At 70.0% G+C, this 112,635-nt stretch carries 100 protein-coding genes and 8 pseudogenes (1 of these 108 running past the window's edge); 53 read left to right on the top strand and 55 right to left on the bottom strand.

What is annotated here, in order from left to right:
• From ACFV2X_RS02095 to ACFV2X_RS02065, 7 genes are all read left to right on the top strand, one after another.
• Positions 1 to 259: the 3' portion of a DUF6479 family protein gene (locus tag ACFV2X_RS02095; protein WP_385610122.1), read on the top strand. The gene continues 137 nt to the left of window position 1, outside the view; 259 of the gene's 396 nt are visible here — the last part of the coding sequence; the start codon falls outside the window, past its left edge; it ends in the stop codon at positions 257 to 259.
• Positions 260 to 342: 83 nt separating this feature from the next.
• Positions 343 to 519 carry a hypothetical protein gene (locus ACFV2X_RS02090; RefSeq protein WP_385610119.1) on the top strand — a complete coding sequence of 59 codons (177 nt, stop codon included), beginning with the start codon at positions 343 to 345 and terminating at the stop codon, positions 517 to 519.
• Positions 516 to 1,007: an MrpF/PhaF family protein gene (locus ACFV2X_RS02085; RefSeq protein ID WP_385610116.1), complete on the top strand. Its 492-nt coding sequence runs from the start codon at positions 516 to 518 to the stop codon at positions 1,005 to 1,007. Before ACFV2X_RS02090 ends, ACFV2X_RS02085 begins: the two co-directional genes overlap by 4 nt.
• Positions 1,000 to 1,269, top strand: a complete 270-nt coding sequence (locus ACFV2X_RS02080; protein ID WP_385610407.1) for a hydrogenase subunit MbhD domain-containing protein — start codon at positions 1,000 to 1,002, stop codon at positions 1,267 to 1,269. Before ACFV2X_RS02085 ends, ACFV2X_RS02080 begins: the two co-directional genes overlap by 8 nt.
• On the top strand, positions 1,266 to 2,024 hold the full coding sequence (locus ACFV2X_RS02075; protein WP_385610113.1) for an MnhB domain-containing protein: 759 nt from the start codon (positions 1,266 to 1,268) through the stop codon (positions 2,022 to 2,024). Before ACFV2X_RS02080 ends, ACFV2X_RS02075 begins: the two co-directional genes overlap by 4 nt.
• Positions 2,021 to 2,368 carry a sodium:proton antiporter gene (locus ACFV2X_RS02070; protein ID WP_385610110.1) on the top strand — a complete coding sequence of 116 codons (348 nt, stop codon included), beginning with the start codon at positions 2,021 to 2,023 and terminating at the stop codon, positions 2,366 to 2,368. The genes ACFV2X_RS02075 and ACFV2X_RS02070 overlap by 4 nt, the downstream gene beginning before the upstream one ends.
• Complete coding sequence (locus tag ACFV2X_RS02065; RefSeq protein WP_385610107.1) at positions 2,365 to 4,170, top strand: complex I subunit 5 family protein; 1,806 nt, start codon at positions 2,365 to 2,367, stop codon at positions 4,168 to 4,170. The genes ACFV2X_RS02070 and ACFV2X_RS02065 overlap by 4 nt, the downstream gene beginning before the upstream one ends.
• A 33-nt stretch (positions 4,171 to 4,203) precedes the next feature.
• On the opposite strand, the gene ACFV2X_RS02060 is transcribed toward ACFV2X_RS02065, so the two are convergent.
• The 6 genes from ACFV2X_RS02060 to ACFV2X_RS02035 form a co-directional block, all read right to left on the bottom strand.
• Entirely contained in the window at positions 4,204 to 4,692 is a 489-nt protein-coding gene (locus ACFV2X_RS02060) for a hypothetical protein (RefSeq protein ID WP_385610104.1), read from the bottom strand.
• Positions 4,693 to 4,819: 127 nt separating this feature from the next.
• Positions 4,820 to 5,227, bottom strand: coding sequence for a hypothetical protein (locus ACFV2X_RS02055; RefSeq protein ID WP_385610102.1), 408 nt, complete (start codon positions 5,225 to 5,227; stop codon positions 4,820 to 4,822).
• 112 nt (positions 5,228 to 5,339) lie between these two features.
• On the bottom strand, positions 5,340 to 6,767 hold the full coding sequence (locus ACFV2X_RS02050) for an Nramp family divalent metal transporter (RefSeq protein WP_385610098.1): 1,428 nt from the start codon (positions 6,765 to 6,767) through the stop codon (positions 5,340 to 5,342).
• A gap of 153 nt (positions 6,768 to 6,920) precedes the next feature.
• Entirely contained in the window at positions 6,921 to 7,874 is a 954-nt protein-coding gene (locus tag ACFV2X_RS02045) for a phosphoglycerate dehydrogenase (RefSeq protein ID WP_385610095.1), read from the bottom strand.
• A complete protein-coding gene (locus tag ACFV2X_RS02040) occupies positions 7,874 to 8,659 on the bottom strand; it encodes an HpcH/HpaI aldolase/citrate lyase family protein (RefSeq protein WP_385610092.1) in 786 nt (261 codons plus the stop codon). Before ACFV2X_RS02040 ends, ACFV2X_RS02045 begins: the two co-directional genes overlap by 1 nt.
• Positions 8,660 to 8,750: 91 nt before the next feature.
• Entirely contained in the window at positions 8,751 to 9,731 is a 981-nt protein-coding gene (locus ACFV2X_RS02035) for an aldo/keto reductase (protein ID WP_385610089.1), read from the bottom strand.
• A gap of 470 nt (positions 9,732 to 10,201) precedes the next feature.
• Here ACFV2X_RS02035 and pdxA point away from each other — a divergent pair, with 470 nt between their 5' ends.
• Positions 10,202 to 11,215: a 4-hydroxythreonine-4-phosphate dehydrogenase PdxA gene (pdxA, locus tag ACFV2X_RS02030; RefSeq protein WP_385610087.1), complete on the top strand. Its 1,014-nt coding sequence runs from the start codon at positions 10,202 to 10,204 to the stop codon at positions 11,213 to 11,215.
• Between the two features lie 96 nt (positions 11,216 to 11,311).
• Here pdxA and ACFV2X_RS02025 read toward each other — a convergent pair whose 3' ends face one another.
• Together ACFV2X_RS02025 and ACFV2X_RS02020 are read right to left on the bottom strand one after the other, a co-directional pair.
• A complete protein-coding gene (locus ACFV2X_RS02025; protein ID WP_385610403.1) occupies positions 11,312 to 11,509 on the bottom strand; it encodes a ferredoxin in 198 nt (65 codons plus the stop codon).
• Positions 11,510 to 11,601: 92 nt separating this feature from the next.
• Entirely contained in the window at positions 11,602 to 12,843 is a 1,242-nt protein-coding gene (locus tag ACFV2X_RS02020) for a cytochrome P450 (RefSeq protein ID WP_385610085.1), read from the bottom strand.
• A gap of 263 nt (positions 12,844 to 13,106) precedes the next feature.
• Here ACFV2X_RS02020 and ACFV2X_RS02015 point away from each other — a divergent pair, with 263 nt between their 5' ends.
• The 4 genes from ACFV2X_RS02015 (at position 13,107) to ACFV2X_RS02000 (ending at position 17,676) form a co-directional block, all read left to right on the top strand.
• Positions 13,107 to 13,760 (top strand): TetR/AcrR family transcriptional regulator, encoded by a 654-nt coding sequence (locus ACFV2X_RS02015; RefSeq protein ID WP_385610082.1) that lies wholly within the window; start codon positions 13,107 to 13,109, stop codon positions 13,758 to 13,760.
• Between the two features lie 188 nt (positions 13,761 to 13,948).
• On the top strand, positions 13,949 to 15,214 hold the full coding sequence (locus ACFV2X_RS02010) for a cytochrome P450 (protein ID WP_385610078.1): 1,266 nt from the start codon (positions 13,949 to 13,951) through the stop codon (positions 15,212 to 15,214).
• A gap of 35 nt (positions 15,215 to 15,249) precedes the next feature.
• Positions 15,250 to 16,443, top strand: a complete 1,194-nt coding sequence (locus ACFV2X_RS02005; RefSeq protein WP_385610401.1) for an NAD(P)/FAD-dependent oxidoreductase — start codon at positions 15,250 to 15,252, stop codon at positions 16,441 to 16,443.
• Between the two features lie 42 nt (positions 16,444 to 16,485).
• Complete coding sequence (locus ACFV2X_RS02000) at positions 16,486 to 17,676, top strand: MFS transporter (protein ID WP_385610075.1); 1,191 nt, start codon at positions 16,486 to 16,488, stop codon at positions 17,674 to 17,676.
• 49 nt (positions 17,677 to 17,725) lie between these two features.
• Here the strand turns inward: ACFV2X_RS02000 and ACFV2X_RS01995 are convergent, their stop codons facing one another.
• The gene (locus ACFV2X_RS01995) at positions 17,726 to 18,328 is read right to left on the bottom strand and encodes a TetR/AcrR family transcriptional regulator (protein ID WP_385610072.1); all 603 of its coding nucleotides are present in this window, start codon (positions 18,326 to 18,328) and stop codon (positions 17,726 to 17,728) included.
• Between the two features lie 131 nt (positions 18,329 to 18,459).
• Here ACFV2X_RS01995 and ACFV2X_RS01990 point away from each other — a divergent pair, with 131 nt between their 5' ends.
• The 5 genes from ACFV2X_RS01990 (at position 18,460) to ACFV2X_RS01970 (ending at position 23,304) form a co-directional block, all read left to right on the top strand.
• Entirely contained in the window at positions 18,460 to 19,452 is a 993-nt protein-coding gene (locus ACFV2X_RS01990) for an aldo/keto reductase (protein WP_385610069.1), read from the top strand.
• Between the two features lie 176 nt (positions 19,453 to 19,628).
• Positions 19,629 to 20,465 carry a type II CAAX prenyl endopeptidase Rce1 family protein gene (locus ACFV2X_RS01985; RefSeq protein ID WP_385610066.1) on the top strand — a complete coding sequence of 279 codons (837 nt, stop codon included), beginning with the start codon at positions 19,629 to 19,631 and terminating at the stop codon, positions 20,463 to 20,465.
• Positions 20,462 to 21,643, top strand: a complete 1,182-nt coding sequence (locus tag ACFV2X_RS01980; protein WP_385610064.1) for a sensor histidine kinase — start codon at positions 20,462 to 20,464, stop codon at positions 21,641 to 21,643. The genes ACFV2X_RS01985 and ACFV2X_RS01980 overlap by 4 nt, the downstream gene beginning before the upstream one ends.
• Entirely contained in the window at positions 21,640 to 22,299 is a 660-nt protein-coding gene (locus ACFV2X_RS01975) for a response regulator transcription factor (protein WP_358635148.1), read from the top strand. Before ACFV2X_RS01980 ends, ACFV2X_RS01975 begins: the two co-directional genes overlap by 4 nt.
• Before the next feature lie 66 nt (positions 22,300 to 22,365).
• Complete coding sequence (locus tag ACFV2X_RS01970; RefSeq protein WP_385610060.1) at positions 22,366 to 23,304, top strand: phosphotransferase; 939 nt, start codon at positions 22,366 to 22,368, stop codon at positions 23,302 to 23,304.
• 108 nt (positions 23,305 to 23,412) lie between these two features.
• Here ACFV2X_RS01970 and ACFV2X_RS01965 read toward each other — a convergent pair whose 3' ends face one another.
• Positions 23,413 to 25,719: a FlgD immunoglobulin-like domain containing protein gene (locus ACFV2X_RS01965; protein ID WP_385610057.1), complete on the bottom strand. Its 2,307-nt coding sequence runs from the start codon at positions 25,717 to 25,719 to the stop codon at positions 23,413 to 23,415.
• A gap of 411 nt (positions 25,720 to 26,130) precedes the next feature.
• Here ACFV2X_RS01965 and abc-f point away from each other — a divergent pair, with 411 nt between their 5' ends.
• A complete protein-coding gene (gene abc-f / locus ACFV2X_RS01960; RefSeq protein ID WP_385610055.1) occupies positions 26,131 to 27,765 on the top strand; it encodes a ribosomal protection-like ABC-F family protein in 1,635 nt (544 codons plus the stop codon).
• A gap of 81 nt (positions 27,766 to 27,846) precedes the next feature.
• Entirely contained in the window at positions 27,847 to 29,541 is a 1,695-nt protein-coding gene (locus tag ACFV2X_RS01955) for an ABC-F family ATP-binding cassette domain-containing protein (RefSeq protein WP_385610052.1), read from the top strand.
• 29 nt (positions 29,542 to 29,570) lie between these two features.
• On the opposite strand, the gene ACFV2X_RS01950 is transcribed toward ACFV2X_RS01955, so the two are convergent.
• The 5 genes from ACFV2X_RS01950 to ACFV2X_RS01930 all read right to left on the bottom strand — a co-directional run bounded on the left by ACFV2X_RS01950 (position 29,571) and on the right by ACFV2X_RS01930 (position 34,643).
• Positions 29,571 to 31,112, bottom strand: coding sequence for an ATP-binding protein (locus ACFV2X_RS01950; RefSeq protein WP_385610049.1), 1,542 nt, complete (start codon positions 31,110 to 31,112; stop codon positions 29,571 to 29,573).
• On the bottom strand, positions 31,109 to 31,813 hold the full coding sequence (locus tag ACFV2X_RS01945; protein WP_385610046.1) for a response regulator transcription factor: 705 nt from the start codon (positions 31,811 to 31,813) through the stop codon (positions 31,109 to 31,111). Before ACFV2X_RS01945 ends, ACFV2X_RS01950 begins: the two co-directional genes overlap by 4 nt.
• A gap of 48 nt (positions 31,814 to 31,861) precedes the next feature.
• Entirely contained in the window at positions 31,862 to 32,737 is an 876-nt protein-coding gene (locus tag ACFV2X_RS01940) for an ABC transporter permease (RefSeq protein WP_385610043.1), read from the bottom strand.
• Positions 32,734 to 33,675 carry an ABC transporter ATP-binding protein gene (locus ACFV2X_RS01935; RefSeq protein WP_385610397.1) on the bottom strand — a complete coding sequence of 314 codons (942 nt, stop codon included), beginning with the start codon at positions 33,673 to 33,675 and terminating at the stop codon, positions 32,734 to 32,736. Before ACFV2X_RS01935 ends, ACFV2X_RS01940 begins: the two co-directional genes overlap by 4 nt.
• 197 nt (positions 33,676 to 33,872) lie before the next feature.
• Positions 33,873 to 34,643: a TetR/AcrR family transcriptional regulator gene (locus ACFV2X_RS01930; protein WP_385610041.1), complete on the bottom strand. Its 771-nt coding sequence runs from the start codon at positions 34,641 to 34,643 to the stop codon at positions 33,873 to 33,875.
• Between the two features lie 87 nt (positions 34,644 to 34,730).
• Here ACFV2X_RS01930 and ACFV2X_RS01925 point away from each other — a divergent pair, with 87 nt between their 5' ends.
• The 6 genes from ACFV2X_RS01925 to ACFV2X_RS01900 all read left to right on the top strand — a co-directional run bounded on the left by ACFV2X_RS01925 (position 34,731) and on the right by ACFV2X_RS01900 (position 42,500).
• Positions 34,731 to 35,645 (top strand): NmrA family NAD(P)-binding protein, encoded by a 915-nt coding sequence (locus ACFV2X_RS01925; RefSeq protein WP_385610039.1) that lies wholly within the window; start codon positions 34,731 to 34,733, stop codon positions 35,643 to 35,645.
• 96 nt (positions 35,646 to 35,741) lie between these two features.
• Positions 35,742 to 37,145 (top strand): alpha-amylase family glycosyl hydrolase, encoded by a 1,404-nt coding sequence (locus ACFV2X_RS01920; protein WP_385610036.1) that lies wholly within the window; start codon positions 35,742 to 35,744, stop codon positions 37,143 to 37,145.
• On the top strand, positions 37,138 to 38,550 hold the full coding sequence (locus ACFV2X_RS01915; protein WP_385610033.1) for a glycosyltransferase: 1,413 nt from the start codon (positions 37,138 to 37,140) through the stop codon (positions 38,548 to 38,550). Before ACFV2X_RS01920 ends, ACFV2X_RS01915 begins: the two co-directional genes overlap by 8 nt.
• Complete coding sequence (locus ACFV2X_RS01910; RefSeq protein WP_385610031.1) at positions 38,547 to 40,295, top strand: GMC oxidoreductase; 1,749 nt, start codon at positions 38,547 to 38,549, stop codon at positions 40,293 to 40,295. The genes ACFV2X_RS01915 and ACFV2X_RS01910 overlap by 4 nt, the downstream gene beginning before the upstream one ends.
• Positions 40,296 to 40,308: 13 nt before the next feature.
• Positions 40,309 to 41,517, top strand: coding sequence for an MFS transporter (locus ACFV2X_RS01905; RefSeq protein ID WP_385610028.1), 1,209 nt, complete (start codon positions 40,309 to 40,311; stop codon positions 41,515 to 41,517).
• The gene (locus ACFV2X_RS01900) at positions 41,514 to 42,500 is read left to right on the top strand and encodes a zinc-binding dehydrogenase (protein ID WP_385610025.1); all 987 of its coding nucleotides are present in this window, start codon (positions 41,514 to 41,516) and stop codon (positions 42,498 to 42,500) included. Before ACFV2X_RS01905 ends, ACFV2X_RS01900 begins: the two co-directional genes overlap by 4 nt.
• Before the next feature lie 35 nt (positions 42,501 to 42,535).
• Here ACFV2X_RS01900 and ACFV2X_RS01895 read toward each other — a convergent pair whose 3' ends face one another.
• The 6 genes from ACFV2X_RS01895 to ACFV2X_RS01870 form a co-directional block, all read right to left on the bottom strand.
• Positions 42,536 to 44,206 (bottom strand): SpoIIE family protein phosphatase, encoded by a 1,671-nt coding sequence (locus tag ACFV2X_RS01895; RefSeq protein ID WP_385610022.1) that lies wholly within the window; start codon positions 44,204 to 44,206, stop codon positions 42,536 to 42,538.
• A 302-nt stretch (positions 44,207 to 44,508) separates the two neighbouring features.
• Positions 44,509 to 46,398, bottom strand: coding sequence for an ATP-binding cassette domain-containing protein (locus ACFV2X_RS01890; RefSeq protein ID WP_385610019.1), 1,890 nt, complete (start codon positions 46,396 to 46,398; stop codon positions 44,509 to 44,511).
• A 266-nt stretch (positions 46,399 to 46,664) separates the two neighbouring features.
• On the bottom strand, positions 46,665 to 48,311 hold the full coding sequence (locus ACFV2X_RS01885; protein WP_385610395.1) for a flavin monoamine oxidase family protein: 1,647 nt from the start codon (positions 48,309 to 48,311) through the stop codon (positions 46,665 to 46,667).
• 150 nt (positions 48,312 to 48,461) lie between these two features.
• Positions 48,462 to 49,253, bottom strand: a complete 792-nt coding sequence (locus tag ACFV2X_RS01880) for a nitrilase-related carbon-nitrogen hydrolase (protein ID WP_385610017.1) — start codon at positions 49,251 to 49,253, stop codon at positions 48,462 to 48,464.
• Complete coding sequence (locus tag ACFV2X_RS01875) at positions 49,246 to 50,505, bottom strand: M20 family metallo-hydrolase (protein ID WP_385610014.1); 1,260 nt, start codon at positions 50,503 to 50,505, stop codon at positions 49,246 to 49,248. The genes ACFV2X_RS01880 and ACFV2X_RS01875 overlap by 8 nt, the downstream gene beginning before the upstream one ends.
• Positions 50,506 to 50,531: 26 nt before the next feature.
• Positions 50,532 to 52,004, bottom strand: a complete 1,473-nt coding sequence (locus ACFV2X_RS01870) for an amino acid permease (protein ID WP_385610011.1) — start codon at positions 52,002 to 52,004, stop codon at positions 50,532 to 50,534.
• Positions 52,005 to 52,206: 202 nt separating this feature from the next.
• Here ACFV2X_RS01870 and ACFV2X_RS01865 point away from each other — a divergent pair, with 202 nt between their 5' ends.
• A complete protein-coding gene (locus ACFV2X_RS01865) occupies positions 52,207 to 53,388 on the top strand; it encodes a helix-turn-helix domain-containing protein (RefSeq protein ID WP_385610008.1) in 1,182 nt (393 codons plus the stop codon).
• 52 nt (positions 53,389 to 53,440) lie between these two features.
• On the opposite strand, the gene ACFV2X_RS01860 is transcribed toward ACFV2X_RS01865, so the two are convergent.
• Positions 53,441 to 54,352: an LLM class flavin-dependent oxidoreductase gene (locus ACFV2X_RS01860; protein WP_385610005.1), complete on the bottom strand. Its 912-nt coding sequence runs from the start codon at positions 54,350 to 54,352 to the stop codon at positions 53,441 to 53,443.
• A 61-nt stretch (positions 54,353 to 54,413) separates the two neighbouring features.
• On the opposite strand from ACFV2X_RS01860, the gene ACFV2X_RS01855 reads away from it, so the two are divergent.
• Complete coding sequence (locus ACFV2X_RS01855) at positions 54,414 to 54,872, top strand: MarR family winged helix-turn-helix transcriptional regulator (protein ID WP_385610003.1); 459 nt, start codon at positions 54,414 to 54,416, stop codon at positions 54,870 to 54,872.
• 18 nt (positions 54,873 to 54,890) lie between these two features.
• Here ACFV2X_RS01855 and ACFV2X_RS01850 read toward each other — a convergent pair.
• Positions 54,891 to 55,169 (bottom strand): annotated as a pseudogene (locus tag ACFV2X_RS01850) (GTP cyclohydrolase); the annotation flags it as partial.
• Positions 55,170 to 55,193: 24 nt separating this feature from the next.
• On the opposite strand from ACFV2X_RS01850, the gene ACFV2X_RS01845 reads away from it, so the two are divergent.
• The gene (locus ACFV2X_RS01845) at positions 55,194 to 55,340 is read left to right on the top strand and encodes a hypothetical protein (protein WP_385610001.1); all 147 of its coding nucleotides are present in this window, start codon (positions 55,194 to 55,196) and stop codon (positions 55,338 to 55,340) included.
• Between the two features lie 61 nt (positions 55,341 to 55,401).
• Here the strand turns inward: ACFV2X_RS01845 and ACFV2X_RS01840 are convergent, their stop codons facing one another.
• The 6 genes from ACFV2X_RS01840 to ACFV2X_RS01815 form a co-directional block, all read right to left on the bottom strand.
• Positions 55,402 to 56,739 carry a WD40 repeat domain-containing protein gene (locus tag ACFV2X_RS01840; RefSeq protein WP_385609999.1) on the bottom strand — a complete coding sequence of 446 codons (1,338 nt, stop codon included), beginning with the start codon at positions 56,737 to 56,739 and terminating at the stop codon, positions 55,402 to 55,404.
• Complete coding sequence (locus ACFV2X_RS01835) at positions 56,736 to 57,296, bottom strand: RNA polymerase sigma factor (RefSeq protein WP_089508067.1); 561 nt, start codon at positions 57,294 to 57,296, stop codon at positions 56,736 to 56,738. The genes ACFV2X_RS01840 and ACFV2X_RS01835 overlap by 4 nt, the downstream gene beginning before the upstream one ends.
• Before the next feature lie 175 nt (positions 57,297 to 57,471).
• The gene (locus tag ACFV2X_RS01830) at positions 57,472 to 59,397 is read right to left on the bottom strand and encodes a bifunctional serine/threonine-protein kinase/glutamate ABC transporter substrate-binding protein (RefSeq protein WP_385610392.1); all 1,926 of its coding nucleotides are present in this window, start codon (positions 59,395 to 59,397) and stop codon (positions 57,472 to 57,474) included.
• Between the two features lie 186 nt (positions 59,398 to 59,583).
• The gene (locus tag ACFV2X_RS01825) at positions 59,584 to 60,828 is read right to left on the bottom strand and encodes a cytochrome P450 (protein ID WP_385609995.1); all 1,245 of its coding nucleotides are present in this window, start codon (positions 60,826 to 60,828) and stop codon (positions 59,584 to 59,586) included.
• 97 nt (positions 60,829 to 60,925) lie between these two features.
• Positions 60,926 to 62,320 (bottom strand): NAD(P)/FAD-dependent oxidoreductase, encoded by a 1,395-nt coding sequence (locus ACFV2X_RS01820; protein WP_385609992.1) that lies wholly within the window; start codon positions 62,318 to 62,320, stop codon positions 60,926 to 60,928.
• Positions 62,310 to 62,537, bottom strand: coding sequence for a ferredoxin (locus ACFV2X_RS01815; protein WP_014172977.1), 228 nt, complete (start codon positions 62,535 to 62,537; stop codon positions 62,310 to 62,312). Before ACFV2X_RS01815 ends, ACFV2X_RS01820 begins: the two co-directional genes overlap by 11 nt.
• Before the next feature lie 248 nt (positions 62,538 to 62,785).
• Between ACFV2X_RS01815 and ACFV2X_RS01810 the strand changes: the two genes are divergently transcribed.
• Together ACFV2X_RS01810 and ACFV2X_RS01805 are read left to right on the top strand one after the other, a co-directional pair.
• Positions 62,786 to 63,214: a flavin reductase family protein gene (locus ACFV2X_RS01810; RefSeq protein WP_385609989.1), complete on the top strand. Its 429-nt coding sequence runs from the start codon at positions 62,786 to 62,788 to the stop codon at positions 63,212 to 63,214.
• Between the two features lie 275 nt (positions 63,215 to 63,489).
• Complete coding sequence (locus tag ACFV2X_RS01805; protein ID WP_385609986.1) at positions 63,490 to 63,735, top strand: hypothetical protein; 246 nt, start codon at positions 63,490 to 63,492, stop codon at positions 63,733 to 63,735.
• 46 nt (positions 63,736 to 63,781) lie between these two features.
• On the opposite strand, the gene ACFV2X_RS01800 is transcribed toward ACFV2X_RS01805, so the two are convergent.
• From ACFV2X_RS01800 to ACFV2X_RS01790, 3 genes are all read right to left on the bottom strand, one after another.
• The gene (locus ACFV2X_RS01800) at positions 63,782 to 64,678 is read right to left on the bottom strand and encodes a dioxygenase (RefSeq protein WP_385609984.1); all 897 of its coding nucleotides are present in this window, start codon (positions 64,676 to 64,678) and stop codon (positions 63,782 to 63,784) included.
• 142 nt (positions 64,679 to 64,820) lie between these two features.
• Positions 64,821 to 67,376: a PA14 domain-containing protein gene (locus tag ACFV2X_RS01795; protein ID WP_385609982.1), complete on the bottom strand. Its 2,556-nt coding sequence runs from the start codon at positions 67,374 to 67,376 to the stop codon at positions 64,821 to 64,823.
• Positions 67,377 to 67,618: 242 nt separating this feature from the next.
• Positions 67,619 to 68,653 (bottom strand): helix-turn-helix domain-containing protein, encoded by a 1,035-nt coding sequence (locus ACFV2X_RS01790; RefSeq protein WP_385609979.1) that lies wholly within the window; start codon positions 68,651 to 68,653, stop codon positions 67,619 to 67,621.
• Positions 68,654 to 68,770: 117 nt separating this feature from the next.
• Between ACFV2X_RS01790 and ACFV2X_RS01785 the strand changes: the two genes are divergently transcribed.
• Together ACFV2X_RS01785 and ACFV2X_RS01780 are read left to right on the top strand one after the other, a co-directional pair.
• Positions 68,771 to 69,742, top strand: coding sequence for an alpha/beta hydrolase (locus tag ACFV2X_RS01785; RefSeq protein ID WP_385609976.1), 972 nt, complete (start codon positions 68,771 to 68,773; stop codon positions 69,740 to 69,742).
• 16 nt (positions 69,743 to 69,758) lie between these two features.
• Positions 69,759 to 70,958 (top strand): serine hydrolase domain-containing protein, encoded by a 1,200-nt coding sequence (locus ACFV2X_RS01780; RefSeq protein ID WP_385610389.1) that lies wholly within the window; start codon positions 69,759 to 69,761, stop codon positions 70,956 to 70,958.
• Positions 70,959 to 70,987: 29 nt separating this feature from the next.
• Here the strand turns inward: ACFV2X_RS01780 and ACFV2X_RS01775 are convergent, their stop codons facing one another.
• A complete protein-coding gene (locus ACFV2X_RS01775) occupies positions 70,988 to 71,941 on the bottom strand; it encodes a DUF5996 family protein (protein ID WP_385609973.1) in 954 nt (317 codons plus the stop codon).
• A 21-nt stretch (positions 71,942 to 71,962) separates the two neighbouring features.
• Here ACFV2X_RS01775 and ACFV2X_RS01770 point away from each other — a divergent pair, with 21 nt between their 5' ends.
• Positions 71,963 to 72,106, top strand: coding sequence for a hypothetical protein (locus tag ACFV2X_RS01770; RefSeq protein ID WP_385609970.1), 144 nt, complete (start codon positions 71,963 to 71,965; stop codon positions 72,104 to 72,106).
• Between the two features lie 135 nt (positions 72,107 to 72,241).
• Here the strand turns inward: ACFV2X_RS01770 and ACFV2X_RS01765 are convergent, their stop codons facing one another.
• Positions 72,242 to 73,258, bottom strand: coding sequence for an alpha/beta fold hydrolase (locus ACFV2X_RS01765; RefSeq protein WP_385609967.1), 1,017 nt, complete (start codon positions 73,256 to 73,258; stop codon positions 72,242 to 72,244).
• 274 nt (positions 73,259 to 73,532) lie between these two features.
• On the opposite strand from ACFV2X_RS01765, the gene ACFV2X_RS01760 reads away from it, so the two are divergent.
• Positions 73,533 to 73,826 carry an IclR family transcriptional regulator C-terminal domain-containing protein gene (locus tag ACFV2X_RS01760; RefSeq protein WP_385609965.1) on the top strand — a complete coding sequence of 98 codons (294 nt, stop codon included), beginning with the start codon at positions 73,533 to 73,535 and terminating at the stop codon, positions 73,824 to 73,826.
• Positions 73,827 to 73,910: 84 nt separating this feature from the next.
• Here the strand turns inward: ACFV2X_RS01760 and ACFV2X_RS01755 are convergent.
• The 4 genes and pseudogenes from ACFV2X_RS01755 to ACFV2X_RS01740 form a co-directional block, all read right to left on the bottom strand.
• Positions 73,911 to 74,012, bottom strand: a pseudogene (locus ACFV2X_RS01755) (bifunctional methylenetetrahydrofolate dehydrogenase/methenyltetrahydrofolate cyclohydrolase); the annotation flags it as partial.
• Positions 74,013 to 74,048: 36 nt separating this feature from the next.
• A pseudogene (locus ACFV2X_RS01750) lies at positions 74,049 to 74,408 on the bottom strand (glycine cleavage T C-terminal barrel domain-containing protein); the annotation flags it as partial.
• A pseudogene (locus ACFV2X_RS01745) lies at positions 74,401 to 75,413 on the bottom strand (NAD(P)/FAD-dependent oxidoreductase); the annotation flags it as partial. The pseudogenes ACFV2X_RS01745 and ACFV2X_RS01750, both read right to left, overlap by 8 nt.
• Entirely contained in the window at positions 75,410 to 75,772 is a 363-nt protein-coding gene (locus ACFV2X_RS01740) for a bifunctional 3-phenylpropionate/cinnamic acid dioxygenase ferredoxin subunit (RefSeq protein ID WP_385610386.1), read from the bottom strand. The pseudogene ACFV2X_RS01745 and the gene ACFV2X_RS01740, both read right to left, overlap by 4 nt.
• 276 nt (positions 75,773 to 76,048) lie before the next feature.
• On the opposite strand from ACFV2X_RS01740, the gene ACFV2X_RS01735 reads away from it, so the two are divergent.
• The 7 genes and pseudogenes from ACFV2X_RS01735 to ACFV2X_RS01705 all read left to right on the top strand — a co-directional run bounded on the left by ACFV2X_RS01735 (position 76,049) and on the right by ACFV2X_RS01705 (position 83,333).
• The gene (locus ACFV2X_RS01735; RefSeq protein ID WP_385609962.1) at positions 76,049 to 76,504 is read left to right on the top strand and encodes a MarR family winged helix-turn-helix transcriptional regulator; all 456 of its coding nucleotides are present in this window, start codon (positions 76,049 to 76,051) and stop codon (positions 76,502 to 76,504) included.
• Positions 76,501 to 77,370 carry an ABC transporter ATP-binding protein gene (locus ACFV2X_RS01730; RefSeq protein WP_385609959.1) on the top strand — a complete coding sequence of 290 codons (870 nt, stop codon included), beginning with the start codon at positions 76,501 to 76,503 and terminating at the stop codon, positions 77,368 to 77,370. The genes ACFV2X_RS01735 and ACFV2X_RS01730 overlap by 4 nt, the downstream gene beginning before the upstream one ends.
• Entirely contained in the window at positions 77,330 to 78,199 is an 870-nt protein-coding gene (locus tag ACFV2X_RS01725; protein ID WP_385609956.1) for an ABC transporter permease, read from the top strand. Before ACFV2X_RS01730 ends, ACFV2X_RS01725 begins: the two co-directional genes overlap by 41 nt.
• Positions 78,200 to 78,283: 84 nt before the next feature.
• Positions 78,284 to 79,960 carry a serine/threonine-protein kinase gene (locus ACFV2X_RS01720; RefSeq protein ID WP_385609954.1) on the top strand — a complete coding sequence of 559 codons (1,677 nt, stop codon included), beginning with the start codon at positions 78,284 to 78,286 and terminating at the stop codon, positions 79,958 to 79,960.
• Between the two features lie 665 nt (positions 79,961 to 80,625).
• Complete coding sequence (locus tag ACFV2X_RS01715) at positions 80,626 to 80,952, top strand: plasmid stabilization protein (RefSeq protein WP_385609952.1); 327 nt, start codon at positions 80,626 to 80,628, stop codon at positions 80,950 to 80,952.
• A gap of 89 nt (positions 80,953 to 81,041) precedes the next feature.
• Positions 81,042 to 82,794 (top strand): annotated as a pseudogene (locus ACFV2X_RS01710) (glycoside hydrolase family 15 protein).
• Positions 82,795 to 82,817: 23 nt separating this feature from the next.
• On the top strand, positions 82,818 to 83,333 hold the full coding sequence (locus tag ACFV2X_RS01705) for a DUF6328 family protein (protein ID WP_385610384.1): 516 nt from the start codon (positions 82,818 to 82,820) through the stop codon (positions 83,331 to 83,333).
• 76 nt (positions 83,334 to 83,409) lie between these two features.
• Here ACFV2X_RS01705 and ACFV2X_RS01700 read toward each other — a convergent pair whose 3' ends face one another.
• Entirely contained in the window at positions 83,410 to 84,708 is a 1,299-nt protein-coding gene (locus ACFV2X_RS01700) for an SGNH/GDSL hydrolase family protein (RefSeq protein WP_385610381.1), read from the bottom strand.
• 304 nt (positions 84,709 to 85,012) lie between these two features.
• On the opposite strand from ACFV2X_RS01700, the gene ACFV2X_RS01695 reads away from it, so the two are divergent.
• Both ACFV2X_RS01695 and ACFV2X_RS01690 read left to right on the top strand, forming a co-directional pair.
• Complete coding sequence (locus ACFV2X_RS01695; RefSeq protein WP_385609949.1) at positions 85,013 to 85,192, top strand: hypothetical protein; 180 nt, start codon at positions 85,013 to 85,015, stop codon at positions 85,190 to 85,192.
• 10 nt (positions 85,193 to 85,202) lie between these two features.
• Positions 85,203 to 85,934 carry a zinc-binding dehydrogenase gene (locus ACFV2X_RS01690; protein ID WP_385609947.1) on the top strand — a complete coding sequence of 244 codons (732 nt, stop codon included), beginning with the start codon at positions 85,203 to 85,205 and terminating at the stop codon, positions 85,932 to 85,934.
• On the opposite strand, the gene zwf is transcribed toward ACFV2X_RS01690, so the two are convergent.
• The 4 genes from zwf to tkt all read right to left on the bottom strand — a co-directional run bounded on the left by zwf (position 85,848) and on the right by tkt (position 92,087).
• Positions 85,848 to 87,293 (bottom strand): glucose-6-phosphate dehydrogenase, encoded by a 1,446-nt coding sequence (gene zwf, locus ACFV2X_RS01685; RefSeq protein WP_385609945.1) that lies wholly within the window; start codon positions 87,291 to 87,293, stop codon positions 85,848 to 85,850. The genes ACFV2X_RS01690 and zwf overlap by 87 nt on opposite strands.
• On the bottom strand, positions 87,290 to 88,324 hold the full coding sequence (gene gnd, locus ACFV2X_RS01680) for a phosphogluconate dehydrogenase (NAD(+)-dependent, decarboxylating) (protein WP_385609943.1): 1,035 nt from the start codon (positions 88,322 to 88,324) through the stop codon (positions 87,290 to 87,292). Before gnd ends, zwf begins: the two co-directional genes overlap by 4 nt.
• Before the next feature lie 72 nt (positions 88,325 to 88,396).
• Positions 88,397 to 90,025, bottom strand: a complete 1,629-nt coding sequence (gene pgi, locus ACFV2X_RS01675; protein WP_385609941.1) for a glucose-6-phosphate isomerase — start codon at positions 90,023 to 90,025, stop codon at positions 88,397 to 88,399.
• 13 nt (positions 90,026 to 90,038) lie between these two features.
• A complete protein-coding gene (gene tkt / locus ACFV2X_RS01670; RefSeq protein ID WP_385610378.1) occupies positions 90,039 to 92,087 on the bottom strand; it encodes a transketolase in 2,049 nt (682 codons plus the stop codon).
• Positions 92,088 to 92,390: 303 nt separating this feature from the next.
• Between tkt and ACFV2X_RS01665 the strand changes: the two genes are divergently transcribed.
• Positions 92,391 to 93,065, top strand: a complete 675-nt coding sequence (locus tag ACFV2X_RS01665) for an HAD family hydrolase (protein ID WP_385609939.1) — start codon at positions 92,391 to 92,393, stop codon at positions 93,063 to 93,065.
• A 95-nt stretch (positions 93,066 to 93,160) separates the two neighbouring features.
• Here the strand turns inward: ACFV2X_RS01665 and ACFV2X_RS01660 are convergent, their stop codons facing one another.
• Positions 93,161 to 94,084, bottom strand: coding sequence for an RNA polymerase sigma-70 factor (locus ACFV2X_RS01660; protein ID WP_385609937.1), 924 nt, complete (start codon positions 94,082 to 94,084; stop codon positions 93,161 to 93,163).
• A gap of 350 nt (positions 94,085 to 94,434) precedes the next feature.
• On the opposite strand from ACFV2X_RS01660, the gene ACFV2X_RS01655 reads away from it, so the two are divergent.
• The 3 genes from ACFV2X_RS01655 to ACFV2X_RS01645 all read left to right on the top strand — a co-directional run bounded on the left by ACFV2X_RS01655 (position 94,435) and on the right by ACFV2X_RS01645 (position 97,439).
• A complete protein-coding gene (locus ACFV2X_RS01655) occupies positions 94,435 to 95,172 on the top strand; it encodes an SDR family oxidoreductase (protein ID WP_385609935.1) in 738 nt (245 codons plus the stop codon).
• Between the two features lie 204 nt (positions 95,173 to 95,376).
• A complete protein-coding gene (locus ACFV2X_RS01650) occupies positions 95,377 to 96,006 on the top strand; it encodes a hypothetical protein (protein WP_385609933.1) in 630 nt (209 codons plus the stop codon).
• 83 nt (positions 96,007 to 96,089) lie between these two features.
• A complete protein-coding gene (locus ACFV2X_RS01645; protein WP_385609931.1) occupies positions 96,090 to 97,439 on the top strand; it encodes an NAD(P)/FAD-dependent oxidoreductase in 1,350 nt (449 codons plus the stop codon).
• 109 nt (positions 97,440 to 97,548) lie between these two features.
• Here the strand turns inward: ACFV2X_RS01645 and ACFV2X_RS01640 are convergent, their stop codons facing one another.
• From ACFV2X_RS01640 to ACFV2X_RS01630, 3 genes are all read right to left on the bottom strand, one after another.
• A complete protein-coding gene (locus tag ACFV2X_RS01640) occupies positions 97,549 to 98,031 on the bottom strand; it encodes a cupin domain-containing protein (protein ID WP_385609929.1) in 483 nt (160 codons plus the stop codon).
• Between the two features lie 217 nt (positions 98,032 to 98,248).
• On the bottom strand, positions 98,249 to 98,488 hold the full coding sequence (locus ACFV2X_RS01635) for a hypothetical protein (RefSeq protein ID WP_385609927.1): 240 nt from the start codon (positions 98,486 to 98,488) through the stop codon (positions 98,249 to 98,251).
• Between the two features lie 45 nt (positions 98,489 to 98,533).
• On the bottom strand, positions 98,534 to 98,968 hold the full coding sequence (locus ACFV2X_RS01630) for a cupin domain-containing protein (RefSeq protein WP_385609925.1): 435 nt from the start codon (positions 98,966 to 98,968) through the stop codon (positions 98,534 to 98,536).
• 293 nt (positions 98,969 to 99,261) lie between these two features.
• On the opposite strand from ACFV2X_RS01630, the gene ACFV2X_RS01625 reads away from it, so the two are divergent.
• Complete coding sequence (locus ACFV2X_RS01625) at positions 99,262 to 100,200, top strand: RNA polymerase sigma-70 factor (RefSeq protein WP_385610375.1); 939 nt, start codon at positions 99,262 to 99,264, stop codon at positions 100,198 to 100,200.
• Positions 100,201 to 100,220: 20 nt separating this feature from the next.
• Here the strand turns inward: ACFV2X_RS01625 and ACFV2X_RS01620 are convergent, their stop codons facing one another.
• Positions 100,221 to 101,132 carry an RNA polymerase subunit sigma gene (locus ACFV2X_RS01620; RefSeq protein ID WP_385609923.1) on the bottom strand — a complete coding sequence of 304 codons (912 nt, stop codon included), beginning with the start codon at positions 101,130 to 101,132 and terminating at the stop codon, positions 100,221 to 100,223.
• Positions 101,133 to 101,353: 221 nt separating this feature from the next.
• Here ACFV2X_RS01620 and ACFV2X_RS01615 point away from each other — a divergent pair, with 221 nt between their 5' ends.
• The 3 genes from ACFV2X_RS01615 to ACFV2X_RS01605 all read left to right on the top strand — a co-directional run bounded on the left by ACFV2X_RS01615 (position 101,354) and on the right by ACFV2X_RS01605 (position 104,642).
• Positions 101,354 to 102,979, top strand: coding sequence for a cytochrome bc complex cytochrome b subunit (locus tag ACFV2X_RS01615; protein WP_385609921.1), 1,626 nt, complete (start codon positions 101,354 to 101,356; stop codon positions 102,977 to 102,979).
• Positions 102,980 to 103,103: 124 nt separating this feature from the next.
• A complete protein-coding gene (locus ACFV2X_RS01610; protein ID WP_385609919.1) occupies positions 103,104 to 103,577 on the top strand; it encodes a carboxymuconolactone decarboxylase family protein in 474 nt (157 codons plus the stop codon).
• A 99-nt stretch (positions 103,578 to 103,676) separates the two neighbouring features.
• Positions 103,677 to 104,642: an NAD(P)H-dependent flavin oxidoreductase gene (locus tag ACFV2X_RS01605; RefSeq protein WP_385609917.1), complete on the top strand. Its 966-nt coding sequence runs from the start codon at positions 103,677 to 103,679 to the stop codon at positions 104,640 to 104,642.
• A 33-nt stretch (positions 104,643 to 104,675) separates the two neighbouring features.
• Here ACFV2X_RS01605 and ACFV2X_RS01600 read toward each other — a convergent pair whose 3' ends face one another.
• The 5 genes and pseudogenes from ACFV2X_RS01600 to ACFV2X_RS01580 all read right to left on the bottom strand — a co-directional run bounded on the left by ACFV2X_RS01600 (position 104,676) and on the right by ACFV2X_RS01580 (position 110,071).
• Entirely contained in the window at positions 104,676 to 105,386 is a 711-nt protein-coding gene (locus ACFV2X_RS01600; RefSeq protein ID WP_385610373.1) for a PIG-L deacetylase family protein, read from the bottom strand.
• Between the two features lie 498 nt (positions 105,387 to 105,884).
• A pseudogene (locus tag ACFV2X_RS01595) lies at positions 105,885 to 106,037 on the bottom strand (MFS transporter); the annotation flags it as partial.
• A 92-nt stretch (positions 106,038 to 106,129) separates the two neighbouring features.
• Positions 106,130 to 106,876, bottom strand: a complete 747-nt coding sequence (locus tag ACFV2X_RS01590; protein ID WP_385610370.1) for an SDR family oxidoreductase — start codon at positions 106,874 to 106,876, stop codon at positions 106,130 to 106,132.
• A gap of 161 nt (positions 106,877 to 107,037) precedes the next feature.
• Positions 107,038 to 108,768 carry an L-aspartate oxidase gene (locus ACFV2X_RS01585; RefSeq protein WP_385609915.1) on the bottom strand — a complete coding sequence of 577 codons (1,731 nt, stop codon included), beginning with the start codon at positions 108,766 to 108,768 and terminating at the stop codon, positions 107,038 to 107,040.
• 73 nt (positions 108,769 to 108,841) lie between these two features.
• The gene (locus ACFV2X_RS01580) at positions 108,842 to 110,071 is read right to left on the bottom strand and encodes an NAD(P)/FAD-dependent oxidoreductase (protein WP_385609913.1); all 1,230 of its coding nucleotides are present in this window, start codon (positions 110,069 to 110,071) and stop codon (positions 108,842 to 108,844) included.
• A 212-nt stretch (positions 110,072 to 110,283) separates the two neighbouring features.
• On the opposite strand from ACFV2X_RS01580, the pseudogene fdxA reads away from it, so the two are divergent.
• Positions 110,284 to 110,589, top strand: a pseudogene (gene fdxA / locus ACFV2X_RS01575) (ferredoxin); the annotation flags it as partial.
• Positions 110,590 to 110,750: 161 nt separating this feature from the next.
• Here the strand turns inward: fdxA and ACFV2X_RS01570 are convergent.
• Entirely contained in the window at positions 110,751 to 111,179 is a 429-nt protein-coding gene (locus tag ACFV2X_RS01570) for an Ohr family peroxiredoxin (RefSeq protein ID WP_385610368.1), read from the bottom strand.
• 264 nt (positions 111,180 to 111,443) lie between these two features.
• Between ACFV2X_RS01570 and ACFV2X_RS01565 the strand changes: the two genes are divergently transcribed.
• Positions 111,444 to 111,917: a carboxymuconolactone decarboxylase family protein gene (locus ACFV2X_RS01565; RefSeq protein ID WP_089507565.1), complete on the top strand. Its 474-nt coding sequence runs from the start codon at positions 111,444 to 111,446 to the stop codon at positions 111,915 to 111,917.
• A gap of 119 nt (positions 111,918 to 112,036) precedes the next feature.
• Here ACFV2X_RS01565 and ACFV2X_RS01560 read toward each other — a convergent pair.
• Positions 112,037 to 112,218, bottom strand: a pseudogene (locus ACFV2X_RS01560) (cupin domain-containing protein); the annotation flags it as partial.
• Positions 112,219 to 112,635 lie beyond the last annotated feature (417 nt).

Raw genomic sequence — 112,635 nt, 5'->3', positions numbered from 1 at the left:
CGCACCACCCGGGCCCGCCGAGCAGCCCACGTTGCCCGAGTCGGGGCCGGTTCGCGCGGAGTGGCAGATACGCGAGCCGAACGAGGTGCCCCGTGCCACGGGGGAAAGAGGCCGACGCACCCCGTACGAACTCGGGAACGCGCCGAGCAGGCCGCGCGAAGACCAGATCTCCCCCGGCGATGGCGATGGCGACGGCGATGGCGATGGCGACCGTGAAAGTGCGGCCCGCACCCGCGCGCGGCACCCCCGAGGGAGGTAATCCGCGGCGCGGTGACGGGGCGACCGGGTCCGTACATGTGAGCCTGTGGGCCGGATACCCGGCGGGCGGGAGGTGCGTAGACGGTGGCGCGACGACTGATGACGGGCGCCGAACTCCTGGGCTGGTGGGCAATGTTGGTCCTGCTCTGGATCGTGTTGATCGGCCCAGTGGAGACCCTGGAGTGGCTGGTCGGCGCCGGTGCCGGACTGGTGTCGGCCGCTGCCGCCCGCGGCGCGCGGCGCGCGGCCGGTGACCCGTGAACGGCTGGACCGCCGCGGGCGCCGCATCGCTGCTCTGTGGAGTGGCACCGGCTGCATGGTGTGCGGCCACCGGCCCGGCCCGTCGCCGCGTGCCGGCACAGAACCTGACCACCACCTTTCTGTCTCTGGTCTTCCTCTTGCTGGCCCAAGGTTTTCGTCGCACGGCCTATACCGATACGGCGCTGGTCCTTTCGGCGCTCGGTCCGGCCGGCACTCTGCTTTATGCGCGTCTGCTTTCCGACGAGTTGGCGTACCACCCGCCGCAGTCGCGCTCGCTGCGTACGGTGACCGCGCTGAGTTACCTGGCGGTGCCGGCGGTACTGCTGCCCTTGTGCCTCGTCACCGGCCCTGGTCGGGCCATGGTGAAACTACTGGTCATCGGCGCCCTGTTGATTCTCGGCAGCTGGGGCGCGGCCCAGGCGGTGACCGCCGCCGCCACCGCGGGACACCCGCCCGGAGCGCCTGTGGAGGGGATGGATGATGGCTGACGACCTGCCGTTGCTGCTCGGCCTTCTGCTGGTGGCCGCGGCCGGGACCGGAACCGTCCTGGTGCGCGACCCTGTGCGGCAGTCCTTTCTGATGTCGCTGTTCGGCCTTGCGCTTGCCACCCTCTTCCTGCTGCTTCAGGCGCCCGACGTCGCGCTCTCCCAGCTGGCGGTCGGTGCCGCGGTGACGCCGCTGATGGTGCTGCTGTCCGTGCGCAAGGTGCGCCGCAGGGCCCGCGGCGAGCGCCGGGAGGGGCGCGAGTGAGGGCGCGGATGCGGCTGTGGGTGCTGGCCCTCGGGGGCCTGGGCACGGCCGTGCTGTATCTACTGGCCTGCTACGACCTGCCCGCCTTCGGCGGACAGCGGCACCCCTACGGCGACCGCGCGGTGCGGGCCGCTCTCGCCCGGCACACCGCCAACACCGTCTCCTCGGTCAACTTCGACCAGCGTGCCTTGGACACCCTCGGCGAGGAGTCCATCCTCTTCGGCTCCGTCCTGGGCACCGTCGTGCTGCTACGGCAGGCCCGCGATGAGGACCGGCTGCCCCCACAGCCGGTCCGGGTGGCGCCGCCGGTACGCCGTTACGCCCTGCTCGCGCTGCCGGTCACCCTGTTGATCGGACTGTATGTCGTCGCCCACGGCCAGCTCAGCCCGGGCGGCGGCTTCCAGGGCGGCGTGGTGGTGGCGACCTCGCTGCACCTGCTCTACATCGCCGTGGACTACCGGGCGCTGGAGCGGATCCGCCCCGTCGGCCTGTACGAGGTGGCGGACGCCGCGGGCGAGGCGGGCTACCTCCTGCTGGGCGCGGCCGCGCTGCTGACCGGTGCTGCCTTCCTGACGAACTTCCTGCCCTACGGCACCTTCAACACCCTTGCCTCCGGCGGCACCGTCCCGCTGCTCAATGCCGCCATCGGAGTGGAGGTCGCAGCCGGGGTCGTGGTCCTGCTGGCCGGTTTCCTGGACCAGGCCGTGGAGATCGAGAGCGAACGACAGGACGTCGATGCGGAGGGCGAGCGGTGAGCGTGCTGCCGTATGCGGTCGCGGGGTGGCTGTTCCTGATCGGCTGTTACGGGCTGGCCACGAGCCGCAACCTCATCCACGCGGTGGGCTGTCTCTCGGTCTGTCAGTCCTCGACGTATGTGCTGCTGCTCGCCATCGGGTACCGGAAGGGCGGCACCGCCCCGGTCTTCTCCGACATCACCCCCGGCTCGCGCCCGGTCGTCGACCCAGTCGTCCAGGCCCTCACCCTCACCGACATCGTCATCGGGGCGACCGTCACCGCGCTGCTGCTCTCCCTGGTCATCCAGATCGCCAAACGGCACGGGACGGTGGATCCCGACCAGCTCTCGGAGCTGAGGGGATGACCGCCGCGCGGATCCTGCCACTCATCGTGGGCGTCCCGCTGTTCGGCGCCGCGTTGCTGGTCGGAGCGGGCCGCCGGCTGCCGCGGTACGCCGCCGAGCTACTGGCCTGCCTGTTCGCCGCGGCCGGCGCGGCGCTCGCCCTGTGGGCCGCGGCGGCCGGCCCGTCGTCCGCCGCGCCGCTCGTCGAGTGGGTGGGGGACTGGCGGCCGCAGGGCGGGGTGAGCGTCGGCATCGTCCTGGTCGGCGACCGCATCGGCCTGGGGCTTGCCACTCTGGTCTCGCTGCTGGTGCTGGCCGCACTCGCCTACGCCTGGCGATACTTCGACGAACCGCCACGACGCCATGCCGGTGCCTTCCCCGGACTGGTGCTGCTCTTCCAGGCGGGCATGTGCGGCTTCGCTCTGACCGGCGACCTCTTCAACGCGTTCGTCTTCTTCGAGCTGATGAGTGTGGTCGCGTACGCGCTGACCGGCTACCGCGTCGAGGAGGCACGCGCCGTGCAGGGCGGCCTGGTGTTCGGTGTCGTCAACTCGCTCGGCGGCTACGCCATGTTGTCGGGTATCGCCCTGCTGTACGCCCGCACCGGCGAACTGGGCCTTGCGCAGATCGGACAGGCGCTGGACGCCCACCCCGCCGACGGTCCGGACGCGCTGGTGATCGCGGCCTTCGTCCTCGTGGCCACCGGACTGTTCGTCAAGGCCGCCGCGGTTCCCTTCCACTTCTGGCTCGCCGACGCGCACGCGGTGGCACCGACCCCCGTGTGCATGCTGCTGTCGGGGGTGATGGTCGAGTTGGGCGTATACGGGACGGCCCGCGTCTACTGGACCGTCTTCGCCGGCCCCGGCGGCATCCCGGCCCCCGACGTACACCGGGCAGTGCTGACCCTGGGCGTGCTGACGGCCGTACTGGGCTCGCTGATGTGCTGGCAGCAGCGTCACCTCAAGCGGATGCTCGCCTACTCGACGGTCGCGCACACCGGGCTGTTCCTGATCGGCCTGGCGCAGCTCACTACCGAGGGGATCGGCGGAGTCGCCCTGTACGTCCTGTCACACGCCGGGACCAAGGCCGCGCTGTTCGCCTGCGTGGGGATCCTGCTGGACCGTTACGGGAGCGTCGACGAACACCAACTGCACGGCAGGGGACGGGAACTGCTCGGGGTCGGCGCGATGTTCGGGCTCGGTGGCCTGGCCCTCGCCGGGCTGCCACCGTTCGGCACCGCGCTGGGCAAGTCGGTCACCGAGGAGGCTGTGGGGGGCTGGGGGACCGCACTGTTCGTGCTGGTCTCGGCGCTCACCGGCGGCGCGGTGCTGCGCGCCGGTGCCCGGGTGTTCCTCGGGCTCGGCACCCGCCCTCCGGACGCCCCGGAAGAGACCACCGGCGAAGCGGAGGAGCCGGAGACGCGGGGCGGGCCGCTGTCCCGGATCCCGGACTCGATGCTCGCCGCACCGGCCGTACTGCTCGCCGGGGCGCTGGCGGTGGGTCTGGTCCCCGGCCTGCGCACCGGTGTCGGTCACGCCGCGGACACCTTCACCGATCACCACGGCTACCTCGCCTCCGTACTGTACGGCCGGCCGGCACAGCCCGCGCCCGCCCCCGCGCCGCACTGGACGGCGGCCGGCCTGCTGTGGGGTCTGCTGGCCACCGCCCTGGCGGCGGCGCTGGCACTGCTGGCCACACGGCGTTCGGCGGGCCAACCGGCCCGCTGGTTCACCCCGCTGAGACGGCTGCACTCCGGCCATGTGGGCGACTACGTCGCGTGGTTCCTGGTGGGCATCACCCTCTTGGGAGCCCTGCTCGTCTGAGCTCCCCGGCTCCCCTTCGGCCTCGCCGGCACGTCATTCCGCCGGGGCGCCGCCCCGCAGCGTCACCCCGTGGTGGGTCCGCAGCCGATGGATCTCCCACCACGCGATGGCCGTCACCGTGGCCGGGCCGCCGATGAGTAACACGTACGCGATCGCCGGCGGTCCGGTGGGCAGTCCGCCGAGGGCCGCGTACTCCCAGACCAGAACGGTGGTCAGCAGGGCCGGGAGCGCGGGGTGCACGTCGGCCGTGCCGAAGCCGGTCCGTGCGACGGCGGCCGTGGTGAACAGGAAGAGGAACACCGCCCATACGCAGGCCGCCAGGGATGCCAGGGCCAGCCATGTGCCGAGCGAGCCGCCCGCTCGGGAGGGGTTCGCCGGATCCAGGCCGGCGATGAGCGCGGGCACGAGGGCCAGCGTGCCCAGGAAACAGGCGAGTTTGCGCAGCGGGCCGCGCAGGGTGGCCCGCGTCGCCAGTCGTCGGGCGGCCGCCGTCCACGTCCGGAGCGTTTTGACGCGGGCCACAGCCGGGTCGTGCACGCGGGCGGAGGCGTTGTCGCTGAAGATGCGGTGGGCGACGAGGCGGGCGGTGCGGGCGAGGAGTGGAGCGCCAGCAGGGGGGAGAGGATCAGCAGCACGGGTACGAGCAGCATCAACAAGTGGGGCGGCACGCGGCGCAGGATCCGCCACAGCGGGGGCCATTCCCGGATGCGTGCGGGCCGGTTCGGGTCTCCCGGGGGCGGGGGAGGAGGCTGTGGGCCCCTGTTCGGCGGCTCGGGCGGTCGCGGTCGAGGGCGGTGCGCAGTTCGGCCGGGCATGGCTGGTCGGTGATGAGGGTGCCGAAGCCGTTCAGCTCGCATACGCGATGCGCGGCCGTGCGGCCGAACTTACTCGAGTCGGCCAGTACGTAGCGGTGCGCGGCGTTGCCGAGCATGGCGCGCTTGGTGGCGACTTCGTCGAGGTGGAAGTCGGTGAGGCCGTAGGAGGTCGCCGGCTCGGAGTCGGCCGCCGCTGACCAGGACCTCGCCCCGGCCGCGTCGGTCTGGAGTAATCGCCCCACCGGCGACAGGCGCTCAAACCCCGCCGCCCGCCCCGGCGGAGCCGGACCCGTGAGTCGGGGCCGGGCCGGGGCGGGCGGCGGGGTGGTGTGCGGTGTGCAGAGGGCGCCGGAATCAGCTGCCGGGCGTGAGCTCGAGCGTGTCGAGCACCCCGTACACCCCGAGGAACAGGATCGCCGCGCTGCTCACGACGAGGGCGGCGGTCAGCCAGGGGTTGGCGCGGAAGCGGGGCGGGACGCCGGTGTAGCGCAGACGCCAGACCGCGACCACGACCGCGAGCAGGAAGATGCCACCGCCGATGCCGCCGATCTGCACCATCAGGACCGGGGACTGGACCCACAGGAAGATGCACATCCACACCGGGGGCAGACAGCAGGTGAGGATGCGGATGGTGCGCGTGCGTACGCGCATGTCCTTCCAGTTGATCACTCCGAGCAGACCGAGGGTGTTGGTCCACAGGCGCGGGACACTGGCCGACGAGGCGACGGTGACCGAGAAGAGGACGGCGATCGCACCGGCCAGGAACAGATACTCGGCCCAGGGTCCGAGCGTGTCGGTGTAGATGTGCGACAGCGTGGTGATCATGCCGTTGCCCTCGGGCACCAGGCCCTGTGGGTGGAGCACCGAGGCGCCGATCACATAGAAGGACAGGGTGCAGATGGTGCAGATGACCCAGGAGACGGCCACGTCGAGCCGCATGACCTTGAGCCAGCCCTCGGCCCGCTGGGCGCGCTCCTCGGTGCCGTCGTCGGGGCCGGTCCAGCGGGCGTAGCCCTTCTCCAGGCACCAGTACGTGTACGTCGTCATCTCGTCGGCGCCGACGCCGGTGATGCCGAACATGGCGAGTGCGATGCCGACCGTGCCCGCGGGGATCTGGAAGCTCAGTCCGTCGGCGAACTGCTCGGGGCCGTATCCGAAGGCGGTGAACGGCAGGGCGAGCGCCAGGCCGAAGGTGATGATGGTCTTGAGCGTGATGCCGATGACCTCGACCCGCTCGACGACGGGGTACTTGCCCGTCTGCAGGATGAGGATGGCCGCACCGGTGACGATGATGGCCCAGATGGTCAGGGAGGACGTGCTCAGCGCCGCCCCGTTGATCGGCAGCAGGATGGAGCAGGCCGCCGCGGTGCCGCCGATGATGCCGCCGCGCTGGAACATCTTGGCGAAGTCCATGCCGATCCAGAGCCAGTTGATCCAGCTCAGCCGACCGATCCGGGGGCCGACGTCACGGAAGCCGTCGAGCGCCGGGCGGCCGTTGAGGATGGTCCAGCGGGCCAGCTCCATCTGCACCCAGACCTTGACCGCAGTGGAGACGATCACCAGCCACAGCAGCGCGAACCCGGCCTTGGCGCCGAGCGAGGTGGTGGTGATCAGTTCACCGGAGCCGACGACGGCGGCGGACAGCACGAGACCGGGGCCGAGGTGGCGTACTCGGCCACCGAAGGTCACGGGGGCCGGGCGGGCGTCTTCGGCGCGCAGCGCGTACGGGTCGGCCTGCGCGGGTGGTGGCGCCGCGGTGGTGCCGTCGGTCGTGGTGGCCATATCAGGTCCTTAGGGGATCTGCCGGCGCCGTCGCCGGTATCCGGAATGGGGACAGCGGGGGGGGGCCTTGTGCGCGCGTGTCGCGGTGTCTCAGTGCCGTGGCGTCTGCGTGCCGTGGTGTCTCAGCGCGCGGCGGCTGCCTGCTGTGGTGTCTCAGCGCGCCTGGTGGTGCGGCTCCTCGCCCGCCAGTACGCGGATGACGTCCTCGGCCACCATCGCGCCCATGGCCTGGTTGGCCTCGGGTGTGCAGGCGGCCATATGGGAGGTGAGGAGGGTGCGCGGGGCCGCGCGCAGCGGATGGTCGGCGGGCAGCGGTTCGGTGCTGAACGCGTCGAGGGCCGCGGCCCCGAGGTGTCCGGAGCCGAGCAGATCGGCGAGCGCGCGTTCGTCGACGAGCCCGCCGCGTGCGGCGTTGACCAGGATCGCGCCCGGCTTCATCGCCGCCAGGCGGGCGCGGTCGAGCAGCGGGGTGCCGGACGGGTCGGGCGGGGTGTGCAGGCCTACGGCATCGGCGCGCACCAACAGGGCGTCGAGTGCGACCGGTTCGGCGCCGTGCGCGCGGACGTCGGCCTCGGCGACGTACGGGTCGTGGGCCAGCAACTCCATCCCGAAGGCGCGGGCGTAGCCGGCCAGCAGGCGGCCGATGCGGCCGAAGCCGACGATGCCCAGCGTCTTGCCGTGCAGCTCGGGGCCGAACAGCTTCGGCCAGCCGCCCGCCGCCACCGCGGTGTGCGAGGCGGCGAGGGAGCGGGTCGCGGACAGCAGCAGGCCGAAGGTGTACTCCGCCACCGCACGCGAGTTGCTGCCCGGCGCGCAGACCACCGGTATCGCACGCGCGTGGGCGGCGGCCACGTCGATGGTGTCGACACCGACGCCGTGCTTGGCGATCACCTTGAGGCGGGGCGCGGCGTCCATCACCTCGGCCGTGATCGGGTCCATGCCAACGATCAACGCGTCCGCACCGGCCGCGTACTCGAAGAGTTCGGCGGTGGGCAGCGCCACGTCCTCGTACGGGCGCAGCGGACCCGCCCCGGCGTCCTCCAGGATCTGCCAGGGGCGCGCCGAATGCCGGGCGAAGGTGGGCGTCGTGATGAGCGTGGTCGGCATCAGCGCGTCCCGCCCCGTGCCGCCTGAAGGTGGGACGTCGCGATCTGCTGCAGATGCACGACATCGGCCGCGACCGTCGCGAACGTGAACCCCTCGGCGAGGCGGCGGGCGGCGCCGGCGCCGTCGGCGTTGTGGATCCCGGCCGCGATGCCCGCCGCCTCGGCCGCCTTGCGGACGCGGGTGAGGGCCTGCTCGAACTCGTCCTGTACGGCGGGGTCGGTGGAGGTCGCGCCGCCGATGGCCAGGCGCAGATCGGACGGGCCGACGTAGACGCCGTCCAGGCCGGGGGTCGCGCAGATCTCCTCGACGTTGGCCAGGCCGTCGGCCGTCTCGATCATCGCGAGGACGGCGGTCTGATCGTGCGTATCGGCCGGGTTCGGCCCGATACGCAGCTGGGCGCGCATCGGGCCGTACGAGCGGCGGCCCAGTGGCGGATAGCGGACGGCGGCGACGGCGTCGGCGGCGTCCTGGGCGTTGTCGATCAGCGGCACGATCACGGCGCTCGCCCCCGCGTCGAGGGCCTTGCCGATGTACGTGAGGTCGTTGGCCTCGACGCGCACCATGCCGACGGCGGTGCTGCCCTTGGTGTCGGTGGCGAGGAGGTTGTTCAGCATGCCCTGGTAGCCGAAGAGGCCGTGCTGGGCGTCGAAGGCCAGGTAGTCGTAGCCGATACGCGCAAGGCGCTCGGCGGCGATCGGCGAGTCGAGCAGCGACCAGTAGCCGATCAGCTGCTCGCGATTGCGCAGCGCGGCGGTGAACTCGGCGGACGTGCGGCCGGTGGCCATGTGTGTCTCCATTGCGAGGTGGGCGGCGAGGTGCAGCAGTGGGCTGCGAGGTGCAGTGCTGGGCGGCGAGGTGCAGCGGTGGGCTGCGAGGTCAGCGGTTGTAGGCGGGCATCGGGCCGCGCAGCCGGGCGCCGACCTCGTCGCAGGCGGCCAGGACGTCCGCGGGCAGCGGGCCCGCGGCCGCGGCGGCGATATTGGCCTTCAGGTGCTCGACCTTGGAGCCGCCGAGCAGCAGCGCGTCGGTGGAGGGCCGCGACAGCAGCCAGCGCAGGGCCAGGTCGGTCAGCGGCAGGCCCGCGTCGGAGGCGATACGGGTGAGGTCGGTCACGGCGCGGAACAGATCCTCGTTCCAGTACCGCTCGCGGTACATCGCGGCCAGCTTGGAGTCGCCGAAGCGCCCGCCCGCCGGGGCCTGCTCGAAACTGTGGCGGCCGGTGAGCAGGCCGCCACCGAGCGGGTTGTAGACCATCGTGTGCAGCCCGGTGACGGCGGCGAACTCCGTGTACTCCTCCTCGATACGGCGCGCGAGGAGATTGTGGAGTTGCTGGGCGACGACGGGGCGGGGGCAGCCGACCACGTCGGCCACGCGGTTCAGCTCGGCGATCTGCCAGGCGGCGAAGTTGGAGACGCCGAGGGCGAGGACCTTGCCCGCCCGTACGAACTCGGCGACGGTCGCCAGGGTGTCGGCGATGGGTGTCCTGCGGTCCGGCTGGTGCAGATAGAAGAGGTCGACGTGGTCGGTGCCCAGGCGCTTGAGGCTCCCGTCGAGCGCGGCGCGCAGGCCCTCGGGCGAGAGTGGCGCGTGTTCGCCCTGGTCGGGGTGCGGGATGCCGGCCTTCGTGGCGAGAACCACCCGGTCGCGGCGGCCGGGCAGCAGCTCGGCGAGGATGCGCTCGCTCTCGCCGCCCGCGTAGCCGTTGGCGGTGTCCACACCGGTGATGCCCGCATCGAGCGCGGCGTCCACCATCGCGGCGGCCGTCGCGCGGTCGGCGGTGTCGCCGAACGTCATCGTGCCGAGCACGAGACGGGACAGCGGGACGGGGACGTGCGGGAGTTCAAGGCCGACGGTCACGGCGGGTCCTTCCGAAGCGGGTGGTGCGGGTGGTGCGGTCTCGTGCTGCGGATGCGCGATCCCACGAGGGGTCCCATACGCGATTCCATGCGCGAATTCATGCGTGATGTGCGCATCGCGGATGGTGCCGTGCGGCTACGCGGCCTCGACCGGCAGCCGCGCTGGTTCCCGGCCATGCGCTGCTGCGGCCCAGTGCGACGCGATGAGCTGTGTAAGCCGGTACGCGCCGCGTCCACGAGGGCGACGAGGTCCGCGGGTGACGGCCGTCGGCGCCACGGGAACGCTCGCACGACTGCGTAATTCGCGCAAGAGGTCTCGCGCGCTTCACGCAAATTGTGTCATGATCCTAACCGGGCCGCCCACGCCGGACGTGCCCAAGGAGGTTCGATCCCGTGGGCGCCGCCGAGCCCGGCGCGGTTGCGCACATCGCGCACCTGTCACCGCCCGCCTCCCGTCTAGGAGTTGCTCTTATGCCCACCCCCCTCCCCCTCATCGCCGTGACCATGGGCGACGGTGCCGGAATCGGCCCCGAGGTCGTCGTCGCGGCCCTCCTTGACGACGCCGTTCTGACCCGCTGCCGCCCCGTTGTCATCGGTGACGCACAGCGGCTGCGCGAGGCCGCCCGCATCCTGGGCCTGGACTGCGAGATCGCCGCGGTCGATCACCCGCGCGACGCCGAGTTCACGCCCGGCCGCGTCAACGTCGTCGACCTCGGCCTGCTCCCCGCCGACCTGCCCTGGGGCAAGCTGTCGCCGGTCGCGGGCGGCGCCGCGTACGCGTACATCGAGCGGGCCGCCGCACTCGCGGTGGCGGGCGCGGTGCACGCCATCTGCACCGCGCCGCTCAATAAGGAGGCCCTGCACGCCGCGGGGCACATCTACCCCGGCCACACCGAACTCCTCGCCCACCTGACCGGGACCGAAGAGGTCTCGATGATGCTCTCCACCGAGAAGGTGAAGGTCATCCACGTCACCACGCATATCGGTCTGATCGACGCGGTCAACCGGATCGAGCCGGGCCTCGTCGAGCGCACCGTACGCCGCGGCCATGAGGCGATGGTCCGCGCCGGCACCCCGAACCCCGTCATCGGCGTCTGCGGCATCAATCCGCACGCGGGCGAGAACGGGCTGTTCGGCTACGGCGAGGAAGAGGAGAAGATCGTCCCGGCCCTGGAGAAGCTGCGCGCCGAGGGCGTCGATGCCCGGGGCCCGCTGCCCGCCGACACCGCCTTCTTCCTGGCCGGCCGCGGCGACTACGACCTGATCGTGGCCATGTACCACGACCAGGGCCACGGCCCGGTCAAGGTCCTGGGCATCGAGGCGGGCGTCAACCTCACCGTGGGCCTGCCCGTCATCCGTACGTCGGTCGACCACGGCACCGCGTTCGACATCGCCGGAACGGGCACGGCGGAGGCCGGCAGTATGGTCGAGGCGCTGCGTCAGGCGGCCGAGATGGCCACGGTGCCGGTCACTCCGGGGGCCTGAAACAAGGCGGCCTGAAACAAGTGGCCTGAAACACGAGGGGGCAAGGCACCCGCGGAAGTCGTCCGAAGATGCCCTGCCCCGGAGGCGTTCAGCGCGTCATACGTCGCTCAGAGCGATGGCGGCGGCGGGACACACGGCGGCCGCGTCCCGTACGGCCGCATGCTGGTCCTCGGCGGGTTCGGCGTCGAGGAGGACGACGATGCCGTCCTCCTCGCGCTGGTCGAAGACATCCGGTGCGGCGAGTACGCAACTCCCGGCGGCGCAGCACTTGTCCTCGTCCACGGTGACCTTCACGGTCGCTCCCTTCTTCCGGGTCGGCCTTTCGGCCGTGTCCTCGGCTGCGTTGTCGGTCCGTACGGTCCGTACGGAAGCTTCGGCGGGGCGGGTCACCATCGCACCGGCACCTCGCGCAGGCCACCGACGGTGAGTCCTTCGATCTGCCGCAGCCGCGCAACCGGTACCGCCAGGTCGAGGCTCGGCAGCTTGTGCAGCAGGGCCTTCAGGACGACCTGGAGTTCGGTGCGGGCCAGGGACTGGCCCAGGCAGGAGTGGGCTCCGGCGCCGAAGGTGAGATGGGGGTTGGGGCTGCGGGTGAGGTCCATCCCGTCCGGGTCGGCGAAGGCCCGCTCGTCGCGGTTGGCGGCGGACAGACCGCAGAAGACGGTGGTGCCTCCCGGCAGCACCGCCCCGTCCACCTCGTAGTCCTCGGTCAGATAGCGCCGGACGCCGTAGCCGCCCAGGTTGGCGTCCGAGCGCAGCACCTCGTCGACCGCGGTACGTATCAGGGAGGGGTCGGCGAGCAGGCTGTCCCACCGAGTGCGGTCGGCCAGCAGCATGGCGACCATCTTGCCGATCATGTTCGCGGTGGTCTCGTGCCCGGCGACCAGCAGAGCCATACCCGTGTCGCGGAGCTCGGGGTCGGTCAGCCCCTCGCCCTCCGCCCGGCTCTCCTCGATCAGCGTGCTGATCAGGTCTTCACCGGGCTCGGCACGCTTGGCCGCGATCAGCTCGGACATATACGTCACGAAGTCCTCGTGGGCCGCCCTGGTCTCCGCCCCCGAGTAGCGGCTGACGTTCAGAAACGCGTCGGACCAGTAGGAGAAGCGGTCCCGGTCCTCGGCGGGCGCGCCGAGCAGGTCGCAGATCACATAGACCGGCAGCGGAAAGCCGAGCGCCGCCTTGAGGTCGGCGGGCGAACCGCTTTCGACCATGGCGTCGATCAGGGCCTCGGCCATCTCCTCCATACCGGGGCGCAGCGCGGTGACACGCCTGGCGGTGAAGTACTTGCCCATATGCCGCCGCCACCTCTGGTGGCCTTCGCCCCTGGACTGGAGCGAGAGCGACATACCGCTGTTGGTCGACACGCCGCCGGCTCCTTCCGGGGCGATCCGCGCGCTGTCGTCCTCGGGGGCCGGGCGTGAGAAGCGGGGGTCCGACAGGAGGGCCTTGACGTGGTCGTAGCGGGTCAGCAGGGTGCCGGTGTCTCCGCTGGGGAGTTCGACGGTGGCCACCGGGCACCGTGCGCGCAGCAGTTCCCATTCGGGCGGCGGGTCCAGCGGTCCGTCGGTGGGCAGTGGCAGGCGGACGATGGGGTCGTTCTGGTCGGGGTGTTCAACGGCGTTCGTCATGTCACTCCTCGCGGTGGGGGAAGGGAGGCATGCGTGTTAAATCAACGGGTTGATTTAACGGTATCGCATGCGTGCGGCGGAAGCGGATAGGGATCGCGCCACGGTCGCGCCCGTGGGAGAGGCTGGACGGGAAGGTGGCCTGAATCGGTCGGGTCATTGCGTACGCTTTCGTCGTTTGACCTCGCCGACCTGGTCGAGGATCCGCGGTGGCTTGGGGGACGGGCCTTCGCGGACTGGCGCGATGTCCCGAGGTGGCGGTGGCGATGGCCGACAGGACGAGACGGGACGAGCAGGTCACTGCGACGCGGGTGGCCCTCCTCGACGCGGCGGAGCGGCTGTTCGCCGAACGCGGGGTGCATGCGGTCGCCAACCGTCAGATCAGCGAGGCCGCCGGGCAGGGCAACAATGCCGCGGTCAGCTATCACTTCGGCACGAAGGTCGACCTGGTGCGCGCCATCGCCCGTCGGCATGCGGAGCGGGTGGAGGTCGGCCGTGTGCGCATGCTGGACGCGATGGGGGAGTCCGCCGATCTGCGGGACTGGGTGGCCTGCGCGGTCCGTCCGGTGACCGAGCACTTGGAGGCTCTGGGCGCGCCCAGCTGGTACGCGCGATTCATCGCCCAGGTGTCGGCGGATCCGGCGCTGCGTGCCGTCACGGTGGAGGAGTTCGCGGCCGGGTCGCCGTCGATGCGGCGGTTGCAGGAGGGGCTGGAGGGCTGTCTGCCCGATCTGCCGGCCGAGGTGCATGCCGAGCGTGCGGCCATGACGCGTCACTTGATCGCGCAGATGTCCGCGGAGCGGGAGCGTGCCCTTGCGGACAACGCGCCGACGGCCAGGGCCAGTTGGCAGGGGGCGGCGAATGGTCTGATCGATGCCATCGTCGCCCTGTGGCAGGCGCCGTTCACGCGCGAGGGCTGACCGGCCGAACCGTTCGGCGCGCGTCCGTTCGTGGGGCGGGTCGGATCCGGCCATAAATTAAATCAACGGGTTGACTTAATCATCGCGGCTGGTGTTGCCTGGTCCTCGGCGATGTCGAGTTCGATCTCTCGCTGGAGCATCTCCGAGCCCCCGAGCCCCCGAGCGCCCCCCACGATCGAGGAGAAGCAGTGACCAGTGCGGCAGGCAACACGACGAGTGGAACCCCGCTGGACACCCCGGAGTACGACATCGTCAGGTCCGCACGGTGTCCGCTCGATCCGGCCCCCGCGATGCGGGCACGGCAGGCGGAGGGCCCGCTGGTGCGGATCCGGCTGTGGGACCGGACCCTCGCCTGGCTGGTCACCAGTTGGGAGGAACACCGGGCGCTGATGTCCGACCCGAGGGTCAGCGTGGACCCTTTCCGGCCCGGTGCGCCGAAGCTCTCCCCCGGGGAGGTGAAAGTGATCGACGCCCTGAAGAAGGAGGGCAAGCGGTCGACCGGCACCAGCTTCATCTTGATGGACGACCCCGAACACGCCCGGCTGCGGCGGATGGTGACGTCCGCGTTCACCATCAAGCGGGTGGAGGCGCTGCGGCCACCCACCCAGAAGATCACGGACGATCTGATCGACACGATGCTGTCCGGCCCCAAGCCGGTCGATCTGGTCGAGGCGCTGGCGTTGCCGGTGCCGTCGCTGGTGATCTCCAACCTGCTCGGCGTGCCCTACGACGACCATGAGTTCTTCCAGGCCAACAGCAAAACCATCATCAACCGGGAGACGACCGCTGAGGAGCGTGCGGCAGCCCGCGGGCGGTTGTCCGAGTACCTGGACGGACTGCTGGGGGAGAAGCTGGCCCAGCCCCGCGAGGACCTGCTCTCCGGGCTCGCCGAGCGGATCAAGGCCGGTGAGCTGGCCCGGGAGGACGCGACCGAGATGGGGGTGCTGATGCTGTTCGCGGGTCACGAGACCACCGCGAACATGATCACGCTCGGCACGCTGGCCCTGCTCCAACACCCCGACCAACTGGCCCTCCTCCGGGACGCCGAGGATCCGAAGCTGATCGCCTCGGCGGTCGACGAGCTGCTGCGCTACCTCACCATCACACACGGCGGGCAGCGCCGGGCGGCGCTGGCGGACATCGAGATCGCCGGTCAGGTCATCCGCGCCGGCGAGGGCATCATCCCGGTCAACGAGATCGCCAACCGGGACCCGTCGGTCTTCCCCGACCCCGACCGGCTGGACATCCGGCGCGACGCCCGGCGCCATGTGGCCTTCGGATTCGGGGTCCACCAGTGTCTGGGCCAGCCGTTGGCCCGGATGGAACTCCAGGTCGTCTACCCCACCCTCCTGCGGCGGATCCCGACCCTGGCCCTGGCCGCGGACCTGGCGGAGATCCCCTTCAAACACGACGGTTTCGTCTACGGTGCCTACCGGCTCCCGGTGACCTGGTGATGCGGTCGATCCCGCCGGTGCAGTCGATGCAGTCGATGCTCAGGAATGTGGTGATCGTAGGAGCCTCGGCCGCCGGACTGGCCACGGCCGAGGCCCTGCGCAACAAGGGATACGACGGGAGCCTCACCCTCGTCGGCGACGAGCCGCATCTGCCGTACGACCGGCCGCCGCTGTCCAAACAGGTCCTGTCCGGCGCCTGGCAGCCGGAGCGGGTGCGGCTGCGTGACGATCAGGCCATCGGCAGGCTGGACGCGGACTTCCAACTCGGCCGCCGTGCAACCGGGCTGGACATCGTCAGGCGGAAGGTCCTGCTGGACGGCGGCGATCGCCTCGCGTACGACGCCCTGGTCATCGCCACCGGCGTCACCCCGCGCCGACTGCCCGGCGACGATCTGGCAGGCGTACACGTCCTGCGTACGCTCGACGACGCCCTCACGCTCCGCACCCACCTGCTGGCCCGGCCGAAGGTCGTGGTGGTCGGCGCCGGATTCCTGGGGGCCGAAGTGGCGGCGGTGGCGCGCACCATGGGGCTGGACGTCACGCTGGTCGACCCGCTGCCGGTGCCCATGCGCCGGCAGTTCGGCGACCGGGTCGGGGCACTCGTCGGACAGCTGCACAGCGATCACTCGGTCGCACTGCGCCTGGGTGTCGGCGTGGCCCGGTTCCGGGACTCCGCCGGCCGCGTGGTCGCCGTCGAACTCGCCGACGGCACGAAACTCGACGCGGACCTGGTCGTGGTCGCCGTGGGCTCCACACCCGCGACCGGCTGGCTGGCCGACTCCGGACTGCCCCTGGGCAACGGAGTGGAATGCGGCGCCCGCTGCCAGGCCGCCCCCGGCATCTACGCGGCCGGGGACGTCGCGTCCTGGCACAACCCGCACTTCGGTGTGCGGATGCGCGTCGAACACCGCCTCAACGCCACCGAACAGGGCATGGCCGTGGCCGCGGACATCCTTGGCGAACAGCGCCCCTTCGCTCCCGTTCCCTACTTCTGGAGCGACCAGTACGACGCCCGTATCCAGGCCTACGGCATCTTCCCCGACGGCGCGGACGTGACGATCGTGCACGGCAGCCCGGACGACCGCAGCTTCGTCGCCGCGTACGGCCACGAGGGCAAGGTCGTCGGAGTGCTCGGCTGGAACAGCCACCGTGAACTGCGCAAACACCGGAAACTCGTCGTCGACCACGCTCCCCACCCCGCCACGCGCACACCGGAAGGAGAGCGGTAGCAGCCGCGTAAGACCACCCGTCGACGGCCTGGAGCCCGCGCGATGAGCACCGCCGCAGTGAACGAGTCCGCCACCGCGGGCACACGGCCACCGAAGGTCCAACGGCAGGTCCTGGTCGCCCTCAGTGGCCTGCTCAGCGCGCTGTTCGTCGCGACACTGAGCAGCACGGTGGTGTCCACCGCGCTGCCGAGGATGATCGGCGCGTTGCACGGCACACAGACGCAGTACACCTGGGTCGTCACCGCGACGCTGCTCAGCACGACCGCCACAACCCCGATCGGGGGCAAGCTGGCAGACCTCTTCAGCAAGAAGAACCTGGTCCAGATCGCCACCGCCGCGATGATCCCGCCGCGCGAACGCGGCCAGTACAGCGGCTACCTCAGCAGTGTCACGGCCCCGTCCACCATCGGCGGTCCGCTGCTCGGCGGTCTCATCGTCGACACCTCGTGGCTGGGCTGGCGGTGGTGTTTCTTCATCAGCCTCCCGGTGGCCGTCGCGGCACTGGTCCTGCTGTCCGTCGCCCTGTGGGTGGAGGCACGGGCCGCCGAGCCCATCGTGCCGCTGCAGATCATCAGGCAGCGCACCACCGTACTCGCGATCCTGGGAAGTCTCGCCGCGGGTACGGCCATGTTCGCGGCCTCGGTCTATCTCAGCGAGTACTTCCAGGTCAGCCGCGGTTACACGGCCACCCGGGCGGGGCGGCTGACCATTCCGATGATGGGCGGCATCCTGGTCTCCTCCATCCTGGCGGGCCGGCTGCTCAGCAGGACCGGGAACCTCAAGCCCTTCGTCATCGTCGGCTCCGTCCTGCTCACGGCCGGGTTCGCCGGTCTTGGCACCATCGACCACAGAACGTCCCTGGTGTTCATGAGCGCGGCGATGCTGTGCATCGGCCTCGGCGTCGGTATGACCATGCAGAACTTCGTGCTGGCCGTGCAGAACTCCGTCCCCCTCAAGGACATCGGTACGGCCAGCACCACGGTCACCTTCTTCCGCTCCCTGGGCGGTACGTTCGGCGTCACGGTTCTGGGCGCCGTACTGGCTCGGCAGGTCGCCGAGCGGACCGCGCAGGGTGGGGAATCCGCCCGTGTCGCCTACGGCGACGCGACCGGGCTCGTCTTCCTCATCGGCGCCGCCGTGGCGGCCTTGGGCATCGTCGCGGCCGTCCTCCTGAAGCCGGTGACGCTGCGGACCAGCCTTGACTCGTCCGAACCGGCCGATCCGAAGAGGTGAGGCTCATGACCTGCCGGACGGTGGCAGGAGGGTGACGCTGTAGCCGTCCTCACAGCCGGTCGGGGTGGGGGGTGCCCGCGCCGCGGAGCAGGGTGTCCACGACGAGCGTCGCGAGGGTGGCGGTGTCTTCCTCGGCCCTGTTCTGCGCGGCCTCGTGGATGAGGGCGTAGTAGACGCGGCGGGTCCACGGGATGTCGATGTCGGCGCGCAGGACACCCGCCTCCTGGGCCCGGCGGAACAACCGCTCGCAGGTGTCCCGTACATCGCTGTGGACGCGCGCCACCTCCGGGTTGACCGAGGACGCCTGGCTCATCGCGAATCCCCAACTGACCTTGACGCCGAGGACGTTCGCGGTCGTCTGGTAGAGAGCGACCAGCGGTGGAGCCGTGTCCGGGTGGGCGGCGTCCACCGCCGCGGCGAACCGCTCGGTGGCCCACCCGGCCAGGGCGTCGATCAGTGCCTCCCGGGTGGCGAAGCGCCGGTGCACGGTGGTGCGGGCGACGCCGGCGGCTTCGGCGATCTGCTCCATCGTGGCCGCGGGGTCGCGGCTGAGGGTGCGCTCGGCTGCCTCCAGGATCGCCGTCATCGTCCGCTCGGCGTCCGCGCGCAACGGTCGGCTGCGGGTGGGGGGCGACTCCCTCTGCGTCTTCATAGGGGAAGCATACGGCAGCGTCACGGTTCGCTGGATACTTGCGTCATCGATGTTGCAAGTCGTATCTTCATCGCGTCCTGCCTGACGCGAATATGGCGCGACTAGTGACATCTCCTGAAAGGTTGGAGCACGTGGAGTACACCCGCCTGGGCCGCAGTGGCCTCTCGGTGTCCCGGCTCGTCCTCGGCACCATGAACTTCGGGTCGCGAACGTCCGAAGAGGACAGCGGCGCGATCATGGACCATGCGCATGAGCACGGCATCAACTTCTTCGACACGGCCAACTCGTACGGCGCGCAGCAAGGTGAAGGCCTCACCGAGCAGATCCTCGGCCGGTGGTTCGCCCAGGGCGGCGGCCGGCGCGAGAAGACCGTCCTCGCCACCAAGGTCTACCTGCCGATGGGGGACTGGCCCAACGAAAGAGGGCTGTCCGCGCTGCACATCCGGCGCGCGGTCGACGCGTCACTGAAGCGGCTGCAGACCGACTACATCGACCTGTACCAGATGCACCACATCGACCGGGACACCCCGTGGGAAGAGATCTGGGAGGCGTTCAGCGTCCTTCGCCAGCAGGGAAAGGTGCTCTACTTCGGCTCGTCCAACTTCGCCGGCTGGCATATCGCGCAGGCGCAGGAGGCCGCCCGGTCGCGGCACTTCCTCGGGCTGGTCAGCGAGCAGTCCATCTACAACCTCATGAGCCGCTGGGCCGAGCTGGAGGTGCTGCCCGCCGCGCGCCACTACGGGCTGGGCGTGATCCCGTGGTCGCCGCTGCACGGCGGAGTGCTCAGCGGTGTTCTCCGCAAGCAGCGTGAGGGGCTGACCGGCCGCAGCGGCTCGGGGCTGTGGGCCGCGGCGTTCGCCGAGCGGCGGGAAGCGGTCGAGGCATACGAGAAGTTGTGCGCCGACCTCGGCGAGGACCCGGCCCACGTCGGCCTGGCGTGGCTGCTCGCCCAGGACGGAGTGACCGGGCCGATCGTCGGACCGCGGACCGTCGAACAGCTCGACGGCACCCTGCGCGCACTGGAGATCACCCCCGACCACGACACCCTCGCCAAGCTGGACGAGACCTTCCCGCCGCCCGCACCGAACGGGGCGAAGCCCGCACCCGAGGCGTATGCCTGGTGAGCGGTGGCGGACGCGTACTGGGTCCGCGTCCGTCGTCACGCGGGCAGGGCACCGGTCTGTCCCCCGTGCGAGCTACGCGCAAGTGTCCACCGTGTGGTGACGATTCCGGGCCGGCCGATCCGTAGCGTTCGGTGCCGCCGCGGCACTCCGGCCGCGGATCTGGCGAAGGAGTCTTCATGAGGCTGGTTTGGCAACTGGTGGCCGTCGCGGCGGTCGCCTTCCTCGGCGGCCAGGGCCTTGCCGCGGTGGAGGGGAACCCGTGGCTCAAGCTGGCCGTCGGAGTCCCGACAGCCGTGCTCGCGGTGTTCGTCTACGGGTGGGTGGTGCGGCGGACCGAGCGCCGCCCGTCCACGGAGGTGGCCCGGGAGGGTGCCGGGGCCGCGATCGGCTGGGGGGTGCTGATCGGCTTCGTGATGTCCGGGTTCGTCGTCGCGAATATCGCCTTCCTCGGCTACTACAAGGTCAACGGCCTGGGCTCGCCGACGGGCGCGGTGGGGCTGTTCGGCTTCATGGCCGCCGCCGCGGTGACGGAGGAACTGATGTTCCGCGGTGTCCTGTTCAGGATTGTCGAGGAGCGCATCGGTACATGGATCGCGCTGGCGCTGACCGGTGTGCTGTTCGGGCTGTCGCATCTGCTCAACCCGCACGCCAGCCTGTGGGGCGCCATCGCCATCGCGATCGAGGCCGGTGGCATGCTCGGTGCCGCGTACGCCGCCACCCGCAACCTGTGGGTGCCGATCGGACTGCACTTCGGCTGGAACTTCGCCATTTCCGGCATCTTCAGCACCGAGGTGTCGGGCAACGGCACCCCGAAGGGACTGCTGGACTCCGCGACATCGGGCCCGGCGCCGATCACCGGTGGCGACTTCGGTCCGGAGGGAAGTCTGTACACGCTGCTGTTCGGTGTGCTGGTGACGATCGTGTTCATGTGGCTGGCCAGCCGCCGTGGCCATCTGATGCCCCGCCGTCGGCGCGCCGTGGAGGGTGCCGCCACCGCTACACTCGCCCGGTGATCAGTTCTCGGCAAATCCCGGAGACGTGGCACCGGTTGGATGTCACGGTCCGGGATCTCCCGCTCGGCCTGCTGATCCTCGCCGCGTCGCTCCTGCCGGCGTCCCAGAACCATGGGACACAGCTCGGCGGCCTCGCGGCCCGCCCCTTCGACGCGCCGGCCATCGTGGCAGTCGCCCTCCAGTGCCTGCCGCTCGCCATGCGCCGGCGGTGGCCGGTCGTCTGTCTCTCCCTGGTGTCGCTCGGCTTCGCCGTCGACCAGCTCCGTGGCTACCACTCGCTCGCGGGGACCGCGATGCCCATCGCCCTGCTGTCCGCCGGGTCCCATCTGGAGCGGCACCGGCGCGCCACCGTGTTCGTCTTCTCCGTGGCGTACGTGCCACTGGCGGTCGCCCTCTACCAGCTCGGTTCGGGCGAGCCGCCGAGCGAGTTCGTGACGTACTACGTGGCCCTGGCCCTCGCGTGGGGCATCGGGGGGTGGCTGCGCTCCACCCGGGCCGCGGAGGCCGAACGCCGCCGCCGCGTCGCCGAGGACACCCGCGCCGCCGAGCGCGCCCGTATCGCCCGCGAGCTGCACGACGTCGTGACCCACCATGTGACGGCGATGGTCGTACAGGCCGAGGCGGCACGCTATCTGACCGCCGCGCCCGATCGCCTCGACCAGGCCCTGACCGCGGTCACCGATGCCGGCCGGCGGGCCACCGCCGATCTGCGGCATCTGCTCGATCTGATCAACCCCGACCACGGCTCCGGACCGGCCAGGACACCGCCCGTCGGCAGGCTGCTCACGCTCGTGGAGCAGACGCGCCGGGCCGGGCAGCCGGTGGAGTTCACCGAGGAGGGCACGCCCGCGGAGTCGACCGGCAGCGCCGACCTCGTGGCCTACCGGGTCGTTCAGGAGGCCCTGACGAACGCCCTCAAGCACGCCCACGGCAGCCGTACCTCGGTCCAGGTGCACCACGGCGACAAGGACATCACCGTGGAGGTCAGCACGGACGGCTCCGGCACGCCGGCCGGCTCGCGGCCCGGCGCGCGGACCGGCTCCCTCGGCGGGAGTGGCCGGGGCCTGGCCGGTCTGCGCGAACGGGTCGACGTCCTGGGCGGCGACTTCAGCGCGGGCGCCCGGACGGGCGGCGGCTTCGTCGTCCGGGCCCGGATCCCCGCGGGGAGCCCGTCGTGACCGCGCCGATCCGGGTCCTGGTCTGCGATGACCAGGTGCTGGTCCGCACCGGGCTGGTGACGATCATCGACGCCCAGCCCGACCTCGAGGTGGTGGGCGAATGCGAAGACGGGCAAGCCGCGGTCGACCTCGCCGGCCGGCTGCGCCCGGAGGTCGTGGTGATGGACGTACGCATGCCGGTGCTCGACGGCATCGAGGCCACCCGCCTGCTGGCCGGCGCCGGGGTGCCGCACCCCGTCAAGGTGCTCGTGGTGACGACGTTCAACCTGGACAAGTACGTGTACGAGGCGCTGCGCGCGGGGGCGAGCGGCTTCCTGCTCAAGGAAGCCCCGCCGTCCCAACTGCTGCACGGGATCCGGACCGTGGCCACCGGCGCGGCGCTGCTGGACCCCGAGGTGACGCGCCGGCTCGTGGGCACGTACGCCGCCCGGATCCGGCCCGCCGAGGACACTTCGCGTGACATCCCGCTGACCCCGCGCGAACTGGAGGTCCTTCGCCTCATCGCGGACGGCTTCTCCAACAGTGAGATCGCCGCGGCCCTCCAGATAAGCCACGAGACCGTGAAGACCTTTGTGTCGCGCATCCTCACCAAACTCGATCTCCGTGACCGCGTCCAAGCGGTGGTCTATGCCTACCGTCAAGGCCTGGTGACCTGACACGCGCCACGTGGGCGGCGGAAATTCGTGTGACGGTGGTCCAGCTGCTTCCTAGGATGGGATCTTGTGCGTACCCGTCCGTCCTTTATCGATGATGAGGCGATCGCGAGCGCGGTCGCCGGCCACTGGCTGCCCGAGGTCGCAGAAGTCGCCTACCTGCCCTGGGGTTTCGGGGCGCACCACTGGCGGGTGGCCGCCGGTGGTAAGACGCCGAGTAAGACACTGTTCGTGACGTTGGATCAGCCGGCGCCCCGGCACACCGCGGCCTCGCTGGAGGCCGCCTACGCGGGCGCGGCCACGCTGGCGGCCGGTGGTTTGGACATGGTGTGTGCGCCGTTGTCCGCGCCGTCCGGGCGGTTCACCATCGACGTCGGGCCCGGTGTGCTCAGTGTGACGCCGTGGCTGGACGGCCGGTCTCCGACCGAGGCGGAGGCCAGTGCGCCCCAGCACGTCCGTGAGGTGATCGCGGCGCTGGCCACCTTGCATCGCGCCGCGCCACCGGACGGCATACCGTACTGGACCCCACGGGTCGGCCCCCAGTTCGCGGATGAGTTGCGGGATCGTACCGCCCGGCCCTGGACGTCCGGCCCGCTGGCGGAGCGGGCCCGGGGCGCACTGGCCGCACACCATGCCGCGATCAAGCGCTGGACCAGCCGTTATCTGGAGCTGGCGGGCATCGCGGACGCCCGCCGGGATGTCTGGGTGCCGACCCATGGCGAGCCGCACAACGACAATCAGGTCGTGGTTGCCGGCGGTCTCAAGCTGGTCGACTGGGAGTCGCTTGCTCTCGCGCCGCGCGAGCGGGACTACGCCGATCTGCTCGATACGGATGAGAGCGGCGGCTTGGCCGCCGACCCCGCGATGGTCGAACTGTTCGCGCTCGACTGGCGGCTTGCCGAGATCGTCGACTACGCACGCTGGTTCAGCGCGCCACACACAGGTACGGACGACGATCGCATCGCGCTGGAAGGGCTGTACGAGGAATTGTCGGACGCCACCGGCTGACCCCGCCACCGAGCGCGGCGAGGCGGAGCGCGGCGCTTACCGCGCTCCGCCGACCCGGAACCTCGGTGACGTGGCGTCAGGATTTCCTGCCGGGTCAGTCGCCCGGCCTCATCGACCGGTGACCGTGAGTGTCCCGGACACGGTGACGGGGTCACCCTGACCGTCCGCCGGCGTGGCGGTGAGGGTCCAGGTGTAGGCGCCCTCGGGGGCGGTGGCGCCGTCGGTGGTGGTGCCGTCCCAGAAGGCCTTGACGGTGCTCGCGGTCGACTCGCCGCTCCAGGTGCGCACCTGGGTGTCGGTGTCGTCGTTGTGCAGCGTCAGTTTCCAGGACGCGGCCGGCTTGGACAGCCACCACTGGGCGTTCCAGGCGGCGGTCTCCTCGCCACGGTCCCAGGTGGCGGGGACGCTGCGGTCCGGGACGGAAAGCGCGGAGACGCCGTGCTGGGGCGCGAAGATGTGCACGGTTTCCGCCCGGTCGACATAGGCGAGCTTGCCCGCGCGGCGGTCCACCGCCCAGGTGCTGCCCCGGCTGTCGGCCGCGGAGGTGGGCTTCAGCGCGAGGACGGAGCCCAGATCGGTGGTGGTGCCGTCCTCGTTGAGGCCGGTCAGGGTGAGTGCGCCGTCGACAGCGTTGTGGCCGGCGAGGAAGCCGTCACCGAGGAGGACTTCGTCGGCCGGGGCGGGGTAGGTGAGCCCGGAGACCGGGTTCTGGACACCGGCCTTGCCCTGTTCGGGGCAACTCCAGTAGAGAAGTGTGCCGTTGCTCTGCAACTCCTCGGGTGTGCACGAGGCGCCGAGCGTCACGGTGTCGGTCTGCTTCCCGGTGCGCAGATCGGTGGCGATCACGGTGCCGGGCCGGTCCGGGGACGGCGTCCAGAGGGTGGCGTAGTCCAGGGCCGCGGCCTGCGGAGCCTGTTCCTTGACGATCCGGTCGCGGACGATGTCGATGACGTACTGCCGCTTGTACGGGCCCTGCGACTCGTAGAGGACGTACTCGGGGGAGACGTCCAGGATGCGGCCGTCCGTGGCCGGCAGCGGAAGCCGGTCGACCGGCTGGTCCGGGTCGTCACCCGTCACCAGTACGTCCTTGCCGCCGTTGTCCGGGTCCGCCACCAGCCGGGCCAGGCCCTCGTCGCCGCCGTCGGCGAACCGCCCCGGTGCGGAGTCGCCGTGGACGGGCAGATCGTCCCCCGTGGACGGGTCCAGCGAGGCGCCGATGTCCTTGCCGTGCAGCCGCTGTGTCTGCTGCAGCGCGTTGACGTAGCGGACGGTGCCCCGGTCCAGGCCGAGCGCCTGGATCGAGCCGTACGCCACCGTGACCGGCGCCACCACGCGCAACTGCAGATCGGACACGAGCCCGCTGCCGTCCACGGTGAACCGGTGGATGGCCCGGGTGCCGTCCGCGTCGCGGCCCAGGGCGGTGAGCGTGCTGTTGGACCCCTGCAGACCTTGTTCGACATCGGTGAGCAGGACGCGTGAGGTCTCCGCCCCGTCGATCGGCGTCAGCCGCAGCGGTCCGCGGTCACCCTCGTGCCACAGCACGTTCCGGCCCACCGTGTAGGCGGTGATCTCGCTGTCGGAGGACCGCGGTGTGAGCGGGACGACCCGCGGTGCCGTCGTGCTGCCGTCGCGCGGCAGCACCCGCACCCCCTGCTCGTCCTGGCGGCTGAACCATGTCACCGTGTCGCGCGTGAGGCGGAAGCTGCTCGCCTCACCGGTGACCGGCAGCGGCGCGACCGCGCCGGTGATGCCGTTGAGGATGCCGTAGCCGTGGGTGGAGCCGGTGCGGTAGCGGATGAGGAGCGAGGTGCTCTCGCCACCGAGCACCACCGGCTCGGACTCGGCGGTGGCGTCCGCGGGCAGCTGCACCTGCACGTCGAAGGGTGTGTTCCCGGCGCGGGCCCGCAGCACCCGCAGTTCGTATGTGCCGTCCTCCAGAGTCCGGGTGGCGAGGACGAACCCGCCGTACTCCTGGGGGTGTGCGTAGCCGTCCGGCAGCCGCAGGGTGGACTTGGTGTTCTGGTCGACGTTGAGCAGAGTGATCGTGGTCGCGCCGTCCGCGTCGGTGGTGGCGTAGGCGACCCGGTTGGACTGGTCGTGGCTGGAGAAGATCGACTCCCGTTCCACACCGTCCAGCGCCTTCACGGGGACCGTCTGGCGGTTGTAGGTGTTGGTCCACAGATAGCTCGTGGAGCCCTGCTCCTGGTGCAGCACACCGGTGTCGCCGGTGGACAGCAGCGTCTCGGCCCGATCCGCGTAGGCATCGGGCGACGGGATGACCACCTCGGTGGCGTCGGCCGCGTGGGCGGTGGCCGACGGCAGTGTTACGGCCACGCCCGAGGCGAGCGTGAATGTGGCCGCGACCAGCGCCGCGGAGTGCGCCGAGCGTCTGAGACGCGATTGCCGCAGGTTCATTTCCATATCCCCCTCGCTGATCGACCGGTGACGATCAGCTGCCCCCGGTCACCCACGGACCTGCCGACCAGGCGAGGCCCACGTCAGGGTAAGGACAACTCCCTTGTTGCGGCGGCTTATGGCGGCTCTTGCGGAAGATTGCGCATCCGGTGGACCGGCACCCGGTGATCCGATAAAGGATTCGGACCGCCGCGAGCCTGCTGTTAGGCTAGTGCGGACGTATTCGTGTATCGAGGAGCGGTCGACATGGTGGGTGACGACGACATCTGCGGGTGATCCCCGGATGTGAGCGGCCACCGGCTGGTGCACAGGAGCACCGCTGATGTGGTCTCGCAGTCGTTCCCTTTTTCTGTCTGTCTGCCCGGGGCAGAGGTCTCTTCCTCCCCCTCTCACATCGCACGAGGTCACCCCATGTCCGATGCTGCCATCGTCTGCTCGAACGTCTCCTTCACCTGGCCCGACGACACCCCCGTCTTCCAGGACCTGTCCCTGACCGTGGGCACCGGCCGTACGGGGCTGGTCGCTCCGAACGGCTCCGGCAAGAGCACCCTGCTCAAGCTGATCGCCGGCGAGCTGCGGCCCGGCGCCGGCTCCGTCTCGGTGCAAGGCACCCTCGGCTATCTGCCCCAGAGCCTCCCCCTCACCGGTGAACTCACGGTGGCCGAGGTGCTGGGCGTGGCCGCGGTGATCCGGGCCATCGACGCCGTCGAGTCCGGCGACGTCGACGAGAAACATTTCACGGCCATCGGCGACGACTGGGACATCGAGGAGCGCACCCGCGCCCAGCTCGACCGCCTGGGCCTGACCGACCTCGCCCTGGACCGGCGGCTCGGCACGCTCAGCGGCGGTCAGGTGGTCTCCCTCGGGCTCGCGGCCCAGCTGCTCAAGCGGCCCGATGTGCTCCTGCTCGACGAGCCCACCAACAACCTCGACCTCGACGCGCGCCACAAGCTCTATGACGTGCTGGAGGACTTCAACGGCTGTCTGCTGCTCGTCAGCCACGACCGGGCCCTGCTCGACCGCATGGAGCGCATCGCCGAACTCGGCGGCGATGAACTGCGTTTCTACGGCGGCAACTTCAGCGAGTACGAGAAGGCGGTGCGGGCCGAGCAGGACGTCGCCGAGAAGAACCTGCGCAACGCCGAACAGGAGCTCAAGCGGGAGAAGCGGGAGATGCAGCAGGCCCGTGAACGCGCCGAGCGCCGCGCCAGTAACGCCGCCCGCAACCTCAAGAGCGCCGGACTGCCGCGTATCTTCGCCGGCAACATGAAGCGCGGAGCCCAGGAGTCCGCGGGCCGGGCGGGGCAGACGCACGCCTCCCGGGTCAGCGAGGCCAAGTCCCGGGTGGACGAGGCGGGGCGTGCGCTGCGCGACGAACAGCGCATCACCCTGGACCTGCCGGACACCGATGTGCCCGCCGGGCGCACCCTTTTCCTCGGCGAGGCCATGCAGGTCCGCCACGGCGAGCGGCCCGTGTTCGCCGGCAAGGGCGTCGACCTGACGATCCGTGGGCCCGAACGCATCGCGCTCACCGGGACAAACGGAGCGGGCAAGAGCACACTGCTCCGGCTGATCAACGGCGACCTGATGATGGACAGCGGCGAGATCAAGCGCGCCGACGGGCGGATCGCCTATCTCTCACAGCGGCTGGACGTGCTGGACCGCAGCCGTACGGTCGCGGAGAACTTCGCGGCCTTCGCCCCTCAGCGGCCACCGGCCGAGCGGATGAACCTGCTCGCCCGCTTCCTCTTCCGCGGCGCCCGGGCACATCTGCCGGTCGCGGTCCTCTCCGGCGGCGAACTGCTCCGCGCCACCCTGGCCTGTGTCCTGTGCGCCGAACCGGCCCCCCAACTGCTGCTCCTGGACGAGCCGACGAACAACTTGGACCTGGTGAGCGCGGCCCAGTTGGAGAGCGCCCTCGGCTCCTACCAGGGGGCTTTCGTGGTGGTCAGCCATGACGAGCGGTTCCTCGCGGAGATCGGCGTCGACCGGTGGCTCCGGCTGGCCGACGGCGAGCTCACCGAGACGGGCGCGCCCCAGCGGTAGCGGGTCGGCCCGCGCCCACCGGGCCCGCGTCGAGGTGTGCCACCCCGCGGGCCGAACAACCATCACCTGGGACGGACCACCATGCCTCAATCACCCCTGCTCGCCCATGACCTCGTCCGCACCCTCGGCAGCAGACGGGTGCTCGACGGTGTCTCCCTCGTCGCCTCCCCCGGACACCGCATCGGGCTGATCGGGGAGAACGGCGTCGGCAAGTCGACTTTGCTGCGCCTGCTCGCCGGGGTGGACGAACCCGATGCCGGGCGGGTCGAGCGCCCGGCCGACCTGGGTTTCCTCCAGCAGGAGATGCCGTTCGACGCCAAGGCGACCATCGCCGACGTCATGGACGACGCCCTGCGCGAGGTGCGCGAAGACCTCGTTGCACTGGAACGCCTCTCCGACGAGCTCGCCCGAACAGCGCAGGATGCCCCCGGCTATGCGGCGTTGCTGGAGGCGTATGGCGGGCGGCTGGAGCGGGCCGAGGAGCGCGAGGCGTGGGACGCGGACCGGCGGGCCGCGCTCGTCCTCGACGGGCTCGGCCTCGGCGCGGCCGGCCTCGGTACGGTCGGGCAGGACCGCACCCTCGGGTCGCTCTCCGGCGGCCAGCGCGGTCGGCTCGCGCTGGCCGCCCTGCTGGTCCGACGGCCCTCGGCGCTGCTGCTGGACGAGCCGACCAACCACCTCGACGACGGCGCCGCCACCTTCCTGGAGGAGCAGGTACGCGGTCTGCCCGGCGTTGTGCTGCTGGCCAGCCATGACCGGGCCTTTCTCGACGCCGTCTGCACCGACCTGATCGATCTCGATCCGGCCGTGGACGGCCCGGTCCGCTACGGCGGCAACTACAGCGCCTACCTGTCGGAGAAGCACGCCGAGCGGGAACGCTGGGAGCGGCGCCACGCCGAGGAGCAGCAGGAACTCGAGGCGCTGCGGCACACGGCCGGTGTCACCGCGCACGCCCTCGCCCCGAACCGCGGGCGCAGGGACAACGAGAAGATGGGCTACGGCCACCGCGCCGGCCGGGTGCAGAACCAGATCTCGCGCCGGGTGCGCGACGCCACCCGCAGACTGGAGGGACTGGAGCGCACACAGGTCGGCGCGCCGCCACCGCCCCTGCGGTTCCAGCACACCGCGCTCGCGGAGGGGTCGGCGGACGGAACCCTGGTGGCGCTGCGCGACGCGCGGGTCCCGGGCCGCCTGGCCATCGGGCGTCTCGATGTGGGGGCGACGGACCGGCTGCTCGTCACGGGCGGCAACGGGGCGGGGAAGTCCACGCTGTTGGGTGTGCTCGCCGGGCGGCTCGCCGTACAGGGCGAGGCGCGGCGGCGGCGCGGGCTGACGGTGGGGCTGCTGGCCCAGGACACCGTATTCGACCGGCCGGAGCGTACGGTCCGGGACACCTATGAAATTTTCCTCGGCGCCGAACGGGCGCAGGCCGTCCCGCTGGACTCACTGGGCCTGATGCACGAGGCGGACCTGGACAAGGCGGTCGGCCATCTGTCGGTCGGTCAGCGGCGCCGCCTCGCGCTGGCGCTGCTGGTCGCGCGCCCGCCCGAGCTTCTGCTGCTCGACGAGCCCACCAACCATCTCTCGCCGCGACTGTGCGACGAGTTGGAGGAGGCCCTGGGGGCCGGGCCCGGCGCGATCGTCGTGGCCAGTCACGACCGGTGGCTGAGAAAGCGCTGGCAGGGCCGGGAGCTCCGGCTGGACTCCGGCGCGCCGCCAGCCGCTGCCGGAGAGTTCGGATCGGCCGCCGTCGGCCGGTCCGCCCGGCGGCGGTGACTCGTACTACGGGCCGCTGCTTCGGGCGGTCAGCCGTGCAGGGGGAGGAGTACGCGGAAGGTGGCGCCCTCCCCCGGGGCCGTGTGGACCTCCACCCGGCCGTGGTGGGCCGTCACCAGGGAGTCGACGATCCCGAGACCGAGGCCCGCGCCTCCGCTCTCGGTGCGGCCGCGGGCGCCGTCCGCGCGGTAGAAGCGGTCGAAGACACGGGCGGCCTGCTCCTGCGACATCCCCGGTCCCTCGTCCCGCAGCTCCAGAACCGCCAGGCCGTCCTCGGCGCCGACACCGATCCGGACCGGGGTGCCGGACGGCGTGTGGGCCACCGCGTTGCCGACGAGGTTGGAGGTCACCTGCCGCAGTCTCGCCTCGTCGCCGAGCACCGGCGCGCCACCCGGCGGGCCGCCGCCGGGGCCGGTGAGGGTGACGGGGCGGAGCGGATCGAGCGCGCGGAGGTCGTGCAGGGCGTCGGCGGCCAGGGTGCGCAGATCCATGGGGGTGAGCCGGAGCGGGAGGTCCGCGGCGGCGGCGTGCTCGTCGAGGCGGGCGAGCAGCAGCAGGTCTTCGACCAGCCGGACCAGCCGGGCCGCTTCCCGCTCGATGCGGTTCATCGCGGCGTCGACATCGGTGCGTTCGGGCATGCCGCCCATCCGGTACAGCTCGGTGAACCCCTTGATGCCGAAGAGGGGGGTACGCAGCTCATGGCTGGCGTCCGCGATAAAGCGGCGCATGAGGTCGGCGGCGGCGGCCCGCGCGGCGTCACTCGCCTCGATCCGGTCCAGCATCCCGTTGAGCGCCGCGGCCAGCCGGCCGAGTTCGGTACGGGAGGCGGCCAGCTCAGGGACCCGGCTGGACAGGTCGCCGTCCGCGATGGCCGCCGCGGTGGTCTCGATACGGTGCAACGGACGCAGCCCGCCGCGCACGGCGAACCACCCGACCACGCCGAGCAGGGCGAGCACCAGGGAGTCGATCACCAACATCCGGGCGCCGAGCTGCGTGATCGTCGAGTCGACCTCGGCGAGCGAGCTTGCGACGACGATGCCGTGGGCCTCCGCGGCCCGCGCCTTCGGCCCCGTGCGCGCTCCCTCCGTCGCGTCGAGCGGTACGGCGATCACCCGCCAGGACTCGTCGCCGTCGACGGCCGGGGCCTCGAAGGGGCGGAGGTCGCGCTCGCGGACGGCCGCGGCGCCGAGCGGGGGCAGCTCGGGAGCGCTGCGCGCGGCCGGCCGGATGACCCGCCGCACGCGGCCGTTCGAGCCGAGATCGGCGAGATAGACATCACCGGTCAGGTGCTGCTCCACGGTGGCGCGCAGCTGCGGTGCCTGATCACCCGCCACGCCGGACGGATCGGTCAGGCGCGCGGTGACCGTGGCGGCGGCGCGGAGCCGGTCGTCCAGCTGATGCACCAGATCCCGCTGGAGCAGGGTGACGACCAGGGCATTGCTGCCGAGCAGGGCGACCACGAGCAGCAGCAGGGAGATCGCCAGCAGCCGGCCGCGCAGCGAGAACCGGCCGCGCAGCGAGAAGCGGCCGCGCAGCGAGAACCGGCTGTCGCGCAGCGGGCTCTTGTTCACTGCCGGGGCCTGCGGAGCACATAGCCGGTGCCGCGCACCGTATGGATCATCTTCGGCTCGTCCAGGTCCACCTTGCGCCGCAGATAGCTGATGTAGGAGGCGACGATGCTGTCGTCGCCCCCGAAGTCGTACTGCCAGACCAGCTCCAGGAGCTGAGACTTCGACAGCACCTGACCGGCGTTCTCCATCAGCACGCGCAGCAGGCTGAACTCGGTCGGGGAGAGCTGCACGGGGCGCCCGTCCCGGGTCACCTGATGGCTGTCGGGGTCCAGCTCCAGACTGCCGACGACCAACCGGCCGTCGGCCTGTCGGCCACTGGTGCGGCGCAGAATGGCCCGGATGCGCAGAACCAGCTCCTCCAGGTTGAACGGTTTGGTGACATAGTCGTCACCGCCCGCCCTGAGCCCGCTGATCCGGTCCTCGGGCGCATCGCGGGCGGTGAGGAACAGCACCGGCGGATGCCCCGCCGCCGCGGTGGGATGCTGCCCGCGGAGTCGGCGGACGACCTCGAAGCCGTCGAAGTCGGGCAGCATCACATCCAGCACGATCAAGTCGGGACGCTGCTCGCGCACCGTGGCCAGCGCCTGCGTGCCGGTCGCGACCGGCGCCACGGTGAATCCGGCCAGTCGCAGGCTCGCGGACAGCAGTTCGCGCACCGTCGGCTCGTCCTCCACCACCAGTAGCCGTTCCGAAGCCGTCATACGTCCCGTCCCCACCCGATCGTTCCGCTGGTTCATTCTCCCGGCCCGCTATGCGTCGCGCTTGCGGAAGACGATGAACGCCACCGTCAGCAGGACCGCGACACACCCCGCCATGACGGCGAGCCCGGACCAGGGAGCCAGCAGCGCCGGATCACGGTAGCCGGTGATGATCTGTCCGCCCGCGATGGACGGCCAGTACTTCTCCACCCAGTCGCCGACCGCACCGGGCAGGGCCGGCGCGAACGCCTGAACGATCAGCATGGTGCCGAACAGGGTCGTCACCGTGGCCGTCGTACTACGGATCACCGTGCCGATCGCGAGCCCGAACAGGGCGGCAAGCGTCAGATAGAGCCCACCGCCCCATATCCCGCGTAGCGCCTGAGGATCGGAAAGACCGAGGTGCGGGGCGTCCGCACCAGCCAGCGCCGCCTGCCCGACGAGAAAGCCGCTGAGGGACACCAGCAGTCCGACCGGCAGCGCGACCACGATCAGGACCGCGGCCTTGGCGGCCAGCACCCGGGCCCGGTGCGGTACGGCGGTCAGCGTGCTGACGATCGTGCGGGCACCGTACTCGGAGGTGATCACCAGACCGCCCAGCAGGCCGAGGGCGATCTGCGCCACCAGATAACCGCGCAGGCTGGTGGCCAGCGGGTCGAAGGAGGCCCGGTCGGCAGCCGTCATGCTCGCGTAGTCGCCCCCGGCGGATGCGCCGTTGAGGGAGGCCAGACCCACACAGAACGCCAGGGTGCCGAGGATGACGAAGCCGGTCGACCGCATGGTACGGATCTTGATCCACTCGGCGGTCAGGCAGTGCGGGAACGTCGCCCGGCCCGCCGGTGCCGGAGGCTTACGGCGCCCGCGCGGCGCGTCCGGTGTCAACTCGCTCCCCACGGCCGTCCAGGTGTCCACGGCACTCCCGCTCATCGGCTCGTCTCCATCCCTGAGTTCTCTGAGTTCTCCGCGTTCTCCGCGTGATATTCGAGGGCATCGCGGGTCAGATCCATGAAGACCTGCTCCAGCGACGGCTGCCGGGGCGTGAGCTCGTGCAACTCCACTCCGCCGACCGCGGCAAGCGCGCCGATCTCCGCCGCGTCCAGACCGGTCACCACCAGGCCGTCCACGCCGTCCGCGCGCACCTCCTCCGCCGGTGCCAGCATCCCGCGCAGCGATTCCGCCTGCGGGCTGCGGACCAGGACCTCACGGCCGGAGTGCGCGTCGATGAACGTCTTCATGGGAGTGTCCGCGATCAGCCGACCGCGGCCGATGACGATGAGGTGGTCGGCGGTGAGCTCCATCTCGTTCATCAGATGGCTGGACATCAGCACGGCGCGCCCCTCGGCGGCCGTCCGCCGCATGAGCCCGCGGATCCAGACGATCCCCTCCGGATCGAGACCGTTGAGCGGTTCGTCGAACACGAGTGCCGGAGGATCACCCAGCAGCGCCGCGGCGATGCCGAGTCTCTGCCGCATGCCGAGCGAGAACGTCCCGGTCCTGCGGCGAGCCGCGCTCTCAAGCCCGACCTCCGCCAGCACCGCCGCAACCCGACTACGCGGAATCCCGTTGCCGGCCGCCAGCGCCAGCAGATGATGGTAGGCCGTACGGCTCGGCAGCACCGCGCCCGCGTCCAACAGCGCCCCGACGGCCTTCAGCGGCGCCGGCTGCGCGGAATACGGGCGCCCGCCGACCGTGGCGGTCCCCGAACTGGCGGGATCCAGACCCAGGATCATCCGCAGTGTGGTCGACTTCCCGGCACCGTTGGGACCGAGGAACCCGGTCACTTCCCCTGGGCGGACGGCGAACGTCAGGCCGTCGACGGCCAGGACCTCCCCGTAGCGCTTGGTGAGTCCGCAGACTTCGATCATCATGACTCCAGAGCCGATGGTGTGCGTGGTGCGCGCGGTCGCCGCGCCCACCACCTCACAGTGATCCGCTCTTCTGGGCCGGATGTGCACGAGTCTGAGTGCGCCATGGGAACCGGGAGGCCGGTCCGGCGGAAACCGGCAGGTCACGGCGGCCGGCCCAGCGGCAACTCACAGAAACTCACAGAGTGATGGCGGGGTCAAACGGCGGGACGGCGCCGATGGGCGCGCTGGCGGCAGGTCGGGCCGCAGTAGCGGGGTGGCCGTCCGGTGGCGTGGACCCGCAGCGTCGCACCGCATTCCACGCAGTACTTCAGGGCGCTGGTTTCGTGACGGGGGAGGGCGGACGAGTCACGGAAGGGGTCGGCTTTCGTGACGGGGTGGGTGCGCAATCCGTCGAGCAGCAGCCGCACCAGCCAGGTGCCGCGTGCCGGGTCCCGGTGTGCCGAACGCAGTGCGACACCGCCCATGATCAGCGGGGACAGATCGTCGGCCCGTACGTCGGGGCGTATCGCACCGGCCTGTTTCGCGTCGCGCAGCAGGCGCTCCAGCGCCTGGTGGAGCCGCTTTCCCGCGGCGGCCAGCACGGCGCGCGGCCAGCCCTGACCGGCGGTGAGCGCATCGCAGAAGTGGCGGCGGCCCATCGACTTCTCGGTCACTTCGAGCAGAAACCCGAAGAGCGCGTCACCGGGCGCGGCGCAGGCGGCCCACTGGTCGGCGGCGGCCACCAAACGCTCGACGTGTTCGGCGAGCACCGCCTCGATCAGGATCTCCTTGGTCGGGAAGTGGCGGTAGACGGTCCCGGCGCCGACCCCGGCGCGCTGCGCGATCCGGCCGAGTGACACCTCAAGACCCTCCTCGGCGAATACGCGCATCGCCGTGCTCAGTACGAGCGCTCGGTTGCGGCGGGCATCCGCGCGCCCGGCGGGTGCCGCACCAGGTACTGCTTTCGTGTCCGGTGCTGCTGTCATGTCACGAAATCCTTGTCCGCGGGGTTGAAACGGGTGGAGCATCCCGGATGACGTTCAGCATCCTCCACCTTCTCCGGAAAGGCCACCATGACCACCACGACACCGGCCAACCCCGATTCCCCGATCCTCGTCACCGGCGCCACCGGTAAGCAAGGCGGTGCCACCGCCCGGAGGTTGCTGGCCGAAGGGCGGCCGGTGCGAGCCCTGGTGCGCGACCTGACCGCCCCCGCCGCTGCCGAGTTGGCCGCCGCGGGCGCCCAACTCGTGCGCGGCGACTTCGACGATCCGGCCAGTCTGCGGCCCGCGCTCGACGGCGCCTCCGCCGTGTTCGGCGTACCGCCCTTGGCCTACGGACCGACCGGCCCTGAAACGGAGCTCGAAGCGGCCCGCGGCCGGACGCTGATCGACGCCGTGGCCGCGGCGGGGATCGAGCAACTCGTGTTCAGCACCGTCGCCACGGCATCGGGCGTGACGCGGGGTTGGGAGGGGAAAACGCTGATCGAGGAGTATCTGCGCGACCACATCGCGCTGCCCACCGTATTGCGCCCCGTGCGGTTTATGACCAACTATCTCGGCGTTGGGGGGAGCCGGATCGACGGCATTTCCCACGGCGTACACCGGCACCTTTTCCCGCCGCACGAGCCCATGCAGATCATCGCGCTGGAGGACATCGCCGAGTTCGCCGTCCTCGCGTTCGCGGACCCGGCCCGATTCGCCGGCCGAACGCTGGAACTGGCCGGCGACGAGCCGACCCCGGTCGAGGCCGCTGCCGCGATCGCCGAGGCCACCGGCGCCCCGATCCGGTACGAACAGCTCACCGACGGCGAGGCCGCCGCGCTCGGCCCGGAAATCGCGGAGACCCAAAAGCGCTGGGCGGCCGGTCACCGCTGGCACGCCGATATCGAGGCACTACGCGTCATTCACCCCGGACTGCGCACCCTCACCGACTGGCTCACCGAATCCGGCGCCGCTGCCATTCGCGCCCAATTCACCACGTCCTGACTCCGGAGATCTGGCCGAAACCGGTGTTCGGCGGGTGTGTGTCATGGGGTAAGCGGTAAGTGACAGGAGCATGACACGCGCCTGGGAGGTCGAACGTTGGGGGATCCGGAATGGTGGCAGAACGCGGTGATCTACCAGTTGTACGTACGCTCATTCGCGGACTCCGACGGCGATGGCGTGGGCGACATTCCCGGCATCGTGTCTCGTCTGGACTACCTTTCCTGGCTCGGGGTGGACGCCATCTGGTGCACCCCGGTGACCGCTTCTTCCAACCATGACCATGGTTATGACGTCACCCACTACCGGGCCATCGAGCCATCGCTCGGCACCATGGAGGATTTCGACCGGCTCATCGCGGAGGCCGAAAGCCGAGGCATCCGGGTGCTGCTCGACCTGGTGCCCAACCACACCAGCATCGACCACCCATGGTTCACATCCCCCGGCACCAGGCGCTCCTACTACGTCTGGGCCGATCGCCCCAACAACTGGGTCAGTTCACTGCATATCCCCGCGTGGTCGTACGACGAGGCCGAAGGCTCCTACTACCTGCACAGCTATCTGCCGCAGCAGCCCGATCTGAATTGGTGGAACGACGATGTGCGGGCCGAGTTTGATGACATTCTCGCCTTCTGGTTCGACAAGGGTGTCGCAGGCTTCCGGATAGACGCCTGCTACGTGATATTGAAGGACCGTCAGCTGCGTGACAATCCCGTCGCGCGCAAAGGCGACCACATGTGGGACCTCAACCGCGGACAGCGGCCGGTCCACAGCGCCCATCAGCCCGAAGTCCACGATGTCTTACGGCGATGGCGGGCCGTAGCCGACCGATATGACCCACCGCGGCTGCTGATGGGAGCCACCTGGGTGCCCGAACCGGCCGACCTGGTGGCCTACTACGGCAAGGGTGACGAGCTGCAACTGCCGCAGTACTTCCAGCTTCTCTTCTCGGACTTCGGCGCCGACGCCCTGCGCTCGTGCGCGGAGACCTGGCTGGAGACACTGGGCCCCGGCGACACTCCCGTGTGGCTCGCCTCGAACCATGACCTGTCGCGTTTTCCCACCAGATGGTGTGACGGCGATGACCGCAAGACCCGCCTCGCCCTGGCGATGCTGCTGACCCTGCCGGGCGCATGTGTGCTGTTCCAGGGCGACGAGATCGGGATGGAGGACACCGTCATCCCGGTCGCGCGGCTGCGCGACTCGGCGCCGTGGCCGCGCGACGCCAGCCGTACGCCCATGCCGTGGCAACGGGGACACCTGGGCGGATTCACCACCGGAGAGCCCTGGCTGCCGCTCGGCGACACGGAGCGCAACGTCGCCGATCAGATGGCGGACCCCGACTCGGTGCTGAACGAGACCCGCAGACTCATCGCGCTCAAGAAGCGGCTCACCGGACCGTACAGGCCACTGCCCGCCGAGGACGACCACTGGCGCTATCGACGCGGGGCCGTCGCCGTGGACCTCGACTTCGCCGGATCGGCGGTGTGTATCGATGGCTGAGATCACCGCCGTGGAGGTGCCGACTCCACGAGACACACGGGCCACCCAGGACGGAGTGGTCGGGGCGGCGCTGAACGCACTCGACGGCCGCACCGTCTGGCACATCAACACCACAGCGGTCGGTGGCGGGGTCGCCGAGCTGCTGCGCTCCGCGATGTCCCGGCACGCACAGGCGGGGATGCGCGCCCGCTGGCTGGTCATGAACGGGGACCAGGAGTTCTTCGGCATCACCAAGCAGTTGCATCACCTCTTCCACGGCAGCCCCGGCCATGGACGGCCGCTGGGCGAGGGTGAGTTCGCGGCGTACGAGCGCACGACACGGGAGGCCGCCGCCACGGCGCTTACCCATATGACCCCCGGCGACCTCGTACTGCTGCATGATCCGCAGACTCTCGGGATGGCGCCGGTGCTGCGGCGGGCGGGCATGCGGGTGGCCTGGCGGAGCCATATCGGCACCTCGTTCCCGGGCCCTGAGGTGACCGCCGCCTGGACGTTTCTGAGGCCCTTCCTGAAGGCGCCGCTGCGCTGTGTCTTCTCCCTCCCGGACTACGTTCCGCCGGGCCTCGATCCGCAGCGGGTGGCGATCATGGCACCGGCCATCGACGACGTGTCGGACAAGTGCCGGCCCATGGGGGAGGTGGAGGTGCGCGGCGTGCTGGCAACCGTCGGGCTGCTCGGCTCGCCCGGCCCCGCCCAGCTGGGGGGAGAGGTCGCGGCATACGCGGGCCGACGCGTCACGGTGTGGCAGGACGAGCCGGTGCCGCCCGGCGCTCCGACCGTACTGCAACTGGCCCGCTGGGACCCGCTGAAGGACATGGCGGGCACCCTGACCTCCTTCATACGCCACATCGATCCCGCCACCCGCGCGCATCTGATCCTGGCCGGTCCCGACCCGGCCGATGTCGCGGACGACCCGGAGAACATGGCCGTGTTCGACGCGGTCCTGCGGGACCGCGCGGCGCTCCCGGCCGAGGTACGCCGACGTGTTCATCTCGTCGGCCTGGGGCTCGCCGACGACACCGCCGAACTACGGGCCAATGCCCTGATCGTCAACGCATTGCAGCGGTACGCGACGGTCGTCGTCCAAAAGAGTCTGGAAGAAGGGTTCGGGCTGGCGGTGGCCGAGGCGATGTGGAAGGGGCGCCCGCTGGTGGCGAGCGCGGTCGGAGGCATCCGTGCCCAGGTGACCCACGGTGTGACCGGCCTTCTGGTGGACGACCCCACCGATCTCGCGGCGTTCGGCCGGCAGGTCGGGCGGCTGCTCGGCGACGAGGCGCTGCGCGACAGGCTGGGACGGGCCGCACATGACCACTGTGCGCCGCGATATCTCGCGGAACGCGAGTTCCGCGACCACGCGTCGCTCTATCTCGACCTGTGCGGCGCCCCCACGGCGGTGGGACGGTGAGCGCGCCCGGCGCCTGGCTGACGCCGCGTCAGCAACCAGATGTCATCATCATCGGAGCGGGCACATTCGGCTCGGTTCTCGCCTGGGAGCTCGGCCGGGGTGGTGGCAGCGTGCCCACGCTGCTGCTGGAGTCCGGCCGACTGGAGCGGACCGAGCATGTGCAGAACGCCCCGTCGGCCACGGAGACCGTGCCTCCGCCGTCCCTGCCCGAAGCGGTGGCCGATGCCCCGCCCGCGCGGAACGGCCGATGGCGAGTGCCATGGCGTTCCGCTCTGCCGTACCACGGCCTTGCCTACGGGGTCGGCGGACGGTCCTTGTTCTGGGGCGCCTACTGCGTATGGCCGGTGCTCGACCAGGACGGCATCCGGGACCGCTGGCCGGCCCGCGTGAGGGCCGAACTCACCAACCGTTACCTGCCCGCCGCGGCGAACCTGCTGGGCCTGCCGCGCATCGCACCGCACTTCGACGGCGAGCTCAACCGGCGACTGCGGGGGCGGCTGCTCGGTGCGCTGGCCGGGAACCATCTGCCGGGACTGCTCCGGCCGAACGAGCTCCCCGATCCGCCGTACGCACCTGACCTCGGTAGCGGCCACCAGTACAGCTGTGTGTCACGGCTGAACATGCCCTTGGCGATCGATGCCGTCGAGGACGGGGACGGGGGATCGCCGCGGCTGGTGCGGTTCAGTGCGGCGCCGCTGCTGACCGAACGACTCGGCGACGGCACCGGCGACCTGGAACTGCTCACCGACTGCCATGTCGTCGGGCTCCAGGCGAGCGGTGGCAGGATCACGGCGATCGACACCAGCCGCGGGAGGCTGCGGGTGCCCGATCACGCCCGGGTCGTCCTCGCGGTGGGCACCATCGAGAACGCCCGGCTCGTACTCGGCGCCGACGGCCTGCCGCGCACCGCACACGGCGCGCACCACCTGACCACCCATCTGCGCTCCAACCTCACGGTGCGCATTCCCTTCCCCTTCGACCCCCACCCGGGACCCGGGCAGGAGTGGGGCGCCGCCGCGCTGCATATGCGTGGCGCGTGTCGGCGTCCGACGGGGCCCGATACGCGCTTCCACCACCAGATCACCGCGTATGGAGTCGGGTCGTTGCCCGAGGAGGCCGCCCGGCGGCTCTACACTGAAACGCCCAGATGCGACGTGGAGGCGTTGGATCGGATGCTCCGTATCCCGCCGAGGCATCTCGTCGTCACCCTCGCCAGTGTGGGGGAGATGGCAGCGGACGGCACCGGCGAGGTGAGTCTGCTCGACGAACGGGATCAGTACGGCGCCCGCCTCGCGTATGTACGGCTGTCGCCCGGGCCGGCGGATCGGCGGACCTGGGATGCCATGGATCGCTCGGCCGATGCCGCCGTTCGAACTCTGGTCGGTGACGGCCCCGTCGAGGTGTTGCGCTCAGGGCGGTTCGTAGCCGTCGCCGACGGTCGGTCGACGGCCCTGCTGGAACCGTCGGAGCGGCGAGAACCCCTCGGCTGCGGCCACCATGAGATGGGCACCCTGCGCATGGGTGATGATCCCCGCGATGCGCACACCGACGCCGACGGGCGGATCCACGCCATACAGAACCTGTATGCCGCCGGTCCGGCGGTCTTCCCCGCACTCGACTCGGCCGGCCCGGTGCTGCCGGGAGTCGCGCTGACGCTCCGCCTCGCCGATCATCTGCGGCACACCGTCCCCCGAGGACGGGCGGTGCCGGGGCCGAGGCGGGAAACGGAGCGGTCCGGTGCGTGAGGGAGGCGGTCGCATGCCCACGCCGCTGCGGCGGGCACGGACAGCGGTGTCGGCGATCTTCTTCGTCCATGGTGCGATCTTCGCCTCCTGGGCCGCCCGGGTACCCGCCGTACAGGACGAACTCACGCTGTCGGCAGGCGTGTTGGGCCTGGTGCTGGCAGGCCCGGGGCTCGGCGCGCTGGCCGGCAGCCAGGCGGGCGGGCTGCTGGTGCGGCGCCTCGGCAGCCGTACGGTGAGCGCGCTGGCCCCCGTGGTGCTGTGCCTGCCGCTCGGCCTCGTCCCGACCGCGCATTCCGCGTGGTCCCTGATGGCCGTGCTGCTGCTGCTCGGCGCCGCCGACGGATGTACGTCGGTGGCGATGAACGCCCAGGCGGTCTCCGTCCAGCAGCAGTACGGACGCGCGGTGCTCAACTCCATGCACGCCATCCGCAGCATCGGCGCCGTCGCGGGCGGCCTGGCCGGAGTCGCCACGGCGTCCCTCAGCATGCCGCTGACGGCGCAGTTCGTGTCCATGGCCGTCCTGCTCGCCGTCGTGTCGGCGGTGGCGGCCTGCGGGCTCCAGCCGGATGTGGAACATGCGACGCGGACACCGCCGAGCGACCAGGCCACGGCGGCGGACGGATCGGCGGAACCGGCCGGCCAGGGTCCGAAGGGGCGGCTGACCGTGCCGCTGCTCGCGCTGATGACCTTCCTCGCCGCTCTGGTGGAGGACGCCCCCGCGTCGTGGAGCGGTGTGTATCTGCGCCAGGTGGGGGCGGACGCCGCGATGGCCGCGGCCGGGTACGCGGCCTTCTCGGCGGGGTCGGTCGTCACCCGGCTGTTCAACGACTGGCTGGTCGATCGCCTCGGGTGGGTACGCCTCATCCGGATCGGCACCTTGTGCTGTGCGGCCGCGCTGACCGTCGCCCTGCTGCTCGGACAGCCCGGGGTCACCTTGGCGGCGCTCGTCGTCGCGGGTGCCGGGATCAGCGCGGTCTTCCCCGGCGCGTTCACCGCCGCGGGGGCGCTGCCCGACTCGGCCCGGGTGATGGGCCATGTCGGCTTCGCCGGAAACCTCGGCTGGCTGCTGGTCTCCCCGATCATCGGCGGTCTGTCGACCCTCGTCGGGCTGCCGACCGCCCTCGGCCTGCTGGCGGTCGCGGCGGCGATCATCGCCGGGCTGGCCCCGGTCACCTGCTCGGTGGCGCCCGCACGTGCACAGGAGCGGCAGGTCGTCCCGTGAAGGCATCGACCATCTCAACCGCCCAGGCCCTGTTGACCGGTCCCGGCCGGGTCGACCTCATTCGCAGGCGGCTTGAGCCGGTCCGTACCGGCCAGGCCCTGATCCGGGTCACCCAGTGCGGTCTGTGTGCGTCGGAGGCCGATCAGTGGCTCGGCAGATCAGGCCGCTATCCGGTCGAGATAGGTCATGAAATCGCCGGTGTGGTCGAGGAGATCGCGCCGGGCGACGAGGGAGGTCCGCTGAGCGTCGGCGATCACGTGGTGGCGTGGGTGCCCGGCGGCGGATTCACCGAATTCATGGTCATCGAGACGCGTCACGCCATACCCGTCCGCCCCGGCCGCGTCTTTCCGGCCGTGGCGGAGCCGCTGTCGTGCTGCGTCAACGCCGTCGAACTCGCCGCTCCGAGGGTGGGGGCCGATGTGGTGATCATCGGAACCGGCTTCATGGCCCTGCTCATCCAACGTCTCTCGGTCCTCAAGGGCGCGCGATCGGTCATCGTGGCGGGCCGCCGTCCCACCGCCCTGGCCCGCTGCGCCGAGCAGGGCGCGACACGGGTGGTGGATCTGCGCACCGAATCGCTCGCCGCTGTCGTCGCGGCGGACACCGAGGCCGGTGGCGCGGACCTGACGTACGAGGCCACCGGTGCCCAGGACGCCCTTACCCTCGCGGGCCAGGTCACCCGCACCAGTGGCACGATCGCGATCGTCGGATACCACCAAGGGGAGCCCCGGACGGTCGACCTCGCGCACTGGAACGAGCGGGCGTTCCGGATCGCCAATGCACACTTCCGCGATCTCCCGACGATCCTGGGCGGCATGCGCACCGCGATCGCCCTGGTCGACTCGGGCCAACTGGATCCCTCGGACCTCCTGACACATCGCTACCCGCTGCACGAGATTCCCGCCGCGTTCCGGGACGCGGTCCGTAGGCCCGATGGGTTCATCAAGGCCGTCATCGAACCCGCCCCTTCCGCCCGGGCCTGACGCCGTCCGTTCCGTAGCGGCGTCAGGCCCGGGCGTCAGAGCCGGCGCGCGATCGCGCGGGACGCCGGGGCGGGCAGGTTGCTTTCGAACCAGACGGTTCTGCCGGTGGAGGTGTCGGAGCAGCCCCATCGAGTGGCGAGCTTCTGGAGCAGGGTGATGGCGCAGTGGGACGCCTGGGTGCCGGGGGTGTGCGGCAGCATGGGCGTGATCTGCTGGTCGCCGGTGACTTCACACAGGAGTGTGTCGGTGTGCACCAGCCGCAGGCCGACCGGATGGCTGGTGTGGCGGATGGCGTTGGTGAGTAGTTCGCCGGCGAGGAGTTCGGTGGTGTCACAGAGCGGGCCCAGGCCCCATGCGGTGAGGGTGTCGCGCACCCGTCGCCGGGCGACGCTCACCTGTTGGGGCTGCGGCGGAAAGCGCCAGGTGGCCACCTTGTCGTCGGGGACGCTGTGGAGGCGGGCCATGAGGACGGCGATGTCGTCGTGGTCGCCGATGGGGTGCTGCTGCCGGAGCAGGGACTCGCACGCCTCGTCCAGCGACGGGTGCGCCGCGGTGAGGCCGCAGCGCACGGCGAGGAGCCCTTCCTCGATGTCGTGTCCGCGCGCCTCCACCAGGCCGTCGGTGTAGAGGACGAGAAGGCTGCCGGAGTCGATGGACACGTCCAGCGTGTCGAAGGCGGTGCTCCCTACACCGATCGGTGCGCCGACGGGAATCTCGAGAAGTTCGTCCGTGCCGTCGGGGCGCAGCAGGACGGGTGGCAGATGGCCGGCGCTGGCGAAGGCGGCTCGTCCCGCGATGGGGTCGTAGATGGCGTACAGACAGGTGGTCAGGGGGACGTGGCCGAGGTGTTGCGCCAGCTGATCGAGGTGGGCCAACAGCTGTGCGGGCGGAAGGTCCATGGTGGCGAGGGTCCGCACCGCGGTGCGCAGTTGGCCCATCGCCACGGCGGCGTGCAGTCCGTGGCCCGCCACATCGCCGATGACGAGGCCGACCCGGTGGCGGGGCAGCGGGATCACGTCCAGCCAGTCGCCACCGACCTGTGTGGTGCGGCTGCACGGGTGGTAGCGGTAGGCGATCTCCACGCTGGGCAGACGGGGTAGCCGCGTGGGCAGAAGGCTGCGCTGCAGCACGGCGGACGTTCTGGCCTCATGGCTGTAGAGGCGGGCGTTGTCCAGAGACAGGGCCGCCTGCTCGGCCATCTCCTTGCAGGCGGCCAGATCCACCGGGCTGAAGGCGAGCCGCTCCGGTTTCCGCCCGAAGACCATGAAGCCGAGGACTAGGCCCCGTACGGTCAGCGGCACCAGCATGACGGAGGAGCCGGAGAGCACCGACCGGGCGGCCGGGCTGTCGAGCTCCTGCGGCAGCTGGCGCAGGGTGTCCTGGTCGACCCGGGGGATGAGGATGGGTTCGACGAGCGCGAGAAACCGGGCCATGGCCGTGTCGGCCTGGTAGACGAAGGTCCGCTCCGCGTGGAGTTCTTCGGCGCCGGGGTCGTCGGTGTGCGCGCTCGCCACGCGGTGCATCACGACGGAGCCCAGCGGCTGCTGCGGAACGGAGGCGTCGTCATGAGCGGTTACGTGGTCGTGCAGATGGACGGAGGCGAAGTCGGCGAACCGCGGTACGGCCGAGGTGACCAGTACGCGGGCCGTGTGGCCGAGGTCCAGGGTGGTGCCGATACGGCTGATCGTCTCCCGGAGGAATGTCACTCTGGCCGCGTCGGCTTCCGCCTGCGCGGCGGCCGTGTCCCGCTGATCGAGAGCGACGCTGTTCGGAGCGCATGGTGATGCCTCAGGCAGCAACGAGGCCCCCTTGACGTAGTGCCGGGCGCCGGGCGGGCCCGTGCGACGACGAGGGAACGGCGGCGGGCCGCGGGGTCCGGCAGCTGGTCCGGATCTTCCCGCAAGACCGTATCGCCTGAATCGTCATAATGTGGTCACCCACAGGAGTGATCCGCTTCCAGCGGATGATCAGGGCATCCGTACGAGTTCTCCCGGCGCGGCGCATCGGTCTACCGGTCCTTGGCCAGGGCGACGAGCTCGGCGAAGAGGCCGTCGGCGGTCACGAGATCGTCGTACCGGCCCTGCTCGATGATCCGGCCGTTCCGCATCACGACGATCCTGTCGGCGAGCCGGGTGTTCTCAAGCTGATGCGTCACCACGATGGTCATGCGCTCAGCGGCGATGCGTTTGACTTCCAGAAAGATCTGATGCTCGCCACGCGGGTCCATCTGAGATGTCGGTTCGTCCAGGATCAGCAGCGGGGTTTGCCGGTACAGGGCCCGACCGCAGGCGAGCCGCTGCCACTGTCCGCCGGACAGCTCGGCGCCGCCGTAGAGTTCGCGGGCGAGCAGGGTGTCCAGCCGCTTGGGCAGCTTCTCCATCGCCCCGCGCATGCCGACGGCGTCGACGGCCGCCCACACCGGGGCGTCGTCGTAGGTCTTGGGCTGGCCGAGGGTGATGTTCTCGCGGGTGCGCAGGGGCCAGCAGGCGAAGTTCTGGGGGACGAGCGATGTCCGCGCCCAGACCGCGTCGGGGTGGGCCTGGGCCAGATCGGTTCCGTCCCACAGGACGCGGCCCTTGTCGGGGAGGAGAATTCCGGTGATGAGCTTGGTCAGCGTGGACTTGCCCGAGCCGTTCTCACCCACGATCGCCAGGATCTCGCCGCGGCGCAGGGTGAGGGAGACACCGTCGACGGCGGGTTCGTCCTTGCCGGGGTACTGGTAGACGACCTCGTCGAGACGGATCTCCGCCACATGGTCCGGGATGGTCAGCTCCCCGCGCCTGGGGGCGCGGTCGGCCGCCATGTCGAGGAACGACCTCATGTCGGCGAGATAGAGCGAGGTGTGGAACATCGCGGCGCCGTGGATGACGAGCTGGGAGAGCGCGGCGAGCGCGGTCTGGACGGCGACGACCGCGGTGGCCGCGACGGGCAGGGCGACCCGGCCGGTGGTGGCCAGCCAGGCGAGCGCGCCCCAGGTGCCCAGGAGGAACAGGCCGCCGAGGGCGGAGGTCGCCAGGACGATACGGAGGGTGCGGGGCGCGGCGGTCACGGTGCGCTGGTCGATGCGCTCGGACAAGGCGCGGTACCAGTAGACGAGATAGCCGGTCATCCCGTTGGCGCGCACCTCGTCGCCGTACCGGGAGTAGGTGGCCCACCAGCGCATCATGCCGCGTACGTTGCGGTCGCCGACGTTGGCGTAGTGGGTTTCGTAGTCGACGCGCGCGGACAGGACGGCGCCCAGACCGGCGGGGAGCACGGCGAGGAGCAGCAGGGGGAGCATGAGCCAGTGGAGGACGGTGATGACGCCACCGGCGGCGGCGATACGGACCAGGGCGGCCATGAAGCGCTGGGCGTCCTGGACCATCAGTCTGGTGCGGGTGACGCCGATCTCGGCGGCCTCCTGGCGGTCGGCGAACCCCGGCTCCGAGTACGCCGAGGCCTCGACCCGGCACACGGCGGAGACGAGGGCGACATCCGCCTCGGTCATCAGACGGGGGGTGATCCGGCCGTCGGCGTACGAGGACAGAGCACTGCCGATTCGGCCGACAGCGGAGGCCGCCGCCACGACGACGAGGGCGGGCAGGGCGGCGTGCAGACGTTCGGAGACCGCGCCGGTGCCGAGGATGTGCGTCATGGCCTTCGCGGTGAACCCGAGGGTGAAGGCGGCCGCGGCACCGGTGAGGATCTGGCAGGAGAGGAGGAGTACGAGGGCGGGGCGGTCGACGGTCCAGGCGATGCGCGCGGTGTGCGAGAGCACGGAGGGGAGCCGCGCGCACATCTTTGTGAAACTCGCCTCTTCCAGCGGGTTCTTGCCGTGCTTCCCCTCGAAGCTGATGGCGGCGGGCGGTGGAGGGGGCGGTGCGGTGGAGCTTGCGGCCGAGGCGTTCGTCACGGTCACCTGCGTCCTCCTCGAAGGTCGGCACCGCACCTGGGTGGTCCGGCGGTGCCAGGCTCAACGAGCGAGGGGGTGAATCGAACGCGCTCGATTTTGGACGAAGCGCGGAGCCCGGAATTTCGGGGGCATCGAACGCCTGGTCGCAGTGGCGTACGGGTTCCGGTGCGGTCGGGCGTGGCCGAAACGCCGATGCCTGTGACGTGTGTGACCTATGAGGTTTCAGGGACGGTCACGGATGGCGGACGGCTTCGCCGTTCACTATGCGGCGGTTACGACAGCCTGACCGGCTTCAGCTCGTCGAAGCGGTCGCCCGGACCGGGGTTCGCCGCGCTGGTCTTGCCGCCCAGCTGGGTCATGACGCCCCACACCGCGTTCAGCCCGGTCGTGACCGCTCCCTCGGCCCAGCCGCCGGTCCAGGACACATCGTCGCCCGCCAGGAAGATGCCGCGGTGGGCGGGGTCGAAGCGGTCCTGCATGAAGTGGGTGTAGAGGCGTTCCTGGTAGCGGTAGTGGCCGGGCAGGTTGTCGCTGAAGGCGCCCATGAAGTCCGGGTCGTCCTCCCAGGAGATGGTGACGGGGTCGCCGATGATGTGCGAGGCGATGTCGACGTTCGGATAGATCTGCTTGAGGGAGTGCAGCATCAGCCGTACGCGCTCGTCGACATCGAGCGGCAGCCACTTCAGCGCATCGTCGTTCCAGGTGTACGACAGGCAGATCAGCGCCGGCTTGTCGGGGCCGTCGTCCAGCAGATAGGTGCCACGCGTCAGCCGGTCCGTGAGCGTGGTGCTGAGCACATGCTGCCCGGTGTCCGGGTCGATGTCCTTCCAGAAGGGCCGGTCGACCACGACGAACGTCTTGGACGACTGCATGTAGTGCGTCCGCTCGATCGCCGTCCACAACGGGTGGCTGAACAGCGACTCGTCGGTGTCGATCCGGGCGGACAGCAGCCATGACTGGCATGTGGCGACGACCGCGGGGTAGGTGGCTGTCCTGCCCCACCGGTCCGTCACCTCGATGGGGCCACCCGGCCCGCCCGGCCCGTCCGCGCGCCGTATCCGCCGCACCGCACCGCGGGGCGAGCCGCCGTGCAGGGAGGCGAGGCTGGTCCCGGCGGGCCAGTGTGCGAGGTGTTCGGGGGCGTGCTGCCACAGGAGTTGGGGAAGGCGCTGGGCGCCGCCGAGGATGCGCTGCTGGTCGTCCTCCGCGCCCCCGTAGACCACCCGAAGGATCTCGAGCATCGAATCGGGGAAGTTGGTGTCCCAGCCCCCGGTGCCGAAGCCGACGAGCCCGAACGCCTCGCGGTACTCGAAGGGCAGGGCGGAGAAGGCCTTGGAGGTGGCGAGGTAGTGCGAGAAGGACATGTCGTCCAGGACGGGCACCAGCTCGTTCCAGAGCCTTTTGACCGTGGCGTAGTCGCGGTCCGCGATCGCCCGCCGCATGGCACCGAAGTGGGCCCGTTCCTCCAGACAGTCATGCCAGGCCGTGGCCACGTCATGGAACATCGGCGGGAGGTCGGCAGGCGACTCGGCGTAGTGCTTGCGCCCGGCGATCTCGATCACGGTGCTGTCGGAGGCCGGGGTGAGGGGGTTGGGGAACGGCGCGGTGTCGAGGCCGAGGAGGTCGATGTAGTGGAAGAGACCGCGGGCGGACCGGGGAAACCGCATACCGCCGAGGTCGGCCACCGGGAGGTCGGTGCCGGGCTGCCGGGCACCGCGCAGCCTCCCGCCGAGTTGGGCGGACTCGTACACGACCGGTCGCAGACCCAGCTTCATCAGCTCGTACGCGGCCACCAGCCCGGACATACCGGCGCCGACGACGGCGACCTGCGTGCCGTGGTGTTCGCGCGGGACCGAGCCGAGTCCGTCGGGGTGGGCGAGGTATTCGTCGTAGGGGAAGGGGAAGTCCGGGATCAGCATGCTGATGCCGTTGTGCGGGGGCGTGTTCACGGAATGTCCTGAAGGGCTCGTACCGGGGTGGGCCCGGCGCGGGTCGGTTGAGGGAGAGCGATGTTGCTTCGGGGCGGCCGGTCGGGTGGGGAAGCGGTTGTTGCTTCGGTGGCGGACCGGTCAGCCGCGCAGGGTGAGATAGCCGGTGTCGCGGCGCGCGGCCCGCAGGATCTCGCCGCTCACCTCGGCCACCACCAGTTCCTCGCCCGTCTCACCGGCCGCGACGCGACGGCCGTAGGGGTCGCTCAGACAGCTCAGCCCGGCGAATCCGGGGCCGGAGTGGTTGGCGTAGGCGATGAAGAGCTGGCTCTCCAGCGCCCGCGTGGGCACGACCATGCCGGGCACGAGACGGGTGTCGAACGGCGCGGGCCGCCTGCCGACCGGCGGGCGCAGCGGCACCGCGGTGGGCACGCACAGCAGCTCGGCGCCCGAGAGCGCGACCGCGCGGGTGAACTCGGGGAACTCCACATCGAAGCAGATGCCGAGCGCCACGGGGACACCGTGCAGAGGGACGACCTGCGGAGGCCGGCGGCCGGGCGTGAAGAGGGTGTTCTCCGCCTCGCCGAACAGATGTGTTTTGCGATACCTGGTCAGTTCGCGTCCGAGGTGGTCGAAGAGCGAGGCGCTGATGAAGCGTTCGCCGTCCTGCTGGTCCACGGTCGAGGCGACGAGCGCCACACCGGTGGACCGCGCGACGGCGGCCAGCAGTTCGCGGTGTCGCGCTCCGTCGTCGTGGGCGACGGCCGTCGGATCGTAGCCGCTGAGGAACAGCTCCGGGGTCACCAGAAGCCGCGCCCCGCCCGCCGCGGCCTGCCGTGCGTACTGCTCAAGGGTCGCGAGGTTGTGGCCGGCGTCGCCGACCACGCTGGTGGCCTGGAGGACCGCCACCGTCAGACGTCCGGACTCAGCCATCGAGCGCGCCCTCGCACAGCCGCCGGACCACCTCGGTCAGCACATCGACTCCGGCGCACAGGTCGTTGTCCTCGGTGAACTCGCCCTCGTTGTGGCTGACGCCCTCGCGGCTGGGGACGAACAGCATCACGGTCGGCACGACGTCGTTCATGTTGATGGAGTCGTGTCCGGCCAGCGTGTACACCGGCCGGCTGGTCAGCCCCAGGGAGTCGGCGCAGTCGCGGGCGAGGTCCACCCCGGCCGCCGGGTACGGACGGACACCCCACGCATGGGAGCCGCGGACCTCGATCCGGACCCGCGCCTCGTCCTCGATCAGCTTGATGCCCTGCTCCAGCAGCTGCTTGGCCTCGGCGAGCACGTCCTCGTCGGCGGAGCGGAGATCCATCGTCAGATCGACCTGACGGGGGACGACGACGGGGGAGTTGGGCAGCACGGTGAGCTGTCCGACGGAGGTGTGCAGCGCACCGGCCGGATAGCGGTCGGCCAGCGCACGCAGCAGCACCACCAGACGGGACGCGCCCAGGAGGGCGTCACGGCGGTCGGCGATGACGGTGGACCCGGTGTGCGCCTGCTCGCCGTGCACGGTGACGGTGAACTTCTCCGCCGCCCAGCAGGAGTGCACGAGTCCGATCGTGGTGTCGGAGTCCTCCAGGGACCGTCCCTGCTCGATGTGGATCTCGGCGCACGCGGCGGGCACCGGCCCGGTTCCGGACCCGGTGTGCCCGATGGCCGCCAGGGCCTCGGCGACGGACACCCCGTCGGCGTCCCGGGTGGCCAGGGCGTCCGCCACCGCCGTCTTCCCGGTGAAGACCGAACTGCCCATCATGGACGGGGCGAACCGCGCCCCCTCCTCGTTGAACCAGTCCACCACCGCCAGGTTGTACTTCGGGCGGTGCGCCGGGTCGTGGCCGGCGGCCAGCCGCCGGCCCGCGTGCAGGGCGGCCGCGACACCGTACGCCCCGTCGAACCTGCCGGCCAGGGGCTGGCTGTCGAGGTGCGAGCCGACCAGTACGTACGGGGCTCCTGGGTGCCACTCCAGGAGCCCGAAGACATTGCCCACCGCGTCGACCTCGACCGTGAACCCGTACTGGCTCAGCAGGGCGGTGAACCAGGCCCGCGCCTGGGAGTCGGCGACGGTCGCGGCCTGCCGGTCGACGCCTCCGCCGGGTGTTTCACCGATCCGGCTCAGTGAGCGGAAGTCCCGCACGAACAACTCGGCATCGGGGCTCGTGGTGGTGTGCTCGACGGTCATGGGTGCGTTCTCCTTCGGGAAGGGGGTCAGGGGCGCTGGGAGGAAGACGGAGAGGGGGCCGGAGACGGTACGGAGGAGGTGCGGTCGGCTGCGAGGACCCGGCCCCGTACGGCGTACCAGCCGGCGACGAGCGCCGGGACGATCAGGACCAACGTGCCGAGGGTGTAGGTCCCGACGGGGTAGTCGAAGAGCATGAGGACGAGGACCCCGAACAGGAACAGCAGGGTCAGGTACGACGTCCAGGGGGCGCCGAACAGTCGGAACGCGGGACGGGCCACCCTGCCCTGTCGCGACCAGCGGTACAGCCGCAGCTGACAGAGCACGATGGTCGCCCAGGTGCAGAGGATCGCCAGGGCCGTCGCGTTGATCGCGATCTCGAAGGCACGCTCGGGGACGACGGCGTTGAGGCCGACGCCGATGAGCGCGAGCACGGCGGTGAACAGGACTCCGCCGTACGGCACACCTTGGCGGCTGAGGCGGCCCATGAACCGTGGCGCGGTCCCGGTGCGGGCCATCGAACGGTAGATGCGGCCCGTGGAGTACAGCCCCGCGTTGAGGCTGGACAGCGCCGCCGTGAGCACCACCAGGTTCATCGCGCCACCGGCTCCGGGCACACCGATCTCGGTGAAGAACGTCACGAACGGCGACTCCTCGGCCCGGTAGGAGTCGTACGGAAGCAGCAGGGCCAGCAGCGCCGTCGAGCCGACGTAGAACACCGCGATGCGCACGATGACGGCGTTGACGGCCCGTGGCATCACCTTGGTGGGGTTCTCGGTCTCGCCCGCGGCGACGCCGATCAGGTCGATCCCGGCGTAGGCGAAGACGACGCCCTGCACGATGACCACCGCCGGGAGCAGACCGTTCGGCAGGATTCCGCCGTGTTCGGCCACCGACGACACACCGGCGTCATGGTCGGCCACCGGGAACCCGGCCGCGAGGATCACGGCGCCGACGATGAGGAAGACCACGATCGCGGCGACCTTGATCAGGGCGAACCAGAACTCCAGCTCACCGAAGAGCCGGACGGAGACGAGATTGGCGCAGGTCACGACGAGCAGCGCGGTGAGCGCCAGGAGCCACTGCGGGACGCTGGTGAGCGCTGGCCAGTAATGGAAGTACGTGGCGACCGCGGTGATGTCCACGATGGCGGTGAGCGCCCAGGAGACGGAATACACCCAGCCGGCGACGTAGGCGGCCTTCTCGCCGAAGAACTCCCGCGCGTAGGAGACGAAGGAACCGGAATTCGGGCGGTGCAGAACCAGTTCGCCGAGCGCCCGCAGAATGAAGAAGGCGAAGACCCCGCAGAAGGCATAGACGAATACCAGGGCGGGGCCTGCCGAAGCGAGTCGTCCACCGGCGCCCAGAAAGAGCCCCGTGCCAATGGCGCCGCCGATACCGATCATCTGTATCTGGCGATGGGAAAGACTCTTTCGATAGCCCGGGTCCTCGTCGTCGGAAGCATCTGCGCGCGTGGTGTCCACGCCTGTTTCCACTGCCACGAGCTCCTCCTTTGCCTGGCACCGAAGGGTGCGCAAACGGAAGAGTGTCAGCGGCCGGGTGGGTCGACAATGAAATGTTGCACTGGGCGGAGAGCCAAAAATTTGGCGTATGCACAACCGGTGGACGGAGCGGGGCGATGTCATGCCACCCGGCCCGACACCGTAATATTCCGGGGCCCGCACCGGCAGGAAGGAGACATGCGTGTCCGGTCAGGACGAACGGCTCTGGGACGATCTCATCGAGCGGACGCGCGGTCGTTTGGGCGCGATGGTGGAACAGTTCCTCGCACGCACCATGACGGACCCTTCTTACGCCGATTCCGAACTCACGGCGGAGGATTTGCGGCGGTCGAGCGTCGAGTCGTTCACGGCGATCCTGGACAGCCTGCGCTCGGACGGAACCACCAGCGCCCTGGTGGCCATCGCCGAGCCGCTGGGCACGCGGCGCGCCCGGCAGGCCGTTCCGCTGGACAGCCTGCTGCGCGCCGTCCGGCTCGACTTCACCGTGCTGTGGGAACACTTGGCTGACCCGGCCTCCGGGATGGACCCGGCGCTGCTGGTGCGCAAGGCCGGACGGGTGTGGACCACGGTGGACGAGTTCGCGGCACACGTCCAGGAGCACTACCTCGCCGAACAGCTGGCCATCGAGCAGGCCAACGCGGATCTCCAACGGCACTACCTGGCCCAGCTGTTCGGCACTACGAGGCCGACCGAGGCCGCCCTCGAGCGGATAGCCGGCGCGCTGCGCGTGTCCACCTCGGACAACTTTTATGTGGCCGCCGTCTCCCGGGACGACGGAGTCGTCGTGCGCAGGAGGATCCGGAGCACCCCACGGTACGGCCATGTCTACTTCGACTACGACATGGGCCACCACACCCTGTTCCTGTGGCCGACGGCGGAGCCGGCCCTGGGCAGACTCCCCCAAGGAGTCAAGGACCTCTTCGCCGATATGGCGGTCGCGGTCGCGCCGGTCGCCAGAGGGCTGGCGCGTGTCCGCGACGCCGCCTCGGCCGCGAGAGAGATCATGATCGACCTGCCGTTGGACAGTTCGGGCGTTGCCACGCTGTCGGACCGCTGGCGCTCGGTGACCCGGCACCTCCTGGCCGGGGTCGGATGCGATCTGGGGCAGATCGTGTTCCCGTACCTGGAGAAGTGCACGGATCTGGAACGGCGGAAGATCCTGGAAACCGTCGCCACCTACCTGGACACGGGAAGCCTGGGCGATACGGGACGGTTGCTGGAGTGCCACCGCAACACCGTGCTGAACCGGCTGAACGCGTTCGAGAAGTACACCGGCCTCGACGTACAGCGGCCCTACGACGCCGCCGCCGTGATCATCGCCCTGGAATGGCAGGATGCGCAATGGCAGGGTGCCCGCCCCTGAAATACGCCCTCGCCGGCGCACACGCCCTCGCCGGCGCCGACGAGCGCCATCCTCAGGCGCCTTTCTCCCGCACGGGGGTGATGATCTCGTCCACGAGCCAGCGGGCGGCCCTGTCCGGATAGGGGCGGGGCAGTGCCAGCACGATGTGCCGGATGCCGGCGGCGGCGAGGGCGTGGACGTGGCCGCGGGTGGCGGCGGGATCGGCGTAGTCCACGATGATCTGCGCGGAGCGGGTGATCTCGGCGGGGTCGCGGCCGATCGCTTCACAGTGCGCGTCCAGGACGCGGGCGCGCTCGGCGATCCAGTCGGTGGCGTTGTGCGGCGGGCCGGGGACGTTCCAGATGTCGGCGTGCTCGGCGATGATGCGCAGCGTGCGATCGCCCCAGCCGCCGAGCAGCAGCGGCGGGCCACCGGGCTGGACCGGGCCGGGGCCGTTGCGGGTGGCGCGCAGGGTGGTGAAGGGGCCGTCGTGGTCGAAGACCTCCTCGCTCCACATACGGCGCAGGATGGTGATCGTCTCGGTGAGGCGGGCCAGGCCCTCGCCGGGAGTCGGGAGCGGGAGGCCGTAGGCGGCGTACTCGGCGACGGCCGGGTTGGGGCCGTGGGGCTGCCGGGTGCCGCCGACGCCCAGGCCCATGATCAGGCGCCCTTGGGAGATCACGTCCACGGTGGTGGCGATCTTTCCCAGATGGGCGGGGGCACGCAGCCTGTTGCTGGTGACGAGCAGGCCGAGGCGGAGTCTGCTGGTACGGGCGGCCAGCGCGGCCAGCAGCGTCCAGCCCTCCAGAACGGCGCCGCCGGGCGGTCCGGCCAGCGGCATCAGATGGTCCCACAGCCAGGCGTCGTCGAGTTCGGGCAGTTCGTCGGCCTCCTCCCAGACGCGAAGGATCTCGTCGTAGCCGAGGTGCATGGGCGTCGTCTTGACGCCGAAACGGAGAGCACACAGGGGTGCGTCAATCGCCATGACCGTCACGATAGACGATCGTCAGCGATGCTGACTATCAGTTGATGGGTACGATGTCGGAATGGCGGAGAACAACGAGGACGGTGCCGCGGTCGAGGAACTGCTCGGCGCTCGGCTCGGCTACCTGCTCAAGCACGCGCAACTACGGCTGTCCGAGCACGCCGGGCCCGCGCTGGCCCGGTTCGGGCTGGACGCCCGGGAGTTGGCGGTGCTCGCGGTGCTGGCGGCGGGCCGCCCGCTGTCGCAGCTGGAGGCCGCACGGCGGCTGGGTGTGGACCGTACGACGATGGTCGCGCTCATCGACGCGCTGGAGAACAAGGGCCTGGTGGAGCGGCGCCGCAGCGAGGAGGACCGCCGCCGCAACGTGGTCGAGCTGACGGAGCGGGGCATGCGGGTGCGGGCCGATGCGGAGGAGGCCCGCGAGGCGGCGGAACGCGATTTTCTTGCCCCGCTGGGCGAGGAGGAAGCGGCGCGGCTGGTGAAGGCGCTGCGCGCGCTCGTGGTCAGAACTCCGAACTAGTCGTCAGCGCCAAGGGGCTCAGCCGGCCAGGCACGGCACGGGGGCGAGGGCGATGGTGTGGCGGGTGTGCTGGACCTTGGCGTGCAGATAGCGCAGGTTGCTGGGCGTGGTGTGGACGCCGGTGGGGACGGTCCGGGCGAGCGTGACGCCGAGGTCGGCCAGTTGCCGTGCCTTGTCGGGGTTGGTGGTGAGCAGGTTCAGCTCGGTGATGCCGAGGGCGGTGAGCATCTGGGCGGCGGCCGTGTGGTCGCGGGCGTCCTCGGGCAGGCCGAGGCCGACGTTGGCCTCGTAGGTGTCCGGGCGGCGCCCGGCCACGTCGCCATGGTCAGGGAACTGCTCATCGACGTGCTCACCGCCGACCAGGTACGGGCCCTCGCCGACGGCCTCGGCGAGGCGAGCTGCCGCATGACCACCGGACCCGTGTGCTCGGGCCCCGACGCCGAGGCCGCTGCCGACCTCGGCGGGTAAGTGGCTGTCGGCTCGATACCCGGCGAGGGTCCGAGGCCATGCCGCCGTACGGGCGGGATCGTCAGAGAGTCAGGTCCCAGACGCGTACGGTGCCGTCCCGGCCGGCGGTCAGGGCGACCGGGCGATCCCGCAACGTGGTGACCGCCACGGCTTCGACGCGCGCGTCGTGGCCGGTCAGCGGCGGCCCGACGGGGCGACCGCCGGCGAGGTCCCAGATCCGTACCGTCCCGTCCTCGCCACCGGTCACCGCGACCGGCCGGTCGCCGACCATGGCGATGTCCAAGGCGTTGATCCCGCCCTCATGGCCGGTGGCCGGTTCGTGGATCGGATGGTCGTCCTCGCCCGCGGCCAGGTCGAACACGTACACCTTCCCCGCGTCCGTGCCCGCCACGACGACAGGACGGCCGTCGACCTCGGAAAAACCGACAGCGTATGACCGCTGCTCGTCGTCCACGTAGCACGACGCGACCTCCTCACCATTCGCGACGTCCCATACCGTCACCCCCTCTTCCCCGCCCCCGGCGACCAGGGAGCGGCCGTCGATCCGCGCGGTGGCGAGACCCCAGACGGAGCCGGCCTCCAGCTCGATCGGCGGCTCCTCGCCGAGTCCCCACAGCTCGACTCCGTCCCAGTGGATCCCACTACTCGCCACGAACAGCGGTGGTCCCTCGTTCTTCACCGTGGCGATGGACGCGACATAGGGCCCGTTGTGGGTGTTCCCGCGCAGCAACTCGCCGCTGAACAGGTCCCAGATGGACGCTCCCTGCTCATCACCGCCGGCGGCCAGCACCACGCGCCCGTCGAAAACGGCCACGGCAACCGAGTCGATATCGTTCTCGGCATCCGGGTGCTCGGCGGCGAAGGCGGACGTCAATGGCCGCTCCAGCCATTCGTCCCGCAACGGAGCCCACGTCCACAGCTTGTAGAAGCCGGTGCACACCACCAATGGCTCCCCGTCCACATCGACGACGGCAAGGCCGTGGACCGGGCCGCCGGGCGCCACGCTGCTCAGAATCAAACGTTCGTCAGACATCCCGGCAGGATAATTGGATTGGCGCGTACGACGGGCCGGTTGGCGAGTACCGCCTGGCCAGGGGGCGGCAACCGAGTCGCTGTGGCGCTTCCCGCGGTCCGCGACGGTCAGTGTGCACTGGCCGTCCTCGCAGGAGCGCTCCAAACGGCCCCGGGAAATGGTCTGCACCAGCCCGACCGCCCAGCACATCGGACACCCGCGCAACGCGAACAGACCGGCCGGCAGCAGCACCAGGCTGACCGGCCCGACGGCCGGTATGAGCGCGACCGAGCCGATCAGCGCGCCGAATCCCACCGCGCCGCGCACCAGGTGGCGGGGCAGGGAGGCGCTTGCGAAGCCGGGATCGTCGGCCTTCGTTCCGGTCATGGCTTCCCTCCGGGAGGTGAGTCGGGTGTGGCGGCACGGAGCGTGTGCCGAACGGCCGCGCGGGCTCGGTGCAGACGCGATTTCATCGCCGCCGTACTGAGGCCCAGTGCGTCGGCCACCATCCGTCCGCTGTGGCCCTGCACGTCTCGCATGATCAGCACCCGGCGCTGATCGGGTGGCAGCGCGGCGACCGCCGCCGCCACCCTGCTCGCGTCCAGGCGCCGCAGCGCCTCGTCCTCGGCGGAGTCCACGGCAGTGTCCGGCAACGGCGGGTGGCCCCGCATCATGGTCCGTGCGCGCCGTAGACACTCGTTGCGGACGATGCGGAACATCCACGACGCCAGCGCGCCGGAGGCTCGTAGCATCCCGATCTTGCGATACAGGATGATCAAGGCTTCCTGCGCCGCGTCCTCGGCGTCCTCCGGGGTCGCGCACAGGGAGTGGGCGAAGCGCTGCACATTCGGGTGTGAGCCCGACACCAGCGCGGCGATCGAGTCGACATCACCGCGCTGCGCGGCGACGACCAACTGTTCGCTGGGCCAAGCCGAGTCAGCCACGCCCACCTCGCTTGCGCTTCATGACGAACATGCAGGTGCAGAGCAGCACCACACCAACGGCTATGCCGATACCAACGATCACGACAACCTCCACATCCCGGCCCGACGTTTGTCGGTGCAGGAATAAGAGGCGCGGGCCGCGCGAAAGGATTCAGCCCGATCTGCTGGTGGCCCGTCACCGGGTCGGCGCGTCCGTCTGCAGGAGGGGGAGGTTCTTGCTCAGCGCCCTGTTCCAGGACCCGTCATCCGTCATCTTGTCCAACGCCCGCTGGATTTTGTCCTTGAGCGGGCTGCCCTTGCGGATGCCGATGCCGTAGCGCTCCTCGGTCATCGCGAGGCCGCCCAGCTTGAACCCGTTCGGTTGCGCGGCGGCGTAGCCGGCGAGAATGGCGTCGTCGCCGGTGATGGCATCCACGGCTCCGTCCCTCAGATCGGAGAGGCAGAGTGCGTAGGTGTCGCGTTCGCGGACCTGCGCCTGCGGTGCGAACTTCGTTCGGACGTTGAGCGCGGAGACGGACCCCGTGACCGCGCAGACCTTCCGACCGTTGAGGTCCTGGGCCGTGCCGACGGATGTGTTGTCCCTGCCGATCAGGACGTCCTGGTGGGCCTCCAGATAGGGGCCCGCGAAGTCGATCCTCTTCTTCCGCGCGTCGGTCATGGCATACGAGGCGACGACGAAGTCGACGTCTCCGCGCTCCAGCATGGCCTCGCGTTCGCTGCTGCGGGTCTGCTTCCACTCGATGTCGGCGGGATTGTGGCCGAGCGCCTTGGCGATGTACGTGGCCACGTCCACGTCGAAGCCCGTGTAGCGGCCGTCCGGCGTCTTGAAGCCGATGCCGGGCTGGTCGGTCTTGATACCGATGGTGATCTTCTTGCCGCTGCTCGGTCCGTCGCTCGCGCCATTGCTCGGGGTGTCGGCCGACGCCTTGCCCGGGCTGCCGGAAGTGTCGGGTGCTCGGGAGGCGTTGTCGCCGTCGGAGCCGTCACCCGAGGGCAGCAGCACCCAGAGGAGGGCGCCCGCGAGTACGACCGCACCGAGGGCCGACCCGTACACCCAGCCGCGCCGTGGCGGGGCCACCGGCGGCGGCGCCGGCGGGTGCACCGGTGGTGCCTGCGGCATCGGCGGGGGTGGCGGGGACACATACACGGGCGGCTCGCCCTGCTGCGGCACGGGCCGCGACGGCTGCGGTGCGGCCGTGTGGGGCGGGGCGAGCGGGTAGGAGGTGGGACCGTCGGCGGGAGCCTTGGCCGCCGCGGCCCCGGCCGCGGGCGCCTGTCCAGACGCCGCCGCGGATTCGGCCGCCGCCACGGGCCCGGCGGCCGGCGCGGATTCGGCCGCCGCCTCCGCTTCCGTCAGCAACCGGTCCAGCGTCCGGGCGTCCGGTCGCTCCTGCGGGTCGCGTACCAGGACGGACATCAGTACGGCGGTCAGCGCTCCGGCATGCTCCGGCGGCGGCACATCCTCACCGAGGACGGCCGCGAGCGTGGCGAGCGTATTGCCGCGGCGCATCGGGTTGCGCCCCTCGACGGTGACGTAGAGCGTCATGGCCAGTGACCACAGGTCGGCCTCCGGCCCGCCGTCCTCGCCGGACACGCGCTCGGGCGCCATGTAGTCGGGTGTGCCGATGACGGAGCCTGCGGCCGTGAGGGCGGTGGACCCTTGGACGGCCGCGATGCCGAAGTCGGTGAGGACCGGGCTGCCGTCGGGCCGCAGCAGGATGTTGGCGGGCTTGATGTCCCGGTGCTGGATGCCCGCGGCGTGTGCCGCCTCCAGTCCGGCCAGCATCCCCCGCCCGAGCCGGGCCGCGTCGGCGGGGGAGAGGAGACCGCGGTCGAGCCGGCCCTGGAGCGAACCACCGGCGATCAGTTCCATGACGAGCCACGGGTACGTGTGTTCGTCGCCGTCCACGATGTGATGGATGGTCACCACGTTGGGGTGACCGATACGCGCGAGCGCCCTGGCCTCCCGCAGGACACGGGCGCGCAGCGCGCGGGCGGCCTCGGGGTCGTACTCGGCGAGTCCCGGGTCGGGCGGGCGGACCTCCTTGAGTGCGACTTCACGGTGCAGTGCCAGGTCATGCGCTCTCCACACCAGTCCCATACCGCCACCGCCGAGCCGCCCCAGCAACTCGAAACGGCCGTCGATCACCCGTGCCACACATCCCCCTCACCCCGACGAAGGCCCTGGTCGGAGTCGGCTCCGCGGGCCCCCGGAGCACAGCCCTGCTCAACTCTGCCACAGGTGCCGCAGTGCGGACAGGAGCTTCGAGGGGAGTCGGGCCGGCGCTCAGGCGGTGACGCCCTCGATCGCCACGGGAAGGTGACGGGGGCCGCGCAGCACGGCGTTGGCGCGGTACGGTGGCGGGTCCTCCAGCAGCCGGAAGTCCTTGACCCGGCGGAACAGTTCGGGCAGGGCGAGATGCGCCTCTATACGGGCGAGCGGGGCGCCGAAGCAGTAGTGGATGCCGGTGTAGAAGCCGAGGTGTTCGTTGTCCTTGCGGTCGGGCATGAACCGGTCGGGGTCCTCGAAGCGTCTCGGGTCGCGGTTGGCCGCGGCCAGCATGAGCCAGACCGGGGAGCCCTTGGGGATGGTGGTGTCGGCGATGTCGATATCGGCCAGGGCGGTGGTCCACGGGACGAACTGGACCGGGGGTTCGTAGCGCAGCACCTCCTCGATGAGGGGGGTGGCCAGGTCCGGGTCGTGTTGGAACCGCCGGAGGACATCGGGGTGGCGCAGCAGGGTGAGCGTGGTGTTCGTGATCAGGTTGACGGTGGTTTCGTGGCCGGCGACCAGGAGCAGCACCGCCGTGGCCACCAGATCCTTCGGTGTCATGCTGCCGCCGGGGCCGGTGTGGGGGGCGAGGGCGCTGAGGATCCCGGGGCGGGGACGGCGGCGTGCGGCATCGATCAGATCGGCCAGGTAGACGCCCATCTCCTGGCGTGCCTTGTCCGACTTCTCTTGGGGGCTTTGGCCGCCTTCGGCGCCCTCGGCGCGGTGCGGATCGATCCCGGCCGCCAGGGCGTCGGCCCAGCCGTGGAAGCGCGGCTCGTCCTCACGCGGCACGCCGAGGACCTTGCAGATGGCCGTGACCGGAAGGGGGTAGGAGAAGTCCTCGACGATGTCGACCTGGTCCTTTCCCTCGAAGGCGTCAAGCAGTTCGGTGACGACCTTGCCCAGGTCCGCTTGCAGATCGTGGAGGAACCGGGGGCTGTGCGGGGGGCCGAACGGCCGGTTCGCCGCATTGCGCAGCCGGTCGTGTTCGGGCGGGTCGGTGAAGATGAAGCTCGGCGGCAGGCCCGTGTCCTCCTCCGATTCCCCGGGGCGAGCACAGCCGGGCACGCGGTTGCGCGTGTCGTTGCTGAGCCGTGGGTCGTTGGCCAGGCTCCTCACCTCGTAGTAGGTGCTGACCAGGTAGGTGCCGTCGTCCTCTCGGATGACCGGCTGTTTGCGCAGCTCCGCGTAGAGCGGGTACGGATCGGCCCGGTTGGCGTAGTCGTTGATGCGTGCGGACATGCTGCCGAGCGTCGTCATGGTGTCTCCTAGAGGCTTCGGGCGGTCCGGGGCCGGTGGTCAGGCGCGGTCATGCCTGGTCAGGCGTGGGTCAGACGCGGTCAGGCCCGCGACGGGATCAGGCCCGCGACGGGACGAACTCGATACGCCGCTCGCTCGGTGAGTGACCCGTCAGTGTGACGGTGGGCTGGTGGGTGGGGAGGTGGGGGTCGGGCAGGGCGGGATCGACCGGCTGCAGCGCTTCGGTCCGGCGGTCGACCAGGGGATAGTCGGGCGGGAACGGTGCGCCGCGCTCGATCCGCTCCCGGTAGAAGCCCAGCCACTTCGCTCGGTCGAAAAAGGCCGCGGCGATGACACGGCCGCGGTATCCGTACACCGCGACGAACGCCTTCTCGGCGAGTATCCCTTGGGATATGACCAACTGGTCGCCCATCGTGGGGACGCCCACGGACTTGATGTTGACGCCGAACTGGACCGACCAGAACGTCGGCAGCCACAGATGCGGACTGCGGTCGGGAGCCGCGCAGATCATGTTGTGGGCCGCGATCTGGGCCTGTTCGACCGCGTTGCCCCAGTGTTCCAGCGCCAGGAACTGGTAGTCGAACAGCGGATGGGGGCTGCGGGCGACGTCACCGGCGGCGTAGATGTCATCGGTGACGATGCCGTTGACGTCGAACACCCGGCAACCGGCGTCGCAGGCGATCCCCCGGGGACCGGCGGCCACCCCGGAGCCGGCGAGCCATTCGGTGTTCCGTATGGCGCCGAGCGCGATCACCGCCACGTCCACGTCGATGGCGGAACCGTCGGACAGGTGGCCGCGCCTGAGCCGTCCGGCCTCGTCGCCCTCCAGCGCGGTCAGGCTGGTGCCGCAGCGCAGGTCCACCCCGCGATCGCGCTGGAGCCGGGCCGCCACCTCGCCGACGACTCCGCCGAGCGCGCCCACCAGCGGTGTCGGGCCGCGTTCCACGACGGTGACCTCCAGACCCCGCTCCCGGCAGGCGGAGGCGACCTCGGACCCCGTGAAACCGGCGCCGACCACCAGCACCCGGGACGGGCCGGCGGCCAGCTTCCGGTACAGCCGGGCGGCGTCGTGGCGGGTGCGCAGCACGAACACCCCGTCCAGCGCCTCCTGTTCGGGGTGGAACCAGGGGCGGGCCCTGGTTCCGGTGGTGATCAGCAGGCGGTCGTAGGCGACCGTGTCGTCGTTGGCCAGGCGTACCTGCTTGGTGTCCCGGTCCAGGCTCTCGGCGGCAAAGCCCAGCCGCCACTCGGCGTCGATATCGCGCCGCCGCGGCAGTGCGGTGTCCTCGGCATGCGCCCGCCCCAGCAGCACCTGCTTGGAGAGTGGTGGCCGATCGTACGGCTCGTACGGCTCATCGCCGATCATGGTCAGGGACCCGGTGAACCCCGTGTCACGCAGGGTCTCCGCCGCGCGCAGACCGGCCAGCGAGGCACCGACGACGACGATACGCCCCTCTCGCCGAAGGACCTCGACCTCGCTCTCAGCCGACACGGGGCTCCACCCCCTTCGTCGGCTCGTCGGAGTAGTCGACGAGGATGGCCTGGACCGGACAGGCCGCCGCGGCCCGTTCCACCAGCTCGCGCTGCGCCTCGTCGAACTGCGGCGAGAACAGCAGTGCCTCTTCGCCGTTCAGGGCGAACACATCCGGGGCGAGGAACACGCACTGCGCGAATCCCTGGCACCGATTGAGGTCGACGACAAGTCTCATCCGGAACCCGCTCCCTGCTCGGGCCGCGGTCGCCGCAGGCTGCGCGGCCCCTGCGCTCGGTCCACACGATCGGTCGGCATGCCTCTCCACCAGGATTGACCCCCGAGGAGCGGATCGCAAAGCGGGAGCGCCCTTGACGGGTTGGGAGGAATCCGATGATGGCCGGGTGAGGACACAGAGCGGCGAGTCGGTCCTGGTTCCCATATCGACCTGGTGCTGCCGGACGGGACGGCCCGGCAGTACTCCCTGTGCGGCGACGGCTGGGCACACCGCGACCGGACACCAAGGTGTACTGCTGCGGCCCCGCCCCGCTGCTCGCCGCCGTCGAAGCGTTCTGCGCCGCCTGGCCGCCGTACGCCCTGCGGGTCGAGCGCTTCACCGCCGCCACGCGGACCGCGCCGGTGCGGGACACACCGTTCCAGGTGGAGCCGCGGCGTACCGGACGCACGGTCACCGTCACCCCGGAGACCTCGGTGCTCGAGGCGGTGCGCCGGGCCGGCGCGGACGTGCTGTCCTCCTGCGAGCAGGGCACCAGCGGGACGTGTCTGACCCCCGTGCTGGAGGGACGGCCGGACCATCGGGACTCGGTGCCGGCCGACCATGAATGGGTGGCGAACGACTGCATGTTGCTGTGCGTGTCGAGGTCCTGTGGCGACCGCCTCGTCCTCGACCTCTGACCTCATTACGTCCCAAGGAGCCGCGATGACCGAGGCAATGGAGCCTGCCGTCGTGCCGCCCGTCAGCGACGCCGACCCGTTCGCCCACGACCACCTCCTCGACCCCGAACCGCTGCACCGGGACCTGCACGAGGCCGGTCCGGTCGTATATCTCCCGCGCTACGACGTCCACGCGCCGGCCCGCTACCAGCAGGTGCACGCCGCCCTGGTGGACTGGCAGCACTTCGAGTCTCGCCAAGGGCCGGGAGTTCGACGGTTTCACCGCGCTCGCGGAGGTGTTTCCGCTCCGGGCCTTCCCGGACGCGGTGGGCCTTGGCCCGGACGGCCGGGAGAACCTTCTGCCGTACGGCAACATGGCCTTCAACGCCTTCGGCCCGCGCAACGACCTCGTCGCGGCGGACGCATACCGGGTGGCCGAGCTGTCGGCCTGGGTGAACGCCCAGTGCGAGCGGCAGGCGTTGTGCGAGGACGGCTTCGGCGCGCGGATCCGGGCCGCCGCCGACCCGGCCGGGGGAAAGTGAACCCGGGCCGGGAAGGGGCCCGTCGGCCCGTCGGCCAGTCAGCCCGTCATGTGCTTTGCGGGGGCAGCACGATGTCGAACCGCACGCGGGACCAGCTCTCCCCGGAAAGGTCCCGTCCGTCGGGAGCGGGTGTGCCGGCCGGCTGCCGCGCGAATCGTTTGACGAGGGATTCCTTGACGCCGAACACCGCGTCCGAGTCCAGCAGGCTGTCGCCCTCGACGAAGATGTGGGTGACGAGGGTGCGCAGGCCCGGTGCGGTGGCCATGATGTGCAGATGGGCAGCGCGCAGGGGCGAGCGCGCGGTCTTGTCGAGCAGGGCTCCGACGGGCCCGTCGTGGGGGATGGGGTACGGCGTGGGGGTGAGCCCCCAGAAGGCGTAACCGCCCTTGTCGTCGGTGTACAGGTGGGCCCGGCCGGCGAGGTGGCCGTGGTCGTACTGCACATCGTAGAGGCCGTCCTCATCGGCTTCCCACACCTCCAGGCGTGCGCCGGGGACGGGGTTGCCGTCGGTGTCGGTGACGGTGCCCTCGACCCAGCAGGGTTCTCCCGGGGCGCCGGTGGCCATGTCGCCGCCCAGGGGGATCTCGGGGGAGCCCTCGACGAAGAAGGGGCCGACCACCGTGGCTTCGGTGGCGTCGGCGGCGGCTTCGTGGTTGACGTTGATGGTCTGCATGGACGCGCCGAGGACGTCCGACAGCAGCACGAACTCCTGGCGGCGGTCGGTGGTGATGCGTCCGGCCGCGGTGAGGAAGTCGATGGCCCGCTGCCATTCGGCCTCGGTCGGGCGGACCGCGCGGATGAAGGCGTGCAGATGGAGCACCAGGGCCTGCATCACCTCTTTGAGACGGGGATCCGGCGTGTTCCGGAACGATGCGAGCACCATACGGACCAACTCGTCCTCGACCCTGTGTTGTTGGCCCGAAGCTTCGGGAGTGGTGGTCATGTGGCGGAACCTCCTCGGGGCGGCGTGGTGGTCGGAGTGTTCCCGGTGGGCCGACCGGGGAACACGTTCCAGGGACAGGCCGCGCGAGGACACGGACGAGGCCGCCCGGCGGGACGGGAGACGTCCGCCGGGCGGCTTCGGGTCAGGCGCAGTTGGCGGGGGTCGCCCGCGACACGTCGTCGATCAACGCCTCGTGGGCCGCCTTGAGCCGCCGTACATCGGGTTTGGTGACCTTACGATCGTAGGTGAGCAGCCCGTTGAGCTCGCCCTCGACATCCGTGATCTGCGTGTACACCGCGCCGTTGCCGCCCCGGCAGGCCAGGGCGTGCACCTCGGCCAGTTTGGTGAGGTAGTCGTCGGTGTAGGTGGCCGGGTCGACGTCGACATAGGACTGCTGGACCGACCAGGCGTGTCCGGGCACGGCCAGGCCGAGACCGCCGTACTCGCCGCTGACCAGGGCGCGTTCGCCGTCAGGGTGCGGGGGCAGCGCTGGGCTCGGATAGCCGTGTTCGTCCATGATGTCGCCGGTGCCGCCGTCCGCACCGAGGTTGAGGCCCGACATGCTGTTGATCAGCCGGGTCGGGTCCCATGCCTTGGCCTGGTCGGCGATGCGGGCCATGTCGTACTGGCCCCAGCCCTCGTTGAAGGTGACCCACATGACGATCGACGGGCTGCTGATGTGCTCGTCGATCATCTGCTTCATCTCGCGCTCGTACTCGGCGCGGGACGCCGCGTCCGGGTTCACCCCCGCGGTCATGGCGGGCATGTCCTGCCAGACGAGCAGGCCCAGCCGGTCCGCCCAGTAGAACCAGCGGTCCGGTTCGACCTTGATGTGCTTGCGGACAGCGTTGAAGCCCATCGCCTTGTGCATCCGCAGGTCGTAGGCCAGGGCCGCGTCGCTCGGCGCGGTGTGCAGACCGTCCGGCCAGAAGCCCTGGTCGAGGGTGGCCATCATGAACACCGGCTTGCCGTTGAGAACGGTGCGCGGGGTGCCGTTCACCTTCTCGACGGCGATGGAGCGCATACCGAAGTAGCTGCCGACGCGGTCGGAGCCGACGCTCACCTTGAGGTCGTACAGGAACGGATCGTCCGGCGACCACAGGCGCGCGTTGCGGATCTTCAGGGTGAGCGGGGTGCCGCTGCGCCCGGTGGCGGTGGCCACGGGCCGCTTGCCCTCGTACGCCGTCGCCGTGACCGGAAGGCCGTCCCGTACGCCCCGCGGCTCGACCGTCAGGGTGCCCGCGCTCACATCCGGGGTGAGCTTGAGCGAATCGACGTGGTCGGCCGCCACCGGCTCCAGCCAGACCGTCTGCCAGATGCCGGAGGAGGGGGTGTACCAGATGCCACTGGGGTCGAGGCGCTGTTTGCCGAGGGGCGGGTTCTCACCGCTCGTGGCGTCGGTCGGGTCGTAGACGCCGACGATCAGCTCCTGGGTACGGCCCGGTTTGAGGGCGTCGGTGATGTCGGCGCCGAACTTGTCGTAGCCGCCCTGGTGATCGGCGACCTTGGTGCCGTTGACGTAGACCTCCGTCCGCCAGTCGACCGCGCCGAAGTTCAGCCGTAGACGCTTGCCGGAGCCGATGTGCCAGTCGGCAGGGACGGTGAAGGTGCGCCGGTACCACATGCGGTCCTCGTGCCGCTCGAGGCCCGACAGCTGGGACTCGACGGGGTAGGGGACGAGGATCTTCTCGGCGAGGTTCTTGCCCACCGGCGGCTGCTCGCCCGCCCTGGCCGCGGCGAACTGCCAGGTGCCGTTGAGGTTCTGCCAGTCGCCACGGGTCAGCTGCGGTCTGGGGTACTCGCGGTGGGCGTTGGCCGGGGTGACATCGTCGGCCCACCGGGTGCGCAGTTCGTACGTGGAGTGGTTGGCCCCGCTGCTCCAGAAGGATCTGACAACGTTGCCATCCACGTCGGTCAGACCGCCCGTTCCGTCGTAGCGGACATCGGCGGTGCCGCGTGCGGTGCCGGTCTTGTTGCCGACGACCGGCTCTTTGAGCGCGACCAGCAGCGACGCGGGATCGGCCTGGTTCAGCCGGGCCTCGCCGAGCGGCCAGGTGGCACCGCCGATGACGGCGGTCAGGTGGTCGGCGAGTTCGGCCGGGGGCGTCTGGAGCTTCTGGGCGAAGTCGAGCCTGAGCGTCCGGCCGTCCCCCAGGACCGTGGCGGCGATGGCGCCGTTGTAGTCGTAGCCCTCGGGCAGCGACAAGGCGGACTGCGGGATGGCCGTCTTGGTGCCGCCGGGCGGTGTCCAGCGCACATGGAGGTTGGAGCCTCCGTAGTGCTCGAAGTACTCGACCTTGATGTCGTACGCCGTGCCCGCGGTCAACTCCATGGGCTCGCTGGTCTGTTCGCGGTCCCAGTCGTCGACCCAGTGGTCGATGACGAGTTTGCCGCCGACCCAGAGGCGGAAGCCGTTGTCCCCGCTGATCGAGAAGGTGGTGGGCCCGGTCTTCTCCGGTACGATCCGGCCGGTCCAGCGGACGCTGACGTCGTCCGACCGGCCGGTGGCGGAACGCAGCCGGGACTCCAGGGAGTCGAAGTCGAGCCGCGGATCGAACCCGGTGGCCTTGAGCTCATGGAAGTCGAAGGCGCCGGGGGCGGACTGGGTGTAGTACTCGCCCTTGAGGCCATGGACCTCGGGGGGATCGTCCGCGGCCGTCGCGGCGGGTGCGGCGGTCAGTCCCGCGACACCCAGCATTACCGCGATCAGCAGGGCGATTCGGTTTCTCAGCGGTCTGGACCGCCTTGACGGTCTTGGTGGACTGAACGGACTGAACGATCTGATGCGCACGAATCCTCCTTGGCTGAGGAAGGGTGGCGGCTCGGTGCTTCAGTCTGTACAACGTTGTCATCAGGAGTAGTTGGCATAAGAGCACGGCTCCCGACCTCAAGTCCAGACCATGAACACGCTCCCGGCCGGCCAACGGCATCGTGGGCGGCTCAGGCGTTGTGCAGCCGCCATAGGGTGAGGGCGAGCCTGGCCCGGGTCAGCCCGGTGGGCCCGGTGAGCTCGATGTCCAGGGTCCTGGCGATCTGTTCGACCCGGCGGGCGACGCTGCTGTGGTGCAGATGGAGCAGGTCGGCTGCCCGGCGCAGGGAGCCGGTGGCGCAGTAGGCGTCCAGCACCTCCATGTCATCGGCGTTGCCGGCGATACGGGCGATGGCGGCCACGTCGGCGTTGTCGCGCGCGGCGTCCCGGGGTATCTCGGCCAGAAGCGCCAGCGCGCCCAGATCGGTGTGGCGGACGATGGGTTCGCGCGCGGTGGTGAAGCGGAGGGCGGTGCGGGCCTGCCGCCAGGATCGGTCGGGGCTTCCGGCGGCGCCGATGCCCGCGTGCACGTCCGCCGGAAACCGGGCCGGATCCACGGTGGCGGCCAGGAGGACACCCACGTCGGCGAGCGGCGCCGCCTTCACCGGGCGGGCCGGGCAGATCAGGCCGCCGATCCGGTCGAGCGGGAGCCGTGAGCGTACGGCGACGACATGGACCGGCAGATCGGGGGCGAACCCCAGGAGCCGCAGCGCCCGCGCTCTGGCCGCCTCGTCGCTGCCGGCGCTGATCGCCAGTTCGACGAGGGCGGGGTCGGCCATGGTGGTGCGGGCCGGGCCGTACCGCTCGACGGCCGCCGCGGCGGCGATGGCGAGCCGGTCGAGGAGGACTTCGTCGAGCGGGCCCGGCGAGCCGGGGCGTTCCAGCCACACCGTGCCGATCTCCTCGTCGTCGAGGGTGATCGGCGCAGTGGTGGACGCGGGCGACTGCGGAGTGGACACCTCCGTGCCATGGGGTGAGACGCGGATCATCCGTCCCGTGCCGTGCAGCCGTATCCCGGCGACGCATTCGGCCAGGCCCGCCGAGGCGCGGGCGAGCGCCGGGAGATCCACCCGTCGGCGCATCAGCGTGTCGTAGAACGCCACGATGCGGATCGCGCCATCGACGTACGGATCGAGTCCCGACAGCCGTACGGCCAGTGCCTCCATGGCAGAAGGATAGAAGGGCGGGGAGACGGGCAGGGGCGCCGGTCGGTGCGTGATCGGGGCGGGATGCGCGACGGATGGCGGATGACCCCTCGGGGGACGGCCGTGAGGATGGTCGTCATGGATCCCGAACTCGAAGCATTCATTCCGCTGTTCCCCCGGACTGATCTGACCCAGCCGTCCACCGCGCGTACGAGCCTCGCCGGGTTGGCCGCCGCGATCCCGGCACCGGACACCGCGGACATGGAGATCGAGGACCGTACGGTGGCCGCCGATCCGGACGTGGCGGTGCGGATCTACCGGCCGCATCAGGCGCAGGGGGCCATCGTCTGGCTGCACGGCGGCGGTTTCGTCATGGGGAGCCTGGACACCGAGCACCCGTGGGCCGCCCGGATCGCCTCCGGCTCCGGCGCGGTGGTGATTTCGGTGGCCTACCGGCTGGCCCCCGAACATCGCTTCCCGGCCGCCCTGGACGACGCCTACGCCGTGCTCAACTGGACGGCCGAGCACGCGGGCCAACTCGGCGTCGACCCGGAGCGGATCGCGGTCGGAGGCCACAGCGCCGGCGGCGGGATCGCGGCCGCGCTGGCGCTGCGGGCGCGTGACGAGCGGGGGCCCGCGATCTGCTTCCAGTTGCTGAACCAACCGGGGCTCGACGACCGGCAGGAGACGTGGTCGGCGCGGAACTTCACGGACACGCCCTGGTTCACTCGCGACAAGGCCACCACGGCGTGGCGGCAGTATCTGGGCTCCCAGGCCGCGACACCGTACGCCGCCCCCGCGCGGGCCGCCGATCTGTCCGGTCTGCCACCGGCCTATATCGCCACGGCAGAGCTGTGTCCCAACCGCGACGAGGACATCGCGTACGCGCTGCGCCTGCTGCAGGCGGGCGTGTCGGTCGAACTGCATCAGTGGCCCGGCACCTTCCACGGATCGCAGGCGATCCTGTCCGCCGAGGTCTCCCAGCGGCAGAACGCCGAGCTCGGCGCCGCCCTGCGCCGCGCCCTGAACGGCGCCCTGAGTGGCGCCCTGAACGGGGCCCTGAACGGGGCCCTGAATGGGGAAAGTCCCCGATGCACTCATGGAGGATGAAAGGACGGATGTCTTGATAACCGAACCCAACGAGGCGTATGACGTGGCGGCCGACGGCGCGGGCTCGTCGACCGATCTCGCTCCCGCGGAGCTTCAGTCCGCCCTGGACGGTGTCCACCGCGCGGGGATGCCGGGGGTGTTCGCCGAGGTGCGCGACGGCGGCCGGACATGGCGCGGCGCTTCCGGGGTCGCCGATGTCGAAACCGGCCGTCCCGTCGGCCCCGAGATGCACCATCGCGTCGGCAGCATCACCAAGACCTTCACCGCCGCCGCCATCATGCTCCAGGTCGAGCAGGGTCGGATCGGACTCGACGCGCCGATCGGCGGCTATCTGCCGCGGCTGGTACCGGGAGAGCGCGGCAGCGCGATCACGGTGCGGATGCTGCTCAACCACACCAGCGGCATCTGTGATTACATCCCCTCCGCGTTTTCGTCCGTCCGCGGTGTCCCCTCTCTGCCGGACATCTCGCCCGAGAAGGTGGACGACAACCGGTTCCGGCAGTTCGACCCGGCCGAGCTGATCGAGATGGGGCTCGCGGCGCCGCCCGTCTGCGAGCCCGGAGGCCCGAAAGGGGTGTACTCCAACACCAATTACGTGCTCCTGGGCCAACTCCTTGAGCAGGTGACCGGTACCCCGGCCGAGAAGTACGTCACCGAGAATGTGATCGAGCGCGCCGGGCTCCGGCACACCGAGTTTCCGACCGGTACGCAAATCGAGAGCCCGCACCCACGGATATACGAGGCCCTGCACGGCCTGATCGACCCGCCGCGCGACTACAGCGTCTACAACATGTCCTGGGTGTGGCTGACGGCCTCTTTGATATCGACCATGGAGGATCTCAACCGTTTCTTCGGCAAGCTGCTCAACGGCGAGATCGTCGACCAGTCATCGCTGGCACAGATGCAGCACACGGGCCCGGTCCGTGCCCTGGACGGCACGACGATCGACTACGGCTTCGGTCTGCACAAGGTCAGCACCCCGGACGGCGCCACCTTCTGGGGCAACACCGGCACGGTGTGGGGAGCCGGAACGATGTCCATGACCCGGGCCGACGGCAAGCGTCAGGTGTCCGTCGCGATCAACCTCATGAGGTGGAACAAGCCGGACTCCTCGGGCAAGCCGCAGCCCCACCCCATCGACGACGCGCTGTCGACGCTGTACCAGCAGGCGATGTGCGGTACCGCAGACGCCCCGGCCGAGAAGGGGGCCTCGTAGAGTACGGGCCGACCCGATAGCGGCGGACGTCAGCGGTGCTGGGCCTCGACCGGGGAAGGTGGTGTCCTGCTCATGTACCAACCGTCGCAGCGGGGCCCGACGAGGTCCGACGGCCAGCCCGCCGTCTCGACGGCGGCGTCGTAGACGGCGTCACCGAACGCGACGATGGACTGGTGCGGGTTGGGTGTGTCCCTGAGCGTGGCCCACGGCAGCAGAACCAGACCGGCGTCGGGATTCCAGGCCGCGCCGTCGACACCCCAGGACCGGCCCTCGAGGCCGTCCGGCTGGGGCCAGATGTAGGCGTACATGCCCGCGTCCGGCGCATCGGGGGTGCCGAACGCGAATCCCACCGCCATGTACTCCTCGACCTGGGCGTTCTTGAGAAACGCCGGGCCGTGGGCCGGCGGCGCGGTGGGCCGTGCGCGGTGGCGTGTGGCGGAGAGGTCGAAACCGCCCCACATCACCCCGACCCGGGGGCGGTGGCCTTCGAAGGGCGCCTGCCACGCCTCGAGCCCGCCGGCGGCGAGGTTCAGCGCGCTCCAGATCAGCCCAGCGGTGCGGTCATCCCAGTGGCGTTCGACGCGATCGTCTCCGAAGGTCGCCGGGGCACCGGGAATCTCGCAGATCAACGAGGAGCCCGGGCGGCGAATGCCGAGTTCGCCCACCGCGTGGCAGAACGACGCGTAGAACGCGGCCAGCGATTCGTCGAACAACGGCACGGTCCGTGAGCCCGAGTCCGCCTCGATGACCACATCGCCGTCGAGCAGACGGTAGTGCACGGTGAAGGTCACATCTCGCTTCCGGAGCGTTGGTGTCCTGAGCCCACGGGGTGTGACATCGAGGACGATGTTCCCCCAGCCGACTTCGAAGGGCTCGTCGAGGGTGTACTTGCCCGCGACCTGCACCAATCGATTCACGAAGGCGACCATGGGAGCCAGTTCCTCGTAGACCAGCCGTGGCCATACGCGGATGGATGTGCTCACGACGAACCTCCCAACTCATCGATGGGAACGGCGAGTCGCCCAGGCGACACCGCGATGGACCGCGATGCCACCCCGTACCCATTCTGCTACGCCGACCGGGATTTCTCCTGGCCGACCATGGCGGTGGGCCTGACGATGTGGTCGAAGTCCTTCGCGCTGATATAGCCCGACGCCAGTGCGGCCTCGCGCAATGTGGTGCCCTCTCCTCTGTGCGTATGCCGTCCCACGTCCGACGCGGATGACTGTGCGGGCAACCACAGCAGGACTTTCAGGCTAACCACCAGCCGACCGGCCAGCGACTCAGAATCCATCGACCGCGACGACAGCCGCCGCGAAGGCTCGCGGAGCCTCCTGGGGAACGTTGTGTCCCACCTTGAGGGTCTGGTGCGCGTATTTACCGACGAACTTCTTGCGATAGGCCGAACCGTTTCCCGGGGGCGTGAATGGATCGTAGGCTCCGTCAATGGTGATCGTCGGCACCTTGATGGCCGGGGCCGCGGCAAGGCGCTTTTCGATGGCGGCGTACCGGGGCTCGCCCTTGGTCAGGCTGAGCCGCCAGCGATAGTTGTCGATCACGATGCTGACGTAATCGGGGTTGTCGAAAGCCGCTGCGGTGCGGTCGAAGGTCGCCGCACTGAATTTCCAGGTCGGCGAGTTGAACTTCCACACCAGCTCCGCCAAATCGTGGCGGTACTTCCTGAGGCCCCGCACGCCCCTTTCCGTGGCGAAGTAATACTGGTACCACCATGCCCATTCGCTTTTCGGTGGCGTCGGAAACTTGTTGGCTTCGACATTGACGATCAGATAGCCGGTGACGGAGATCAGCGCCTTGCAGCGCTCCGGCCAGAGCGCCGCGATGATGTCGGCCGTCCGTGACCCCCAGTCGTAGCCGGCGAGGATGGCCCGATCGATCTCGAGGGCGTCCATCAGAGCGATGATGTCGAGAGCGAATGCCGATTGCTGGGCGGCCCTGGGTGTTTTGCCGGAAAGGAATCGCGTGGTGCCATGGCCGCGCAGATAGGGGACGACCACCCGGTATCCCTTGGCGGCGAGCAGTGGCGTGACCTCGACGTAGCTGTGAATGTCATAGGGCCAGCCGTGCAGCAGTACGACCGGAGGTCCGTTCGCGGGTCCGGCTTCGACGTACCCCACATTCAGGTCCCCGGCCTTGATCTGCTTCACCGGGCCAAAGGATGTGCCGATCGCGGACCGCGCCGGCGTATCGCCGGTCATGGCGAATTGGGCCGCCACAGCGGTCGCGGCGGCGCCGCCGAGAAAGTGGCGACGACTGTGTGTGATTCCCTCGGGTATGTCCATCGGCGAGTCTCCTCGCCGCCACCCAACACTCGCCGGAGTGACGCCGCAACACGGGCGGGGCATACGCTGCTCCGCCCGGGTGATTTCGCGTCCGGACACATTCTTGGGGTGCTCGATCCTCGGGTCACAGGACCACCACCGAGCGCAGGCACCAGCGCCTCACCGGGGCCGGGGGCGGGCACCAGGAAAGGGCTCCACTGTCAGTTCACTCCGTCTGGCCGTCCTCGACGGCGCCACATCCGTCACCATCGACCAGGCGCTCGGCCCCTCGCCCATGGCCGCACACAACTGGCTGGACCGCCATCTGCCGCTGTACGCCACCGTCGGCGGCAAAATACTGCTGGCGCATCTGCCCGAGGCCGAAGTCGAGAGCAGGTTCGTGGGTTCGCTGCCCCGCTATACGCCGCGTACCGTCACCGACCTCGACGGTCTGCGGGCACAGCTGAACGAGGTCCGAGCGGACGGCTGCCGGTGGTGCGGGCGGCGGCCGAGCAGATCTCCACTCGGCTCGGCCACGCCTGCCCTTCTCCAGGACGGCACCACTGGTGATGCCGTCGGGTTTTCGTGAGGTAGTGGGCGGCTTGGCGCGGCCCCTGGGGGACACGACGCGTTCGGCGGCAGCGACGACGATGTCCGCGTCGCGGACGTGTCAGGCCATGCCCTTCGTACCCGTATGGCACAGCGTCACGGTCGCGTTCTCCGACCTGCGGGTGAGGAGCAGTCAGAGCGGCCGTCCGACCGTGACGCCGCGGCCGTCGAGGGTGGTTGCGGTCACGGGCCGGGCTCCTTCTCAGCCGCGCAGGCGCTGCATGCTCGGGTCGAACAGGGGCTCCTTGGCGACGGCCGCGGGGACGCGCTGGTCGAAGTAGCCGATGGACAGGGAACGTCCCGCGGCGGCCAGGTCGGCGGGCAGCCATGCGTACGCGATCCCCTTGCCGATCGTGTAGCCGTAGGCGGCGCTGGTGACATAGCCGACCGGGCGGTCCCCGTCGTAGACGGGCTCCTTGCCCATGACCACTGCCTGCGGGTCGTCGATGGTGAGGCAGGCCAGTCGGTGCCGGACGTCGGCCGCCCGCCGCTCCAGCGCGGCGCGGCCGATGAAGTCACCCTTGTCCATCTTGACGGCGAAGCCGACGCCGGCCAGCCTCGGTGGCGTATCCGGCGAACTGGAGGCGGACACCGTACTGGTCGGACCAGAAGTACGGGGGGCGGACGGGCTCGGGGGCGGCGGCGCCGCCGGAGAGCAGCGTGGTCACGGCGGGCGCCGCGCGCTCCAGCGCCCCGGTCCAGTGCTCGACCCGGCGGTGTGCCCCGACTGTGGGGTCGTACCAGGCCGCGCAGTCGCCGACCGCGACGATCCCCGGAACGCTCGTACCGCCGCCCGGGTCACACCGCACACCGTCCGCCAGCGCCACGCCCGAGCCGTCGAGCCATTCGACGCAGGGGCGGGCGCCCACTCCGACGACGACGGTGTCGGCCGCGAGGCGGCGGCCGTCCCGAGCAGCACCGCCTCCACCCGGTCCCGGCCACTGAGCCCCCGTACGCCCGTGCCGCACAGCAACCGGACGCCGTGCCCGGTGTGGAGGGTGGAGACGAGCCCGCTCATCTCGGGTCCGAGTGGACCGGCGAGCGGGGTCGGTGTGGCCGAGACGACGGTGACCTCGAAGCCCAGCGCACGGGCCGTCGAGGCGACCTCGGCGCCGACGAACCCACCGCCGACCACCACGAGGGTGCCCCCGCGCGAAAGGTCTTCGCGCAGCGCACGCGCGTCGTCGAGGGTACGCAGCACATGGACACCGGCGAGGCCGTGTCCCGTCGGCAGGGTGCGGGCCGCCGCTTCGGTGGCCACCACCACCCCGTCGGCATGGACCGTGCCGCCGTCCGACAGCCGTATCGCGCGGTCGGACCGGTCGAGGCCGACGGCGCGTGCGCCGAGCATCCAGTTAGCGTCGAGGGCTTCGTCGTCCGTCTCGAGCGCGAGGGCGGACTCCGGTATGTCTCCGGCGAGGAACTCCTTCGACAGCGGCGGCCTGTCGTAGGGGCGATGGGCCTCCTCGCCGAGGATGACGAGGCGTCCGTCGTAGCCCTGGTTGCGCAGTGCGCGGGCGGCCGACAGTCCGGCGAGCGACGCACCGACGATGGCCAAGGTCCTCATGCCACCCCCTCGCCGGCCAGGCGGTGGGCGCCGCAGCGCGGGAGGTTGGGCGCGTCCTGGGACAGCTGCACGTAGATCATGCCGCTCTCGACGACGACCTGGTGGGTGCGGACGGGGAGCTTGGCCGGCGGGGTGTCCACCCGGCCCGTGCGCAGATCGAACTTCGAGGCGTGCAACGGGCACTCGACCTCGCACCCCTCCAGCCAGCCGTCGGACAGCGAGGCGTCCTGGTGGGTGCAGGTGTCGTCGATGGCATAGACCTCACCGTCATCGGTGTGGAACACCGCTATGGGAGGGGTGTTCTCGAACCGGAAGGCCTCGCCTCGCGGCAGATCGGCGAGACGGCACACGGGAATCATCACGACCACCTCGATGCATATTGTGAAACCAATTGCGCCACGCGCAACGTCAGTTTGAAGTCGGCCATACCCCTTGTCAAGGAGTCGACATGGACACGAAGCGCTGCTCGTCCGGGCTCGTCGACGGCGTCGGCAGAAAGCGGACCACGCCGTCGTCGGCGGCGCCGGGCACGAAGTCGACGTAGCAGTGCGGCACGGCCGGGACGACGCCGGTGCGCCGCCGAGCGGGCCATTGCCTCTCGACAGTTACCTCTCATTGAGAGGTAACGTGGAGGCATGGCTACGGAGGAGTTCCCCGACTCGTTCGCCGATGTGCTGGCCGGAGTCCAGCGGCTGATCCGGCGGCGGCTGCGGGCCGGAATGACGGAGCCGCGGCTGCGCGGTGCCCAGGTGGACCTGTTGCGGCTGGTCGTGGCCAGCCCCCGGATCCGGGTGTCGGCCGCGGCCAAGGAGCTCTACCTCGCGGGCAACTCGGTCTCCACCCTGGTCAACCAGCTGGTGAAGGCCGGCTATCTGCACCGCGAGACCGACCCCGAGGACCGGCGCTCCGCGCTGCTGACGGCCACCCCCGCCGCCCAGGCCCGGCTGCGGGAGTGGCAGGTACGGCGTGGCGCGCTGGTCCGCGAGCAGGTGGCGCGGCTGTCCGAGAGCGAGCGGGTGGCGCTGGCCGCCGCCGTCCCGGCGCTGCGCAAACTGGCCGAGAACCTTCATGAGGAGGTGGATGGGATATGACCGACGTCCGGGAAACCACCGCTCAGCCCGCGCTCGTCTGCGAGGGCCTGCGGTACGCGTTCGGGGAGACCAAGGCGGTCGACGGCCTGGAGCTGTCGGTCCGGCCGGGCGAGGTCTTCGGGCTGCTCGGCCCCAACGGAGCGGGCAAGACCACCGCGATCCGCTGCATCACCACCCTGCTGCCGGTCCCCGCGGGCATGGTGCGGGTGTTCGGACACGACGCGGCGAAGGAGCGGATGGCGGTCCGCAGGCTGCTGGGCTACGTACCGCAGCAGCTGTCCGCCGACGCCGGGCTCACCGGCCGGGAAAATGTGGAGCTGTTCGCCCGCGTCTTCGACGTCACCCGCCGGGAGCGGGCCGCCCGCGTGGCGCGGGCGCTGCAGGCGGTCGACCTCACCGCGGCGGCCGACCGGCTCGCCAAGACGTACTCCGGCGGCATGGTCCGCCGCCTCGAACTGGCCCAGGCACTGGTCAGCGCGCCCCGGCTGCTGATGCTGGACGAGCCGACGATCGGCCTCGACCCGATCGCCCGCACCAGCGTATGGGAGCACATCAACGCGGTACGGACGGCCACCGGGATGACCGTGCTGGTCACCACGCACTACATGGACGAGGCCGACCAGTACTGCGACCGGGTCGCACTGATGCACCGCGGCCGGATCCACGCCCTCGGAACGCCGGAGGAGCTGCGCTCCGAGCTGGCCGACCGCCGCCGGGCGGAGGGGAATGCCGATCCCGCGCCGACCCTGGAGGACGTCTTCCGGGACGTCGCCGGCCGCGGTCTCGATGAGCAGGGACCCGATGAGCAGGGAGGAGACTTCCGCGATGTCCGAAGCACCCGTCGCACCGCGTCCCGGGTCGGCTGAGACCGCCGGGCTCGCGCCGGACGGCCGGCCCGATCCGCTGCTGACGCCGCCGCGCCCCCGCACCGGCTGGCGGATGCTGCCCGCGCGGGTCGGCGCGATGTGCGTGGTCGAGCTGCAGAAGCTGCGGCACGACCGCACCGAGCTGTACACCCGGGCCGTCCAGCCCGCCCTCTGGCTGCTGATCTTCGGTGAGACCTTCACCCGGCTCAAGGCGATACCGACCGGCGGCACACCGTATATCGACTATCTCGCGCCCGGCATCATCGCCCAGTCCGCGATGTTCATCGCCATCTTCTACGGGATCCAGATCATCTGGGAGCGGGACGCCGGGATCCTCACCAAACTGCTGGTCACCCCGACCCCGCGCGCCGCCCTGATCACCGGCAAGGCATTCGCCGCCGGGGTGAAGGCGCTGATCCAGGCGGTTGTGGTGATCGTCATCGCGGCGCTGCTCGGGGTGGCGCTGACCTGGAATCCGCTGCGGCTGCTCGGGGTGGCCGTCGCGGTGATCCTGGGCTCGGCCTTCTTCTCCTGTCTGTCGATGACCATCGCGGGGATCGTGCTGACCCGCGACCGGCTGATGGGCATCGGGCAGGCCATCACCATGCCGCTGTTCTTCGGCTCCAACGCGCTGTATCCGGTGGCGCTCATGCCCGGCTGGCTCCAGGCCGTCAGCACCGCCAATCCGCTGAGCTACCAGGTCGACGCGTTGCGCGGACTGCTGCTCGGCACACCGCACCATCTCGCACTCGACTACCTCGTCCTGGTGCTGGCCGCGGCGGCCGGTATCGCGGCGGCCTCCTCGCTGCTGGGGCGGCTGGCGCGCTGACCCGGTCGGCATATGCGACGACTGACCGCCGGGAAAGTCGCCCCCGCGTCGACAAGGCAAGAACCCGCACGGTACTGATGGGACATGAGCTACGGCAGCGACAGCGGTGGACGCGCGGGACGCGCGGGACGCGCGGGAATCGAGGGGTGGCTGATAGGCGGCCGTTACCGGATCGCCGAGCGTATCGGCTCCGGCGGGATGGGCACCGTATGGCGGGCGCATGATGAGCTCGTCGACCGTGAGGTCGCCGTCAAGCAGCCGAAAATCTCCGGCGACCCCGAGGATCCCGCCTTCCATCAGGCCGCCGAACGTCTCTACCGCGAGGCCCGCGCCGCCGCGCGCGTCGAGCATCCCGCCGCGGTCGCCATCCACGACGTGGTCGTCGAGGACGGGTTGCCCTGGATCGTCATGGAGTTGGTTCGCGGCGAGGCCCTGGACAAGGTGCTGCGGCGCGGTGCTCTGCCGCCCGCCGAGTCCGCGCGGATCGGTCTCGCCGTCGTGGAGGCCCTGTCGGCCGCGCACTCCGTCGGTGTCATCCACCGCGATGTGAAACCCGCGAACGTGCTGCTCGGCCAGAACGGCCGGGTCGTGCTCACCGACTTCGGCATCGCACACATCCTGGGCGAGGAATCCCTCACGGCCAGCGGGGAGTTCGTCGGATCGATCGAGTTCATCGCCCCGGAGCGGATGTCGGGCCGCGGCGCCGGTGCGGCGGCGGACCTGTGGTCCCTGGGGGTGGTGCTGTACGCGGCCGTCGAGGGCTGGACCCCCTTCCGGCGGGACACGCTCGAGTCCACGCTCGCCGCGATCCTGGCCGCCGAGCCGCCCGAGCCCGGGCGGGCGGGGCCGCTCGGGCCCCTGATCCTGCGGCTCCTCGCCAAGGAGCCGGACCGGCGGCCCGACGCGTCGTCCGCCGCGGCCACGCTGCGGGCGGTGGCCGAGGGGCGGCCCGCACCGGACGGCCCCGAACCGTTGGTGGCGACCCAGCACGGCTGGCAGCTGGCGGAGTTCGGGGAGAGCACGGGGAAGGCGGGGCCGACGGGCGGGGCCGGCGCGCGGCCCGCCGCGGTCGCATCCGCTCACGTCCACACCATCGGCCCCGCCCCCAAGCCCCCGCACGCCGCCAAGCGCCGATACACCACTGGACAGCTGCTCGCGTTCGCCCTGGTCGGCGTGGTGGCCGCCGGGGGCGCCCTCTGGGCGGGGGTCACCGCGGGCGACGACGGAGGGAAGTCGGTGGCGGAGAAGACCACCGGCCCGAGCGCGAGCGGCAGCCCATCGCCGCGCCCCGGCACCTGGACCGCCCACCGCGAGAAGCGATTCGACGCGATCGTGTCGGTGCCCGCCGGCACCGCCGAGTACGACCGCTCGGACTCCGGCGCGGACCACCGGAACCCCTCCCAGTGGGTGGCCTACGGAGACAAGACCGTCCAGCTCCGGCTGACCCGCAAGGAGGCGGTGCCCATGACCATCAAGGAGTGGGCGTCGGAGGCCACCTTGTCCTGGGCGGACGACAACGCCCAAACGCTGTACAGCCCCACCAGCTTCCACGGCTACGAGGCCATGGTCGCCGACACCACGTACGAGGTGAAGGACAAGAAGTATCGGTCGATGCAGCTGCTGATCACCACAGGCGCCCAGGAACACTACGAGCTGCGCGTGGACATGCCGAAGGGAGGAAAGGACGAGAGCCGGGGGCACCTCCTGTTCACCGGAGCCCGCGCCCGCCTCAAGGTCGGTAAGGCCATGGTCAGCCCCTGAGCGGGCACGCGACGGGGCCGCAGCGTCGTGCGTGACTCGTACGTGTCGCGGCGGCCCGGCACGCGGGGGCAGTGCAGAAGCGGCTTGATGAACCGGGCGGCGTCGGTCACGCCTTCGAACCGCGTCCTGTACGGGGTCGAAGGTCGTCGACTGGGCGCTGGCCGAAGACCTGTAGGCTCGTATTCGAGAGCATCAACGAGCCGACCTTCGGCGGCACTTCCGGCGACGACCAGAACTACCGGCTGATGGGCGAACTCAACGCGGTGTTCCAAAGGACCTCGCCGGGACCTTCGACCGGGCGTACAACACCTTCGTCGCGAAAGGCGTCCCGGTCATCATCGGCGAGTACGCCCTGCTCGCCTACGACCCCTGAACCGCAATGAGCTGCGATGGCGGGACCCGGAGCTGTTCGCCCAGATCAAGTCGAGCGGCATGCAAACCGCGACCTGGTGAAGGGCGAGGACTACACCGTCTCCGGCGACCTACCACGTCACCAAGACGGGAACCTCGGTGACCGGCACCCCCGGCTGACCCGGCGGCGCCGCCCGTCATATGGTTGAAGGCGACGTTGGAAGCCGTGTCCGCCACCCGGGGGACCGGCGCCTGCCCACCGGCCGGCCCTGCTCCCCGAAGGCGGTACACACGCGGGACAGAGAGGTTGAGCGATGCCTGCAGGATCCAGCCGCAAGCGGGAACGACAGTACGAGCACATCAAGGAGAGCCAGGAAGAGCGGGGTACCCCCACCTCCCGGGCCAAGGAGATCGCCGCCCGTACCGTGAACAAGGAACGTGCTCGATCGGGCGAGGCCAAGACCGCGAGCAAGACCTCCCTGCGGGACCCGAAGTCCGCGCCGGAGCGAGGCGGGCAGCGGTCGCACAGCGGGGCCAAGGGCCCCACCCGTGACCAGCTGTACAACGAGGCCAAGCACCGCGGTATCGAGGGCCGCTCCCATATGACCAAGGAGCAGTTGGCGAAGGCGCTCGGCCGCTGACGGCTGCGCGTACGCGCTGACCTGTGACGACGCAGCGGCGGCGACTGTCCGCCGCTGCCCTGGTGGGGTGGGGTGGGCAGTGAGGAGGGATGACGGTGGACGACGCTGCCCCGGCCCCGCCGACACCATGGGCGCTGAGGGAGTACGCCGTCCTCGCGGACGGGGAGCGCGGCGCCGTGGTGGGGCCCCGTGGCGAGGTGGTGTGGCTGTGCGCGCCGCGCTGGCACAGTGACGCCGTCTTCTCCGCCCTGATCGGCGGCGCGGGGGAGTACACCGTAGGCCCGCGGGACGAATGGAACGCCTGGGGCGGCGCGTACGAGGACGGCGCTCATCCACGTGGGCCGCTGGATCACCGGCGATGCTGTGATCGAATGCCGCGAGGCGCTGGCGATGCCGGCCACCCCGGACCGGCTCGTCCTGCTGCGCCGCATCCGGGCCGTGAAGGGCAGCGCCCGGATACGGCTGCGGCTCGATGCCCGCCCCGGTTTCGGCGCGCACCCCATGACCGGCGCCCGGGCGGACGACGGTGTGTGGCGCGCCTCCGGCGGAGGGCTGCATCTGCGCTTCACCGGCGCCGAAGGCGCTATCCCCACCCCCGGAGGAGGCGTGCACGGCGAGCTGACCGTACGGGAAGGCGCCGAGCACGACCTCGTCCTCGAGCTCTCGGCGCGGCCGTGCACCCAGCCCCTGGAACCGGTACGGCTGTGGCGCGCCACGGAAGAGTGCTGGGCGGCCGCCGTCCCCGCTTGCACCGACCTGGCCGCGCCCCGCGACGCGCGCCACGCCTACGCCGTACTGCGCGGCCTGACCAGCGAATCCGGCGGGATGGTCGCCGCCGCCACCACCTCGCTCCCGGAGCGGGCCGGCGCCCGCCGCGACTACGACTACCGCTTCGCCTGGGTCCGCGACCAGTGCTACGCCGGACTCGCCGTGGCCGCGCACGGCCCGCACCCGCTGCTGGACACCGCTGTCGGCTATCTGACCGAACGGCTGCTCGACGACGGCGACGCGCTGCGCCCGGTCTACACGGTCACCGGGGCCGAGGTCCCCGGGGCCCGGTCGTTGCCACTGCGCGGGTATCCCGGCGGCAGCGACCGGATCGGCAACAGAGCCGGTGCCCAGTTCCAGCTCGACACCTACGGTGAGCTGCTGCAGCTCTACGCGGCGGCCGCCCGCCTCGACCGCCTCACCCCCGACGCCCGGCGCGCCGTCGATGTGGCGGTGGACGCCATCGAGCGCCGCTGGCCGACACCGGACGCCGGTCTGTGGGAGCTGGAGAACCGGTGGTGGACCCACTCCCGGCTCTGTGTGGTGGCCGGGCTGCGCTGCCTGTCCCGTGCGCTGCCGGGCCGCGCCGCGGCCCGGTGGGACACCCTGGCCAGTGCCGTGCTGCGGGAGTCCCGCTGGCGCTGTCTGGCCCCGGAGGGGCACTGGACCCGCGCCGAGGACGACGTCGGAGCGGAGGCCGGCCTGCTGCTTCCGCTCGCCCGCGGCTGCCTCCCCGCGGGAGACCCCAGCGGTCCGCGAACCCGCCGTTTCATCGAGGACCGGCTGGCTCAGGACGGCTATCTCTACCGCTTTCGCCACGGTGACACACCGCTGGGCGAGACGGAGGGGGCGTTCCTGCTGTGCGGCTTCATGATGGCACTGGCCGCTCATCACGAGGGCGACTCCATCGGCGCGTTCCGCTGGTTCGAACGCACCCGCGCGGCCTGTGGCACCCCCGGCCTGTTCGCCGAGGAGTACGACGTCAGCCAGCGACAGCTGCGTGGCAACCTGCCCCAGGCGTTCGTCCACGCCCAGATGCTGGAAACGGCGGCCCGCCTCGGGGAAGGGCGGTAGCGCATCGCGAAGGAGGCATGGTGATGCATGACGACGACGAGGCGCAGAGGCGCGACGGCCGCGCGGCACCGTCCGGTCGCGAGGAGACCCGGGAAGAGCAGGCCGATCGCAAATGGGCCGAGTTGCTGCAGGAAGTGAGGGTGACGCAGACGGGCATGCAGATCCTGTTCGCCTTTCTGCTCACGGTCGCCTTCACTCCACGCTTCCAGAGCCTGGGGCATGCTGATCGGACCATCTACATCGTGACCGTGCTCCTGGGCGCGGCGGCCACCGGCGCGCTCATCGCACCGGTCTCCTTGCACCGGATCGTCACCGGGCGTCGGCTGAAGCCGGAGACGGTGCATATCGCGGCCCGCTTCACCGTGGCCGGGCTGGTGCTGCTGCTGTGCACGGTGGTCTCGGCGCTGCTGCTGATCCTGCGCGTCGTGGTGGCCGATGTCACCGCGGCCTGGGTGACGGTCGCGGCCCTGGTGTGGTTCGTGGGCTGCTGGATCGCCCCCGCGGTCTGGCTCTGTCACCGGCACCGCGAGGAGCGCTGAACAGGCGCGAAGCCGTCGGGGCGGGGCCGACGACGCCTCGGCCCCGCCGCCTTGCGATGGGGCGCCGATCGCCGGATCAGTTGTAGCCGAAGCCGGGCGGCAGCGGCCGGTTCACAAAGAGGTCCAGGGGGAAGGCATCGCCGAGCACGCGATAGCCCTCGGGGTTGAAGTGCAGATGGTCACCCACGTCGAGTTCCGGACGGAGGCGCCGTGGATCGTCCGTGTCCCGGGCCGCCCTGTCCAGGTCCACGACCGCGTCGAAGCGGCCGCTGGTACGTATCCAGTCATTGACCCGCTGCCGTGTCGCCTCGCGGTGGCCCGCCGCGTCGTCGTAGTCGCGGTTGCCGCCGAACGGTGTGATGGTGGCCCCGTAGACGCGGATACCCTGCGCGTGGGCGCGCATGATGATCTGGTCGTAGGCGGCGATGAGCCGGTCCGCGACGTCCTTCTGGGCGTCGGGGGTGGCAGGGGCGGTTCCGATGTCGTTGACGCCTTCGAAGACGATCAGAGAGGTGACGCCGGGCTGTACCAGGACGTCACGGTCCACACGGGAGAGGCCGCCCGGACCCAACCCATCCGTGAGCACCCGGTTCCCGCCGGCCGCCTGGTTGAGCACCGCGGTGTCGGCCGTTCTGCGGTCCGTACGCAGACGGGCCATCAGCCGGTCCGTCCACCGGTCGTTCTGGTTGGTGGTGGAACCCCTCCCGTCGGTGAGCGAGTCGCCCAGCACGGCGGTGGCCCGGGTCCGTGCCGGCGACCATGTCTCCACACCGCTCAGGAAGTACCAGTGGTCGACCGAGGCAGCCCCCGCCAGGTCCGTGGCCTCGACGTGGTCGCCGCGCAGCATGTACGAGGTGGTGCGCGAACCGGGGTGGGAGGTGATGGCGGTCGACTGCTGGCCCGTCGCCAGATAAGCGGTCACGGTGAGGTTCGAGCCCGCCGCCAGCTTGAAGTCCAGCGGGTCGGACACCACCTGTGCGCCCGTCGGCACGGTCGTCGAGGCACGTCCGTGGAAGGTGACCGGCTGGGACGTGCCCGGTCTGATCGCGCTCACTCCGGCCCTGCCGTCCACGGGAAGGGCCACGGAGACGCGGGTGATGGGCAGCGGCGCGCCGCCGAAGGCATTGGAGAAGCGCAGCCGCAGATGGCTGCCGCCCACCGACACATGCACGGTCTGCCGGAGTGTGCTGTCGGCAAAGACCGTGCCGTCCTGGGTGTACGGCGCGGGCGGCATGTTTCCCGGCTCGGTCAGCTGGGGCATGGCGGCCCAGGTGCCCACCCAGTGGGTGCCCGCGGGCGGCGCGCCCGCGCTTCCCCCGGCCGGTGCGGTGTGCGTCTCGCTCCGCTCGGCACCCTGGGCGCCGGACACCAGCATCACGATGGGCAGAACGGCGGCGGGCACAGCCACCGCCAAGAGACCGAGTCTTCGCGTAATTCTTCGCACGGACCATCCTTTCCCGACCGGTGGCCACGATTCCGACCGGTGGCCACGATGATGTGGACGCACCCCACCCTTCCCACCCGTGGCCTGAGGTACACGGTCCCCGGCTGCTCGGCCGCCTCGCCGCCCCAACCGCGGAATAAAGTGGACATTTCGCCAGTCGGGTGCGCACCGTCGAGGAGCCGGAGCCGACAGCGCCCGAGCCAGGCCAAGTGCTCATCCGCACACGGCCTTCCCGGTGCACCCCGGCGATCTCCAGGCCGTCGAGGCATACCCGGGGAAGGCCGCAACGCCGGTTCCGGCCGGTGTGGAAGCCACCGGCGTGGTGGCGGCGATCGGCCCGGGAACACCGGTGGCGCCGGGTGTGGAGGTCGGCGGCCGGGTCACCGTCTTCCCGTATCCGGGGGCATGGTCCTGACGGTGTTCTGGTGCAGACCGCCGCGGGCTCATCGGTCGGGCGGCTGGTGACGGGCGTGTCCCGGTTCCACCACTTCGGGCTCGTCAACGTCGTCCGCAGCGACCGCGGCGCCGCCGAGCTGCGCAGGCGGTTCCCGGACGTGCCCGTCGTCTCGACCGAGCATCCGGGCTGGACCGACGCGGTCCGCGAGGCGGCCGCTGGCCGGCCGGTGAGTGTGGCCCTCGACCCGATCGGCGGGAAGCCGGCCGAGAGCCTTCTGGACCTGCTGACGCCGGGCGGGAAGCTGGCCAGCTACGGGCTGATCGCCGAGGAACCGATCCCACTGCACGCGTCGGCGCTGCTGAACAAGTCGCTGACGCTGCAGGGCAAGAACATCGGCCGGTGGCTGTCCGAAGCCTCCGCCGAGAGGCGGGCATCGGACGTCGCCACCGCCCAGCAGGTCGCGCTGGGGCTCAAGGACCAGTTCGCCGTGGCCGCCGAGTACGGCCTCGGCGAGCTGACCGACGCCGTCGAACACGCGGTACGGCCCGGCAAGGTCGGCACCCGTCCTCGTCCGCCCCTGACAGCCACCGTACGAGGCTCCGGCGGAGCAGCCGGCAGGGCCGGACCGTCGTCATGGCCGGTTCCTCCCGGCAGTCGACTCCCAGCAGTCAACTCAATCGGGTCGGATCTTGTCGGCGTCCGGCAGATACCACTGGTGTGGTGCGATCAGTTCGTCGATGGCCGGTTCGGGGCCCCATGAGCCGGGGGCGTACGGCTGTAGCGGCGGCGGGTTCTCCAGGAGAGGGGTCGACGCGGCCCAGATGTGCTCAATGCCGTCGGACCCGGTGAACAGCGACCGGTCGCCCAGCATGGCGTCCAGAATCAACCGTTCGTAGCCCTCGAGTCCGTGCCTCTCGCAGAAGGAGCCGCCGTAGCGGAAGGTCATCGTCGCCGGTCCGAGTCGCATGGTGGGGCCGGGCTCCTTCGCGAGGAAGGTGGCGGCGATCCACCCGGGGTCCTTGAAATCGATCACTATCCTGTTGCCCTGGTACGTGTCCTGTTGGCCGAGGTCGGGGAACATCCGCAGGGGCGGCTCGCGCAGGCCCAGGGTGATCACCTCGCGGCCCTGGGCGAGGTTCTTGCCGGAGCGCAGGTGGAACGGGACGCCGGCCCACCGCCAGTTGTCCACCTCCAGCCGCAGCGCGGTGAACGTCTCGGTCTGCGAATCGGGGGCGACACCTGCCTCGTCGCGGTAGCCCTCGTACTGGCCGCGTACGACCTGCCCGGGTTCGATGGGGCGCAGCGCCTCGAAGACCTTGGCCTTCTCGTCCTGGAGCGGCTGGGCGGCGAGCGAGACCGGTGGTTCCATCGCCACGATGCCGAGCACCTGGATGAGATGGGTGACGATCATGTCCCGGAAGGCCCCGGTCCCTTCGTAGAAGTGGGCACGGCCCTCGAGGCCGAGCGTTTCGGGGACGTCGATCTGCACATAGCTGATGTGGTCCCGGTTCCAGATCGGTTCGAACAGGCCGTTGGCGAACCGGAAGGCGAGGATGTTGTCCACCGATTCCTTGCCGAGGAAATGGTCGATGCGGAAGACCCGGGATTCGTCGAAGACGGCGTGGATCGTCTCGTTGAGCGCCCGCGCTGAAGCGAGATCGGTGCCGAAGGGCTTCTCCACGATCACTTTCCCGTTCTCCGCCAGGTTCGTATCGCCGAGCATTCCGATCGTGGATGCGAACGCGGAGGGCGGAATGGCCAGATGGAACAGCCTGCTCGGCTGCCCGCCGAGGGAGTCCTCGGCCGCCCGTACGGCGGCGAGCAGCGGCCCGGGATCCTGGGCGTCGGCCGCGCCGTACGACAGCGAGTCCGCGAAGGACTGCCACACCGGCCCGGACGGCTCGGACCGTCCGAAGGTGGTGACCGCGTCGTGCGCCAGGGCGCGGAAGGCGTCGTCGCTCAGCGCGGACTTGGCACGGGACGAGCCCACGATGCGGTAACCGTCCGGGAGGAGGCCCGCCGCGGCGAGGTGGTACAGCCCGGGGAGGAGTTTGCGCCTGGCGAGGTCGCCGGAGGCGCCGAAGAGCACGATGACGTGGTTGTCCGGTCGGGTGGTCATGGCCGGCTCCGCTTCTCGGCGTGTCCGCCGAACTCACTGCGCATGGCGGACAGGACCCGGTCGCCGAACTCGCCCAGACCGCGGGACTCGAACCGGTCGGTGAGCGCCGTGGCGATCACAGGGGTGGGTACGCCTTCGTCGATCGCCGCCCGTACGGTCCAACGGCCTTCGCCGGAGTCCGAGACGTGCCCGGCGAAATCCTCCAGCTTGGGGGAACGGGCGAGGGCGTCGGCGGTGAGGTCGACGAGCCAGGAGCCCACGACCGAGCCGCGGCGCCACACCTCGGCGACCTCGCCGACGTCGATCTCGTACTGATATGCCTCCGGCTCGCGCAGCGGGGTGGTCTCGGCGTCGGCGGTGCGCTTGCGCAGTCCGGCGTCCGCGTGCTCGATGATGCTGAGCCCTTCGGCGATCGAGGCCATCATTCCGTACTCGACCCCGTTGTGAACCATCTTCACGAAGTGTCCGGCGCCGCTCGGACCGCAGTGGAGATAGCCCTGGGGTGCCGTGCCGTCGGTCCGTCTGCTCGGGGTCGGCTCGGCGGAGCCGGTGCCGGGCGCGATGGTCCGGAAGATGGGGTCGAGCCGGGCGACCTGCTCCCGCTCACCGCCGATCATGAGGCAGTATCCGCGGTCGAGCCCCCAGACCCCGCCCGAGGTCCCGCAGTCCAGATAGTGGATACGGCGGGGAGCGAGCTGCGCGGCGCGGGTGATGTCATCGCGGTAGTACGAGTTGCCGCCGTCGATGATCGCGTCGTCCGGGTCGAGGAGTTCGGCAAGCTGATCGAGGGTGGGCTGGACGACGGCGGCGGGCAGCATGAGCCAGGCGGCCCGTGGCCGCTCCAGCTTCGCCACCAGGTCGCCGAGCGAGCGGGCGGCGACGGCGCCCTCGCCTTCCAGCTCCCGTACGGCGCTTTCGTCGAGGTCGTGGACCACACAGCGGTGGCCGTCGCGCATCAGCCGGCGCACGAGGTTCGCGCCCATCCGGCCGAGCCCGATCATGCCGAGCTGCATGGGGGTGTCGGTAGCCATGGTGCTCTCCTGCGGGACGTTGTGGGACGGCCCTGGCGACGGGCCCTGGCGGACGGGCCCTGGCGACGGGCCCTAGCGCTTGAGGGCGCGGTAGCGACGGATGAGGGCGTTGGACGACGAGTCGTGGGCGAGCTCGGGTTCGGTGCCGGAGGTGAGTTCCGGAGTGATCCGGGCCGCGAGTACCTTGCCGAGCTCCACCCCCCACTGGTCGAAGGAGTCGATGTCCCAGATCACCCCCTGGGTGAACACGCTGTGCTCGTAGAGGGAGACGAGTGTGCCGAGCAGCCGAGGTGTCAGGACCTCGCCGAGCAGCACATTGGTGGGGCGATTGCCTTCCATGACGCGGTGCGGAACGACCTCGGGCGCGGTGCCCTCCGCCCGGACTTCCCGCTCGGTCTTCCCGAAGGCGAGCGCTTCGGCCTGCGCGAAGATGTTGGACGACAGGATGTCGTGGTGGTCGCCGAGCGGGTTGAGGCTCTTGCCGAAGCCGATCAGATCGAGCGGTATCAGCCGGGTCCCCTGGTGGATGAGCTGGTAGAAGCTGTGCTGGCCGTTGGTGCCCGGCTCTCCCCAGTAGACGGGGCCGGTGTCGTAGTCGACCGGTGTGCCGCCCAGGGTCACATGCTTGCCGTTCGACTCCATGGTCAGTTGCTGCAGATATGCCGGGAACCGCTTCAGATACTGCTCGTACGGCATCACACCGATGGTCTGGACGCCGAAGAACTCCGCGTACCAGACGGCGAGGAGCCCCATGAGCCCGGGCAGGTTCGCCTCGAGCGGGGCCGTGCGGAAGTGTTCGTCCATGGCGTGGAAGCCCGCCAGCATGTCGTGGAACTGCTCGGGCCCGATCGCGACCATGGTGGACAGACCGATGGCGGAGTCCATCGAATAACGACCGCCCACCCAGTCCCAGAACTCGAACATGTTGGCCGTGTCGATGCCGAATTCCGCCACGCGCCGGGCATGGGTCGAGACCGCGACGAAGTGCCGGGCCACGGCCTCCTCGCTGCCGAGGGCGCCCACCACCCAGTCGCGCGCCGAACGGGCGTTGGTGAGGGTTTCCAGCGTGCCGAAGGTCTTGGAGGAGATGATGAACAGGGTCTCCTCAGGGGAGAGGTCGCGGGTCGCCTCGACGAAGTCGGTCGCGTCGACGTTGGACACGAAACGGAAGGTCAGATCGCGCCGGGTGTAGTGGCGCAGCGCCTCGTACGCCATGACAGGACCGAGGTCGGAGCCGCCGATCCCGACGTTGACGATGTTTCTGATCGGCTTTCCGGTGTGCCCCTTCCACTCGCCCGAGCGGATGCGCCGGGCGAACGCGGCCATGCGGTCCAGGACGGAGTGGACCTGGGCGACGACATCGGCGCCGTCGACGACGAGCGAACTCCCTTGTGGCATACGGAGGGCCACGTGCAGCGCCGGGCGGTCTTCCGAGACGTTGATGTGTTCGCCGCGGAACATCGAGTCCCTGCGCTCTTCCACACCGCACTCCCGGGCGAGCTCGCAGAGCAGCCGCATCGTCTCGTCGGTGACGCGGTTCTTGGAGTAGTCGAGATACAGGCCCGCCCCCTCCGCGCACAGCCGCTCACCGCGGTCCGGGTCCTGGGCGAACAGATCACGCAGATGGACCGCTCCGATCTCGGAGTGATGTTGTTCAAGCGCCTTCCACGACGGCTTCTGCCGCAGGGAGTCGATGGACATCTCGCGGACCTCCTCAGCCCGGAGCCACCAGCTCGCGCGCCACCTGAGAGACACGCTCAGGGGTGAATCCGAACTTGTTGAGCAGCTGTTTGAGGGGTGCGGAGGCGCCGAAGGTGTGCATGCCGACGATGGCCCCGCTGCTACCGACGTACCGGTCCCAGCCGAGCGTGGATGCCTTCTCCACCGCGACCCTGGCCGTCACCGCGGGCGGCAGCACCTGATCGCGGTACTCCCGCGGCTGGCGGTCGAACAGCTCCCAGCACGGCATGCTCACCACCCGGGACGCGATGCCCTCGGCGGCGAGTTCGTCATGTGCGGCCAGGGCCAGCGACACCTCGGAGCCGGTGGCGAGCAGGATCACCTCGGGCTCGCCCGGGGACGCGTCCGCCAGGACGTAGGCACCCCGCGCGACACCACTGGCCGCCCCGAGCCGATCGCGGTCCAGGGTGGGGAGGGACTGGCGGGAGAGGACGATCGCGGCCGGCTCCCTGCGCAGGGCGGTGACCAGGCGCCACGTTTCGACGACCTCGTTCGCGTCGGCGGGCCGGAAGACGAGCAGCCCGGGCGTCGCGCGCAACCCCGCCAGTTGCTCGACGGGCTGGTGCGTGGGTCCGTCCTCGCCGACCCCGATGGAGTCATGGGTGAAGATGTGCAGGGTGGGGATCTCCATCAGCGCGGAGAGGCGGATGGCCGCCTTGGCGTAGTCGGAGAAGATCAGGAACCCGGACCAGTACGGACGGAGCTTCGTCAGCGCCATGCCGTTGGCGACGGCGGCAGCCGCGTGTTCCCGGACACCGAGGTGCAGATTGCTCCCGGACCGGTCGTCGGGCTGGAAGTCGCCCGCTCCGCCGAATACGAGGCGGGTCTTGGTCGACGGCGCCAGATCGGCGGACCCGCCGAGGACCCAGGGCACAGCCGTGGCCACGGAGTTCAGCACCTGGCCCGACGAATCGCGGCTCGCCAGACCCTTGGGGTCGGCCGGGAAGGTGGGCAGCGCGTCCTCCCAGCCGTCCGGGAGCCGCCGACGCTGGATCCGCTCCAGCTCCTCGGCGAGATCGGGGTGTGCGCCGCGGTAGGCGTCGAACGTCTTCTCCCAGCCGCTGCGCAACTCCGCGCCCCGCGTGCCGATGCCACGCGCGAACCAGTCGGGCACACCGTCGGGGATGTGGAAGTCGGCGTCCGGCGGAATGCCGAGAACACGCTTGGTGGCTCTGACCCCTTCCGGCCCGAACGGCGCTCCGTGTGCCTTCGGTGAGTCCTCGACCGGCGAGCCGTAGCCGATGTGGCTGTGTACGAGGACCAGGGTCGGACGCTCGGCCTCGGTGCGGAAGGTGTGGAAGGCGCGGCTGATCTGGTCGAGGTCGTTGGCGTCGGCGACGGTGGTCACGTTCCAGCCGTAGGCCAGAAAGCGAGCGGCGACATCCTCGGTGAAGGTGATGTCGGTGTGGCCCTCGATGGTGACCCGGTTGGAGTCGTAGATCCAGCACAGGTTGGACAGCTGCAGGTGTCCGGCCAGCGAGGCCGCCTCGGAGGAGACGCCCTCCATCATGCAGCCGTCCCCGGCGAGCGCGTACACGTCGAAGTCGAAAAGCGTGAAGTCCTCGCGGTTGAACCGCGCCGCCAGCCACTGGCCGGCGATCGCCATGCCGACGGAGGTGGCGACACCCTGCCCGAGCGGGCCGGTGGTCGTCTCGACGCCGCTGGTCCAGCGGTACTCGGGATGGCCCGGGCAGCGTGAATCGAGCTGCCGGAACGACTTGAGATCGTCGAGGGTCACCGCCGGACGGCCCAGCACCTCGTAGTCGGGGTCGACCGTGCGAACACCGGTCAGGTACAGCAGCGACCAGAGCAGGGTGGAGGCATGGCCCTCGGAGAGCACGAAGCGATCGCGGTTCGGCCAGATGGGATCGGCGGGATCGAAGCGCAGAAACCGCTGCCAGAGGGTGTACGCGACGGGTGCCATCCCCATCGGAGTGCCTGGGTGCCCCGAATTCGCCGTCTGGACCGCGTCCATGCACAGTCCGCGGATCGTGTTCACCGACAGCGTGTCCAGGTCGGTCATCGCCACGCCGCCCTTCCGTGCTCTCGATGCACCTGGGTTGGAGGCTTGGCCACGCGTGGGCCCTCTCATTCGGCCACTTTCACCAGCCTAGGCTTGCCCGTACCCACCCTCAACTCAGGTCGGCTCGGCGCCGGGCTCCCAGGGTCAGCACGCGGCATGGCGACGATGCCGGCGACCGGCCGGCTTTTGGCCCTTCACCGGATCCATCGCGCACTCTGGAAGGAAGCACATGCGATCGCAGGCGCCACCGCCGCGTCCGACGGTGCTCCCCGCGGTCGGTGTCGAACCGGAGGAGAACGAGCCATGGCCGGACCGGTGGCAGTGCTTTTCGATATCGACGAAACCCTGGTCCACACCGGCGATTCGGGAAGACGCAGCTGGGCCTGGGCCTTCGATCAGTTGCACGGTGTAGCCGCCGATATCGGAAAGCACACCTCGGCGGGGGAGACAGATCCGCAGGTCGGCCGGGAAACGTTCCATGCCGTGCTCGGCCGGGAACCCAGTCACGACGAGATGGCCCGGCTGTACGCCGCGTATCTGTGGCATCTGTCGGAGGACATCTGGGCTTCCAAGGGGTACCGCGTGCTGGACGGCGTCGAGGAAACCCTGCGACGGATCGCGGACGCGGGGGTCATCCTCGGACTCATCTCCGGCGCGATGGAAGGTGCGGCCAGGATCAAGATGGAACCGGGCAAGCTCGGCCGCTACTTCGTCTTCGGCGCCTATGGCTCGGACTCACCGGACCGGGCGGAGATCACCCGCATGGCGATGGCCAAAGCCGCTCGGCTGCACGGGCGCGGTCTGACCCGCGACGAGGTGTACGTGGTCGGGGACACGCCTCGCGATATCGAGGCCGCGCACGCGGCACACGCGACCGGGGTCGGGGTCGCCAGCGGCCACTACACGGTCGAGGAGCTGAGTGCCGCCCAGGCCGACCACGTGCTCATGGCGCTGACCGAACCGTTCCCGCAGATCTGAAAACCCCGCTTCGACGGCGCGCCCGAGCAGCCCCATTGCGGCCGGCGTGTTGTCCGGGCCGCTGTTGGCCTCGGCGAGCGCGCCACCTGCCGTGGTCAGTTCGACTGCCGACGGGCCTGCTTCACCTCGCGGTCGACGGCCCAGGCGTCGGCGACCGGCCCGAGGTGGCCGAGCTTATCGGGGTTGATCACCGTGCGGATGGTCTGAATCCGCCCGTCGAGCACATCGAGGGCCAAGGTGTGGAGCACCTTGCCGTCCCGGTCGCGGAAGATGGCACCGGGCTGGCCGTTGACCTCGTGCGGCTCGAACGTCACGTCGATCCGGATCATCAAGGGGAAGACCGTGCCCAGCACCCGGGCCACGTTCTCCGCGCCCATGATGGCCTTGGCCAGCTGCGGGGCCTTGCCGCCGCCATCGCCGACCAGTTGTGCGTCGGCGGCCAGCAGATTCTGCAGCCCGCCCACATCGCCGTCCTTGAGGGCGTCGAAGAACCGCGTCGCCAGTTCCTGCCGCTCCTGCCGGTCCGCCTCGAACCGCGGCCGTCCGGCCTCCATATGCCGCCGCGCCCGCACCAGCAGTTGCCGACACGCCGCCTCTGAACGCCCCACCGCCGCGGCGATCTCGTCGAACCCGAAGGCGAACACCTCGCGCAGCACAAACACCGACCGCTCCAGCGGGCTGAGCCGCTCCAACAGCAGCAGCGCGGCCATCGACACCGAGTCGGCTAGCTCCGCCGCCCTCGCCGGGTCCTCGTACGGATCGCTCAGCAGCGGCTCGGGGAACCACGGTCCGACGTACTCCTCCCGCCGCACCCGCGCGGAACGCAGCACATCGATCGAGATCCGTGTCACCGTGGTCGACAGAAAGGCCTTGGTCGAGGCGGGCCGGGTCGTCGAGCCGTCAAAGCGCAGCCATGTCTCCTGCACCGCGTCCTCGGCCTCGCTCACACTGCCCAGAATCCGGTACGCGATCGAGAACAGCAGCGGCCGCAGCTCCTCGAATTCCTCGACCTTGCTCACGTCGGATCCCCTCCCACAGAGGCCCTTCCACCCGGTCGTACTCGCGGGCGCGGGCACTTTTTGCTGATCATCCGGACCACCGGCAGGCCAGGGTAACGCCCACGGTTGACCATGATGTGTTTTCCTTCGTGATCGTCAGCGGCTTACACCCCCTGAGACGAGGCAGCCCAAAGCCTCGTGACATAGCCAGGAAATAGTGTGCCAAGCCGCGGGGGAGGGACGTGAGGGGACAGGACGCTCGCGCGGCTCCGGCTCTCGAGAGATATGGGACGTGCGAGCCTGCGGTGCGCGTGCTTCGGTTGGTACACAAGCGGTGAAACGGATGCAGCTCCTCGATGGGAGGTCATGCGATGAAGATCGCAGTCATCGGCGGTACCGGGCTGATCGGATCACAGGTCGTGAAGAAGTTGAATGCAGCCGGTCACGAGGCGGTGCCCCACTCGAAGTCGACGGGAGTCGACGTCATCACGGGGGAAGGGGTGGCGGAGGCCGTCGCCGATGCCGACGTCGTCGTCAATCTGACGAACTCCCCGACCTTCGACGAGGCCTCGGCGGTGTTCTTCCGGAAGTCGATGGAGAACCTGCTGACCGCCGCGGAGAAGGCAGGCGTCCGCCACTTCGTCGTGCTCTCCATCGTCGGCGTGGACCAAGTGCCCGAACTGGACTACTACCGTGCCAAGGCCATGCAGGAAGAGATGCTCGCCGCCGCGTCGATCCCTTACTCGATCGTCCGCGCCACCCAGTTCATGGAGTTCATGGACGCGACCATGTCCTGGACGACCGACGGGAACACCGTCCGTCTGCCCGCCACTCCGATCCAGCCCATCGCCGCCGGGGACGTCGCCGACGCGGTCGCCGAAGTCGCGGCGGGCGCGCCGCTGCGGGGGATCCGCAACGTCGCCGGCCCCGAAGTCTTCCCGCTCGACGAACTCGGCAGGATCACCCTCGCGGCCCGTTCCGACGCCCGTACCGTCATGACGGACGACACCGCCGGCATGTTCGCACAGGTCCGCGGGGACGTCCTCACGGGCAAGGAGGACGCCCGGCTGGCCCCCACTCGCTACGCGGACTGGCTGGCTTCCCGATAATTTCACACTGTGCTGCATCGACACTGTGCTGCATCGACACTGTGCTGCATCGACACTGTGCTGTATCGACACTGTGCGGTCAAAAGAATGGGCGACGGTCACTACCCGTATTACTCTGTATCCCGGATGGGCTGTCACACACCATGCACACGGTTCGAGACGTGCGGATGGGCAGCGTAAAGGGTCTGTGGATGAGAGGAACGCATGGTCTCGGTAGCCCACACGGCACAGAGCATTGAGATCACCGCAGAGAACCTGCGGGAGGAGCTGCGTCGCCTGGAGGCCCAGCGGCAGGCCCTGGAGCGGGAGCTGGCCGCGGTGGTGGCGCATCTCGGCTCGGTGCGGACGACCCTGAACGCTCTGCAGGACCTGATGCGGGTGGCGACGCCCGCGTCCGGCGAGGCTGCCGCGGGTGTGGCCGTCCCGAAGCCGGTACGGGCAAAGGTCACCGAGACGGCCCCGACCACCCCGTCCGGCCCCGCGCCGGCACCGGACGGTGCCGCGGTCGCACGGGCGGAGCCCGAGGCCCCGCCGCAGCGGCCTGAAGGACAGCAGAAGCAGCAGAAGCAGCAGAAGCCGACGCGCACCGCGCGACGTGGCGAGCGCGGCGATCGGAAGGCGGACGGGCAGTACGGCAGGCTCACCGAACAGATCATGGACTTCTTCGCGGGCACCGGTGGCGCCGATGTCCGCGCGCGTGACGTCGCCGCCGCGCTCGGACGGGACACCGACGCCGGCAGCATCAACGCCGTGCGCAGCACGCTCGACCGGCTTGTCGCGACCTCGCGCGTCCAGCGCGCGGGGCGCGGTCTGTACCGCGCCACTCCGTCCTGATCACGTACGCGAGCACGCAGGTGTCACAACGCACGGTTCTGACCTGTCAGTAAGGATGGAACCGAGAGAAAACAGAGGACACCGTGCGTGAGATCCTGATCGTCGGCGGCGGTTACGCGGGCTTTTACACAGCGTGGGGCCTTGAGAAGAAGCTGCGCCGCGGGGAGGCGCGGGTCACCGTCGTCGACCCGCGTCCGTATATGACGTACCAGCCGTTTCTGCCCGAGGTCGTGGCGGGGTCCGTGGAGGCCCGGCACGCCGCCGTGTCACTGCGACGGCATCTGCGCCGTACCCGGGTGATCGCGGGAACGGTGACGGAGATCCGCAACAGCGGTCGGACCGTCACCGTCCGGCCGGAGCGCGGGCCGGACTATCAGCTGCACTACGACATGCTCGTGGTGACAGCGGGGGCGGTCACCCGCACCTTCCCGATACCGGGGCTCAGTGAGCAGGCGTATGGCCTGAAGCATGTCGAAGAGGCCGTCGCTGTCCGTGACCGGCTGCTGACCTCCTTCGACCGGGCAGCCGCACTGCCACGCGGGCCCGAGCGCCGGAAACTTCTCACGGTCACCTTCGTCGGTGGCGGCTTCTCCGGTGTGGAGGGTTTCGGCGAGCTGCTGTCCCTGGCGGCCGCGCTGCTGAAGCACTACCCGGAACTCGACGCCCAAGAGCTCGACTTCCACCTGGTCGAGGCGCGCGGCCGAATCCTTCCCGAGGTCACCGATGAACCCGGTGCCTGGGTGGTCCGGTCCTTGGAGCGGCGAGGGGCGAAGGTGCATCTGAACACCCAGCTCGTCTCGGCCGAGGACGGCCATGTCGTGCTCTCCAACGGGCAGGAGTACGAGTCGGGCCTGATCGTCTGGGCCGCCGGCAACGCGTCGAACCCCATCGTCCACAACCACACCGACCTTCCGGTCGATGAGCGTGGTCTGCTCGTCGTACGGGCCGACCTGCGCGTGGGTACGGACGCGGAGGTGGTGCCGGACGTATGGGCCGCGGGCGACGACGCCGCCGTACCGGACCTCGCGGTGGGACGGCCGGGAGCACATACTGTGCCCAACGCCCAGCACGCCGTACGGCAGGGCAAGCGCCTGGCGAAGAACATCGTGGCGACGTTGCACGGGCGGAGGACCAAGAACTACGTCCACCACAGCCTGGGCGTGGTGGCCACGCTGGGTATGGGGCGGGGCATCTTCCAGTACCGGCGCCTCGTCATCAAGGGCTTGCCGGCCTGGCTCATGCACCGCGGCTACCATGTGCTCGCCGTGCCGACGTGGGAACGCAAGGTCCGCGTCCTCGCCGTCTGGCTCACCGCCGCCCTCTACGGGCGGGACATCGTCTCGCTGGCCTCGGTGCAGCGCCCCCGGGAAGCCTTCGTATCCCGGGGCAACCCCCGTAGCAGTGACGAGCCTGCCGAGGCAAAGGCTCGGTGATCCTGGGGCAGACCTGAGTGCCGTGTGTCGGCCCGGCCCGGCGGCGTACGAAGCCTGCCGAGGACCGGGCCGACGCGGTTGTATCCGCTAGAGCGCCTGCCGGTGCCGGTTATTCCACGAAGTACGAGTCGTGCCTCACGAAGAACTCGGCGCGCTCCTCGTCCGTGGCATCGGCGAGCTGCGACAGTCCCTCGAAATACTCTTCACGCGGTGCGCCGGGAGTGAAGAGCAGCAGCATTTCAGCCGGTGCGTCGGAGTCGTTGCGAAAGGCATGCAGCCCGCCCTGCGGTACATGCAGAAAGTCGCCTTTTTGCCCGTCGATCCACTCCGCGCCGTTGAAGAGGCGAACGGTGCCGTCGAGGATGAAGAAGGACTCCGAGACGGACTTGTGGAAGTGAGTCTTGGGGCCACCGGCCTTGGCGCTCATCTCGACCCGGTAGAGACCGAATTCACCTCGCGTGGTGGCAGTGGTCGCCAGATAGTGAATGGCATCGCGGCCGGCTGTGCCGACATTCGGCGCGGTGTTCGCCGGCCGGAAGTTGGCGTTGATCTCGCCGCTGTTTCCCGAATACACCTGCTCTGGGTACGACATGCCTACCATTCCTTTACGTGTGTTGGATACGCAATGGCGCTTCTGCTTGCGGCCACGCCCTGCTATGAAGGACCGAATACCCCATGCGTATGTGACACGTTTGCCAGCCGCCGCTCCAGCGGCCGGATCGGCACGCTCGCCGTCAGCGCCAGGCAGGCCACAACCACCCACGGCAGCACCCGGTTTACGCCGTACAGGACGCCGAACAGGCCGGGTGTCACCCAGGGCGGTGGCCACGCACCAGGCAGCCCGCAGCCGGCCGCCCCGGGCCATCGCGCCGCCCCGGGCCATCGCGCCGCCCCGGGCCATCGCGCCGCCCCGGGCCATCGCGCCGCCCCGGGAGGTCGGTGACGGCGAGGAAGTAGACCATGGACAGAGGGAGATAGAGCCCGGTGCCGATGGCCGGCGCGGCCGGCAGCGCCCACACGGCGTCGTGGCGGACGCCGCTCGTTCGCACTGGGTTGTCCTCCGTTTCTGTGCGGCGGATGTCGAAGGCTGGTGACTACTGGAAGTCGCAGCCCGGGTTGGCGGCGTCCTGGGAGAAGGGGGCGCCGTGGGGCAGCACGTAGAGAACTTCCAGGACGACGTCCGTGGCACCGAGGTTCCGGCCGATGTGTACGTGGTCGGTACCGGGGGGTTCCTCGAGGAAACGGCCCTGGGGGTACACACCGTCGGACTTGCAGGTGGCAGCGAAGTGGCTCAGGGTGCCCTGTTTGACATACGCGTACAGTGTGCCGTCGTGGAAGTGCCAACCGGTCGCCTGACCTGGCGGGATGGTGACTTCCCGCAGGATGTAGTCGCGCCCGCCCACGGTGGACTGGGCGATGACCTTGCCGGTCACCCCGGGACCGCCCGGGGTCGCGTGCGCGACCCCTGCGGGGAGGGACAGAACGACAGATAAAGCCCCAACGGCTCCCATACGGGCTATGTTGTGCATGCCATTCCCATCTCATGGTGAGGTGTTGATTGTTGGGCCGGGCCCAAGCGGATCGGCGTCCGCTCAACAGTGTCACACGGTGCTTTCTCCGGTGATGAGCGATCGGCACACGGCTCACCCCAGGCCACGGCCCGCATGGCGACCGATGACGGTGTGTGGGCATGAGATAACAATCCGTATTCGGCTGAGTCCTGCCGTTCCGGTCTTCGTCGGTCCGCGCGTCTTTCTGCCCCAGTCCTGTCACAGGACCGGGTTGACCTCGGTCTATGCAGGAGACGCGATTGGAGCAAGCCGTGACCTTCACCGACCACAGCCCCCTCAGCACCACGACGAACGCCCTTGACGAGGCTGTTTCTGTCTTTGTGCGGCTCCGGCCACGTCTTTTCGGTATCGCCTACCGCGTGCTCGGCAGCGCGGTCGAGGCTGAGGACGTGGTCCAGGAGGTGTGGCTGCGCTGGCAGAAGACCGACCGCTCCACGGTGGTCAGCCCGGCGGCCTTTCTGTCGAGTGTGACGACCCGGCTGGCCATCAACGTCGCCCAGTCGGCCCGTGTGCGCCGGGAAACCTACATCGGGCCATGGCTGCCCGAGCCCATTGATACGAGTTCGGACCCGGAGGTGGGCGCGCAGCGGGCGGAGGCGCTGGAGCTGGCTCTGCTGCTGGTGCTGGAGAAGCTGAGCCCCGCGGAGCGCGCGGCGTATGTACTGCGTGAGGCGTTTGATTACAGCTATCCCGAGATCGCCGACATGCTTCAGCTCAGCGTCGTCAATGTGCGGAAGATCGTAAGCCGTGCCCGTAAGCACCTGGGCGCGGAACAGCGGGAGAGCGTGGACGCGGAGGAACACCGACGCCTCCTGGACGCCTTCGTCGGCGCAGCTCAGAGGGGCGATATCGGCTCGCTGGAAGCCCTCCTCACCCCGGATGCCGTCAGCCTGTCCGACGGCAACGGGATGCGGGGCGCTGCGCGCATACCCGTTCTGGGCTGTGCGCGGGTGGCGAACCTGGCGACTGCGTATCCGCGATTCTGGCGTGGCTTGGATCTCCGGTCCGTCCATGCCAACGGGCGTTCGGGAGTGATGATCTACCGCGAGGGCGAGCCCAAGACGTTTCTGACGGTGGCCGCCTCGCGGGAGGGCATCTACAAGGTGATGTGGCTGTTCAACCCGAGCAAAATCGCCGCGTTCCTCGATTCACGCTCTCGCTCCGTATCGCCACCCGGCTCCCTGTCGTGAGCCCGGGCCAGAGGCCGTCGCTATGCCTGTGACGGCCTCTGGTGTGCGCTGGAGGGTTGGTTCCAGGAGCGGAGTTTGTCGGGGTTGAGTACGACCCAGACCTGTGCCACGCGGTGGTCGGCGATGTCGAGGCTGATGACCGCGGCCACCTGGTCGTCGTAGCGTGCCACCAGACCCGTCCGGCCATTGACGGACTGGGCGGTCAGGGTGGTGCGCGGGCGCCGGACCAGCAGTGTCATCAGGCTGTATGCGACCTGTTCGCCGCCGTGCACGGGTCGGGCCAGCGCACGGACCTTGCCACCGCCGTCGAAGAACGCCGTGGCATCGGGCCATAGCAAGGACGCCAGCAGCCCGGCGTCCTCGGTCACACAGGCCTGCCGGACGGCACGGGCGACCGTGTCATGCTGCTCCGGCGTCGTGGGACGCGACCGCCGTGCCCGCAGACGGCGACGCGCACGATCGGCGAGCTCGACACACTCCGGCCCCGTACGCCCCACGATGTCGGCGACCGTATCGGGCGTCATCCCGAACACATCGTTGAGCACGAACGCCGCACGCTCCGCCGGCGACAGAGAATCCAGAGCATTCAGCAGAACCCCGCTGAGCTCCTGTTCCAGCTCCGCGCTCGCCCGTGCGCCATCGGCGTCTCCCGTATACGGGCCGCCCCCCTCACCCTGGTCCGTGTCGTCACCGCGATCCGGCAGCGCCAGGCGGCCCAGGCAGATACCACCCGCGATCTTGGCAAGCCAGGAACGGGGCACCGCGATCCGCGCACGCGCCGAGTCCGACAGCCCGTACCACCGACGGTAGGTCTCATCAATGACACTCTCCGCCGCGCCGCCGCTGCCCAGCATCCAATAAGCGACATCCAGGAGATATCGGCGCTCATCAAGCAGCTCCGCGATGGGCACTGCATCACCGGCATGGTCCATACGGCATCCTCCCTCGCCTCAATCCATGTGACAGGGCAGGCATGGATCTTGTGACATGGCACAGGCGGTGCCTTCCGTAGCCATGTCACATATGCGCCGGCTACTCGGTCTTATGTAGCAGCCACCGAATCGAGGCGCGTGGGGCGAGTGGAAGGCAGCCACGCCGGTCGACAAGCTCGATGTGGTGGTCATCGCGACGCATCACGAATGGTGGTAGAAGAATGGCCAACGCGGGCCGGTCAACCGAATCGCAGCGAGGGCGCAGAGGGGAAAAGGTCGCCGAATGGACCCGCGGGCGGCTGGGTGTTCACAATCTCACCAGAACCGGTATGCGAAAGGCATTCCCGGACCACTGGTCCTTCATGCTGGGGGAGATCTGTCTCTACAGTTTTCTCATCGTTATCGCCACAGGCATCTATCTGAGCCTGTACTTCCACCCGACGATGAACCAGGTGGAATACCGTGGCAGCTACCTGCCCCTGCGGGGCCAGATGGTGTCGGAAGCATTTGATTCGACCATGCACATCTCCTTCGATGTGCGCGGCGGCCTGCTGATCCGGCAGGCCCATCACTGGGCGGCGCTGATATTCGTCGCCGGGATATTCGTGCATATGATGCGCGTGTTCTTCACGGGCGCGTTTCGCAGGCCGCGCGAGCTCAACTGGGTGTTCGGCTTTCTGCTGCTGATCCTGGCCATGTTCGCCGGTTTGACGGGATACGACCTCCCGGGCGATCTGCTGTCCGGGACCGGGCTGGTGGTCGTGAACGGAACACTCCTTTCCGTGCCGATCGTCGGCACCTATCTGTCGATGTTCCTCTTCGGGGGTGAGTTCCCCGGGAACGACCTGGTGGCACGCTTCAACACCATCCATGTCCTGGTGATCCCCGGCCTCATGGTGGGACTGAGCGTCGCCCATCTGATCCTTGTGTTCCGCCACAAGCACACCCAGTACCCGGGGTCCGGGCGCACCAACAGGAACGTCATCGGCATGCCGCTCCGGGTGCACGCGGTAAAAGCGGCAGGGTATTTTCTCCTGGTCACCGGGGTAATCTTCATGATCGCCTCGATCGCACAGATCAACCCCGTCTGGGAGTACGGCCCCTTCCGCCCCGATCAGGTTTCGGCGGGATCACAGCCGGACTGGTACATGGGCGTAGCAGATGGGCTGATACGGGTCATGCCCGGCTGGGAGATCAGTATCTGGGGCCATACCCTGGCCCTTGACAACCTGATCCCGCTGTCGGCGGGCGTCGGTCTGTTTCTCGTCATGGGCGCATACCCGTTTGTCGAGGCATGGGCCACCGATGACGACCGTGAACACCATCTCCTCGACAGACCACGCAACCGGCCAGTGCGCACGGCGCTCGGCGCAGCATGGATCAGTGTCTATCTGGTGGCGCTGATCGGCGCAGGGAACGACATCATCGCGACCCAGTTCGACGTCTCGGTCAATTCCGTGACGTGGGCGGTTCGCATCGGACTCTTCCTCGTACCCACCGTCGTCTATTCGGTGACGAAGCGGTGGGCCCTCGGCCTTCAGCGCCGCGACCGGGACAAGGTGCTGCACGGACGTGAGACCGGCATCATCAAGCGCTTGCCGCACGGCGAGTTCGTCGAGGTGCACGAGCCACTGAGCCGGGAGCGACTGCACGTCCTGACAGCGCATGAGCAGTACCGGCCCATCGAGTCCGGTGCCCCGGGTGTCCAGGGAGGCCCGGAGAGCAGCACCAGCCGCACTCGGCGGTTGCGGGCCAGGCTCAGCCGGGGTTTGTACGGGGAGCGGTCGCAGATTCCCAAGCCCACCGTCCAGGAGTACAGGGAGATCACCAGCGGCCATCGACGGTGATATGCGATCGCGGTGCCGAGGGCCGATCGTCGAGATCCAGGTCACATCCGTGCGTGTCACAGCGGGCCGGGCTGCCTCGTCTCAGGGGGTGTAAGCCGCTGACGATCACCGAGGAGAGCACATCATGGACGCGCGACTGAACTACTTCACCATCCCGGCCGCGGGGAAGGCCCTCAAGTACTTCATGTCGGCGGGCAAGGAGCTCAAGGACATGCCACTGCCCGCCGCGACGCAGGAACTGGTGGCCCTGCGGGTGAGCCAGATCAACGGCTGCGCCGTCTGCATCGACATGCACACCAAGGAAGCCACCGCCGCCGGCGAGACCCCGGTACGGCTCAACCTGGTCGCGGCGTGGCGGGAAGCCACCGTCTTCACCGAGGCCGAACGTGCCGCACTGGCACTGGCGGAGGAAGGAACCCGTGTCGCGGACGCGGCCCACGGGGTCAGCGATGAGACATGGGCGCGGGCCACCGCCCACTACGACCAGGAACAGCTCACTGCCCTGGTCATCCTGGTCTCCTTCATGAACTCGGTGAACCGGCTCAACATCATCACCCAGCAGCCCGCCGGCAACTACCAGGCCGGACAGTTCCACTGAGAGGCAGAGGGGCGATACCGGGCGACAGGAACCTCGCGCTCGCGGTATTCGTATTGACTTCGCTTCGACCAGTACGGCCGAAGGGTGAGGAGCGCGGATATGGGACTGTCGACGGCGTTTACGGAACTGTTCGGTGTTGAGCATCCGATCGCCCTGGCCCCGATGGGCGGATCGGCCGGTGGCGCTCTCACGGCGGCGGTTTCACGCGGCGGCGGGCTCGGACTGCTGGGCAGCGGGAACGGGGATCAGGACTGGCTGGCCCGCGAGCTGCCCGTCCTGGTCGATGAGTGCGCGGGGAAACCCTGGGGCATCGGCTTCCAGACGTGGGCCATTGACGACGGTGTGATCGCGCGGACGCTGGAGCACAACCCGACGGCGGTGATGCTGTCCTTCGGCGACCCCAGCCCGTTCGTGGAGCGTGTCCGCAGCGCGGGCGCGGCGCTGATCGTCCAGGTCACCGGTGTGGAGGAGGCCCGCAGGGCGGTGGATCTGGGTGCCGATGTGATCGTGGCGCAGGGCACCGAAGCCGGTGGGCATGGAGCCCGGCACGGACGGTCCACACTGCCGTTCGTACCCCTCGTGGTGGATCTCGCGGCGCCGGTGCCGGTGTTGGCGGCCGGCGGGATCGCCGATGGCCGAGGGGTGGCGGCGGCCCTGGCGCTGGGGGCCACGGGCGCCCTGCTCGGCACCCGCTTCCAAGCCACGACCGAGGCCCTGGTCGCCCCCGCGACGGCCAGGGCGATCGTCGAGGGACGCGGGGAGGACACCGAGCGCAACAGGGTGCTGGACATCGCCCGCGCCTCGCGGTGGCCGGCGCGGTACACCGCACGCACCCTTGGCCACCCCTTCCTCGACGAATGGCGGGGCCGGGAGGACGAACTCGCAACTGACCCTCATGCCCAGCAGGCATACGAAGACGCCGTGGCCCAAGGCGAGATCCCCGCACTGCCGCAGTGGGCCAGCCAGGCCATCGACCTCATCAACGACCTGCCGTCCGCGGCCGATCTGGTCGGCACCCTGGCCGCCCAGGCCGAGGACGCGCTGGCCCGAGCCGGCAGGCGCTGACACCCGGCAAGCGGCGTTGAGGCTCGCCGACGGTCACCGGTTGAACAGCTCGAAGACTACGGCTGGTTGTCCGCCGAACCGGGCGCTCAGCTCGCGGGTGTTGTCGGTCAGAAAACGGCGCACATACGTCTCGGGATCCTCGTCGGTCAACGCCTCGATGTAGGCGCGGTGCTCGAGCAGCGAGCGCACCGCCCGCTCCAGGCCGGGGGCGGCCGGCACGGCGTGGGTGGGGTTTTTGGAGTTGGCGACAGCGACCCAGCGGACGCCGTTCCATGGTTGCAAGCCCTGCTCGATCAGCTCCGGAAAGATCCAGCGGTTGCCGGCGTCCGCCACCGCGTCGAGCGTGGCGTGCCCCACGGCCACGTGGTCCGGGGTGTTCCAGACACCACCGTCCCATGTGGTGTGATGGTTGAGGGTGATCACCAGCTCGGGCCGGTGGCGACGAACGGCAGCGGCAATGTCGCGGCGCAGGGAGACGCCGTACTCGATCGTGCCGTCCCGGTGGTCGAGAAACTCCACCACGGACACGCCAACGGCGGCGGCACTGGCCCGCTGCTCGCGCTCCCGCAACGGTCCGCACTCGGCCGGTGCAACGGTGTCGATGCCTGCTTCGCCACGCGTGGCGAGGACATAAGCGATCTCACGGCCCTCGTCGATCCAGGAAGCCATGGCGGCCGAGCACCCATATTCGAGGTCATCAGGGTGGGCCACCACGGCGAGGGCACGCTGCCAGTCCGTGGGCATGGGCCGCAGCTGCGTAGAGTTCGACTCCGGCACGGTCTCTGCTCCTCATGGTGGGTCTTGGTCGGTACAAAACGTGATAGCGGACTTGTGTCACTCATCGCCAGAGGCGGTGATTGGACCGTGGCTCAAGGGGCGGTGTCGTCAACCACCCATGCCTCCGGCATTGAGGCCGATGACGGTCCGGGGCCGCGCCTCGCACCGTGACGAAGGCCAACAGCGCTCCGATTCCCAGAATCGCCGCGCGGCCGCGTTGTTGATCCCGCTTGCTCCGGGTCGGCCTCGACGCGTCGTATGTCGGCGATGTCCTCCCTGCCCTGCTGGTCATAGGCGCCGGCATCGCATGAGTACGGTGGTCGGCGACATGGCGCCCAGACTCGCGTACAGGCAGAGAGGGTGACCAGGTTGATGGTGGTGAATTGGCGGGAGGCCGGAGTGCGGTGTCCCCGCGGTATCGCCTCGGTTTCGGGGCCGGCCGCGGCTGCCTGATGCGCGGTGGCTGCCCATGTTGGGAGCGAGGCCGCACAGGAGCGAGGCCACGGCGAACCATATGACACCCAGGACGAAGACCCGGCGTCGTCCGAAGCGGTCTCCGAGGGATCCGCCCAGCAGGATCAGGGCCGCGAGGGTCAGAATGTAGGCGTTGACGGTCCACGTACGGAGTGACCGCATGCGCGGTGACGTCACCCCCGCGCCGTTCCCACTGTGCGGAACGGCGCGGGGGGCGAGACAGCCACCGACATGACTTACTGCTGCTGCGTGAGCCAGTCGGCGAACCGGGTCCCGGCGATGTGTGCGTCAGGACCGGGCAGGAGCGTGGTCTCCTGCAGTTCGGTACCGAAGTACAGGGCGTGCGGGTCCGTGACGACCGTACGGGGGTCGTTCTTGGCGGCAAGGCCCTTGCGGATGAGCTCGTCCAGCTGGAACTGGTCGGGCCCGGCGGCCTCCACCACGCCGTTGACGGGGGTGCCGACCGCGGTGCGGCCGACGGTGGCGGCCACGTCGTCGGAGTAGATGGGCTGGATCTTGATGGGAGCCAGCCGCACGGTGTCACCCTCGGTGGCCGAGGCCGCGATGCCCTTCATGAACTCGAAGAACTGGGTGGCGTGGACGATGGAGTACGGGATGCCCGAGTCCTTGATCAGCTCCTCCTGGGCCTGCTTGGCGCGGAAGTACCCGCTCCCCTGCAGCCGTTCGGTGCCGACCACGGACAGCGCCACATGGTGTGTCACACCGGCCTCGGCCTCCGCCTTCAGCAGGTTGGTGGTCGAGGTGCGGAAGAAGTCCATCACGGCCTCGTCCTCGAACGAGGGGGAGTTGGACACGTCGACCACGACCGACGCGCCCTCCAGGACCTCGGCCAGGCCCTCGCCCGTCAGCGTGTTGACGCCGGTGTTGGGCGCGGCCGCGACCGCCTCGTGCCCGTGCTCGTTGAGCTTGCCGACCAGCTTCGAGCCGATGAGCCCGGTACCACCGATCACTACAACCTTCATCATGGAAACCTTTCGGATGTTGTCATACGTGCGCAGCGCGCGCATGCTGCGATGCACTGTTCACCGGCACCGGCTGATTTCGCCTTCACTGGAGAGACCGGACAGCCGCGCCATGTGTGACAGGCGGCCGCGGAGATTCCACAGATGTCAGCGAGCGGACATCACTCGACGAGCTTTCCTTCGGTCGAGACATCCTCCATCAGTGCGGAGATCTCGTCCGGGATGGGCGGAATGCTTTCGTGGGTGACACCCGTCGTCGGGGACCAGACAAGGTTGACCTGCAGAGCGGGGTCGAGGGTCGGGTAGTCGCTGCGGTTGTGGCAGCCGCGGGTCTCACGGCGCTCAAGCGCCGCTTCGAGCGTGGCCCGGGCCGCCAGGGCGGCCGACTTGAGATCGAAGGCGTGCGCGAGATCCTGATAGCCGGCGATATCGGGGTGGACGCCGACGTCTTCCATCCTCTTCTCGATCGCGGTGAGCTCCGCCAGCCCGGCGCGCAGCCCCTCTTCGTCGCGTACGACCCCGGCATGCTCGGTCATGGTGTTACGGATGGCGCGCTGCAGGGCCCGGACGTTCTCCGGCCCGTCCGCCGCGAGCAGATCGTCGATCTCGGCACGGGCCCGGGCCACCGCCGACGCCGACCGCGGCTGCGCGGTCAGCGCCTCCGAATAGGCGGCGGCGGCCTGGCCCGTGATCCGGCCGAAGACCAGCAACTCGATGAGGCTGTTGCCACCGAGGCGATTGGCGCCGTGCAGTCCGCTCGACGCCTCACCGATCGCGTACAGGCCGCGGACGTCCGTGCTGTGGTCCTCGGGCCGTACCCAGACCCCGCCCATCGAGTAGTGCGCGGTGGGCGCGATCTCGATGGGCTCGCGGGTGATGTCCAGCATCTGCAGGTCCAGAAGGGTCTGGTAGACGCGGGGGAGCCGCGTCATGATCGTCTGCCGTGGCAGATGAGAGACATCGAGCCACACCGCCCCGTTGGGGGTCCCGCGCCCCTCCTTGATCTCCGTGTACGAGGCGAGGGCCACCCGGTCGCGGGTGGACAGCTCCATGCGCTCGGGGTCGTAGCGGGTCATGAACCGCTCCCCGAGCGCGTTGCGCAGGACACCGCCCTCACCGCGCGCGGCCTCGCTGACCAGGGTGCCTGCCGCGTTCTCCGGCTCGATGATCCCGGAGGGATGGAACTGAACCAGCTCAGGGTCGCGCAGACGGGCTCCGGCCTCCACGGCCAGACGGAACGAGTCACCGGTGTTCTCGTCACGTCGTGAGGACGTACGCCGCCAGATGCGGGTGTGGCCACCCGCCGCGAGAATGACGGCGTCGGCATGGATGAGATACCGCGTCCCATGGGTCAGGTCGAAGCCGTAAGCGCCGAAGACGGCACCGTCCTGCACCAGGAGCCGAGTGATGTAGACGCCGTCGAGCGCCGGGATATCGAGCTGCTCCGCGCGTCTGATGAGCGTGCGCTGGATCTCCAGACCGGTGTAGTCACCGGCGAAGGCGGTGCGCCGGAACTTGTGCGCACCGAAGAAGCGCTGGGAGATCCGGCCGTCCCCTTCCCTGGCGAAGGCCATGCCGTACCGCTCCAGGTCGTCGATGCCCCGGGCCGCGCCCTGGGTGACGATCTGGGTGGTGCGGGGGTCGGCGAGCAGATAGCTCTCCTTGAGGGTGTCGGCGGCGTGCTGCTGCCAGCTGTCCTCGGGGTCCATCGTGGCCAGGGCCGCGTTGATTCCTCCGGCGGCGAGTGCCGTATGGGCATCCTCCTTGGGGCGTTTGCCGACGGCGAGGACGTCGACACCGGACTCGGCCAGTTCGATCGCCGCTCGCAGTCCCGCCCCTCCTGTACCGATCACCAGCACGGTGGTGGCAAGACGTCGTTCAATCACAGCCACTGTCTACTCCGATCGCGGGGGTTGTCATCCACTACGACCAAGTGGTTCGGGTATCTGTGACACTCACACGTTGTCATCCGACGCGGTCCAGCGGGACGTCCGGGTCGGCGAGGAGCGCGTCATCGACGTCGGCCCCGGAGGTGATGAGGGACCGGATCGGATCGATGACGTCCCATATGTTGACGCTCATCCCCGCCAGTACGCGGTTCCCCGACATCCAGAAGGCGATGAACCGCCGCTCGGCCGGCTCGCCACGGAAGACGACGCGGTCATAGCCGCCGGGTTCCGTGTAACCCGTGTACTCCATGCCCAGGTCGTACTGGTCCGTGTAGAAGTACGGCAGCCTGTCGTACACAGCGTCCTTGCCGAGCATGCTCAGCGCCGCTGTGCGCGGCTGGTGCAGTGCGTTGGCCCAGTGCTCCACACGCAGATGGCGGCCGAGCAGCGGGTGGTAGGCGTTGGCGACATCGCCCGCAGCGTAGATCCCGGCCACCGAGGTCCGCAGATGTTCATCGGTGACGATGCCGTTGCGCACGTCCAGGCCCGCCTCCTGAGCCAGTTGGACGTTGGGCGCGATGCCGATGCCCACGACCACCGCGTCCGCGGCGAGGTGGGTGCCATCGGCGAGCCGGACCCCGTCCACCCGGCTCTGCGTTCCGGTGAGGGATTCCACCTGCGCGTTGGGGCGCAGCACGACGCCATGGTCGGTGTGCAGGCCGGCGAACACTTCGGCGGCCTCGCGTCCGAGCACCTTCAGCAGGGGGAGCTCCGAGTGTTCGAGCACCGTCACCTCCGCCCCGGCCATCCGGGCCGCCGCGGCGGTCTCGAGCCCTATCCATCCGCCGCCGATGACGACGATCTTCGCCCCCTCGACAAAGGCGGACTTGAGCCGTTCGCTGTCCCCCACCCGGCGCAGATACAGAACGTTGTCGAGGTCCGCCCCGGGGATGGACAGGCGACGCGGAGACGAACCGGTGGCCAGGAGCAGCTTGGCGTAGGACACCCGGTCCCCGTTGTCCAGCTCCACCTGCTGGGCCCGTGCGTCGATCGCCCGCGCGCTGGTGCCCAGGCGCAGTTCGACAGCGTGCTCCGCGTACCAGTCCGCGGGGTGTACGAAGATCGAATCGCGCTCTTCCTTCCCCAGCAGATAGCCCTTGGACAGCGGTGGCCGGACGTACGGCTGCTCCCGCTCGTCACCGACGACGATGAGTCGGCCGCTGTGGCCGTGCTCCCGGAGCGCCTCCGCCGCCTTGCCCGCGGCCAGACCGCCTCCGACGATCACGTAAGTATTCTCGGGGGACACGATGTTCCTCATCTCGGATGTCGCAGCTGCGAGCCATGGTGAGAGTCATCCATCAGACCGAGTCGCCCCTCGTCTTGTGACAACCGGGGGCCCGACCACCTGGGGGGCCTGCGCCGCTGTCACACCATCGAGGGGTTCCTGGTCATATTCCCAGAGAACACCTGTCGCGCCACGCTCACCAGTCGGTTCTCGCCGAGACGAAGGAGGATGGGGTGACGTATGTCATCGGGCAGCCCTGCATTGATGTCAAGGACAGAGCGTGCGTCATCGAATGCCCCGTGGACTGCATCTACGAAGGCAATCGCACGCTCTACATCAACCCTGCCGAGTGCGTGGACTGCCATGCCTGCGAGCCGGTCTGCCCCGTAGAAGCGATCTTCTACGAAGACGACCTCCCGCAACAGTGGGCACAGTACAAGGCCATCAACGCCGAGTACTTCGAGTCGCCCACCGGGAGCCGGAGCGAGCCGTTCGCCACGGGTGATCACCCCGCCATCGCCGCATTGCCACCACAGAGTCCGCGGAAGAACGACATCGCCGTCTTCGCCATCCGCAAAGAAGAGGCCGCCGACGCCGACCTGTGGTTCCCGCTGTGAATCGATACGGCTGTGATCCGGACCGGTGAGGCGCCGCCACGCGCTGCCGGACAACAGCACATGGCGGCTGCACGGACGAAAGCCTAGGAAGCCAGAGTGATGGTGGTCGGCGTTCCCCGCCAGGCCATCCTGGCGTAGGGGCACAGCGAGTCGGCCTGCTCCAGCAGAGGAGCGGCGATCTCCGGATCGATGCCCGGCCACGAGGCGACCAGATCGACACGCAGCAGATAGCCGCCGTCTTCCGGGTCCCGCCCAAAGGCCACGGTCGCCTCTACGGAGATGGTGGAGGGGTCGAGCGCGGCCTGCCGTGCCACCAGGCTCAGCGCTCCGTGGAAGCAGGCCGCGAAACCGGCGGCGAACAACTGCTCCGGATTCGTCCCCTGGCCGTCTCCCCCCAGTTCGGCGGGCATACGCAGACTGAGGTCCAGGACCCCGTCGTCCGATCGCGCCCTCCCCGAGGCCCGCCCATGACTTGCTGTCCCACCGCTGACGGTGACCGTCGTTGTGTAGATGGGTGAGAAGGATGTCCCGGCGAAGTCCTTCTCGGTGGACAGATTGGGCGGCTGGGTCGGGTCAGTCACAGCAGGGCTCCGTCGACGTTGGGTTACGGATGACTAGTTGACCGGCTAGTCACGCCTTGTGTGACATCTGGTCCGCAGCCTCCACAAACCCGGAGCGGTGCCTTGGTGAGACGCACGTCACGCGCCAACCCTGTCGCACTTTGCCGGGGTGCCCGGTCAGTAAGTGTGTATCCGCAACATGGTTAGGAGATCACCATGGAATCGCGTCTCAACTACTTCGGCAATCCCCTCGCGGGCAAGGTGCTGAAGCACATCAATTCGGCCGGCAAGGCGGTGTCGGACTCGACGTTGCCGGCCGCCACGCAGGAGCTGGTGAAGATCCGCGCAAGCCAGATCAACGGCTGCGGCTTCTGCACCGACATGCACACCAAAGAGGCCGCCCTCGCCGGGGAAACCTCGCTGCGCCTCAACCTGATCGCGGCCTGGCGCGAGGCCACGGTCTTCACCGACGCCGAGCGCGCCGCACTGGAGTTGGCGGAGCAGGGCACCCGTATCGCCGACGCGGCCGGTGGTGTCACGGACGAGGCGTGGGCCAACGCTGCCAAGCACTACGACGAGGAGCAGCTTGTCGCGCTGATTTCCCTCATCGCCGTCATCAACGCCTACAACCGCATCAACGTCATCAACCAGCAGCCCGCCGGGGGCTACCAGCCCGGCCAGTTCGGCTGACCGGCCACCGCCACCGTCCCGATCTGACCCGTACGGTCCGTCCCCTCGCCGCCTCAACCCGTGGCGAGGGGACGGACCGTCGGCGTGATGGCTGGGCCTGTCGGACGAGGAGGGCCAGGTCAGTCCACGGGACGCGGGGCACGCAGATGGGCCCGTCGGCTCAGTTCCTCCTCGTCGACCAGCCACCACCCGGCTCCCAGAACGTCTCTCCGGCGTTGACCACGCGTTCCGGCTCGCCCTCGAGCTCGAAACGCACCGCGCCCTCGATCACGTGTCCGAAGGCCGGCCCCGAGTGACGATGCGCGTCTTCCACGCCTCGGACCGTGGCTGCTTGTTGGTTTCGCCCACTGGGCCCATATTTGTCATGATGTCGCGCCTCCATGGATTCGCCATGGGTGAACCGGGTCCGTGCACTCCTGACTCACACCATGTTTGACAGTGATGACCGGACACACGGTGGTTCTGTGACAGGATGTTGGCGAAGCGCCGTTCGGCGTATCCGACGTACCGGGCGATCGAGGAGCTGGGCCGAAGGAGCCCCGGTCCCAGGAGGTCAGCATGCTCGCGCTGCACCTTCTCCAGTCCGCCCTGGTGACGCCGAGGCCGGCTGCCGACGTCGAGGGGGGGGGGGGCGGGGGGGGCGCCCCCCCGCCACGCCGGGGGGGGTGTCGGCCCGGGGGGTTTTTTGTGTAGTGGGGGGGTTGAGAATTTGCGTTTT

This window comes from Streptomyces sp. NPDC059679, assembly GCF_042734105.1.
In the GTDB taxonomy this organism is placed as follows: Bacteria; Actinomycetota; Actinomycetes; order Streptomycetales; family Streptomycetaceae; genus Streptomyces.
This window is presented reverse-complemented; position numbering and strand designations above follow the sequence as displayed.

Coding starts and splice junctions, on each gene's coding strand:
- ACFV2X_RS01765 (WP_385609967.1), bottom strand. CDS start 73,258: ATGGACATACCCGAGGGAATCACACACAGTCGTCGCCACTTTCTCGGC.
- ACFV2X_RS01790 (WP_385609979.1), bottom strand. CDS start 68,653: ATGGAGGCACTGGCCGTACGGCTGTCGGGACTCGATCCGTACGTCGAT.
- ACFV2X_RS01875 (WP_385610014.1), bottom strand. CDS start 50,505: ATGACCGTCGAGCACACCACCACGAGCCCCGATGCCGAGTTGTTCGTG.
- ACFV2X_RS01945 (WP_385610046.1), bottom strand. CDS start 31,813: ATGACGGCTTCGGAACGGCTACTGGTGGTGGAGGACGAGCCGACGGTG.
- ACFV2X_RS02065 (WP_385610107.1), top strand. CDS start 2,365: ATGACCGCCGCGCGGATCCTGCCACTCATCGTGGGCGTCCCGCTGTTC.
- ACFV2X_RS01965 (WP_385610057.1), bottom strand. CDS start 25,719: ATGAACCTGCGGCAATCGCGTCTCAGACGCTCGGCGCACTCCGCGGCG.
- ACFV2X_RS01720 (WP_385609954.1), top strand. CDS start 78,284: ATGAGCTACGGCAGCGACAGCGGTGGACGCGCGGGACGCGCGGGACGC.
- ACFV2X_RS01605 (WP_385609917.1), top strand. CDS start 103,677: ATGGGACTGTCGACGGCGTTTACGGAACTGTTCGGTGTTGAGCATCCG.
- ACFV2X_RS01740 (WP_385610386.1), bottom strand. CDS start 75,772: ATGATTCCCGTGTGCCGTCTCGCCGATCTGCCGCGAGGCGAGGCCTTC.
- ACFV2X_RS02015 (WP_385610082.1), top strand. CDS start 13,107: ATGGCCGACAGGACGAGACGGGACGAGCAGGTCACTGCGACGCGGGTG.
- ACFV2X_RS01830 (WP_385610392.1), bottom strand. CDS start 59,397: ATGGGACTGGTGTGGAGAGCGCATGACCTGGCACTGCACCGTGAAGTC.
- ACFV2X_RS01825 (WP_385609995.1), bottom strand. CDS start 60,828: ATGACGACGCTCGGCAGCATGTCCGCACGCATCAACGACTACGCCAAC.
- ACFV2X_RS02000 (WP_385610075.1), top strand. CDS start 16,486: ATGAGCACCGCCGCAGTGAACGAGTCCGCCACCGCGGGCACACGGCCA.
- ACFV2X_RS01800 (WP_385609984.1), bottom strand. CDS start 64,678: ATGACCACCACTCCCGAAGCTTCGGGCCAACAACACAGGGTCGAGGAC.
- zwf (WP_385609945.1), bottom strand. CDS start 87,293: ATGACCACCCGACCGGACAACCACGTCATCGTGCTCTTCGGCGCCTCC.
- tkt (WP_385610378.1), bottom strand. CDS start 92,087: ATGACCGACCTGGACACGCTGTCGGTGAACACGATCCGCGGACTGTGC.
- ACFV2X_RS02005 (WP_385610401.1), top strand. CDS start 15,250: ATGCTCAGGAATGTGGTGATCGTAGGAGCCTCGGCCGCCGGACTGGCC.
- ACFV2X_RS01985 (WP_385610066.1), top strand. CDS start 19,629: ATGAGGCTGGTTTGGCAACTGGTGGCCGTCGCGGCGGTCGCCTTCCTC.
- ACFV2X_RS01650 (WP_385609933.1), top strand. CDS start 95,377: ATGGTCTCGGTAGCCCACACGGCACAGAGCATTGAGATCACCGCAGAG.
- ACFV2X_RS01620 (WP_385609923.1), bottom strand. CDS start 101,132: ATGGACCATGCCGGTGATGCAGTGCCCATCGCGGAGCTGCTTGATGAG.
- ACFV2X_RS01885 (WP_385610395.1), bottom strand. CDS start 48,311: ATGCTGATCCCGGACTTCCCCTTCCCCTACGACGAATACCTCGCCCAC.
- ACFV2X_RS01930 (WP_385610041.1), bottom strand. CDS start 34,643: ATGACAGCAGCACCGGACACGAAAGCAGTACCTGGTGCGGCACCCGCC.
- ACFV2X_RS01785 (WP_385609976.1), top strand. CDS start 68,771: ATGGATCCCGAACTCGAAGCATTCATTCCGCTGTTCCCCCGGACTGAT.
- ACFV2X_RS01940 (WP_385610043.1), bottom strand. CDS start 32,737: ATGAGCGGGAGTGCCGTGGACACCTGGACGGCCGTGGGGAGCGAGTTG.
- ACFV2X_RS01610 (WP_385609919.1), top strand. CDS start 103,104: ATGGACGCGCGACTGAACTACTTCACCATCCCGGCCGCGGGGAAGGCC.
- ACFV2X_RS01665 (WP_385609939.1), top strand. CDS start 92,391: ATGGCCGGACCGGTGGCAGTGCTTTTCGATATCGACGAAACCCTGGTC.
- ACFV2X_RS01925 (WP_385610039.1), top strand. CDS start 34,731: ATGACCACCACGACACCGGCCAACCCCGATTCCCCGATCCTCGTCACC.
- ACFV2X_RS01760 (WP_385609965.1), top strand. CDS start 73,533: ATGGCCGCACACAACTGGCTGGACCGCCATCTGCCGCTGTACGCCACC.
- pdxA (WP_385610087.1), top strand. CDS start 10,202: ATGCCCACCCCCCTCCCCCTCATCGCCGTGACCATGGGCGACGGTGCC.
- ACFV2X_RS01640 (WP_385609929.1), bottom strand. CDS start 98,031: ATGTCGTACCCAGAGCAGGTGTATTCGGGAAACAGCGGCGAGATCAAC.
- ACFV2X_RS01725 (WP_385609956.1), top strand. CDS start 77,330: ATGTCCGAAGCACCCGTCGCACCGCGTCCCGGGTCGGCTGAGACCGCC.
- ACFV2X_RS01840 (WP_385609999.1), bottom strand. CDS start 56,739: ATGACCGGAACGAAGGCCGACGATCCCGGCTTCGCAAGCGCCTCCCTG.
- ACFV2X_RS01880 (WP_385610017.1), bottom strand. CDS start 49,253: ATGGCTGAGTCCGGACGTCTGACGGTGGCGGTCCTCCAGGCCACCAGC.
- abc-f (WP_385610055.1), top strand. CDS start 26,131: ATGTCCGATGCTGCCATCGTCTGCTCGAACGTCTCCTTCACCTGGCCC.
- ACFV2X_RS01655 (WP_385609935.1), top strand. CDS start 94,435: ATGAAGATCGCAGTCATCGGCGGTACCGGGCTGATCGGATCACAGGTC.
- ACFV2X_RS01590 (WP_385610370.1), bottom strand. CDS start 106,876: ATGAAGGTTGTAGTGATCGGTGGTACCGGGCTCATCGGCTCGAAGCTG.
- ACFV2X_RS01770 (WP_385609970.1), top strand. CDS start 71,963: ATGGGAACGGCGAGTCGCCCAGGCGACACCGCGATGGACCGCGATGCC.
- gnd (WP_385609943.1), bottom strand. CDS start 88,324: ATGGCTACCGACACCCCCATGCAGCTCGGCATGATCGGGCTCGGCCGG.
- ACFV2X_RS01705 (WP_385610384.1), top strand. CDS start 82,818: ATGCATGACGACGACGAGGCGCAGAGGCGCGACGGCCGCGCGGCACCG.
- ACFV2X_RS01860 (WP_385610005.1), bottom strand. CDS start 54,352: ATGGCGATTGACGCACCCCTGTGTGCTCTCCGTTTCGGCGTCAAGACG.
- ACFV2X_RS01565 (WP_089507565.1), top strand. CDS start 111,444: ATGGAATCGCGTCTCAACTACTTCGGCAATCCCCTCGCGGGCAAGGTG.
- ACFV2X_RS01795 (WP_385609982.1), bottom strand. CDS start 67,376: ATGCTGGGTGTCGCGGGACTGACCGCCGCACCCGCCGCGACGGCCGCG.
- ACFV2X_RS01715 (WP_385609952.1), top strand. CDS start 80,626: ATGCCTGCAGGATCCAGCCGCAAGCGGGAACGACAGTACGAGCACATC.
- ACFV2X_RS01615 (WP_385609921.1), top strand. CDS start 101,354: ATGGCCAACGCGGGCCGGTCAACCGAATCGCAGCGAGGGCGCAGAGGG.
- ACFV2X_RS02045 (WP_385610095.1), bottom strand. CDS start 7,874: ATGCCGACCACGCTCATCACGACGCCCACCTTCGCCCGGCATTCGGCG.
- ACFV2X_RS01915 (WP_385610033.1), top strand. CDS start 37,138: ATGGCTGAGATCACCGCCGTGGAGGTGCCGACTCCACGAGACACACGG.
- ACFV2X_RS02080 (WP_385610407.1), top strand. CDS start 1,000: ATGGCTGACGACCTGCCGTTGCTGCTCGGCCTTCTGCTGGTGGCCGCG.
- ACFV2X_RS01730 (WP_385609959.1), top strand. CDS start 76,501: ATGACCGACGTCCGGGAAACCACCGCTCAGCCCGCGCTCGTCTGCGAG.
- pgi (WP_385609941.1), bottom strand. CDS start 90,025: ATGTCCATCGACTCCCTGCGGCAGAAGCCGTCGTGGAAGGCGCTTGAA.
- ACFV2X_RS01815 (WP_014172977.1), bottom strand. CDS start 62,537: ATGAGACTTGTCGTCGACCTCAATCGGTGCCAGGGATTCGCGCAGTGC.
- ACFV2X_RS01995 (WP_385610072.1), bottom strand. CDS start 18,328: ATGAAGACGCAGAGGGAGTCGCCCCCCACCCGCAGCCGACCGTTGCGC.
- ACFV2X_RS01905 (WP_385610028.1), top strand. CDS start 40,309: ATGCCCACGCCGCTGCGGCGGGCACGGACAGCGGTGTCGGCGATCTTC.
- ACFV2X_RS01600 (WP_385610373.1), bottom strand. CDS start 105,386: ATGCCCACGGACTGGCAGCGTGCCCTCGCCGTGGTGGCCCACCCTGAT.
- ACFV2X_RS01845 (WP_385610001.1), top strand. CDS start 55,194: ATGGTCAGGGAACTGCTCATCGACGTGCTCACCGCCGACCAGGTACGG.
- ACFV2X_RS01700 (WP_385610381.1), bottom strand. CDS start 84,708: ATGCTGGTGTCCGGCGCCCAGGGTGCCGAGCGGAGCGAGACGCACACC.
- ACFV2X_RS02050 (WP_385610098.1), bottom strand. CDS start 6,767: ATGGCCACCACGACCGACGGCACCACCGCGGCGCCACCACCCGCGCAG.
- ACFV2X_RS02040 (WP_385610092.1), bottom strand. CDS start 8,659: ATGGCCACCGGCCGCACGTCCGCCGAGTTCACCGCCGCGCTGCGCAAT.
- ACFV2X_RS01630 (WP_385609925.1), bottom strand. CDS start 98,968: ATGCACAACATAGCCCGTATGGGAGCCGTTGGGGCTTTATCTGTCGTT.
- ACFV2X_RS02020 (WP_385610085.1), bottom strand. CDS start 12,843: ATGACGAACGCCGTTGAACACCCCGACCAGAACGACCCCATCGTCCGC.
- ACFV2X_RS01855 (WP_385610003.1), top strand. CDS start 54,414: ATGGCGGAGAACAACGAGGACGGTGCCGCGGTCGAGGAACTGCTCGGC.
- ACFV2X_RS01935 (WP_385610397.1), bottom strand. CDS start 33,675: ATGATCGAAGTCTGCGGACTCACCAAGCGCTACGGGGAGGTCCTGGCC.
- ACFV2X_RS01955 (WP_385610052.1), top strand. CDS start 27,847: ATGCCTCAATCACCCCTGCTCGCCCATGACCTCGTCCGCACCCTCGGC.
- ACFV2X_RS01735 (WP_385609962.1), top strand. CDS start 76,049: ATGGCTACGGAGGAGTTCCCCGACTCGTTCGCCGATGTGCTGGCCGGA.